Annotated in this window: 121 protein-coding genes, 5 tRNA genes and 3 rRNA genes (1 of these 129 running past the window's edge); 1 reads left to right on the top strand and 128 read right to left on the bottom strand. The window is 42.9% G+C overall.

The genetic code is table 11. The annotated features are described in order from the left end of the window. The 116 genes from rpsL to MUF05_01135 form a co-directional block, all read right to left on the bottom strand. Positions 1 to 31, bottom strand: the 5' portion of a protein-coding gene (rpsL, locus tag MUF05_01710; GenBank protein ID MCU0665796.1) for a 30S ribosomal protein S12. It extends 368 nt beyond the left edge of the window; 31 of the gene's 399 nt are visible here — the first part of the coding sequence; its start codon is at positions 29 to 31; the stop codon falls past the left edge of the window. Between the two features lie 4 nt (positions 32 to 35). Next, a complete protein-coding gene (gene rpoC, locus MUF05_01705) occupies positions 36 to 4,085 on the bottom strand; it encodes a DNA-directed RNA polymerase subunit beta' (GenBank protein MCU0665795.1) in 4,050 nt (1,349 codons plus the stop codon). After that, positions 4,086 to 7,490 carry a DNA-directed RNA polymerase subunit beta gene (gene rpoB / locus MUF05_01700; protein MCU0665794.1) on the bottom strand — a complete coding sequence of 1,135 codons (3,405 nt, stop codon included), beginning with the start codon at positions 7,488 to 7,490 and terminating at the stop codon, positions 4,086 to 4,088. It abuts the gene before it with no gap. A gap of 49 nt (positions 7,491 to 7,539) precedes the next feature. Next, a complete protein-coding gene (rplL, locus tag MUF05_01695; GenBank protein ID MCU0665793.1) occupies positions 7,540 to 7,929 on the bottom strand; it encodes a 50S ribosomal protein L7/L12 in 390 nt (129 codons plus the stop codon). A gap of 19 nt (positions 7,930 to 7,948) precedes the next feature. Further along, positions 7,949 to 8,476, bottom strand: a complete 528-nt coding sequence (gene rplJ / locus MUF05_01690; protein MCU0665792.1) for a 50S ribosomal protein L10 — start codon at positions 8,474 to 8,476, stop codon at positions 7,949 to 7,951. Further along, positions 8,473 to 9,153 carry a 50S ribosomal protein L1 gene (rplA, locus tag MUF05_01685; GenBank protein MCU0665791.1) on the bottom strand — a complete coding sequence of 227 codons (681 nt, stop codon included), beginning with the start codon at positions 9,151 to 9,153 and terminating at the stop codon, positions 8,473 to 8,475. Before rplA ends, rplJ begins: the two co-directional genes overlap by 4 nt. Positions 9,154 to 9,158: 5 nt before the next feature. Beyond that, a complete protein-coding gene (gene rplK / locus MUF05_01680; protein ID MCU0665790.1) occupies positions 9,159 to 9,587 on the bottom strand; it encodes a 50S ribosomal protein L11 in 429 nt (142 codons plus the stop codon). A 17-nt stretch (positions 9,588 to 9,604) separates the two neighbouring features. Then, complete coding sequence (nusG, locus tag MUF05_01675) at positions 9,605 to 10,132, bottom strand: transcription termination/antitermination protein NusG (protein ID MCU0665789.1); 528 nt, start codon at positions 10,130 to 10,132, stop codon at positions 9,605 to 9,607. After that, on the bottom strand, positions 10,132 to 10,323 hold the full coding sequence (gene secE, locus MUF05_01670) for a preprotein translocase subunit SecE (GenBank protein MCU0665788.1): 192 nt from the start codon (positions 10,321 to 10,323) through the stop codon (positions 10,132 to 10,134). Before secE ends, nusG begins: the two co-directional genes overlap by 1 nt. 19 nt (positions 10,324 to 10,342) lie before the next feature. Beyond that, positions 10,343 to 10,413, bottom strand: a tRNA-Trp gene (locus MUF05_01665). A 14-nt stretch (positions 10,414 to 10,427) separates the two neighbouring features. Then, positions 10,428 to 10,577 carry a 50S ribosomal protein L33 gene (gene rpmG, locus MUF05_01660; protein MCU0665787.1) on the bottom strand — a complete coding sequence of 50 codons (150 nt, stop codon included), beginning with the start codon at positions 10,575 to 10,577 and terminating at the stop codon, positions 10,428 to 10,430. A 54-nt stretch (positions 10,578 to 10,631) separates the two neighbouring features. Next, positions 10,632 to 10,704 (bottom strand) — tRNA-Thr (locus MUF05_01655). 143 nt (positions 10,705 to 10,847) lie between these two features. Beyond that, positions 10,848 to 11,648: a 16S rRNA (adenine(1518)-N(6)/adenine(1519)-N(6))-dimethyltransferase RsmA gene (gene rsmA, locus MUF05_01650; protein MCU0665786.1), complete on the bottom strand. Its 801-nt coding sequence runs from the start codon at positions 11,646 to 11,648 to the stop codon at positions 10,848 to 10,850. Next, positions 11,632 to 12,591, bottom strand: coding sequence for a 4-hydroxythreonine-4-phosphate dehydrogenase PdxA (gene pdxA, locus MUF05_01645; GenBank protein MCU0665785.1), 960 nt, complete (start codon positions 12,589 to 12,591; stop codon positions 11,632 to 11,634). Before pdxA ends, rsmA begins: the two co-directional genes overlap by 17 nt. After that, positions 12,584 to 13,507: a peptidyl-prolyl cis-trans isomerase gene (locus MUF05_01640; GenBank protein ID MCU0665784.1), complete on the bottom strand. Its 924-nt coding sequence runs from the start codon at positions 13,505 to 13,507 to the stop codon at positions 12,584 to 12,586. The genes pdxA and MUF05_01640 overlap by 8 nt, the downstream gene beginning before the upstream one ends. Further along, positions 13,491 to 15,407, bottom strand: a complete 1,917-nt coding sequence (locus MUF05_01635; protein MCU0665783.1) for a DEAD/DEAH box helicase — start codon at positions 15,405 to 15,407, stop codon at positions 13,491 to 13,493. The genes MUF05_01640 and MUF05_01635 overlap by 17 nt, the downstream gene beginning before the upstream one ends. Positions 15,408 to 15,448: 41 nt before the next feature. Beyond that, on the bottom strand, positions 15,449 to 15,781 hold the full coding sequence (locus MUF05_01630) for a hypothetical protein (GenBank protein ID MCU0665782.1): 333 nt from the start codon (positions 15,779 to 15,781) through the stop codon (positions 15,449 to 15,451). Next, a complete protein-coding gene (locus MUF05_01625; protein MCU0665781.1) occupies positions 15,781 to 16,119 on the bottom strand; it encodes a DUF5674 family protein in 339 nt (112 codons plus the stop codon). Before MUF05_01625 ends, MUF05_01630 begins: the two co-directional genes overlap by 1 nt. Positions 16,120 to 16,125: 6 nt before the next feature. Further along, positions 16,126 to 18,327 (bottom strand): protein translocase subunit SecD, encoded by a 2,202-nt coding sequence (gene secD, locus MUF05_01620; GenBank protein ID MCU0665780.1) that lies wholly within the window; start codon positions 18,325 to 18,327, stop codon positions 16,126 to 16,128. 24 nt (positions 18,328 to 18,351) lie between these two features. Further along, positions 18,352 to 18,648 (bottom strand): preprotein translocase subunit YajC, encoded by a 297-nt coding sequence (gene yajC / locus MUF05_01615; protein ID MCU0665779.1) that lies wholly within the window; start codon positions 18,646 to 18,648, stop codon positions 18,352 to 18,354. A gap of 123 nt (positions 18,649 to 18,771) precedes the next feature. Continuing rightward, positions 18,772 to 19,023, bottom strand: a complete 252-nt coding sequence (gene rpsP / locus MUF05_01610) for a 30S ribosomal protein S16 (protein MCU0665778.1) — start codon at positions 19,021 to 19,023, stop codon at positions 18,772 to 18,774. 54 nt (positions 19,024 to 19,077) lie between these two features. Then, on the bottom strand, positions 19,078 to 20,583 hold the full coding sequence (gene trpE / locus MUF05_01605) for an anthranilate synthase component I (protein ID MCU0665777.1): 1,506 nt from the start codon (positions 20,581 to 20,583) through the stop codon (positions 19,078 to 19,080). Between the two features lie 195 nt (positions 20,584 to 20,778). Beyond that, positions 20,779 to 21,108: a phosphoribosyl-AMP cyclohydrolase gene (gene hisI / locus MUF05_01600; GenBank protein ID MCU0665776.1), complete on the bottom strand. Its 330-nt coding sequence runs from the start codon at positions 21,106 to 21,108 to the stop codon at positions 20,779 to 20,781. After that, the gene (gene hisF, locus MUF05_01595) at positions 21,105 to 21,878 is read right to left on the bottom strand and encodes an imidazole glycerol phosphate synthase subunit HisF (protein MCU0665775.1); all 774 of its coding nucleotides are present in this window, start codon (positions 21,876 to 21,878) and stop codon (positions 21,105 to 21,107) included. Before hisF ends, hisI begins: the two co-directional genes overlap by 4 nt. Positions 21,879 to 21,951: 73 nt before the next feature. Next, complete coding sequence (locus tag MUF05_01590) at positions 21,952 to 22,419, bottom strand: peptidoglycan-binding protein (protein ID MCU0665774.1); 468 nt, start codon at positions 22,417 to 22,419, stop codon at positions 21,952 to 21,954. A gap of 89 nt (positions 22,420 to 22,508) precedes the next feature. Beyond that, positions 22,509 to 23,231, bottom strand: a complete 723-nt coding sequence (gene hisA, locus MUF05_01585) for a 1-(5-phosphoribosyl)-5-[(5-phosphoribosylamino)methylideneamino]imidazole-4-carboxamide isomerase (GenBank protein ID MCU0665773.1) — start codon at positions 23,229 to 23,231, stop codon at positions 22,509 to 22,511. 204 nt (positions 23,232 to 23,435) lie between these two features. After that, positions 23,436 to 24,044 (bottom strand): imidazole glycerol phosphate synthase subunit HisH, encoded by a 609-nt coding sequence (gene hisH, locus MUF05_01580; protein MCU0665772.1) that lies wholly within the window; start codon positions 24,042 to 24,044, stop codon positions 23,436 to 23,438. Next, positions 24,045 to 24,656 carry an imidazoleglycerol-phosphate dehydratase gene (locus MUF05_01575; GenBank protein MCU0665771.1) on the bottom strand — a complete coding sequence of 204 codons (612 nt, stop codon included), beginning with the start codon at positions 24,654 to 24,656 and terminating at the stop codon, positions 24,045 to 24,047. A 13-nt stretch (positions 24,657 to 24,669) separates the two neighbouring features. Next, positions 24,670 to 25,899, bottom strand: coding sequence for a histidinol dehydrogenase (gene hisD, locus MUF05_01570; GenBank protein ID MCU0665770.1), 1,230 nt, complete (start codon positions 25,897 to 25,899; stop codon positions 24,670 to 24,672). After that, a complete protein-coding gene (gene alaS, locus MUF05_01565; protein ID MCU0665769.1) occupies positions 25,896 to 28,529 on the bottom strand; it encodes an alanine--tRNA ligase in 2,634 nt (877 codons plus the stop codon). Before alaS ends, hisD begins: the two co-directional genes overlap by 4 nt. Continuing rightward, entirely contained in the window at positions 28,526 to 28,987 is a 462-nt protein-coding gene (locus MUF05_01560) for a RecX family transcriptional regulator (GenBank protein MCU0665768.1), read from the bottom strand. Before MUF05_01560 ends, alaS begins: the two co-directional genes overlap by 4 nt. A 1-nt stretch (position 28,988) precedes the next feature. Then, positions 28,989 to 30,455, bottom strand: a complete 1,467-nt coding sequence (locus MUF05_01555) for a Do family serine endopeptidase (protein MCU0665767.1) — start codon at positions 30,453 to 30,455, stop codon at positions 28,989 to 28,991. A gap of 120 nt (positions 30,456 to 30,575) precedes the next feature. Next, complete coding sequence (recA, locus tag MUF05_01550) at positions 30,576 to 31,538, bottom strand: recombinase RecA (GenBank protein MCU0665766.1); 963 nt, start codon at positions 31,536 to 31,538, stop codon at positions 30,576 to 30,578. Positions 31,539 to 31,764: 226 nt separating this feature from the next. After that, positions 31,765 to 32,130, bottom strand: a complete 366-nt coding sequence (locus tag MUF05_01545; GenBank protein MCU0665765.1) for a four helix bundle protein — start codon at positions 32,128 to 32,130, stop codon at positions 31,765 to 31,767. Between the two features lie 240 nt (positions 32,131 to 32,370). Further along, complete coding sequence (locus MUF05_01540) at positions 32,371 to 32,859, bottom strand: hypothetical protein (GenBank protein MCU0665764.1); 489 nt, start codon at positions 32,857 to 32,859, stop codon at positions 32,371 to 32,373. Between the two features lie 136 nt (positions 32,860 to 32,995). Further along, a complete protein-coding gene (locus tag MUF05_01535) occupies positions 32,996 to 34,231 on the bottom strand; it encodes a MiaB/RimO family radical SAM methylthiotransferase (protein ID MCU0665763.1) in 1,236 nt (411 codons plus the stop codon). Between the two features lie 103 nt (positions 34,232 to 34,334). Continuing rightward, positions 34,335 to 35,069 carry a 16S rRNA (uracil(1498)-N(3))-methyltransferase gene (locus MUF05_01530; GenBank protein MCU0665762.1) on the bottom strand — a complete coding sequence of 245 codons (735 nt, stop codon included), beginning with the start codon at positions 35,067 to 35,069 and terminating at the stop codon, positions 34,335 to 34,337. A 6-nt stretch (positions 35,070 to 35,075) separates the two neighbouring features. Beyond that, positions 35,076 to 36,518, bottom strand: a complete 1,443-nt coding sequence (gene amrB, locus MUF05_01525; GenBank protein ID MCU0665761.1) for an AmmeMemoRadiSam system protein B — start codon at positions 36,516 to 36,518, stop codon at positions 35,076 to 35,078. Positions 36,519 to 36,688: 170 nt separating this feature from the next. After that, positions 36,689 to 36,761: transfer RNA gene (locus tag MUF05_01520), tRNA-Ala, on the bottom strand. Positions 36,762 to 37,040: 279 nt separating this feature from the next. Then, a complete protein-coding gene (locus MUF05_01515) occupies positions 37,041 to 37,697 on the bottom strand; it encodes a prepilin-type N-terminal cleavage/methylation domain-containing protein (GenBank protein MCU0665760.1) in 657 nt (218 codons plus the stop codon). Then, entirely contained in the window at positions 37,694 to 38,053 is a 360-nt protein-coding gene (locus MUF05_01510) for a hypothetical protein (GenBank protein MCU0665759.1), read from the bottom strand. Before MUF05_01510 ends, MUF05_01515 begins: the two co-directional genes overlap by 4 nt. Before the next feature lie 70 nt (positions 38,054 to 38,123). Continuing rightward, positions 38,124 to 38,567 carry a prepilin-type N-terminal cleavage/methylation domain-containing protein gene (locus tag MUF05_01505; protein ID MCU0665758.1) on the bottom strand — a complete coding sequence of 148 codons (444 nt, stop codon included), beginning with the start codon at positions 38,565 to 38,567 and terminating at the stop codon, positions 38,124 to 38,126. After that, positions 38,551 to 38,964: a type IV pilin-like G/H family protein gene (locus MUF05_01500; protein MCU0665757.1), complete on the bottom strand. Its 414-nt coding sequence runs from the start codon at positions 38,962 to 38,964 to the stop codon at positions 38,551 to 38,553. The genes MUF05_01505 and MUF05_01500 overlap by 17 nt, the downstream gene beginning before the upstream one ends. Positions 38,965 to 39,069: 105 nt before the next feature. Further along, positions 39,070 to 40,308, bottom strand: coding sequence for a type II secretion system F family protein (locus tag MUF05_01495; GenBank protein MCU0665756.1), 1,239 nt, complete (start codon positions 40,306 to 40,308; stop codon positions 39,070 to 39,072). A gap of 17 nt (positions 40,309 to 40,325) precedes the next feature. Then, positions 40,326 to 42,074: a Flp pilus assembly complex ATPase component TadA gene (tadA, locus tag MUF05_01490; protein ID MCU0665755.1), complete on the bottom strand. Its 1,749-nt coding sequence runs from the start codon at positions 42,072 to 42,074 to the stop codon at positions 40,326 to 40,328. Further along, positions 42,071 to 43,573, bottom strand: a complete 1,503-nt coding sequence (locus tag MUF05_01485) for a hypothetical protein (GenBank protein MCU0665754.1) — start codon at positions 43,571 to 43,573, stop codon at positions 42,071 to 42,073. Before MUF05_01485 ends, tadA begins: the two co-directional genes overlap by 4 nt. After that, positions 43,566 to 44,066 carry a hypothetical protein gene (locus MUF05_01480; protein MCU0665753.1) on the bottom strand — a complete coding sequence of 167 codons (501 nt, stop codon included), beginning with the start codon at positions 44,064 to 44,066 and terminating at the stop codon, positions 43,566 to 43,568. Before MUF05_01480 ends, MUF05_01485 begins: the two co-directional genes overlap by 8 nt. Positions 44,067 to 44,076: 10 nt before the next feature. Continuing rightward, a complete protein-coding gene (locus MUF05_01475; GenBank protein ID MCU0665752.1) occupies positions 44,077 to 44,598 on the bottom strand; it encodes a type 4a pilus biogenesis protein PilO in 522 nt (173 codons plus the stop codon). Positions 44,599 to 44,611: 13 nt separating this feature from the next. Next, the gene (gene pilM / locus MUF05_01470) at positions 44,612 to 46,156 is read right to left on the bottom strand and encodes a pilus assembly protein PilM (protein ID MCU0665751.1); all 1,545 of its coding nucleotides are present in this window, start codon (positions 46,154 to 46,156) and stop codon (positions 44,612 to 44,614) included. Beyond that, on the bottom strand, positions 46,156 to 46,344 hold the full coding sequence (locus tag MUF05_01465; GenBank protein ID MCU0665750.1) for a helix-turn-helix domain-containing protein: 189 nt from the start codon (positions 46,342 to 46,344) through the stop codon (positions 46,156 to 46,158). The genes pilM and MUF05_01465 overlap by 1 nt, the downstream gene beginning before the upstream one ends. Before the next feature lie 182 nt (positions 46,345 to 46,526). After that, positions 46,527 to 46,925, bottom strand: coding sequence for a hypothetical protein (locus MUF05_01460; GenBank protein ID MCU0665749.1), 399 nt, complete (start codon positions 46,923 to 46,925; stop codon positions 46,527 to 46,529). Continuing rightward, a complete protein-coding gene (locus MUF05_01455; GenBank protein ID MCU0665748.1) occupies positions 46,918 to 47,124 on the bottom strand; it encodes a winged helix-turn-helix domain-containing protein in 207 nt (68 codons plus the stop codon). Before MUF05_01455 ends, MUF05_01460 begins: the two co-directional genes overlap by 8 nt. A gap of 78 nt (positions 47,125 to 47,202) precedes the next feature. Next, positions 47,203 to 47,424 carry a hypothetical protein gene (locus MUF05_01450; protein MCU0665747.1) on the bottom strand — a complete coding sequence of 74 codons (222 nt, stop codon included), beginning with the start codon at positions 47,422 to 47,424 and terminating at the stop codon, positions 47,203 to 47,205. Further along, positions 47,424 to 48,062: a hypothetical protein gene (locus MUF05_01445; protein MCU0665746.1), complete on the bottom strand. Its 639-nt coding sequence runs from the start codon at positions 48,060 to 48,062 to the stop codon at positions 47,424 to 47,426. Before MUF05_01445 ends, MUF05_01450 begins: the two co-directional genes overlap by 1 nt. After that, positions 48,059 to 48,460 (bottom strand): biopolymer transporter ExbD, encoded by a 402-nt coding sequence (locus MUF05_01440; protein ID MCU0665745.1) that lies wholly within the window; start codon positions 48,458 to 48,460, stop codon positions 48,059 to 48,061. The genes MUF05_01445 and MUF05_01440 overlap by 4 nt, the downstream gene beginning before the upstream one ends. Positions 48,461 to 48,533: 73 nt before the next feature. Beyond that, positions 48,534 to 49,166, bottom strand: coding sequence for a MotA/TolQ/ExbB proton channel family protein (locus tag MUF05_01435; protein ID MCU0665744.1), 633 nt, complete (start codon positions 49,164 to 49,166; stop codon positions 48,534 to 48,536). A gap of 1 nt (position 49,167) precedes the next feature. Further along, positions 49,168 to 51,675 carry a tetratricopeptide repeat protein gene (locus tag MUF05_01430; protein MCU0665743.1) on the bottom strand — a complete coding sequence of 836 codons (2,508 nt, stop codon included), beginning with the start codon at positions 51,673 to 51,675 and terminating at the stop codon, positions 49,168 to 49,170. A 48-nt stretch (positions 51,676 to 51,723) separates the two neighbouring features. Then, positions 51,724 to 54,549: an excinuclease ABC subunit UvrA gene (gene uvrA, locus MUF05_01425; protein ID MCU0665742.1), complete on the bottom strand. Its 2,826-nt coding sequence runs from the start codon at positions 54,547 to 54,549 to the stop codon at positions 51,724 to 51,726. An 82-nt stretch (positions 54,550 to 54,631) separates the two neighbouring features. Beyond that, positions 54,632 to 54,874, bottom strand: coding sequence for a hypothetical protein (locus tag MUF05_01420; protein ID MCU0665741.1), 243 nt, complete (start codon positions 54,872 to 54,874; stop codon positions 54,632 to 54,634). A 195-nt stretch (positions 54,875 to 55,069) separates the two neighbouring features. Further along, on the bottom strand, positions 55,070 to 55,894 hold the full coding sequence (locus MUF05_01415) for a DUF108 domain-containing protein (protein MCU0665740.1): 825 nt from the start codon (positions 55,892 to 55,894) through the stop codon (positions 55,070 to 55,072). Beyond that, a complete protein-coding gene (panC, locus tag MUF05_01410; protein MCU0665739.1) occupies positions 55,894 to 56,736 on the bottom strand; it encodes a pantoate--beta-alanine ligase in 843 nt (280 codons plus the stop codon). Before panC ends, MUF05_01415 begins: the two co-directional genes overlap by 1 nt. A 3-nt stretch (positions 56,737 to 56,739) precedes the next feature. Then, positions 56,740 to 57,141 carry a 2-amino-4-hydroxy-6-hydroxymethyldihydropteridine diphosphokinase gene (gene folK, locus MUF05_01405; GenBank protein MCU0665738.1) on the bottom strand — a complete coding sequence of 134 codons (402 nt, stop codon included), beginning with the start codon at positions 57,139 to 57,141 and terminating at the stop codon, positions 56,740 to 56,742. A 13-nt stretch (positions 57,142 to 57,154) separates the two neighbouring features. Then, positions 57,155 to 58,315, bottom strand: a complete 1,161-nt coding sequence (locus MUF05_01400) for an LL-diaminopimelate aminotransferase (protein MCU0665737.1) — start codon at positions 58,313 to 58,315, stop codon at positions 57,155 to 57,157. 19 nt (positions 58,316 to 58,334) lie between these two features. Next, complete coding sequence (gene dapB, locus MUF05_01395; protein ID MCU0665736.1) at positions 58,335 to 59,045, bottom strand: 4-hydroxy-tetrahydrodipicolinate reductase; 711 nt, start codon at positions 59,043 to 59,045, stop codon at positions 58,335 to 58,337. Between the two features lie 117 nt (positions 59,046 to 59,162). Continuing rightward, complete coding sequence (gene dapA / locus MUF05_01390) at positions 59,163 to 60,038, bottom strand: 4-hydroxy-tetrahydrodipicolinate synthase (protein MCU0665735.1); 876 nt, start codon at positions 60,036 to 60,038, stop codon at positions 59,163 to 59,165. Further along, positions 60,031 to 60,867 (bottom strand): diaminopimelate epimerase, encoded by an 837-nt coding sequence (gene dapF / locus MUF05_01385; GenBank protein ID MCU0665734.1) that lies wholly within the window; start codon positions 60,865 to 60,867, stop codon positions 60,031 to 60,033. The genes dapA and dapF overlap by 8 nt, the downstream gene beginning before the upstream one ends. Further along, positions 60,864 to 62,141 carry a diaminopimelate decarboxylase gene (gene lysA, locus MUF05_01380; protein ID MCU0665733.1) on the bottom strand — a complete coding sequence of 426 codons (1,278 nt, stop codon included), beginning with the start codon at positions 62,139 to 62,141 and terminating at the stop codon, positions 60,864 to 60,866. Before lysA ends, dapF begins: the two co-directional genes overlap by 4 nt. Before the next feature lies 1 nt (position 62,142). After that, a complete protein-coding gene (gene argH, locus MUF05_01375; protein MCU0665732.1) occupies positions 62,143 to 63,495 on the bottom strand; it encodes an argininosuccinate lyase in 1,353 nt (450 codons plus the stop codon). Between the two features lie 142 nt (positions 63,496 to 63,637). Beyond that, complete coding sequence (locus MUF05_01370; protein ID MCU0665731.1) at positions 63,638 to 64,819, bottom strand: argininosuccinate synthase; 1,182 nt, start codon at positions 64,817 to 64,819, stop codon at positions 63,638 to 63,640. Between the two features lie 56 nt (positions 64,820 to 64,875). Further along, positions 64,876 to 65,796, bottom strand: coding sequence for an ornithine carbamoyltransferase (argF, locus tag MUF05_01365; protein MCU0665730.1), 921 nt, complete (start codon positions 65,794 to 65,796; stop codon positions 64,876 to 64,878). Between the two features lie 48 nt (positions 65,797 to 65,844). Beyond that, positions 65,845 to 67,026, bottom strand: coding sequence for an aspartate aminotransferase family protein (locus MUF05_01360; GenBank protein MCU0665729.1), 1,182 nt, complete (start codon positions 67,024 to 67,026; stop codon positions 65,845 to 65,847). A gap of 1 nt (position 67,027) precedes the next feature. Then, positions 67,028 to 67,882 carry an acetylglutamate kinase gene (argB, locus tag MUF05_01355; GenBank protein MCU0665728.1) on the bottom strand — a complete coding sequence of 285 codons (855 nt, stop codon included), beginning with the start codon at positions 67,880 to 67,882 and terminating at the stop codon, positions 67,028 to 67,030. 15 nt (positions 67,883 to 67,897) lie between these two features. Further along, the gene (gene argJ / locus MUF05_01350) at positions 67,898 to 69,037 is read right to left on the bottom strand and encodes a bifunctional glutamate N-acetyltransferase/amino-acid acetyltransferase ArgJ (GenBank protein ID MCU0665727.1); all 1,140 of its coding nucleotides are present in this window, start codon (positions 69,035 to 69,037) and stop codon (positions 67,898 to 67,900) included. Then, positions 69,034 to 70,059, bottom strand: a complete 1,026-nt coding sequence (argC, locus tag MUF05_01345; GenBank protein ID MCU0665726.1) for an N-acetyl-gamma-glutamyl-phosphate reductase — start codon at positions 70,057 to 70,059, stop codon at positions 69,034 to 69,036. The genes argJ and argC overlap by 4 nt, the downstream gene beginning before the upstream one ends. 146 nt (positions 70,060 to 70,205) lie before the next feature. Then, entirely contained in the window at positions 70,206 to 70,601 is a 396-nt protein-coding gene (gene rpsI, locus MUF05_01340; GenBank protein MCU0665725.1) for a 30S ribosomal protein S9, read from the bottom strand. Positions 70,602 to 70,603: 2 nt separating this feature from the next. Further along, a complete protein-coding gene (gene rplM / locus MUF05_01335) occupies positions 70,604 to 71,035 on the bottom strand; it encodes a 50S ribosomal protein L13 (GenBank protein MCU0665724.1) in 432 nt (143 codons plus the stop codon). Between the two features lie 92 nt (positions 71,036 to 71,127). Then, positions 71,128 to 72,990 carry a DUF2079 domain-containing protein gene (locus tag MUF05_01330; protein ID MCU0665723.1) on the bottom strand — a complete coding sequence of 621 codons (1,863 nt, stop codon included), beginning with the start codon at positions 72,988 to 72,990 and terminating at the stop codon, positions 71,128 to 71,130. Beyond that, positions 72,987 to 74,546, bottom strand: coding sequence for a hypothetical protein (locus tag MUF05_01325; protein ID MCU0665722.1), 1,560 nt, complete (start codon positions 74,544 to 74,546; stop codon positions 72,987 to 72,989). The genes MUF05_01330 and MUF05_01325 overlap by 4 nt, the downstream gene beginning before the upstream one ends. Position 74,547: 1 nt before the next feature. Then, positions 74,548 to 75,297 carry a tRNA pseudouridine(38-40) synthase TruA gene (gene truA, locus MUF05_01320; GenBank protein ID MCU0665721.1) on the bottom strand — a complete coding sequence of 250 codons (750 nt, stop codon included), beginning with the start codon at positions 75,295 to 75,297 and terminating at the stop codon, positions 74,548 to 74,550. Next, positions 75,285 to 76,298, bottom strand: a complete 1,014-nt coding sequence (locus MUF05_01315) for an aspartate-semialdehyde dehydrogenase (protein ID MCU0665720.1) — start codon at positions 76,296 to 76,298, stop codon at positions 75,285 to 75,287. Before MUF05_01315 ends, truA begins: the two co-directional genes overlap by 13 nt. A gap of 18 nt (positions 76,299 to 76,316) precedes the next feature. After that, entirely contained in the window at positions 76,317 to 77,366 is a 1,050-nt protein-coding gene (locus MUF05_01310) for a 3-isopropylmalate dehydrogenase (GenBank protein ID MCU0665719.1), read from the bottom strand. A 2-nt stretch (positions 77,367 to 77,368) separates the two neighbouring features. Further along, positions 77,369 to 77,857 carry a 3-isopropylmalate dehydratase small subunit gene (locus MUF05_01305; protein MCU0665718.1) on the bottom strand — a complete coding sequence of 163 codons (489 nt, stop codon included), beginning with the start codon at positions 77,855 to 77,857 and terminating at the stop codon, positions 77,369 to 77,371. A gap of 100 nt (positions 77,858 to 77,957) precedes the next feature. Beyond that, the gene (gene leuC / locus MUF05_01300; protein ID MCU0665717.1) at positions 77,958 to 79,253 is read right to left on the bottom strand and encodes a 3-isopropylmalate dehydratase large subunit; all 1,296 of its coding nucleotides are present in this window, start codon (positions 79,251 to 79,253) and stop codon (positions 77,958 to 77,960) included. Between the two features lie 40 nt (positions 79,254 to 79,293). After that, complete coding sequence (fabF, locus tag MUF05_01295; GenBank protein MCU0665716.1) at positions 79,294 to 80,541, bottom strand: beta-ketoacyl-ACP synthase II; 1,248 nt, start codon at positions 80,539 to 80,541, stop codon at positions 79,294 to 79,296. Positions 80,542 to 80,632: 91 nt separating this feature from the next. Continuing rightward, complete coding sequence (acpP, locus tag MUF05_01290; protein MCU0665715.1) at positions 80,633 to 80,869, bottom strand: acyl carrier protein; 237 nt, start codon at positions 80,867 to 80,869, stop codon at positions 80,633 to 80,635. A 30-nt stretch (positions 80,870 to 80,899) separates the two neighbouring features. Continuing rightward, entirely contained in the window at positions 80,900 to 81,643 is a 744-nt protein-coding gene (gene fabG / locus MUF05_01285; GenBank protein ID MCU0665714.1) for a 3-oxoacyl-[acyl-carrier-protein] reductase, read from the bottom strand. Beyond that, the gene (gene fabD / locus MUF05_01280) at positions 81,643 to 82,578 is read right to left on the bottom strand and encodes an ACP S-malonyltransferase (GenBank protein MCU0665713.1); all 936 of its coding nucleotides are present in this window, start codon (positions 82,576 to 82,578) and stop codon (positions 81,643 to 81,645) included. The genes fabG (MUF05_01285) and fabD overlap by 1 nt, the downstream gene beginning before the upstream one ends. 47 nt (positions 82,579 to 82,625) lie before the next feature. Then, complete coding sequence (locus MUF05_01275) at positions 82,626 to 83,603, bottom strand: ketoacyl-ACP synthase III (GenBank protein MCU0665712.1); 978 nt, start codon at positions 83,601 to 83,603, stop codon at positions 82,626 to 82,628. Between the two features lie 32 nt (positions 83,604 to 83,635). Continuing rightward, a complete protein-coding gene (gene plsX, locus MUF05_01270; GenBank protein ID MCU0665711.1) occupies positions 83,636 to 84,619 on the bottom strand; it encodes a phosphate acyltransferase PlsX in 984 nt (327 codons plus the stop codon). Positions 84,620 to 84,627: 8 nt separating this feature from the next. Continuing rightward, complete coding sequence (rpmF, locus tag MUF05_01265) at positions 84,628 to 84,831, bottom strand: 50S ribosomal protein L32 (protein MCU0665710.1); 204 nt, start codon at positions 84,829 to 84,831, stop codon at positions 84,628 to 84,630. A gap of 18 nt (positions 84,832 to 84,849) precedes the next feature. Next, positions 84,850 to 85,257 (bottom strand): DUF177 domain-containing protein, encoded by a 408-nt coding sequence (locus MUF05_01260; protein MCU0665709.1) that lies wholly within the window; start codon positions 85,255 to 85,257, stop codon positions 84,850 to 84,852. Between the two features lie 6 nt (positions 85,258 to 85,263). Further along, entirely contained in the window at positions 85,264 to 85,782 is a 519-nt protein-coding gene (coaD, locus tag MUF05_01255; protein MCU0665708.1) for a pantetheine-phosphate adenylyltransferase, read from the bottom strand. Positions 85,783 to 85,840: 58 nt separating this feature from the next. After that, entirely contained in the window at positions 85,841 to 86,395 is a 555-nt protein-coding gene (gene rsmD, locus MUF05_01250; GenBank protein MCU0665707.1) for a 16S rRNA (guanine(966)-N(2))-methyltransferase RsmD, read from the bottom strand. A 3-nt stretch (positions 86,396 to 86,398) separates the two neighbouring features. Further along, positions 86,399 to 88,537, bottom strand: coding sequence for an ATP-dependent DNA helicase RecG (gene recG / locus MUF05_01245; protein ID MCU0665706.1), 2,139 nt, complete (start codon positions 88,535 to 88,537; stop codon positions 86,399 to 86,401). Between the two features lie 5 nt (positions 88,538 to 88,542). Further along, the gene (locus MUF05_01240) at positions 88,543 to 89,022 is read right to left on the bottom strand and encodes a BatD family protein (protein MCU0665705.1); all 480 of its coding nucleotides are present in this window, start codon (positions 89,020 to 89,022) and stop codon (positions 88,543 to 88,545) included. 109 nt (positions 89,023 to 89,131) lie between these two features. Further along, positions 89,132 to 90,094 (bottom strand): tRNA dihydrouridine synthase DusB, encoded by a 963-nt coding sequence (gene dusB / locus MUF05_01235; protein MCU0665704.1) that lies wholly within the window; start codon positions 90,092 to 90,094, stop codon positions 89,132 to 89,134. Between the two features lie 20 nt (positions 90,095 to 90,114). Further along, positions 90,115 to 90,723: an acyloxyacyl hydrolase gene (locus MUF05_01230; GenBank protein ID MCU0665703.1), complete on the bottom strand. Its 609-nt coding sequence runs from the start codon at positions 90,721 to 90,723 to the stop codon at positions 90,115 to 90,117. Positions 90,724 to 90,756: 33 nt separating this feature from the next. Then, positions 90,757 to 91,077 carry a hypothetical protein gene (locus MUF05_01225; GenBank protein ID MCU0665702.1) on the bottom strand — a complete coding sequence of 107 codons (321 nt, stop codon included), beginning with the start codon at positions 91,075 to 91,077 and terminating at the stop codon, positions 90,757 to 90,759. Next, the gene (locus MUF05_01220) at positions 91,074 to 91,652 is read right to left on the bottom strand and encodes a prepilin-type N-terminal cleavage/methylation domain-containing protein (GenBank protein ID MCU0665701.1); all 579 of its coding nucleotides are present in this window, start codon (positions 91,650 to 91,652) and stop codon (positions 91,074 to 91,076) included. Before MUF05_01220 ends, MUF05_01225 begins: the two co-directional genes overlap by 4 nt. A gap of 9 nt (positions 91,653 to 91,661) precedes the next feature. Beyond that, positions 91,662 to 92,525 (bottom strand): type II secretion system GspH family protein, encoded by an 864-nt coding sequence (locus MUF05_01215; GenBank protein MCU0665700.1) that lies wholly within the window; start codon positions 92,523 to 92,525, stop codon positions 91,662 to 91,664. Continuing rightward, entirely contained in the window at positions 92,518 to 93,213 is a 696-nt protein-coding gene (locus MUF05_01210; GenBank protein ID MCU0665699.1) for a hypothetical protein, read from the bottom strand. Before MUF05_01210 ends, MUF05_01215 begins: the two co-directional genes overlap by 8 nt. A gap of 16 nt (positions 93,214 to 93,229) precedes the next feature. Then, positions 93,230 to 93,943: a hypothetical protein gene (locus MUF05_01205; GenBank protein ID MCU0665698.1), complete on the bottom strand. Its 714-nt coding sequence runs from the start codon at positions 93,941 to 93,943 to the stop codon at positions 93,230 to 93,232. Positions 93,944 to 93,962: 19 nt separating this feature from the next. Next, entirely contained in the window at positions 93,963 to 95,531 is a 1,569-nt protein-coding gene (locus tag MUF05_01200; protein ID MCU0665697.1) for a hypothetical protein, read from the bottom strand. After that, positions 95,525 to 95,998: a hypothetical protein gene (locus MUF05_01195; GenBank protein MCU0665696.1), complete on the bottom strand. Its 474-nt coding sequence runs from the start codon at positions 95,996 to 95,998 to the stop codon at positions 95,525 to 95,527. The genes MUF05_01200 and MUF05_01195 overlap by 7 nt, the downstream gene beginning before the upstream one ends. Before the next feature lie 127 nt (positions 95,999 to 96,125). Next, the gene (locus MUF05_01190; protein ID MCU0665695.1) at positions 96,126 to 96,524 is read right to left on the bottom strand and encodes a hypothetical protein; all 399 of its coding nucleotides are present in this window, start codon (positions 96,522 to 96,524) and stop codon (positions 96,126 to 96,128) included. 19 nt (positions 96,525 to 96,543) lie between these two features. After that, positions 96,544 to 96,996, bottom strand: a complete 453-nt coding sequence (locus MUF05_01185; GenBank protein ID MCU0665694.1) for a prepilin-type N-terminal cleavage/methylation domain-containing protein — start codon at positions 96,994 to 96,996, stop codon at positions 96,544 to 96,546. 82 nt (positions 96,997 to 97,078) lie between these two features. After that, positions 97,079 to 98,293, bottom strand: a complete 1,215-nt coding sequence (locus tag MUF05_01180; protein MCU0665693.1) for a beta-ketoacyl-[acyl-carrier-protein] synthase family protein — start codon at positions 98,291 to 98,293, stop codon at positions 97,079 to 97,081. A 7-nt stretch (positions 98,294 to 98,300) separates the two neighbouring features. Continuing rightward, positions 98,301 to 98,732, bottom strand: a complete 432-nt coding sequence (gene fabZ, locus MUF05_01175) for a 3-hydroxyacyl-ACP dehydratase FabZ (GenBank protein ID MCU0665692.1) — start codon at positions 98,730 to 98,732, stop codon at positions 98,301 to 98,303. A gap of 194 nt (positions 98,733 to 98,926) precedes the next feature. Continuing rightward, on the bottom strand, positions 98,927 to 99,673 hold the full coding sequence (gene fabG, locus MUF05_01170) for a 3-oxoacyl-[acyl-carrier-protein] reductase (protein MCU0665691.1): 747 nt from the start codon (positions 99,671 to 99,673) through the stop codon (positions 98,927 to 98,929). A gap of 5 nt (positions 99,674 to 99,678) precedes the next feature. After that, entirely contained in the window at positions 99,679 to 100,905 is a 1,227-nt protein-coding gene (locus MUF05_01165) for a beta-ketoacyl-[acyl-carrier-protein] synthase family protein (GenBank protein MCU0665690.1), read from the bottom strand. 494 nt (positions 100,906 to 101,399) lie between these two features. Continuing rightward, the gene (locus MUF05_01160) at positions 101,400 to 101,978 is read right to left on the bottom strand and encodes a rubrerythrin family protein (GenBank protein MCU0665689.1); all 579 of its coding nucleotides are present in this window, start codon (positions 101,976 to 101,978) and stop codon (positions 101,400 to 101,402) included. Positions 101,979 to 102,080: 102 nt separating this feature from the next. After that, positions 102,081 to 102,827 (bottom strand): 2,3-diphosphoglycerate-dependent phosphoglycerate mutase, encoded by a 747-nt coding sequence (gpmA, locus tag MUF05_01155; GenBank protein MCU0665688.1) that lies wholly within the window; start codon positions 102,825 to 102,827, stop codon positions 102,081 to 102,083. Between the two features lie 64 nt (positions 102,828 to 102,891). Further along, entirely contained in the window at positions 102,892 to 103,626 is a 735-nt protein-coding gene (locus MUF05_01150) for a hypothetical protein (protein MCU0665687.1), read from the bottom strand. 184 nt (positions 103,627 to 103,810) lie between these two features. After that, positions 103,811 to 104,362: a hypothetical protein gene (locus tag MUF05_01145; GenBank protein MCU0665686.1), complete on the bottom strand. Its 552-nt coding sequence runs from the start codon at positions 104,360 to 104,362 to the stop codon at positions 103,811 to 103,813. 22 nt (positions 104,363 to 104,384) lie between these two features. After that, a complete protein-coding gene (locus MUF05_01140) occupies positions 104,385 to 104,828 on the bottom strand; it encodes a DNA-binding protein (GenBank protein ID MCU0665685.1) in 444 nt (147 codons plus the stop codon). Positions 104,829 to 104,968: 140 nt separating this feature from the next. Then, positions 104,969 to 105,292: a hypothetical protein gene (locus MUF05_01135; protein MCU0665684.1), complete on the bottom strand. Its 324-nt coding sequence runs from the start codon at positions 105,290 to 105,292 to the stop codon at positions 104,969 to 104,971. Positions 105,293 to 105,606: 314 nt separating this feature from the next. On the opposite strand from MUF05_01135, the gene MUF05_01130 reads away from it, so the two are divergent. After that, positions 105,607 to 105,966, top strand: coding sequence for a response regulator (locus MUF05_01130; GenBank protein MCU0665683.1), 360 nt, complete (start codon positions 105,607 to 105,609; stop codon positions 105,964 to 105,966). A gap of 83 nt (positions 105,967 to 106,049) precedes the next feature. Here the strand turns inward: MUF05_01130 and MUF05_01125 are convergent, their stop codons facing one another. The 12 genes from MUF05_01125 to MUF05_01070 all read right to left on the bottom strand — a co-directional run. After that, a complete protein-coding gene (locus MUF05_01125; protein MCU0665682.1) occupies positions 106,050 to 106,427 on the bottom strand; it encodes a YkgJ family cysteine cluster protein in 378 nt (125 codons plus the stop codon). Beyond that, positions 106,411 to 106,659: a hypothetical protein gene (locus tag MUF05_01120; protein MCU0665681.1), complete on the bottom strand. Its 249-nt coding sequence runs from the start codon at positions 106,657 to 106,659 to the stop codon at positions 106,411 to 106,413. Before MUF05_01120 ends, MUF05_01125 begins: the two co-directional genes overlap by 17 nt. A gap of 135 nt (positions 106,660 to 106,794) precedes the next feature. Further along, positions 106,795 to 107,088, bottom strand: coding sequence for a helix-turn-helix domain-containing protein (locus tag MUF05_01115; protein MCU0665680.1), 294 nt, complete (start codon positions 107,086 to 107,088; stop codon positions 106,795 to 106,797). Beyond that, positions 107,085 to 107,402 carry a type II toxin-antitoxin system RelE/ParE family toxin gene (locus MUF05_01110; protein ID MCU0665679.1) on the bottom strand — a complete coding sequence of 106 codons (318 nt, stop codon included), beginning with the start codon at positions 107,400 to 107,402 and terminating at the stop codon, positions 107,085 to 107,087. Before MUF05_01110 ends, MUF05_01115 begins: the two co-directional genes overlap by 4 nt. Positions 107,403 to 107,812: 410 nt before the next feature. After that, entirely contained in the window at positions 107,813 to 108,325 is a 513-nt protein-coding gene (locus MUF05_01105; protein ID MCU0665678.1) for an ORF6N domain-containing protein, read from the bottom strand. A 399-nt stretch (positions 108,326 to 108,724) separates the two neighbouring features. After that, positions 108,725 to 109,003 (bottom strand): hypothetical protein, encoded by a 279-nt coding sequence (locus MUF05_01100; GenBank protein ID MCU0665677.1) that lies wholly within the window; start codon positions 109,001 to 109,003, stop codon positions 108,725 to 108,727. Continuing rightward, a complete protein-coding gene (locus tag MUF05_01095; GenBank protein ID MCU0665676.1) occupies positions 109,000 to 109,266 on the bottom strand; it encodes a type II toxin-antitoxin system PrlF family antitoxin in 267 nt (88 codons plus the stop codon). Before MUF05_01095 ends, MUF05_01100 begins: the two co-directional genes overlap by 4 nt. Positions 109,267 to 110,037: 771 nt before the next feature. After that, positions 110,038 to 110,154, bottom strand: a 5S ribosomal RNA gene (gene rrf / locus MUF05_01090). Positions 110,155 to 110,262: 108 nt separating this feature from the next. Next, a 23S ribosomal RNA gene (locus MUF05_01085) occupies positions 110,263 to 114,106 on the bottom strand. A gap of 156 nt (positions 114,107 to 114,262) precedes the next feature. After that, positions 114,263 to 114,338: transfer RNA gene (locus MUF05_01080), tRNA-Ala, on the bottom strand. 64 nt (positions 114,339 to 114,402) lie between these two features. Further along, positions 114,403 to 114,479 (bottom strand) — tRNA-Ile (locus tag MUF05_01075). Between the two features lie 214 nt (positions 114,480 to 114,693). Next, a 16S ribosomal RNA gene (locus MUF05_01070) occupies positions 114,694 to 115,343 on the bottom strand; the annotation flags it as partial.

Below are 115,343 nucleotides of genomic sequence, written 5' to 3'. Positions count from 1 at the left end.
CAGTCCTGATTAATTGCGAGATTGTGGGCATGCCATTATTCCTTTGATTTTTCTGTTTCTTTTGTGTTTTCTTCTTGCGCCTTAGCTTGAGCAAGTTTCAAGATTTCAATTTCCCGATGGGCTTTAAAGCCGGTGCCTGACGGAATCAAGTGGCCTACGATAACATTCTCTTTAAGGCCGAACAACTCATCTGTCTTGCCTGAAGAGGCGGCTTCTGTAAGAACGCGAGTGGTCTCTTGGAAGCTTGCCGCGGAAATAAAGCTTTCGGTAGTCAAAGATGCTTTGGTAATGCCAAGCAATAACGGTGTGGCTAAAGCAGGCTTGCCATCCTTTTTTATCACCCTGGCATTTTCCTTATGGAATTTCCACTTATCTACCTGTTGGGTGCCTAAGAATTCAGTATCCCCGGAATCTTCAATTCTTACCTTTTTCAACATCTGGCGGATAATAACTTCAATGTGCTTATCGTTGATATTGACCCCTTGCAAACGATAAACTTCCTGGACCTCGTTGACCAGATATTCCTGAAGCACCTTATCACCGCAGACCTTTAAGATATCCTGCAAGACTACCGGACCGTCGGTGAGCTGCTGCCCGGCGGTAACGCGGTCCCCCTTATAAACGTTGGGATGTTTCCCGTGCGGGATAATATATTCTCTTTGCATTCCGGTCTGGGAACGCACAATGATCAGCCGCTGCGCTTTTTTGGTCTCTCCGAATTCCACAAAACCGTCTATTTCGCTTATGATCGCCGGATCCTTGGGGCGGCGGGCTTCAAATAATTCCGCCACGCGCGGAAGGCCGCCGGTAATATCGCGGGTCTTTACCACGTTTCTGGGGATCTTAGCGATTAACTCACCGGCTGCCACATGATGGCCGTCTTTGACAATAATATGCGCGCCTATCGGAACAGGATAAATACCTAAAACTTCATGTTTATCGTCGGTAATGATGATCTGCGGGTGAAATTCCTGCTTATGCTCAACAACCACGCGCTCGCTTAATTTAGTTACCGGATTTAACTCCTCGCGGATAGTAACGTTTTCCTTTATATCCTCGTATTTAACTTTACCGGCGACTTCAGTCAAGATAGGAGAGGTGTAAGGATCCCAACGCACCAAAATAATGCCTTCCTTGATTTCATCGCCCTCATTAAAGGCCAAAAATGCGCCCTGTAAAACAGGATAACGCTCCAGCTCTCTACCCTGCTTATCATTAATGCTGACTGAACCGTTCCTGTTTAAGACAACGTAGTCTTTATCTTTCTTGGCGACTCTTAAGCTATGGTATTTAATCACACCTGCGTTTTTGCTTTTAATAAATGACTGGGCAACGGTCCTGGAAGCAGTTCCCCCGATATGGAAGGTCCTCATGGTAAGCTGCGTGCCGGGTTCACCGATACTCTGCGCGGCAATAACCCCAACCGCCTCGCCTAACTCCACAATTCTTCCTGTGGCAAGGTTTCTGCCGTAACACTTGGTGCAAACCCCGCGTCCGGATTCACAAGTCAAAACGCTTCTGATGCGTATTTTTTCAATACCCAGCTGTTCGATCATCTCGGCTTTTTCTTCGGTGATCTCTTCGCCCTGCTCCACGATAACCCGGTCGGTAATAATATCCACCACGTTATCAAGCGCCACGCGCCCAACAATCCTGTCTTTGAGGCTTACCACCACTTCATCGCCTTCAATGATCGCCGCTACAGTAATCCCGTTTAATGTGCCGCAGTCTTTTTCAACGGTAATAACTTCCTGCGCCACATCCACAAGCCTTCTTGTCAAGTAACCGGCATCAGCAGTTTTCAAAGCGGTATCGGCAAGGCCTTTTCTGGCGCCGTGGGTAGAAATAAAATATTCCAGCACGGTTAGGCCTTCACGAAAATTAGCGGTGATCGGGCTTTCAATAATCTCGCCTGACGGCTTTGCCATAAGCCCGCGCATGCCGGCAAGCTGCCTGACCTGAAGGCGTGATCCGCGCGCCCCGGAATCGGCCATCATAAATATCGGGTTAAACGGATGCATGCCCTTGAATAAAAGATCCGAGATCTTATCGGTGGTATGCGTCCAGATATCTATAACCTTACTTTTTCTTTCGTTGTCAGTGATAATGCCTTTTCGATATTGATCCTCTACCTTGGAGACTTCCGCGCGCGCCTCTTTTAAGACCTCTTTTTTCTCCAGCGGGATAGTCATATCATCAACCCCGATGGAAATTCCTCCGACGGTAGCATAATCAAAACCCATTTTCTTGATATCGTCCAGCAGCTGAATGGTGCGGGCATGGCCGAAACGCTTATAGCAGGAAGCCACTATCTCTCCGACTCTTTTTTTATTTAATTCGCGGTTGATAAAACCAAAACCTTCGGGCATGATCTGGTTAAAAAGCACCTTGCCGGTTGTAGTTTCAACGATTTGCCTTGCGTGTTTAACTGTTTTTTCGTCAAAATCAAATATAGACTCAACCCTTAATTTAATTCTAGCGTGCAGTTCGATTACGGCATCATCGTAAGCCACAATGACTTCATCCTGATTAGAAAAGACCTTTCCTTCGCCTTTTGCTCCGGGCTTCTCCTTGGATAAATACGCAACCCCTAAGATGATATCCTGCGTGGGGCTTAAAATAGGCCTGCCGTCGGCAGGAGAGAAAATATTGTTCATGGAAAGCATTAAGATCTTAGCCTCGATCTGCGATTCTAAAGACAACGGCACGTGTACCGCCATCTGGTCGCCGTCAAAGTCCGCGTTAAAAGCAGTGCAAACTAAGGGATGTATCTTAATGGATTTTCCCTCAATTAAAACCGGCTGAAACGCCTGAATGCCCAAACGGTGCAGTGTAGGCGCACGGTTTAAAAGCACCGGATGGTCGCGGATAACTTCATCTAAAATATCCCAAACCTCAATCTTCCCGCGCTCAACCATGCGGCGCGCGCCTTTAATAGTATGAACAAACCCTTTTTCTCTTAATTTCTTGATAATAAACGGTTCAAACAATTCCAAGGCCATCTGCTTGGGAAGCCCGCACTGATGCAATTTCAAATCCGGGCCCACGACGATAACTGAACGACCGGAATAATCCACGCGCTTACCTAAAAGGTTCTGGCGGAAACGGCCTTGTTTGCCCTTTAACATATCCGACAAAGACTTTAACGGGCGGTTATTCGCCCCCATTACCGCCCTTCCGTGCCTGCCGTTATCCAAGAGCGCGTCTACCGCTTCCTGAAGCATGCGCTTCTCATTGCGGATAATGATCTCTGGAGCGTTTAATTCTATAAGTTTCTTCAAACGGTTATTACGGTTAATAACCCTTCTGTATAAATCATTCAAATCTGATGTGGCAAACCTTCCGCCGTCTAACGGAACCAACGGGCGAAGATCCGGCGGGATAACCGGCAGGATCTCTAAGATCATCCATTCCGGACGGTTGCCGGATTTCTTAAAATCCTCTAAGATCCTTAAAGTTTTTAAACCCTTGCGATTGGAAAGCGCCTCTTTAGATTTCTCAAGTGAACGGCGGATATTACGGCAGAGCGCTTCAATGTCCAGGTCTTTTAATATATCGCGGATGGCTTCAGCGCCTATTTTAGCTTTGAAATTCGCGCCGTATTTAACAAGCGCTTCTTGATATTCTTCTTCAGTCAAAAGCTCATTTTTCTTTAAAGGGCTTGTTCCGGGGTCAACCACGACGTATTCTTCATAGTAAATAACCTTCTCCAGATCCCTTAATCCGATATCGGTCAAGGCGGATAAGCGCGATGGCACTGCCTTAAAAAACCAAATATGCGTGACAGGAGCGGCCAGATCGATGTGGCCCATGCGTTCCCTTCTTACTGAAGAACGATCCACTGTAACTGCGCAACGGTCACAGGCGATACCCTTAAATTTAATGCCTTTATACCTGCCGCAGTTACATTCCCAGTCGCGCACAGGCCCAAAGATCTTTTCGCAGAAAAGCCCGTCTTTTTCCGGCTTAAGCGTGCGGTAATTGATCGTCTCGGCTTTTTTTACCTCGCCCTTAGTCCAGGATTTAATCGTCTGGGGAGAAGCTATCTTAACGGAAATACTATCAAAGAAATTAATATCATCCATTTATTTGCCCTTTTCTGTCTTGATATCAAGACACAAGCCTTGCAATTCTTTTATCAAAACATTGAAAGATTCCGGAGTGCCGTGGGTTAAGCGCTGTTCGCCTTTTACTATGGCTTCATAAATACGCGTACGCCCGGCAACATCATCGCTTTTTACAGTCAACATCTCCTGCAGGGTGAAAGCCGCTCCGTAGGCTTCTAATGCCCAAACTTCCATTTCCCCTAAGCGCTGTCCGCCGAATTGCGCCTTGCCGCCAAGCGGCTGCTGAGTGACCAATGAATACGGCCCGATGGAACGGGCGTGTATCTTCTCGTCAACTAGGTGGATAAGTTTCATTATATAGATGTAGCCGACGGTAACTTTCTGGTCAAATTTGTTCCCGGTAAAACCATCGGTAAGAGTAATTTTTCCGTCTTCGGGAAGATTGGCTTTTTTGAGCATCTCTTTTATTTCTTCCTCGCTTGCCCCATCAAAAACGTGGCTTTCAATATTAAGGCCTAACATCTTAGCGGCCCAGCCTAAATGTGTTTCTAATATCTGCCCCACGTTCATACGCGAAGGAACGCCCAGTGGATTAAGCACTACTTCCACAGGGGTGCCATCCGGCATAAAAGGCATATCCTCTTCAGGCAGTATCCTTGCCACGACACCTTTATTTCCGTGGCGTCCGGCAAGCTTATCGCCTTCGGAAACCTTGCGCTTGGTAGCGATATAAACTACCACCCTTTTTAAAACTCCCGGAGGCAGCTCATCGCCGCGACGGACTTTTTCAATTTCCTGCTGCTGCTCTAATATTAATTCCTGGATCTGCTCATCAAAAGAAGCCGCCACAATGCGCGCCTCTTCATTATCACTTATATCCAGCTTCTCAACTTTTTTCTTATCTACCCCTAAAACCTGCGCTAAGCGGGCGATCTTTTCCGTCTCCATAAACTCTATTTCCTGTTTATAGTAAACTTTTAGTTCGCGGATCTTGACAAGCTCTTTGGATTTTTCTTCTTTGGATTTCCGGCCGCGGTCTTTACGCTGAAAAACATGCACATCCACAACTACGCCTTCAACTCCCGGAGGCACAGTCAAAGATGTATCGCGCACATCCCCGGCTTTTTCCCCGAAAATAGCCCTTAACAGGCGCTCTTCAGGAGAAAGCTCAGATTCAGTTTTGGGAGTGACTTTGCCTACCAGGATATCCCCTGGGGTGACTTCCGCTCCAATGCGGATGATCCCGGTTTCGTCAAGATTCTTTAAAGAGTCTTCGCTGACATTGGGAATATCGCGGGTGATTTCTTCATTGCCTAAACGCGTTTCCGTAGCCTCAATCTCAAACTCTTCAATATGAATGGAAGTAAAAACATCTTCCCTGACTAATTTATCGCTTAAAAGAATGGCGTCTTCAAAATTATACCCGCGCCAGGGCATAAAAGCGCATAAGACATTTCTTCCTAAGGCCAATTCTCCATTTTTAGTGCTTGAGCCGTCGGCGATGACCTGCCCCTTTTCTACATATTCGCCCAGCTTAACTATCGGACGCTGATTCAAACAAGTATCAGCGTTGGTGCGCTGGAACTTCTTCATATGGTATGTTTTCTTACCCACGGTAATAGAGGCAACATCAACCGCAGTAACTTTTCCGGAATCTTCAGCGACTACAACTACCCCTGTGTCTTTGGCAACTTTTGCTTCCATGCCGGTACCCACAACCGGGGCTTCCGGGATCATCAAAGGCACTGCCTGGCGCTGCATGTTTGAGCCCATCAATGCGCGGTTAGCGTCATCATGCTCCAAGAAAGGAATCAAAGACGCGGCTACTGAGACAAGCTGCTTAGGAGACACATCCATATACTCTACCTGCTTGGGAGCGACCTTGGGAAAATCACCTTTAAAGCGGCAGGATACTTCTTTTTCGGCAAAAGTCCCGTCATCATTCAAAGGCATATTCGCCTGGGCCACGATCTTTCCTTCTTCAACGTCAGCGGTTAAATACTCAATCTTTTTAGTAACTCTTCCGTCTTCAACCTTGCGATAAGGAGTTTCAATCAGCCCCAGTTTATTTACGCGCGCGAAGGTGCTTAAAGAGGCGATCAAGCCGATATTCGGGCCTTCCGGGGTTTCAATAGGGCAAATCCTTCCATAATGCGAGGGGTGGATATCCCTTACTTCAAAACCCGCTCTTTCGCGAGAAAGCCCTCCAGGGCCTAACGCGCTTAAACGCCGCTTGTGGGTCATCTCGGCCAAAGGATTAACTTGGTCCATAAATTGCGAAAGTTGGCTTCTGGCAAAGAAATCGCGGATAGAATTGGAGAGAAGTTTTGAATTGATAAGATAATGCACGCTTAAATTAGTAAAATCACTGACCAGGCTTAACCTCTCGCGGATAGAACGCTCAACTCTGGCCAAACCAATACGCATTTGATTCTGGACAAGTTCTCCAACGCTTTTGATACGGCGGTTGCCTAAATGGTCAATATCGTCGATCTTGCCTGTCCCGTCTTTCAGGCGGATAAGATACTCAATAACTCTTATCACGGTCTCTGAATCAAGGATTCTTTTTTCAAGCGATACATTTAAATCAAGTTTTCTGTTTAAGATAAATCTTCCGACTCTCTCTAAATCATATCTTGCCGGATCAAAAAACAGCCTGTAAAATAAATTCTCTGCCGCCTCTTTGGTCACCGGTTCAGTCGGGCGCATCTTGCGGTAAAAATCTAAGTACGCTTCTTCTTTATTTTTAGTGGTGTCTTTTTTTAAGGTGTTGGAGATTTCCGGGTAGTCTTTGCTAAAAACCCTCTGGATGTCCTGATCGGTAGAGAAGCCTAAGATCCTTAATATTTGAGTTGCGGGGAAGTTCCTGCGCCTGTCAACGTAAGCCAGGATGTTTTCCGAAAGGTCGTATTTAAACTCAAGCCATGCCCCGCGGTAAGGGATGATCCTGCCGTAAAATATTTTCTTGCCTGTGGGGTGGTCCTCTTCCTCAAAAGAAACTCCCGGAGAACGCTGCAATTGGCTTACTACCACGCGCTCGTCGCCGTTTATAATAAAGGTGCCGGTGTCAGTCATCAAGGGGATTTCCCCGAAATAGGCATCTTGCTCTTTAGTTTCGATAGGGGTGGTGATCCTGAACTTGACTTTTAAAGCGGCGGCGTAAGAAATAGAGCGCTTCTTGGATTCGGAAATCGTATATTTAGGTTTACCCAAAGAATAACTCAAGAATTCTATCTTTACCGAACGGTCGTTATTCTCAATAGGGAAAATCTCTTCAAATACCTCCTGCAGCCCCACACGCTGCCTCTGGGCAACAGGCAAATCCGTCTGAAGGAAATCATGATAAGACTCGGTCTGTATATCCAAAAGATGCGGCAGTTCATGGACTTGCTTAAGCCTTGCAAAGCTCTTACGTTTTACCATTTTGATTTTCTCCGCGAAACCTGTAATGAAAAACTATGAAAGAATAGGATTATTTTAATTCAACGGTAGCGCCAGCCGCCTCAAGCTTTTTCTTCATTTCTTCAGCTTCTTCTTTATTGGCGCCTTCTTTGACGGGCTTGGGAGCTGCGTCGACTAAATCCTTTGCTTCTTTAAGGCCTAAGTTTGTGATTGTGCGGACTTCCTTGATAACAGCGATCTTGTTGGCCCCGGCACTGGCTAAAACTACCGTAAAGGCGCTCTTTTCTTCGGCGGCAGGCGCTGCGCCAGCTGCTCCAGCTGCCGCTGCGGGCATAGCCATCATCGGCATATTTGCCTGGACTCCGAATTTATCTTCAAGCGCCTTGACCAGATCCGACAGCTCTAGCACTGTCATCTCTTCAATCGATTTGATCATTTCATCCATTTTCACGTTCGACATGTTTCCTCCTTATTATTGTTTATGATGCCTTTTTTTGTTTAATCTGCTCAAGACAAACCGCAAATTTCTTTAGTGTCCCGTTTAGAACAAAAACCAAATTATTTATAGGCGACTTTAAGGTGCATACGACCTGCGCCCTTAATACATCTTTTGAAGGAAGCTTTGCTAACGCCTCAATGTCTTTTCTTTCTAAAAGCTTCTCATTGAGAAATCCGCCTTGCACCTGAAGCTTCTCATGATCTTTGGCAAAATTGCAGATCACCTTAGAGGCAGCAGCGGATTCTTCTTTTATAAAAACAAGCCCGCATGGGCCCTCTATTTTCTTGGAGGTTTCTTCAAATCCTGCGTCTTTGAGCGCGCGGCGGGCAACGGTATTTTTTACCACAAACATCCCCACCTTCACATCTCTTAGGGCCTGCCTTAGAGAGCAGATATCCGGGCTTGACAAACCGGAATACTTAACCACAAAAACACTTTCCGACTCCTTGATGTATTTCTTAATCCTAGTGCCGGAGATTTCCTTGACTTCTAATCCGATTTTTTTCATACGCTTATCCTTACGGCTGGATTCATGGTAGTAGAAATAGCTGCCGTCTTAACAAACTTTCCTTTAACGCTTGAAGGCTTGGCTTCATTAATAGCATCGACCACCTTTAAGGCGTTCTCATATATTTTATCTTCACTAAAAGAAAACTTCCCCACGGATAAATGAATGCCGCCCTGTTTATCCACGCGATATTCCACCTTGCCGCGCTTTACGTCTTCAATGGCCTTGGTAATATCATTAGTGACAGTGCCGGTCTTGGGGCTGGGCATCAATCCCCTGGGGCCTAAAACCTTGCCTAATTTGCTTAAATCTTTCATCATTTCAGGAGTAGCGATGGCAACATCAAAATCCAGGAATCCACCGGAAACTTTATCAATAAGCTCGTTTGACCCCACAAAATCGGCCCCGCAATCACGCGCCTGACGGTCATGTTCGCCCTTGCAAAAGACAGCCACGCGCACTTTTTTGCCTGTTCCATGCGGCAGGATTACCGTGCCGCGGACCATCTGGTCGGACTTTTTGGAATCCACGTTAAGGCTAAAATGCAGGTCAACAGAAGCGTCAAACTTCGGCTGAGGTAATTTCTTTAAAGCGGCTACCGCTTCTTTAAGAGAAACCTCTTTTTCGCTATCAACTGACTTTTCTACCTGTTGGTATCTTTTGCTGCGTTTTTTCATTTTATCTATCCCTCTATCACAATACCCATACTGCGGGCTGTGCCTTGAATGATTTTTACCGCCGCGTCCATATCGGAGGTATTGATATCTTTCATCTTCTGCTTGGCGATCTCTTCCGCCTGTTTTCTGGTAACCTTGCCGATTATTTCCTTCCCGGCGGTACCGGAAGCCTTTGCCAGATTAGCCGACCTTTTTAAAAGCACCGATGACGGCGGGCTTTTAATAATAAAGGTAAAGGAACGGTCTTCGTAAACACTTATGACAACCGGAAAGATCAAGCCATCGCCTTTTCCTTTAGTCTGATCATTAAATTGCTTACAGAATTGCATGATGTTAACCCCGTGCTGGCCCAATGCCGGCCCTACTGGCGGCGCCGGATTTGCCTGGCCTGCGGGAACATGCAGTTTAATTTGAGCGGTTATTTTCTTAGCCATTTTTTACCAACCTTTTCTTAAATTTTCTCTACCTGCCAATATTCTAATTCTACCGGAGTGGCCCTGCCGAATATGGAGACACTTGCTTTTAATTTTCCTTTTTCCGGATGTATCTCATCTATGGTCCCGTTAAAATTAACAAAGGGGCCTTCAGTAACCCTGACCTGCTCGCCCTTTTCAAAGATGGTTTTAGGGCTGGGCTTGGCTTGGGTTTCTTGAGTTTTCTTGAGTATCGTATCCACTTCAGCAGCCGGAAGCGGCATCGGTTTTCTGCCAAGGCCGATAAAACCGGTAACCCCCGCGGTAGTTTTAACCAACATATAAGTTTCGTCATTTAACTCCATCTCAATAAGAATGTAACCGGGAAAGAATTTACGCTGGGAAATCCTTTTCTTGCCAGAACGGATTTCAGAGACCTGCTCGGTGGGAATGACCACTTGCGAAAAAGATTCTGAAACGCTTGAGGCCGAAATTCTTTTCTCAAGAAGCTTCTTGGCTTTTTCCTCTAGGCCTGTTTGGGTATGGACAATATACCAGTTTTTCATTACTTGAACACCACGCTTAATATTTTAGACAGGCCGCTATCAATGACAAAAATATAAAATGCCATAATCAGCGTCACCACGATAACCGCGATGGTAGAACCGATTAATTCCTGGCGGGTTGACCACGAGACCTTAGTTAATTCCTGTCTTACTTCTTGAACAAATTGAACCGGCTTTGCGATAATATTCATTTTCTTCTCTTTTTTAAAGCAGGAGCGGCAGGACTTGAACCTACAGTCACGGTTTTGGAGACCGTTGGTTTACCATTAACCGACGCTCCTATAAAGCCACAACCCTACTTGATTTCTTTATGCGACGTATGCTTATGACAAAATTTACAATACTTAGAGGTTTCTAATTTATCCTGATGCTGTTTCTTGTTCTTGGTGTCAGTATAATTTCTGTTTTTACAAACTGTGCATTCCAGGGTGATTATTTCTCTCATGTTTTTCTTAGCCCTTATTTTTAAGCCTATTCCCGCAGTTTACAGCTTATCATAAGCTGGAGACGGGAATTGAACCCGTGACCCCGTCCTTACCAAGGACGTGCTCTACCAACTGAGCTACTCCAGCAAAAACGTAAACCACGGGGTTTTGAACACATAAAAACCCACCCAATGAAAGAATTTATAAAAATTCTTTATTTTTCTATAAATCTTGCGAAAAATTTGGGGGATTGATTTAGACCATAGAGTATATATTAAAAAAGTTGATTGTCAACCTTTTTTTTGAAAAAATTTATGATTGGCAAGTTTGGCGAAAATATCCAGGGAAAGTTCCTCCGCTCGCACGTTTGGCTTTAAGGCGTTTTCTCGGCAGAAATAAGAAATATCCTCTTTGGGGATAAGGCTTTTTAGGGTATTGGATAAAACCTTCCTACGCTGCTGAAAACAGGTGCGCACCAGCTTAAAAAATAATGCTTCATCGGCAACTTCTACCTTGGGCTTATCCAGTATCTTTAAATGCAAAAATGCCGAATCCACTTTTGGGATTGGGCAGAAACAATCTTTTTTAATAAAAAATAAGATTTTAGGTTCGGAATAATACTGCACAAAGCAACTCAATGCTCCAAACTTTTTTGTGCCGCTTGAAGCAGTTACCCTTTGCGCGAATTCTTTCTGCACCGTAAGATATACATCGGAAATAACTTCCCTGGAATTAAACAGATGTTCGATGATCGGGGTAGTTATATAGTAAGGAATGTTGCCGATTACTTTTATCTTCTGCCCTGCCGCTAAAGGCCTGATATCGGTTTTCAGAATATCCTGATTAAGCAGGGTTAAATTAGGATATCCTGAAAATTTATCTGCTAAAAGCTTAAAAAGCCTGTTATCTAACTCTATGGCAGTGACATTCAACCGCTTTTCAAGAAGCCCGCCAGTCAAAGCCCCTTCCCCGGGGCCAATCTCAAGCACGCGGTCTTTTTCTTTTGCCCCAAAAGAAGCAATGATCTTTCCCTGCATGTTTTTATCGGCAAGGAAATTCTGGCCCAATCTTTTCTTAGCGATTACGCGCATATTTGCTGTTTTTGAAACAAGATACCGCTTGTTTTACTGCGGTAATGAATGAATCGGGGCGCGCCAGATTCTTGCCGGCTATATCAAAACCGACCCCGTGTAAAGCCGACGTGCGTACCAATGGCAGCCCCAGGGTGATATTTACCCCTGTATCATCCCCGGACAATTTCAAGGGGATAAGCGCCTGATCATGATACAAGGCAAGCGCGCAATCAAATAATTTCTGGTCCATCTTTTTTATTGCCACATCTGCCGGAAGAAGTTTTACCGAATAACCTTTATTTTTGCCTATTGCGGCCAAAAACGGCTTAATGATTTTATTTTCTTCATCCCCTATCGTGCCATTATCTGAAGCATGCGGATTAAGCGCGCAGATAACAAGCCGCGGAGTTTTAATGGAAAACATCTTGTTAAGCGATTCCACGGTAAGGCAAAATGTCTGCTTTAGGCCGCTGGCATTAATACTGCCGGAAACATCTTTTAAGGGTATATGCCTGGTCAAAAGCGCGAAACGTAAACTTTTGTTTAGAAGCATCATTACGATGTTCTTAACGCCAAAAGCCTTCTTGAAATATTCACTATGCCCGACAATATTAAATCCTGCCATGCTTAGCGCCTCTTTGGATACAGGAGAAGTAACTATGCAGTCAACTTGGTTGTTTGCTGCCATTCTCACGCAAACATCAAGATAATCAACACAGGCCCTGCCATAAGAAGCCCTGGTCTTTCCAAAACAAAAATCCCCGGGCGAAACATTATTCAAATCCACAAGCCTTACTTTGTTCTTTCTAAAGTCGCACCCGGACTTTTCTAAAACAAAGGCATCGCCAATAATTGTAAAATCTGCCAAGCCTTTAATTTTATTCAAAGATTTGGCAATAATTTCAGGGCCGATCCCGGAAGGATCCCCCATAGTAATAGCAATTCTTGGTTTTTTAATCATTGACAATACTGATATAGGAATTTTTTTTCATATCGGCAAGCCATGAAGACATGCCCTCTTCCATCTTCAGGTTAAAAAGATAATCGTAGATGGCGCCTTTTACGGCTTCAAAATCCTCTTTCTGGGAAGGGATTATTTTGTCAAGCTTGAAAATATAATAAGTCCCGGCAAGCCAGACCGGCTTGGAGATTTCATTTTCTTTTAAATCAAATATCACCTTTTCTATTTCTTCGGATAATTTTCCTTTACCGCCAACAGACATCCTGTCGGCAGTAATAGCATACTTGGATGACAGGTCTTTAAAAGACGCCCCCTCTTTCGCCTGAGACAAGATTTCCTGAACCTTGCCTGAATCAGAAACAGCCAAAGACTGAATCTGCCTTGTTTCAGGGATAATAAATTGATCCTTATTCTTTTGATAGAAATCAGTTACATCCGCCGGGTTAATGCGGATTTTATTCTTAATATTTGTCTCAACCGCCATATAACTTAAATACTGATCACGGATCTTATTCTCTAAGTCCTCCTGCGCAAGCCCCTGTTTGATCAGGGCCTCCTGAAAGTCTTTATCCGAAGGATACTTTTTCTTGATCTGCGCTATCTTATCCTTAACCCTGGATTCATCGGGCTTAATCCCCATATGCTTGGCTTCCTGCAAGATAAGCTTATCTTCAATGAGCCTGTCCAATAGATCTTTTTTCATTTCCTGGATTTTTTCCTCAAGCTGTCTGCCGCTTAATTGTTCGGATAATTGCAGGCGCAGGAAATTAACAAAATCATTCAAGTCTTTTTGAGTGATAGCATCGTGGTTGACTACCGCCACGATCTTATACTGCTGGGCGCATAAAAAGCAGGGATAAAATGCTGACAGCAAAAATAAAAACACCCCTATACAGAATTTAATTAAGTTTCTCATATTCATCCTTATATAACCCTGTCTTTTTTAGATTCCCGATTGTCTCTCTTAAAAGCCGGCAGTATAAATCAAAACCCACTGCCGATATAAACCCATGCTGCCTGTCTCCTAATATATTGCCCGCTCCTCTTAATTGCAAATCCTCCATGGCGATCTTAAAACCCGAGCCCAAGCCAGAATAATCCTGAATGGCCGCAAGCCTTCTTTGGGCCTGTGAATCCATAGCCGCATTCTTAGGAATAAAAAAATAGGCAAAGGCGGGCCTGTCAAGCCTGCCTACCCGCCCGCGCAGCTGATGTAAATCTGCCAAGCCAAACCTATGCGCGTTATTCACAATAAGGGTATTGGCATTCGGGATATCGATGCCGGATTGAATGATCATCGTACAGACTAAAACATCAATCTTGCCCCTTAAGAAATCAGACATCACCTTTTCTAGAAACAGAGCCGGCATTTGTCCGTGCCCCGTGGCAATTCTGATATTATCCGGCAAAATACGCGCAAGTTTTTCTTTAACCTTTTCTATATCCTCAACCCGGTTATGCAAGAAAAACACCTGTCCTCTGCGGGCCGCCTCTTTTACAACCGCCTGACGGATCAGGTCTTCGTCATATTCTACCACAACGCTTCGGATAGGTAAACGATTTTCAGGCGGGGTATTAATCACAGAAAGATCCCTTGCCCCCATTAAGCCCATATAAAGGGTGCGCGGGATAGGAGTAGCGGTTAAGGTCAAGACATCCGCGATAAGCCGGAATGATTTCATCTTTTCTTTGGCGCGCACTCCAAAACGCTGTTCTTCATCGATGATCACTAATCCTAAATCCTTAAAACAAACATCCTTTGATAAAAGCCGGTGCGTGCCGATAACTATATCCACCTGCCCAGAGGCTATTCTTTGGACTATTTTCTTCTGCTGGGATGCTGAAGAAAAACGAGACAGGCAGGCGATAACAACCGGAAAACCCTGAAAGCGAAAAAGAAAATTCTGATAATGCTGCTGCGCTAAGATTGTCGTAGGGGCTAAAATAGCAACCTGCTTGCTGTTCGTTACCGCCGTGAAGCTGGCGCGCATAGCAACTTCAGTCTTTCCATATCCCACATCTCCGCACAAAAGCCTGTCCATGGGCAGAGCTTTCTGCATATCGCGCTTGACTTCCTCTACCGCCTTTATCTGATCAGCAGTTTCTTCATAAATAAAGCCATCATCAAATTTCTTCTGCCAATCATCATCAACAGCGAAGGAAAATCCTGCCAAAGAAAGCCGCATTGCCTGAAGAGAAATAAGCTCCCAGGCTAACTTCTGCACCCCCTTTTGCACCCTTTGTTTAGTCGCCAGCCAGTTTTTAGAGCCTAAACGGCACAGCTTAGGCCTTTTAGCTTCAAAGGCCAGGTATTTATGCACCAGGTTCATTTCGGCCACAGGAACTAATAATTTTTCCTGCCGGTCGTATTCAACAACCAGATGGTCGCTTGTTTTGTCTTTAACTTTTATTTTCTGGATCCCTAAAAATCTGCCCACCCCCTGCTTGTTGTGCACTACATAATCGCCGATCTTTAAATCTACAAAATTATCAAGAGGAAATTCTTCGTACAAAGGAAGCGACTTAAAGGTTTGCGCGCGGCTAAAGGCAAGAACAATAACCATGGTATGTTCCCACAAATAATCCCCGGAAACAGGATTAAAGGTGCGGATAAAAAGGATCTTCTCGTCTTGGAATTCAATGCGGATAGGAAGCTCAAAAGAAAAAGCAAAGATATCCAGGATCCCGCCGCGGCGGGAAAAATCGCCTTCTTCGGATACTCTTTCCTGACGGGCATAACCAAGTTCAACCAATTTCTGGCAAGCCTGGTCAAGAGAAATTCCTGCTTCTTTGTAAAGTTTTAAAGATTTAAACACAAGCTAATATATCTTCCCTAAGACTTAAAGATAACGCGCGGTTAGTGATTTCTGCCCGATGCATACAAAAAAGGCAGGAAGTAATTGCGCCAAGAGCTTTCAGACGATAAAAACTCGTTTGCCCCAAAGAAATAATCAACAATCGCTTCTCTGGTGCGGGCAAGTTCTTTCAAGTGAGCATAATTCTTATCAGTATCTAAGGTCAAATCTATTAATTCTAAGGCTCGTTCAGAAGCTTTCTTGGAGTAATCGGCATTTCTCTTTATCCGCCAATTAAGCGCGCGCTCTACTTCGCTGCCAATATTGGCCATCTGCTCTAAAAATGATAGTTTACTCCAATTCCCGGCGGCAAGATTTTTATGCTGATAATGCATCAGTTAACCCTTCTTAAAACTATTTCCCTGATCTTCTCGCGGATTGCCTTATCGTCTACAGTGCGGCTTCTATTGCCCTGCGAAGGGCGCATGTTGATCATTGAATCAAATTCAATAAAATCATCGCCCCGCATTTCAGGGTATAGATTGATGCCCCAGAGGTCCTTTTGTTTTGAGCCGTCTTCTAAAAGCAGCGCCTCTAAATCTGAATGCAGCTCAGCATCAAGCGCAACCAATTCTCTCTGGATGTCCACGACGGCCTTTACCAAATTGCCAAAACCAGCTTCGGCTATTTGCTTGAGTTGCCCCAAAGATAATGTTTCTGTTATTATTTTCATTAAAACTTACTTGGCTTTTTTGCCGCTAAAGAATAAAACCAACGGCGAAGCTATATAAACCGTAGAATAGACTCCGCTAATAAACCCGACAAAAAGCGCGAAAGCAAAATTACTTAAAACCTCTCCTCCGTAGAAAAGAATAGCCGCGACCACAAACAAGGTAACCCCTGAAGTAAGGATAGTCCTGGCCAAGGTCTGGTTAACGCTTAAGTTTATCACTTCATATAAACTCATACGTTTACCCAAGCGCATATTCTCGCGCACCCGGTCGTAAATAACAATTGTGTCATTAATAGAATAACCAGCGATAGTTAAAAAGGCAGTTACGCTTAACAGATCAATTTGCCTGCCAGTCATAGCCATAAGACCTAAAGCCACCAATACGTCATGCACCAAAGCTAAAACTCCGGCAATAGCAAAATCAAAATGCCTAAACCTTAATCCCACATAGACCAAGATCCCGACAAACGACCAGAGGACCGCCTGTATGGCCTTAGTTTGCAGATGCTTTCCGGCTATGGGGCCAACTTTTTCTATGCGCATAATCTGCACATCTTCTTGAGGAAATTGTTCTTTAAGCTTATTAGCGATAATATCGCTTTTTTCAGAAGTAGTTTTAATTAAAACTACTCTGGGATTATCCTTAAATTGCTGAATAGAAACATCCTGATAACCGGATTCTTTTAAAAGAACCCTTATTTTATCTACCGGAACATGATTCTTAAAACTATACTCCTGTACCTGGCCTCCGGAGAAATCTATGCCGTAACTTGCCTTGCCGTTCTTAAAGAAATAGAAAAGCCCCGCCCCTATTACAAGAGCTGACAAGGTATAACAGATAAATCTTTTACTGATAAAATCAATTTTGGTTTCCTTGATAAACTGCAGCATAGGAAGAGACTTAATGATCTTTAACGATACCAAAACTTCAAAAATAACCCGGCTGACAAAAATCGCGGTAAACATGCTGGCGATCAAACCTATGGTCAAGGTTACCGCAAAACCTCTGATGGGCCCGGTGCCAAACTGAAAAAGCAAAAATGCCGCCACAAGGGTAGTAAGGTTAGAATCAAATATGGCGCTAAAGGCGCGCGAATAACCATTAGAAATAGCATTGCGCAAGGTCTTGCCTGCGGCGAGTTCCTCGCGGATCCTCTCGTTAATTAAAACATTGGCGTCAACTGCCATGCCTAAAGATAAAGCAATACCAGCAATACCCGGCAAAGTTAAAGTCGCGGAGATCCCCGGGAATAAAACTGGCAACATCCCCAAGCCGCCTAAGATAATAAGCATATTCAAAGCAAGCGCGATATTAGCAACTACGCCAGCGATTAAATAATAGATAAGCATAAAAAGTAAAATGCACGCGCCGCCGATTAAACTGGCCTTGATGCCGGCATTAATAGAATCCTGCCCTAATAACGGGCCGATAGTCCTTTCTTCTTCCACATACATCGGAGCCGGCAAGGCGCCGACCCTTAAGATAATCGCCAGGTCCTGGGCTTCTTCAGGGGTAAATCTTCCGGTAATTACCGCTTGTCCGGAAGGGATAGCCTCTTTGATCATAGGAGCCGACTGCACCTTGCCATCCAAAACAATAGCCAGCCGTTTTCCTATATTTTGACTGGTAATATCAGCGAATTTCTTTGCTCCCTCGGCATTAAACTCTATGGCGACCAACGGCTCATTAAAAGAACTCTGGTCAAATCTAACGCTGGCGTTAGTAAGAGCGCCTCCGGTTAAAACCGAATCTTTTTTAAGGACAATCTGCTCCTTGCTCTCTTCCAGGGTTTTTACCTCAACATCTGCGGCCGGAGTGCCGGAAATAGCGTCTTTTACTTTTACCGGGTCATTTTCCACGATTTTAAATTCCAATAAAGCGGTCTTACCAAGCAATTCCAAGGCACGGTCACGATCGGTAACTCCGGGAAGCTGAACCACAATTTCATCTAATCCCTGTTTCTGAATAGACGGCTCGCGCACGCCAAAAGCATCAATACGGTTACGGATAACTTCCAAGGCGCGGTCACAGGCATCCTGCTTTTCTTTTTCAGGAAGATTTTGAGTGTCCACCTTTAACAATAAATGCATCCCGCCTTTTAGGTCAAGGCCTAAATTAATGCGTTTATCCAAAGGAAAAGCAAAATACGCGAATAATCCCATAACCAAAAGCACAAAAAACGCCTTAAAAAGAAGCTTTCTTTCCATAACCTTTTCTCTACCTTTCTTATTTTATTTGGCCGCAGCAGCAGGCTGTTTCTTTAAGGAAGCAATACAGCTTTTCTCTATTTCAATCTTGGTATTGTCATCTATCCTTAAGATAACTGTCTTATCTTTGATGTTTACAATCGTTCCATGGATGCCTGAAGAAGTAACCACATCATCATTCCTGGAAAGGTTTTCTATCATCGCCTTGTGTTCCTGCTGGCTTTTTTTCTGAGGCCTGATGATCAGAAAATAGAAAATAACAAAAATCATAGCCAGCGGAATAAATTGCATCAATGGGCTTGCTTGGGCGCCTGTAGGCATATTAACATCCTCCTTAACGTTAGCGTAAAACTAAAAGCGAAAAGCGTAAAACTATAGCGTAAAATTAAAAACTTTTTAATTTTGAATTATAGTTTTAAATTTTTCGCTTTGCGTTTTGCGCTTCTATGCTTTAACTGCTTTTGATTGTTTTTTAAAAATGCTGGCGACCGTATTAGAAAGCTGAGCGCCGTTTTTCACCCAATACCCTAAACGCTCAAGATCAATCTTGATCTGCCCGGATCCGGGATTATAAAAACCTATTTCTTCGATAGGCCGGTCATCTCTGCCTCTTCTCTGGTCATAAACGCCAATTCTAAAATGCGCCCGGTTCTTGGGCCTTTTTCCTATTCTTCTTAACCTTACATTAACTGCCATTTCTTTTTTCCTCCTTTTTTTGAATCAGGCAGGCCTCTGGCGTTTATGCCTGATTCACACTTGCCTCTGGCAAGTGACTACACTAATTGCTTCAATCAAAGCTTTAGCCTTATTTACAGTTTCATAATACTCTTTTTCAGGCCGGGAATCCGCTACGATCCCGGCGCCTGCCTGAATATAGCATGTTCTTTGCTTAATTACAATAGTGCGTATAGTGATGCAGGTATCCATATTCTGGGAAAACCCAAAATACCCCACGCAGCCTGCATAGGGCCCGCGGCGGGTGTTTTCAAGTTCATCAATAATTTCCATGGCTCTTACCTTGGGGCTGCCGGAAACTGTCCCGGCGGGGAAACAGGCCCGCAGGGCGCTATAGGCGTCAAATTTCTCATCCAACAAGGCCTTTACTTCAGAAACAATATGCATCACATGCGAATAACGCTCCACCTTCATAAGCTGACTGACCTGGACTTTGCCGGATTTTGCCACACGGCCCAGATCGTTTCTTCCTAAATCTACCAGCATAATATGTTCGGCTTTTTCCTTGGCGTCATTAAGCAATTCTTCTTCCAGCTTTTTGTCTTCTTCTTCGTTCTTGCCTCTTGGCCTTGTCCCGGCAATGGGGCGGGTCTGTATAATTGCGTCTTCGCAACGCACTAAAAGTTCCGGAGAAGCGCCCACCAAAGAAATATCATCTAATTTCAAAAAAAACATATACGGCGAAGGATTGATCCCGCGCAGCCTGCGGTAGACATCAAATGCCTGCCCGGACAAGGCAAGGCTGAACCTTTGAGATAAAGCCACCTGAATAATATCTCCGGCGCGAATATATTTTTTGGCTTTTCTAACCATATCCTGGAATTCGCTCTTTTTATAATTAGAAGAAACTTTGACTTTCTTTGCGCAATTCAAGAATTCCATTTCTTTGCCAGCAAGCGGTTGATTCAAACGCTTATGCATCTGCGTAATGTTATTAAGCGCATTCTTATAAAGCTTGGTTAACCTGGCTTTAGGATTTTTCTTGTCCGGCAAAATCACATTCGCCACAATCTTAATCGTATGCCGAACGTGGTCAAAAATAAGAATGGTATCGGTAAGCATAAATACCATGTCGGGAAGATTTAACTTATCAGGATTTTTATCCGGTATATTCTCAAAGAACCTGCCCATATCATAACCCATGAAACCGACCATCCCCCCGGAAAAACGCGGCAGTTCTTTTATAGCCACCGGCTTAAAAGTTTGCATGATCTGGCGTATTTCATCAAGGGGGTCTTTAGAAGCGGTAAATCTTTTAGAAGATGCCCTGCCCTTATCAATAATCTGGATCTTTTTGCCATAGGCCCGCAGGACAAGCGCAGGGTTGGCCCCCAAGAAAGAATAACGCGCTATTTTCTCCTGGCCTTCTACAGATTCAAGAAGAAAAGAAAAATCCCCGCTTGCAATCTTTAAATAGGCAGAAACAGGCGTATCAAGGTCAGCGTTTATTTCCTTATATATAGGAATAACGTTTCCCCGGCGCGACAGCTTTAAGAATTCTTTGAATGTGAGAGAATACATATCTTAAGAGTACTAAAAATACATTGCAGAGTGTAAAGCTAAAGGCGAAAAACGTAAAACTACAGTGCAAAATTAAAAACTAAAAATACATTGCAGAGTGTAAAGCTAAAAGCGAAAAGTGTAAAACTATAGCGTAAAATTAAAAATTTTGAATTTTAAATTATGGTTTTGCGTTTTTCGCTTTACGCTTTTCGCTTACTTGATTCTCCTATAAAAACACGACCTGTTCCCTGTATGGCAGGCAGCGCCCACCTGGCGCACCTTTACCAAAAGCGCATCCATATCGCAATCATACCAAACGGATTTTACAAATTGGAAATGCCCGGAAGTCATGCCTTTGACCCAGTATTCTTTACGCGAACGCGACCAGAAGCAAGTCTTGCCGGACTTTAGTGTTCTTTTTACAGACTCCAAATTCATATAAGCCACCATCAAGACTTCATTAGTCTTATAATCCTGCACAATCGCCGGAATCAAACCCTTATCATCAAATTTCAGATCTTTCAAGTACAATTTTTTATTCATCTTACTGCTACGCCTTTCGTTCTTAAATATTGCTTAACTTGTTTCACGGTTAATTCCTGATAATGAAAAACAGAAGCTGCTAAAGCGGCATCCGCGCCAGCCTTTAAAAAAACATCGCTTATATGCTCACAAGTACCCGCGCCTCCTGAAGCAATTAGCGGAATATTAACTGCGCCTGTGACCGCCTTTGTCAGCTTTAGATCATAGCCGTCTTTTGTGCCGTCATAATCCATACTGGTTAGAAGTATTTCTCCGGCGCCTGCTTCTTCTACTTTTTTTGCCCATTCTACCGCGTCAATGCCGGTGGGAGTTCTTCCCCCGTTTATATACACTTCCCACTTTCTAACCTCTGACTTCTGACTTCTGACTTCTGACTTCGCGTCTATCGCTACTACTATACACTGGCTGCCAAAACGCCTGGCCGAATCGCTAACTAGATCAGGAAATTTTACTGCCGCAGTATTTATGGACACCTTATCTGCGCCGGCATTTAAAAGATCGCGTATATCCTCAATGCTTCTTATCCCGCCTCCAACAGTAAAAGGCATATAGATATTTTGCGCGATTTTCTCTACCAGAGAAACCAGCGTCTTGCGATTCTCAAAACTCGCGGTAATATCCAGAAATACTAATTCATCCGCGCCCTGTTTATCGTAGGCCTGGGCCACTTCCACAGGATCCCCGGCATCGCGAAGCCCCAAAAAACGCACGCCCTTGACTACCCTGCCGTCTTTGATGTCTAAACAGGGAATAATACGTTTAGTTAACATGTTTTTCAGCTATCAGCTATCAGCTATCAGCTATCAGCTATCAGCTGAAGGCTGACGACTGAAAGCTGAACTCTTATTTTACTTTCTGCTCGCTTACTTTCTTTTCCGGAGCATTCTTTAGCTTTGCCCAAGTATCCTTGCCGACTTTGCCATCCACCTGCAGGCCATTATCTTTCTGAAAGTTGCGGATAGCTTTTCTTGTCCTTTTGCCGATTTTCCCATCAACGGGCCCGTTATAATAGCCAGCATTCTTCAAGGCAGCCTGTATCTGCTTTGCCTTAGGGCGGGATTTCACTTCAGGAATAGCTGCCCCCATAGAAACCGCGGCTTGCGACGCAACAAACTTTTCACTCGGCGCCTGACTAACAGAATAACGCAGCTGGGTTATCTGATCATCCTTATACTGTATTTCTGATTTTAGCGAAGACACCTGGCTTTTTAGCTCATTTATCTGATTAACTTGTTTTCTGCAGACTGTGGAACAGCCGCTTAAAGCTAAAACACCCACTAATGCTAACCCCAAACCTAAAACTTTTCTCATATTCCCCTCTCCTTTTTGTAGAGTTTTATTTTCACGATTTATTTTTTTTGTCTTTTACTTTTTACTTTTACCTTTTTACTTTTGACTTTTTACTTTTGACTTCTTAACGCTTGTTGTAATGTAAACTTCCCCTCATACAAGGCCTTGCCAATAATAACAGCTTCCACGCCGTCTTTTTCTAGGGCGCGCAATTTCACCAGATCCGAAAGCGCGGTTATGCCTCCGGAAGCCACAATCTTTAGCCCGCTTTTTTTAAGAAGCTCTTTGACCGCCTTAAGATTAGGCCCCTTTAGCATACCGTCTTTAGAGGTATCCGTAAAGATTAAATTTTTAAAACCTATTGCCTTTAACTGGGCAACAAAATCCAAGACTGTAATTCCGCTGTGCTTTTCCCAGCCGCGGGTTAAGACTTCGCCGTCTTTAGCATCAACACTGACAATAACCTTATCTTTAAAATTAGAAAAGGCGCCTTTAAGGAATTCTTTATCCTCGGCAGCGCGAGTCCCCAAAACCACCCGCCAAATTCCAGCATCAAGAATTGCTTCTATCGCCCTTAGGCTGCGCAAACCTCCGCCAAACTCTATCTTTACTTCTGTATTTTTCACAATCTCTTTGACAATCGGCAAATTTACAGACTGCCCGCTGTTTGCTCCGTCAAGGTCAACAATATGAATGACGCTGGCGCCCTGTTTTTGCCAATGCTTCGCGGTTTTAAGCGGATCTTTAGAATAAACAGTCTTCTTGTCAAACTTGCCCTGCAAGAGCCTGACTACCGCGCCGTCTTTAATGTCTATTGCTGGGATAATTAGCATATTAGCTGTAAGCTGTAAGCTATAAGTTATAAGCTAAAAGCGTAAAGCGAAAAGCGTAAAACTATAGCGTAAAATTAAAAATACATTGTATAATGTAAAGCTAAAAGTGCAAAACGTAAAATCACAGCGTAAAATTTAAAACTTTGAATTTTTAATTATGGTTTTTAGCTAAATGATATATTACTATACTACTTAAAACTATTTCTATAAACTTATAAAGTTCTTCAAGATGATTAAACCTGCCTCCTGGCTTTTTTCCGGGTGAAACTGCACGCCAAAAATATTATCCTTCCAGATAACCGAGGCAAAATCCACTCCATAATCAGTAGTAGAAGCAACTACTTTTTTATCATCAGGGCAGGCATAGTAAGAATGGCAAAAATAGACCTGGGCCTTATGGTCTAAGCCTTTAAACAGGGGGCAGACGTTTTGTAATGGCTTAAGATTATTCCACCCCATATGCGGGACCTTTAAGCCTAAAGAGGGAGAAAATTTCTTCACCTCTCCCTTGATAACGCCAATTCCTTTGTTCTTTTTTGCCTCTTGGCTTTTTTCCAATAAAAGCTGCATGCCTAAACAAATCCCCAAGAAAATCTTTCCCTTGGCAATCAGATCTTTTATCGGATTAGTGAAACCTTTTTTATTTAATTCCTCCATGGCGTCATCAAAAGCGCCCACTCCAGGCAGAATAATCTTAGAACACCTGTCAAGCCCTTCAGCAGTTACGGCGACAAAAGTATCCTCGCCCATAGCCTGAATAGCTTTATTCACGCTATGGATATTGCCCATATTATAATCAATAATCCCGATCATTTAGTCAATAATTCCTTTTGTGGAAGGGACGCCTTTTCTGCGCGGCTCAATTTGAGTGGCCATGTCAAGGGCAATGCCGAATGCTTTAAACACAGGCTCTAAGTTAGTGTGTAAATCCACATTATCGCTTGAAAGCTTAATACTTAAATTTACCCCCAACCTTTTTGCAAAGGCTTCAAAAAAATGATTTGCATACTCAAAGGAATAACCTTGGGTATTTTTTAATTTAGCGTCCTGCGTAATTTTACCCTCTATACCATTAAAGAATCCTCTGCCGCTTATATCTACCACCACCTGCGAGACTACATCTTCCATCGGCACAGACGACGATCCAAACCTGCGCAAGGCCTTCTTATCGCCCAGGGCTTTTTTAAAAGCATCCCCCAAAACAATGCCGATATCTTCGTTGGTGTGATGGATGTCCACTTTAAGATCACCCTTTGCTTTAATCGTCAAATCAAAAAAACCGTGAAAAGCAAATAACTCCAGCATGTGATCCAACAAGCCAATGCCGGTGTCAATCTTGGAATTTCCATCGCCATCAAGCACCAACTTAATATCTATCTGCGTCTCCCGCGAACTTCTTTTTACACTAGCATTTCTTTTTTTCATATTCAATCTCCAGCTATTTATTAAACCTTGCTTTTACCGAATCCACGTGCCGCAACAAACCCTCAATACCGGCTATTTTCTCTAAAGGCTCTTTTACTTTCTCAAGGGCTTTTTTGGAATAACCGATAACATGGATACTTTTGATAAAGTCTGTTGCGCAAAGCCCGGAGAAAAATCTGGCTGTGCCGGATGTGGGCAAAACGTGGCTGGGGCCGGCCACATAATCTCCGACTGCCGCCGGGCTATAAGGCCCTAAGAAAACTGCTCCCGCATTTTTCACTAATTTTACCAAACGGTTCGGGTTATTCACCAGAATTTCCAGATGCTCCGGAGCAATCTGATTTGAAATCTCAACTGCCTGCTCTAAATTCTTGACCAAAATAATATACCCGTTGTCTTCGGAACAACGGCTGTTTATTTCTTTGGCCAAAGATTTAGAATTGGTAATTAAAATCGCCAATCCCGCGCTATGTTCGGCCTGCGCCTTAAGGTCCGAAACAATAAAGTCCGGATCAGTCAAACGGTTAGCAATAACTACCAACTCCGTTGGCCCGGCAATCATATCAATATCCACCTTGCCAAAAACCTGCCGCTTGGCTTCGCTTACGTACACATTCCCCGGCCCGACAATTTTATCAACCCGGGCAATAGTCTTTGTACCATAAGCTAAAGCCGCAATGGCCTGCGCTCCGCCCACGCGATAGATCTCATCTACCTTTAATAAATCCGCCATAACCAGAATATGCGGGTTAATAAAACCATTTTTGTCCGGAGGGCTGGCCAACACAATTTTCTTCACCCCGGCGATCCTGGCAGGCAAAACTGTCATGTAAACCGTAGAAACCAACGGCGCGGTCCCGGCAGGGATATAAATCCCCACTCTTTCTAAGGCAGTATAATTCTCGCCCAAAGATATCCCGTCCGCGTCTTTTATCCTCCATGATTTCTTGATGGTCTTACGATAAAATCTATTCACATTTTCCATGACCATCTTCAAAGTGGGAATAAAATTAGGGGTGATGTTCTGATAGGCGCCGCTAATTTCTATCTGTGAAACGCGCAGCTGCCGCGCTGGCATACGCACCCCGTCAAACTTACGGGTATATTTAAGCACGGCCTCATCGCCAAAAAGGCGCACATCCTCAATTATTTTCTTGACCTTTTCTTCCACGCGCTTGGAACGCCAAGAGGCGCGCTGGCATATTTTCTCTAATTGCTTGCCTGTAGGACGGATGATCTTCATTGTAAATTCCCCATTATTTTCTTAATCTGGTCAAAGACTAAATCTATATTCTCTGGCTTTGTGCCGCCTGCTTGGGCAAAATCCGCTCTTCCCCCGCCTGAACCACCGATAAATTGCCCCACCTGTTTAATGATCATATTAGCGTCAAATTTTGTTCCAGCAATATCCGAGGTCACCCCAATAACCAAAAATACTTTACCGGCTGTTGCTGATGCCAAGGCCACAACCGCGTTATTGGTTTTCTCCTTAACCAAATCCATATTCTTACGCAATAGCTGTATGTCAAGATTATCTAAAGATGCGCCAATAAATTTTACGCCATTTATCTCGCATGCACTATTTATAATCTGGTCAATACCGGATTTAAGATTAGTCATTTTATTAGCGCTTAATTCTTTTTCCAGTTCCTTGACCCGGGCTAAACTTTTCTGGGCGGCTATTTTTAAACTTTCTTGATTCACATTAAAAGTTTGAGCCAGATCTCCAAGAAGCTCTTCCTCTTTCTTAAAAGCCTTATAGGAAGCTAAACCAGTCACTGCCTCAATTCTTCTAACCCCGCTTGCTACAGAACTTTCATGGATAATTTTAAAGCTTCCAGCTTGCGCAGTATTGTCTAGATGCGTCCCGCCGCAAAGCTCGCGCGACACATCGGCGACACTAACCATGCGCACTTTATCCTCATATTTCTCGCCAAAAAACGCCAATGCCCCTTTTTTCTTGGCCATAGCAATTGGCATTTCCTTAACTTCTAAAGAAACTGCCTCCAGAATATTTTTATTCACTTCTTCTTCAATGCGTGAAAGTTCTTCACCGGTTATAGCTTTAAAGTGGCTAAAGTCAAAACGCAATTTTTCTTCTGAAACTAAAGATCCCTGCTGACGAATATGCTCACCCAGCACTTTTCTTAATGCTGCTTGCAAAAGATGAGTAGTAGTATGATTACGGGCAATATCCATACGCCTCTTCTGGTCTACCTCTGCGGTTACCTGATCAAGAAGCTTGAAACTTCCCTTTTTAACTCTACCGTGATGCAAAATTACCTTGTCCACTTTTTGCGTACTTAAAACTTCAAAAATATTCTTACCCTTAATAATAAGCCCTGTGTCGCCGACTTGGCCGCCAGATTCAGGATAAAAGCAAGTCTTATCAAGAATTACTACCGCCTCTTCGCCCTCTTTTATTTTCTTTCCTTGGCTTTTGCCAGTTAAAATCTTAAGCAACTTGGCTGTTCCTGAAAAACTCTTATACCCCAAAAAGTTTGTCTTCTTTACTGCTAAATGCGCGTGCGATAAACCAAAGACGTCTCCCTTCATCGCGCTTTTTTGTTTAGAGCGGGCCTTTTGTTCTTCCATACAGGAAGAAAAACAAGTTTCTAACTTCTCTTCTTTGAAACTAAATTTATTTTTAGACAACCAATCTTTAGTAATTTCAAAAGGAACTCCGTTTGTGTCATAAAGCTCAAAGGCCAAAACACCTAATATATCTTCTTGGGAGTTTTTCTTATCCGAGAACTTATCGGACAATATTTTATCGCTGGTTTCAAGAGTGGCAATGAAAGCCTTTTCCTCGCTTAAGATTATCTGGGTGATATTTTCCTGACGCTCTCTTAATTCTGGATAAGGCTTAAGCATTACCTGCGATACAACCGGGACTAATTTATATAAAAACGGCAACTTCACTTCAAGTGCCCTAAGATGCATCAGGCTCTTACGGATAATTTTCCTTATTACATAGCCTCTTGCCTCATTAGAAGGAATAACCCCGTCATAAATTGAGAAAACTACAGCACGAATATGGTCGCTTACCGCGTAAAGCAGGTTCTCTTTTTCTCTGTCCTCTGTCCTCTGTCCTCTGTCCTCTATTTCTTTAACAATCGGCTGAAACAATTCAGTCTGGAAATTATTTTTCACGCCCTGCATTACCGCAGTCAAGCGCTCCAAGCCCATACCGGTATCAATATTTTTCTTTGGCAACGGTTCCAAGATACCGCCGTCTTTGCGGTTATACTGGGTAAAAACTAAATTCCAAATCTCGGCAAATCTGCCGCAGGAACAAGACGGATCACAAACTTTCTCACCACAGCCAACATCTTCTCCAAAGTCATAAAATATTTCTGAACAGGGGCCGCAGGGGCCGTTGGGGCCTTTTTCTTTGGCATCTGCCGGCCAGAAATTATCATGATCGCCTAACTTCACAATTCTCTCTTTAGGGATACCGACTTTATCCTTCCAAATTAAATATGCTTCGCTATCCTCTTGGTAAACTGAAACCCAAAGCCTTTCTTGGGGGATCTTTAATTCTTCAATTAAGAATTCCCACGCCCACTGTATCGCCTCATCTTTAAAATAATCGCCAAAAGAAAAATTACCCAGCATCTCAAAGAAAGTATGATGCACGGCGGTTTTCCCCACTTTATCCAGGTCATCAGTGCGCAGGCAACGCTGAGAACTTACCGCGCGGGTAAAACCTGCGTTAAACCCCATAAATTGTTTTTTAAATTGGTTCATCCCGGCAGGAGTAAATAAAACCGTAGGGTCATCAACAGGAATCAAAGAATCGCTTAAGACAACCTTATGCTTTTTGGATTTAAAAAAATCCAAATATTTTTCTCTTAAAATATCCGCTTTCATAATCTTTCCATTGCCCTGTCAACATCCAATTCATCAAAGCCCTGCCTTAAAAAATAATCTTTTAATCTTTCTTTTTGTAAAGCCGGGGTTTTCTCTAATTTCCATTGCGCCAGATTAAATATTCTTTCTTCTTCGGCAGGCACAGGATTACTCTTTAATTCTTCTTCAAGAAAAGATTCCTCTACGCCTTTTAAAAGAATGGCTTCTCTTATCTTCTCAAACGGCACCGGCTTGTCTATTTTTTGCCCCAGATACAAGCGGATAAATTTTGCATCGTCTACATACTGGCCGGACTCTAAGAAGTTGAGCGCCTCTTTTATTTCATCTGCTGCAAAGCCTTTTGCCTCTAAGCGGCGGACCATTTCAAGCCTGGTGCGCGGTGAAAACTTCAACAGAAAAAGCGCGTACTTCTTTGCTTTTTCGTTTTTATTTAACTTATCCGCTTTATGCACTGCCACTCTAATTGTTTTCTTTCAGGACAAAGAATCCCCTATTGGTGCGCACTAAACAATCGCCCTTTAAATCTTTTACCACTTTATGGTAATCTTCCAGATTTTTTATAGGCAGTTTATTTATTTCCAAGATTACATCCCCGGGGATAAGATCTGCCTGATCTGCCGGGGAGCCCGGCTGGATATTAACGATAACCACATCCTTTTTTTCTTTATCCTGCTGGACTGAAATCCCGCGCCATTTTTCCTCTTCTGCGGGAACTGCCTCTTGCGCTTGCTCTTCTTTATCCAAAATAGGGCGCTCGCCTACCACAACATCAAGAGACATCGGTTTCTTGTCGCGAATAAGCTCTAATTTTACTGTCTTGCCCGGCTCAAGCGCGCCGGCCACATCAAGCAAGACCCGCACATTATTCACCGGCTTGCCGGCTACAGCCTTAATCACATCCCCTGCCTTAAGCCCGGCTTTTTCCGCTGGGGCGTTTTCCATGACCTTAGCGACTAATGCGCCGTTTGCGTCAGGCAAACCAAAATGCGTCACCAAATCCTCTTTTAAATCCTGCACGCTTATCCCCAGCCAACCGTAAACTATTTTCTTGCCCTCAATCAACCGGGCAAGTATTTTCTGCGCCTTGTTAGAAGCAACAGCAAATCCTATGCCCTGATAGCCGCCACTGGTTGAAAAGATCGCCACATTAATTCCCACAACTTCGCCCTTTAAATTTACCAATGGCCCGCCGGAATTCCCCGGATTAATCGCGGCGTCAGTCTGGATTAAATCATTGTAATCCCGGTCTTGGCCGGACATGGTCCTTCCTAAAGAACGATGCAGCGCGCTTATTACTCCTGTAGTTACCGTAGGCTCGGGGTTTTGCATCACAAAAGCATAAGGGTTGCCTATCGCCACCACCCATTCCCCAATTCTTAAACTATCGGAACTGCCTAATTTCGCGTAAGGGATATTCTTGCCGGCGCTAATCTTGATTACCGCCAAATCCGAGCGCACATCCTGGCCTTTCAACTCTGCCTTAAACTCTCTGCCGTCGGACAAGGTAACAGTGATCTTATCCGCGCCGCTAATCACATGCTCATTGGTTAAAATAAAACCGTCTTCGCTTATGATTACTCCCGAGCCTAGCCCTTTTTGTTTAAATTCTCTTTCCGGCATATCCCCGAAAAAATCCTCAAAGAAACGATCAAAGAATTCTTCCTGGCCTTGCCCGTACTGATTATTACCGAAAGGGCGGTTAAAATAAAACCTGCGGCTGGACTTTCCCGGAACACCGATCTTCTCGGTTTTTTCGGTGCTTATAGATACTACCGCTTTACCAACGGTGCTGGCAACATTGATAACCGCATCCTGCAGGCTAAACTGGCCTTGCGCAGAATTTACCGCCGGCAGATTCTGAGCTTGAACATTTAGAAAACTAAGGACAGAAAATACTGCAAAATAAAGGAATATTTTATTTTTCATTTTCTCCTCACTGTTTTAGATAGCTAAAAACTTAAAGCTAAAAGCGTAAAACTATAACGCAAAATTAAAAACTTTTGAATTTTGAATTATAACTTTTAGTTTTTCGCTTTACACTTTACGCTACAAAGATATTCTCTTCCTGACTTCCTTCTCAATATCATCCGCGATCTTGGACTTTTCCCTTAACAGCTTAATTGCCGCGTCACGGCCCTGCCCCAGTTTCTCTCCGGCAAAAGAAAGCCAAGTGCCGGATTTCTCCACGATCTCTAAATTCACTGCCGCGTCCAAAATGGTATTTACCTTGGCTATTCCTTCGTTATGCAGCGTCTCAAATTCCGCCTCTCTAAAAGGAGGGGCGACTTTATTCTTAACTACCCTTGCCCTGACGCGGTTACCGACTACTTGTTCGCCGAGTTTTAAAGTCTGGATCCTTCTTAAGTCAAGCCTGACCGAAGAATAAAACTTTAAGGCTCTGCCTCCGGGAGTAGTTTCCGGAGAGCCAAACATTACCCCGATCTTCTCGCGCAGCTGGTTAATGAAAATAACACAGGTGCGGGATTTAGAGATAGCCGCGGTAAGTTTTCTTAAAGCCTGCGACATAAGCCGCGCCTGCAGCCCCACATGCGAATCACCCATCTCGCCTTCAATTTCCGCCCTGGGAGTTAAAGCCGCCACTGAATCTATGACCACTAAATCCACGGCATTGGAGCGCACCAGGGTCTCGGCAATCTCCAGCGCCTGCTCACCGGTGTCAGGCTGGGAAATCAAAAGATCATCCAGATTAATACCCACGACTTTGGCATATGTGGAATCAAAGGCATGCTCCGCGTCAATAAAAGCCGCCACCCCGCCTTTTTTCTGGATCTCTTTAATTACGCTTAAAGTAAGAGTCGTTTTACCAGAAGCCTCTGGCCCAAAAATCTCAATGACCCTTCCTCTTGGCAGGCCTCCAACACCTAAAGCTAAATCTAAAGTCAGGGCTCCGGTAGGGATAGCCTCCACATCAAAGCGGGTTTCGCTTCCCATTTTCATAATTGAACCTTTGCCAAACTGTTTCTCAATCTGGGCAAGCGCCAGCTCCAGCGCCTTTTGACGATTGGATAATTCTTTGGCCTCTTCCTTCTTGTGCTCTTCTTTCTTATGCTCTTCTTTTTTCTTTTCCGCGCTCATTTAAATCCTCCATTTTATTATGATAATAGCAATACAAGAGTTCTATTATAAGACAGCTCTTGGTCCCTGTCAAAGCAAAAAACAGCTGCAAGTTGTATGCTCAGCTTAAAGCTTAAAGCTAAAAACTATAATTAAAAATTCAAAACTTATTCTTACCTTTTAAGGTCAAAATACTCGCTGCTAGTATATTTGCTAATTCTTGAGTTTCAACCAAAAGATACCCTAATTGAGGATTACCTACTTTCCTAGCATCTTTTAATAAACTCAACCAATACAAACTCTCATTAGCAGATTTAAGAGAATAACTGAAGAAATTAGTAAAATCTCTCTTTGAGCTTGAGGCCTGTGCTTCAATAATATTTGCTCCTATAGAAGTAGCTGACCTTAATAGTTGCTTCAAAATAACCTGGGTTGATGTATCTTTGGGTAATATATCCAGAAACTCAATTATTTTTACAGAATACTGATATGCCCTATCTTTTAATTTCAAATTCTGGCTGTTCATTTCTCTCTTTCTGTTTTTAATTTTAAATTATACTTTTACATTTTTCGCTTTACACTTTTCGCTACCGTCATTTACTCATACCAGACAATCCGGGATTTGGTATTATTTGGATTTGGGATTTAACTTGACACTTTAATGGTAGACATAAAAAACCTCCTCTCTTACGCTATTAGACGCAAAAAAGAAGGCAATCTTACAAATAAATGCATAAATTTATCTATGCAGGCTATATTGGAATGATTAGTTACAAATACATGTAAACGTATTAGTACCTCCATTTATAGTAGGATTACAGGTTCCGATAAAACCACCATTTTTTACACATAAAATACTAGAACCAACCGGACCGGGTGGGGGGAAAGGGAATTGGACTGTACTCATAACTCTAAGTTGATCAGTTTGCAGGCCATTCATGATATTAGCACCATTATTAATTACGGCATTACCCTGAATTATAGCAGCACCATTCACCTCCAACTTTGCTACCGGAGCTGTTATCCCAATACCAACATTTCCTTCTACTATTAAATTACTATCCGCAACAGAAGAAGTTGGCAAAGTACTTTCTTTTATATAGGTAGCTCCAATTACCATTTTCTTTGAACGCAGTTCCGCGTATGAGCCATAGGGGCTGGGATAATAAGTTGTAACCGTAATCTGTTCCTCTAAAGCAAAAACTATTGCCGGAAGAATAAAAATAACAACCAGACAGAACAATCTTTTAAACATATCAGCCTCCTTGTAAGCTGTAAGCTAAAAACTAAGAGCTAAAAGCCATAATTAAAAATTCAAAACCTTAAAAACTAAAAACTTAAAGCGCAAAGCGTAAAACTATAGCGTAAAATTTAAAATTTTAAGTTTTGAATTATGGTTTTGCATTTTTCGCTCTACGCTTATAGCTTATAGCTTGCAAACACTCATTCTTAAGCTTATTAGGCGCAACTTTTATTATTTTATTATACAAATTTTCCTTGGAATCCACAAGCACTTTTATGTAATTTGAAGTATGCCCCTGCCAAAATTCGCTTGCGCCTTTAACCTTGCCCTCTATTAGAACATCCATCGGCTTATTTAAGAATTTACGTAAGTATTTCTTGGCTTGATTAGAGTTTACTGCCTCAAGCATGCGGCATTTTTCTTTTACTTCTTCTAAATCAACTTGCGTTTTATATTTTAGGTAGCTTTGCGTGCCTGGCCGCGGCGAATACGGAAAGATATGCACCTTAAGAGGATTTATTTCTTTTATCAATTTTACAGTATTCTGAAAATTCTCTTTTGTTTCGCCGGGAAACCCCACTAAACAATCGGTAGTAATGGCAATGCCGGGGATATTCTTGCGGATTTTCTTAACTAACCGCAAAAAATCTTTGCTGCTGTAACGCCGGCGCATTTTCTTTAGAATACTATCATCTCCGCTTTGTAACGGAATATGCAAATGCCGGCATAAAACCGAAGAATTCTTGATAACTTTTATTAGATCATCTTTTATATCTTGCGGCTCAATGGAGCTTAATCTTAAACGCAGCAACCCAGGGATTTTCTCTAAAGTGCTTACTAATTTTGCCAAATCCTGATAAGAGCCCAGGCAAATGCCGGTTAAAACAATTTCCTTATAGCCATTGGCCGAAAGCCTCTCGGCTTCGGAAATGATCTGATTAAAATCCCGGCTTTGAGAACGCCCGCGCACCAAAGGCACTTTACAATACGAACAGAAATAATTACAGCCGTCTTGCACTTTTAAGAAAGCGCGGGTATGGTTTTTAAAATATGAAATGGATTGGGAAATCTTATTTTTGTCTTTATTCTTAATAATGGAATCAACCTGGCAGGCTTGTTTAATTTTATCCGCGTCTAATTCAGTCAAACACCCGGTAACAATAATTTTAGCCTTTGGATTTTCCTTGCGCAGGCGGCGGATAATATTAAGCGATTGGCTGTCAGCCTTGGAAGTTACCGTACAGGTATTAATAACATAGACATTTGCTTTAGCGCTACCTTCTTTCTCGCTAAAACCATTATTCAAAAAGTATTCTCTTATGCTCTGTGTTTCGTATTGGTTGGCCTTACAGCCGAGGGTATAAAATTTAATGGTCTTTTTCATAAATAAGCTAAAAGCGTAAAGCGAAAAGCGAAAAGCTATAGCGTAAAATTAAAAATTTTGAATTTTGGATTATCGTTTTACGCTTTGCGCTTTTAATTTTTAGCTAACACGCGTTACTAAGCTTTATATAACTTACCACCGCAATCGCCGCGGTATCCACCCTAAGGGTAGTTTCTCCCAGGGAAACCGCAACACAGGAATTTTCTAAGGCCAAATTTATTTCCCGCGCGGAAAAATCACCTTCTGGACCGATAAAAACAAGAATCCTCTTGTGCTTATCCGGGGAAAAAACATCTTTTAGGAATTTGGGGCGATTGGCTAAATTAGCAATGACCTTAAGGTCAAAAGCATTGTTTTCTTTAAGCGCCTCATCCACGGTTTTAATCTCTTCTACAACCGGTATGATATTCCTCTGGCTTTGGAGGCTGGCGCTTTTAGCGATCCTTTGCCAGCGCGCGACTTTTTCCTTTTGCCTTTGTTTGTCCATGCGCCCGATCACATGGTCGCTGGCTAACGGAATAATCTTCTCTACACCAAGCTGAGTAAGCTTATCCACAATTTCATCCATCTTGGCTTTTTTGGGAATAGCGCAACAAACCGTAATCTTAAGTAACTGCTCTTTTGAGGGCATCAAAGCTTGCTTAATAAAAAACTGGGCCTTTTCTTCATCCACAGATTCCAGACAGGCTTTAAATTCATCGGATTTTTCACTAAAAATAACTGCTTCGTCTTTTGGCTTCATGCGCAAGACATCTTTTATATGATGAAGCGTATCTTTGTCACTAATGCATATTTTATTATTCCTGATATTCTCCGAAGGGCAGAAAAATCTTCTCATATTAGGCTACTCCTTAAACACCTGCGCGGTAAAAATATAAAGTTCGGTTTGCGGATCTTTCCAAGCGCTAGGCGCAAGGCCTGCCTTCTGCTGGCACAACTCTGACAAAAATTCCTCTTTTGTCCATCCGGTCTCTGTAGCAACTTGAGGCAAGAATACTCCATTGTGGCCATCGCGCTTAACGATTACTCCGTGTTTCCCCAATTGAATTTCTTCTGCGGAAGCGACTCTCTGCGGAACAGATAAAACTGAAATTTCAATATCTATATCCTTTAGTTCTGCTTCCTCAACTGGAGAAAAACGATAATCCTGGGTGCTGGCGGCAATTGCCATGTCCCTTACCGTCAGATAAAGCGGTTTTCCGCCGATGATATTACCGATACATCCGCGAAGCTTGCCCTTATTATGCAAAGTTACAAAAGACCCCATTGGCTTGGATAAATCCGGGTCAGTTTCTTTGATTTCTTCTGCCTTCTTGCCTTTAAAATGTTCTATTATTGCCTGACGGGCAATCTGAAGCAACCGCTTTTGCTGTTTTGTGTCTAACATATTTTCACCCTCCGGTTTAGCGCTTATAACGGACGCGGCATATCCTACGGACCATACGCCTTTTTCTTTCTTAGAAATAACCTCGGTTGAATTAGTGTATTTTAAAACTTCTAAATCTTTAAAACCCTTTGCCTTGGCCAACTTTAAGGCAACCACTATCGGAAAGGCCCCGCAGGCCTGAAATTTACCGTCACGCACGCCATAATAAAACGCTTCGTCATCCATCTTAAGCAAAGCATCTAAAGTAGCGCGGTCGGTTTTCTCCGTAAGATGATAATTATAACTGTGGCAAAGGTCGCTTGAAACTACCACCAAAACATCATCCCTTGCTCCAATTGCCGCGCTTAAAAAATCTGAAAGCTTCTGACAGGCGCCCAAAGTGCAATCACCCATAGCAATGGGAACAATCTTAAAATCTACCAATGTCTTTTGTAAGAATGGAAGCTGTACCTCAACAGAATGTTCTTTTTCAAAGGCCTTAGGATCAAAGATTATTTCCGGGTTTTGATTTAAAAGCTTAGCGGTAAAATCACTGTCAACTGGGACATCGCCTAAGGCAGTGCGAAAAACCCCGGATGGATAAACTGAAACACCCGCAAAAGAATAAAAGTGGCTGGGGCCGATTATAATCACTGTTTTATAAGGCGTGCCCTCTACAAGCTTATAGGAAAAGGCGGCGGTGCCAGCAGAAAAGCCGTATCCTGCGTGCGGGGCAATAATGGCAAGAATTCTACCCTCTGGCGTTTTAGGATTTGCATCTTTAAGGCAGGCATCTATCATGTCGGATAATTGCTTGGGGTCATCCGGATAAAATCCTCCTGCGGCATCGGGAAGTTTTACTTCTTGGGCAAAAGAGATGTTTAGGAATAATAAAGATAAAATAAAAAAAATGTGACGCATAGGGATTAGATGGGTCGTGGCGTCGCACTGACTTGCCACTACGCTATTATCTGCTCCGACTCATAAACGCTCCGAAAATTTCCTTACGTAAATTTTCGGGCATTCGTCGGAGTTAATTCGCCCATAAAACTTACGTCGCTATCGCTTCCGTAAGTTTTGGGCTCATTAAGTGGAGCTGAGCGGGATCGAACCGCTGGCCTCCTCGTTGCGAACGAGGCGCTCTCCCAACTGAGCTACAGCCCCAATTTAATCAATTTATCACTTAAAATCCGCTCAATATAGAAAACAATATAACATAAGGCATAAGTTCAGTCAAATTATATCAGCTTTCAGCTATCAGCTATCAGCTTTCAGCTATCAGCCAAATACATAAAAGTTAGACGATTTTTGTCTTATATAGCGTAAAATGTAAAGCGAAAAACGCCTGCCTTGCCGGCAGGCAGGTAAAACTATAGCGTAAAATTAAAAATTTTGAATTTTGGATTATCGATTTACGCTTTGCGCTTTTAGTTTTGCGCTTTTCTAATGGGTAGAAACCGAGGGCATCTTCATGCGGGTTTCCATGGTAATGCAGGGATTTTCCGATGTGCCGTCAGGCGGAGAAGCAAGCGCCGGATCCCAACAAGAAGTAATCCTAACGCTAAAATAATTTTGATTCAAACGTTGATCAGAAGGGTCATTTATCATCGGCTTATCAGGCACAAATACTTTTACCTTCCGGGCGATAATGTAATTAGCAGGTAAAGCTGCCCAGGAAGCAGGAAAACTGCAAGAATTACAATCCGTATCAGCGCACTTCTCACAATAACGTATTTGATAACTATTTGGATAACCCTGAGGAATGTAAAGATACGCTGCCCAGTTTCCCGGAACAGCATAATCATTATCATTAGCTAAAAACCTTATTACTTGCCCCCCTGCAGAAGCGCTTGCCGTAATTGCTAAAACCTTGCCCGCGCCAGAAGCAACCTCATTGCCCCGCGCCTTGCCTATTTCTTTAGTCATATGCTCTAAAGTATAAGATACTTCATTCTGCAGCTTAGATCTTCTGTCACTGGATAAAGCGTTGTGATTAATAAAAGTATTGATACTTGTTAAGGCGGCTAAAACAATACTCATGATAAGCAGGCTCATCAATAATTCCAAAAGAGTAACTGACCTATTAGGGTTAATCTTCATTTTGGCTCTGTCCACTTTATTTTTGTGACTACCCGGCGCAACCCTCCCGGATTTACGGGATCAACAGCGTCCACTACAGAAGTCACATTATATGTTACCCCGGAAAAAGTTGTTGAATAGGAAGGAGCAGCTCCATCATATAGCTGGTTACTTGCGGTATTCCATGAATCCTGGCGCACAAACCCATGTAATTGATCAATATAGTATTTGGATAACTGCGCTGCCTGCAAACGGGAACGGGAATGCTCTATGAACCCGCGGGAACTTACAAAAACAGCAACCAGCCCTCCGACGGTAATGGCGATAATCAAAACCGCGATTAAGATTTCAAGTAAGGTCATGGCTTTATTCTTCATATAATTCTACCCATAATAATAAAGGGGGCATCTTACGATACCCCCTTTATTTGTTTAAACTAACAAAACTTTAATAACATGTCCCCGAATCACTGGGTTCATCATCACCTTGAGTCATCTTATAGGTGCACGCTGCTCTTGCGGCCTGCGCGTCAAATTCAGAAATAGCAGGATTAGTAGTTGAAGTAATACTATATCCCCAAGCGTTGTTTGATTGAGGGATGGCAAGCTTTAGCATACTATTAATGTAAGCTAAATCATTAGCTGCCCTAGCTGGAACAGCATTTCCTGGAATAAGATACAGCCCTGTTTCCATACGGTAGATTCTCTCTGCCGCGGCAATAAGCTTCAAGGTCGCCCTTGCCTCTTTGCCCAGAGCCCTTTCCCGGACATTGGTGTAATTAACCAAACCTAAGCTTACCAAAATCCCCACAATCACAACCACTATGACGATTTCAAGTAGCGTGTAACCACGCGATTTCATACTCATCCATTGATTACCAATCGTTTCCACCTGCTCCATCTACACTAAGCGAAATTACAGAAGTAGTGCCAGTTACAGGATCCTTACCGCCCGAGGCACATCTCATTGCATAACAGGTACCAGGAACAGTGCCACCAGTAGCATCACAAAAATATTCAAAATAGAAATTAGCATTAGTACAAGTGTGATCGCCAGTACCGGTTGCAGCAGGTAAACCAGATTGCAAATCACCTATTGCCGCGTAGGCAGTACTATGCTCCTGATGATAAGCCATCTGCAAAGTACGCAACATACCCAAATTCGTGCGCGCTTCAGCTCTTCTGCCTTTTTCAATCATATTAACATACTGCACAAACCCCAATGTTGCCAAAACCCCGATGATGATGATAACTACAATTAATTCCAACAGCGTAAAACCTTTTTTCATAACTACTCCTTTCTTATGTTAATTTCTATTTTATTATAACGTTTACCTAAAATATATTTTAACCTTAAATTCTTTGTTGTCAATACCTTAATTAACCTTTTACCTTTACCCGCCAATCCTGCTTATGCTAAATATTGGCAAGAACATCCCGATAACAATAACCCCGATAATCACCCCCATCACAATAAGCATGATCGGCTCAAACATAGAAGCAAAACGGGTCAAGAATGTCTCCACATATTCCTGGTAAAAAAGATTTATTTTCTTGAACATCTGCGGCAGTTCTCCTATTTCTTCTCCGATAGCCACCATTTGAATCACCATCGGCTCAAAGAAATTACTTTTCTCAAGAGGATAACTTAAAGGCTTGCCGTCTCTGACATCTTCTTTAATTTGATGGATAATATCCGCCATAACTAAGTTGCCCACGCTATGCTCGGCAATTTCAAGCGAATAAAGTATCGGCACTCCGCTTTCCACAAGCGTTGACATCTCTGAAGAAAACCGCTCCACCACCAGCCCCTTGATAAAATCCCCGAAAATCGGAGATTTAAAAAGAAGCTCTTCATACTGCCTGCGGCCTTTTCTGGTTTTGAGGTATTTTCTTAAAAGATACCCGCCTAATACAGCTACGACGATAATAAATAGGAAACTATGCCGCAGGCCTTCACTAAAAGATATAAGGACCTTAGTAAGAAAAGGAAGCTCCACATTAAACCCCTTAAACAACTCGGCGAAAGTGGGGATTATTTTAAGGGTTAGAAATAATAGCGCGCCTAAGCCGGCAACCATAAGAATAATAGGATACAGAAGAGCGGAGATTATCCTTCTTCTAAAGGCGGCGTTTCTTTCAAGGTATCCTGCCAAACGCGAAAGCACCATTGCCAAGTTACCGCTTGCCTCTCCACTTTCTACCAGGTTAACCCAAAGTTCAGAAAAAACCTGCGGATGCCGAGAGAGCGCTTCGTGCAGGCTTAAACCTGCCTGCATATCCGAAGAAACCTTTTTCAATACTTTATATAAACCCCGGCTTGAAATCTGCAGGCAAATTATATCAACACTTTTTAGAATAGTTACGCCTGCTCCTAAAAGCGTGGCCAACTGCCGGCAAAAAAGCACCAAGTCATCGCCTGAAACCCCGTAATGCTTAAACTTACCTCTACTTGTAGGAGTTTTATCCGCCTGCAACCCTGCGGCAGATTGCTTGCTTTCATGCACAAGGCCTACCACTAGAAAACCTTTTGCCTGAAGCCGGCTTACTACATCTTCCTCATTGGTGCCTTCTTCAGTGCCGCTATGCTTTACCCCTCTTGAATCGCGCACAGTATAGAAAAATTTTGCCATAATTTATTCCTTTTATTCTAGTAGTCAGCGGCAATAGCAACTGAAAGCGCCTCTTCCAAAGAAGTAAGCCCCATCTCCACTTTCTTGATCGCGGAATCATACAAAGTCTGCATGCCGGCTTTTTTAGCGGCATCGCGGATCTTCTGATAGGGGACCCCTTCATTAATCAAAGTTTTTAATTCATCATTGGTATTCATTACCTCTGCCACAGATATCCTGCCCTTGTAGCCGATTTGAGCGCACTTGGAACAGCCTCTTGGCTTATAAATAAGCTCGGCGGTAAGCTTAAATTTCTTAACCTGCTCCGGGGTAGGCTCATAAGCTTCTTTACAGTCCGGACAGAGCCTGCGGATAAGCCTTTGGGCGACGATTAAAAGAAGAGACGGCGCCAAAAGATACGACTCAATCCCGATGTCCATAAGCCGGCTTACTGCTGAAGGCGCGTCATTGGTGTGAAGGGTGCTTAAAACCAAGTGCCCGGTTAATGCCGAGCGGATACAAATCTGCGCGGTCTCTAAATCGCGCACCTCGCCCACCAGCATGATATCCGGGTCCTGCCTTAGAAAAGAGCGAAGCGCGTTTGCGAAATTTAAGCCGATTTCCGGCTTTACCTGCACTTGATTTATGCCCTCTATTTTATACTCAACCGGGTCTTCAATAGTGATTATATTCTTGGAGGGGCTTTTGATTTCGTTTAAAAGCGCGTAGAGCGTTGTGGTCTTGCCGCTTCCAGTGGGGCCGGTAAGAAAAATCAGGCCATAGGGCATAGCGGCAGCTGCGCGCACCGCCTCCAGCTGTTTGGCGTCCATACCTAAAACATTTAAATCCAGAACTACAGAGCCTCGGTCCAGGATTCTTAAAACAATCTTTTCTCCGTAGATAGTAGGAATTGTAGAAATTCTTAGATCTACAACCCTGTCCTCCATTTTTACCAGAAACGTGCCGTCTTGCGGCAATCTTTTCTCGGCAATATCCATTTTACTTAATATTTTAATACGCGAGATGATCGGCAAGTGCAGGTATTTTGCCGGAGGGGGGATTTCATAGAGCTTGCCGTCAATGCGATAACGAAGGGAAATCCTGTCCTTAAACGGCTCAATATGAATATCCGATGCGCGCTCATCTATGGCCTGACGAATAATCAAATCCACCAGCTTTACAACTGGCGCCTCTTCAGCGCGGGCAACTAATTTATCTAAGCTTAATTCTTCATCCGCAAGGTCAATTGTGTTCACCCTATTATCTTGGGACTGGTCATCATAAGTATCCTGAACCGCGCGGTTTAACATCCCGGTCTTGCCATAGAATTCTTCTATTGATTTTAAAATATCAGAACGAGTGGCAATTACCGGATTGATGTCACATCCGGTAAGCTTTTTAAGATTGTCTATTAAGATTAGATCCAGCGGGTCAACCATAGCTACACTTAGAGAATTAAGCGTGCGCGAAAGCGGGATAACCAGGTTTTTTAAAGCAAAATCCTGCGAGATAAGCCTTTCAAGCCCCTGATCGACCGACGGCTTTAACATCCCGGTACCAAAGGTAAAAAAAGGTATGCCTAACTGCTTGCCCAAAACCACCACAAACTGCTCTTCTTTGATCATGCCTTCGCGGATCAAAAGTTCCCCCATGCGCCCGCCCTCCTGCCGCTGGATAATAATGATCTTCTCAAGCTGGGCAGGAGTAATCAGGCCCTCTTTAACCAGAAGCTCGCCTAACCTTAAATATTTTTCTTTGGGCATACTGTTTATTTTAGCAGGGATCACCTTTTCTTCTTTTCAAAGGCATTCAGGCTTGCGGTAATAATCGCCTCGCGTTTATTGCCAGGGGCCCCTAACGCAGAGCCGGTTTGCTTAACTTGCGCGTTGGCAAGCTGGGTGCTTGCGTCTTTAACGATGTGTGGAGTGATAAAAACAAGCAGTTCTCTTTCCTTGTCCTTGGAAATATTTTTATGGCGGAACAAAGCCCCTAAAACCGGAATATCCCCTAAAAACGGCAGCTTAGTGATAGTTTCTGTTTTTTCTTTACGGATAAGCCCTCCCAAAACTACGGTTTCTCCATCTTGGATCCTGACTACAGATTTAGTGCTTCTTTCTTCCGGGTCGCGGTAAGTATAAACAGTATTACCTTCGGTTATGCTATTGCCGGCAATAGCCTCGCTTACCTTAGGATTAACAAACATGGTAATTTCACCGGTTTTAAAGTTGACCTGTGGAGTTACCCTCAAGATTACGCCGGTTTCATATCTTTCCGCTTCTTTGGTAGTAGTGCTTGTGGAGCTATTGCCGGTATTAGTAGTAGAATTAATAATGCCCACAGATTCCTGGGTAGAGATCTTTATTTCCGCGGTTTCATTGTCTAAAGTCAAGATCTTAGGCCGCGCAAGAAATTTAGTATCGGTCTGGGATTTTAGAAAATCTAAGACCACCTGATAAGTGCTAATATCAGAGCCATCATTGCCGCTATTTACTTCAAAAGACCCAAAACCAGTTTTCTGCCCGGTGCCGAACGGGCTGCCTGAAGGAAATTTAGAGAGAAATGTCCCGCCTTTAAAAAGCGCGTTTAAAGTCATGGGCGACTGCCCGTATTTTACACCCAAAGCTTCGCTCAAGTTTTTATTCACGTCCAACATCTCCACTTCCAAAAGCACCTGCGGCACTGAAACATCCAGGGCATTCACAAGCTGAATAATATTGGGCATATTCTTAGGCACATCCGTAACAATAATGCTGTTGGTGCGGATATCTTCCATAACTGAACCATTCTCAGTAACTATCTTGGCTACCGCCGCGGCAATGCCTGAAGATCCTCCTGCGGCTGCCCCTGCCGTAGTAGAAACACTGCTTTTTTCGCGGTTAAAAGCTGACCCTGAAACCGTGGCATATTTAAGCGGAAAAACCTTGGTTTCGGTTTCAGTCTTGGGCTTTCCCAGGTCCTTGACGATAAAAATATTGGATTCCCTGTCCAGCTCATAAACAAGATTATTAGCGGTAAAAATCTTATCCATGGCGTCTTTAACCCCAACCTTATCCATATAAAGGGTCACTTTTCTGTCTTGCACGTTTTCCGAGGCGATAAAATTAAGCCCGGACTGCACAGAGAAAATCTTTAGAATATCTTTTAAAGAGGCATTCTGGAAATCCATGGAGATAAAAATATTAGGATTGTCAAACGGGATATCCATTTGCGCGTTTAACCCCGAAGGCGCGAAAATAAGCGCGAGGATAAAAAATAAGCTTATATATGATTTCCGGCGGTTATTCATTTGTGCCTCCCTCTTTTTTCTTTTTGGATATGCCGCTTCCGGATGCCGGAGCGGAAATATGAAACTGTGCCCCCTGATAGAAAATATCTATACCCTCTTTTGTAATATCCAAAATATGCGCATCCTGTATAATGTCGCCTTTTTTGACTACTTTATCATTAACTATCGCCTGCGGAGTAGCGGCCCCCCAAACCACGCCCTGTATGACTAAATCCGGAGGGATTATCTCTTCCTCCTGGTATTTCTTTGTTTCTTTAGTTTCTTCTTTCTCCTGGCGCTGTAATCTGAAAGGATCTCTATAATTGGCAGCTTTATATTCAGCCGCCGGCCGCTTAACATCATAGGCCTTTTCCTCTTTTTCTTCGTCGCCTTCAATAAGTTTCTTCATAGTGTTAGAAGTAGTATTGGCAAAAACAGTGGAACCTATCCCCAAAATTATGCAAAATAATATAATTTCATTTATAAAATTTAATTTGACCGGATATTTTCCCATATCTTAACCTTTAATTTACCAAAACAATTGTGCTTAAGGAAATCTCCACAAAAACCCTACCCACCCGTCTTTGCACGCCTGATCCTTCGGGGCTTAAAGACACGCTTTCTACCGTAAAGACATTTTTATTGCTCTCAAGATAGCTTATGAATCTGGCAATATCATGGTAGCTGCCTGCGGAGCATCTTATATCAAATAAGTATTTCTTGAAAAAAGAGTATTTGTTTTCTCCTGAAGGACGCATAGAATCAATCTCAATATCCGACTCCCGCGCGATATCGCCAATAACATCCAGAATGCCGGTGATCTCTTTGCTATTAAGATATTTGCGGTAGGCGTTTATTTCTTTTTCTTTTTCCTCAAGGCTTGCCAGCACCTTATTCTTGCTTTTTTCTTCTTCAATGCTTTTCTTTAAAGCATCTATATCCTGATTGCTCTTTATATAAATTTTAAAACCAATAATCGCGGCAATAGCCAAAACCACTATATTGATCAGGTAATCTTTATATTTGCTTGCATCTTTTACCGGCATAAAACCCTCTGTTCTAACCTTTTAATAAAAGATTAAATTTTGTGACTTCGGCCTTTTCCATTGTAGCATGGTCTATATAGGTAATAGACATTTCCTTAAAAACCCTGCTCAAAGACGGATCCTGCTTTAAGGCTGCCAAAAAGGCGTTAACTTCCTTGCGCTCTTTGTCGCTATCGCCTAAGAAAACAATCCCGTCAATGTTTACTTCTGTGCTATTTTCACCTTTTCTGTAATTTATGCGCGTAAGCATTATATCATCCGGGATAAGCCGCGGCAGGACATCCAGGGTATCCGTAAGATATAGCTGCTGCATCACTGCTTTGTGCAAAGCATTAATTTTATTTTTGCTCTCCTGCTCCATATCAACTAAACTCTGCAAAGTGGCGCTTGGGCCCACACTGGGTAACTGAGGCCTCAAAGAGATCACCGTATCAAGGTCATGCCTTACGGGAAACTGCTGGTATTGCCCCAAGCCCCAAATCCCCAAACAAGCTAATACGCCTATTGCGATAAACTTTGGGTCAACCTGAAAATCGCTGAAGAACGCGCCGAAATCAAGTTGATCTTCAATTTCTCTTTCTTTCTGCGTAAAAGCCTTGGACTTAGCCGAGATTATATTTACCTTAATATTGTCCTTGATGCATTTCATGATCGCGGTGCCATAACATTTTATAAAACTTAAGCTGTAATGCCTGGCCTTTCCGATATACCTATGGCTGTCCACAAAAACAGCCGGGACAAGCATCTCTTTAAGCAATAGTTCCAGATCATGCCGCTGTTCATCATTGCACAAGAAAAGCATCTTCTGGATTTTGCGTGACTGAAATTTCCGGTTATAATAATCCAGAGAAATCCTGATCTCTGTCTTTAATTTCTCTATTATCTGCGGCATGGACATTTCAGTTTTTCTGGTCAAGTCCTCGCTAACCGACGAAAGAGTAATATCCCTGCTAAAAAGCGGGAATCCATCCTCGACAACCGTGAAATTAATCTCTTCATCTTCAGAAAAATCCATGCTCAATACGCCTACTATCCCTTTTTGCATAAGATTAGTCAGGCGCATGAACCTTAAGAGGCTAAAACCCCCATATTCAATATTAATAAGCTTTAACCCCAGCTGCTCCACCACCGCCAAGTATTTATTCAAAGATTCTTTTTTAATGCCTGTATATAATACATTGTTCTTGCGGTTGGCGCGGTCAAATTTGACCTGAAAATCCGATACCAGATCTTCAGTCTTAAAGGGGATGTACTTCTTGACTTCAAAATTAACCACGCTGGCAAGTTCACCAGCAGGAAGAACGGGCGTTTCAAAGGTGCGGATTATCATATCTTGCCCAGACAATGACATAATCGCTTCTTTGGCTTCAATTTTGTTGCGGCGTAATTCTTCTTTTAAGAAAGCCACGATCTTAACTTCTTCGGGGACCTTTTCTTCCAGATCTTTCCCGGAAATAAGCGCGCGTGGGATATTGATCTGTTTAATGATCTTTTTCCCTTTTACCTCTATTAAAGCTATAAGGCTTGTGCCAAAATAAATCCCTAATGAATTGGCCATTATTTATCTCCTGTTGTAGATAAACGCCGTCTGCTCCTAAGCCAGGCGTCTACCTCGCGGCGGTCAAATCTCCAGACCCCGCCAACCTTAATACCTGAAATCTTTCTTTCGTGCAGCCAATTATAAATCGTCTGCTTCTTTAATTTCAGATATTCTGCTAACTCATCAATGTCTATAAGTCTTGGCATATAATCCCTATGTATTCTGCTTTATTCTTATTCAAATAACAGTGGAGTTCATTAAAACATCAAAAACTTATTTTGTCAAGTGTTTTTTTATGCAGACTTACTTGGACTTACTTATAGCAGTATACTCCGCCGGAAAAGATGACTAACAGAAATACGATAGATTTACTTAGACTTACTTAGACTTAATTATAGGTATACTCTGCGGTAGAATAGATGCAGAGATTATTTGAGACAGGGCAGGTTTTACCCGCACAGGTGGCGCCTGCGGGGCAAAGAATAATTTTTACTCTTTTATCCTTTATGCAAACGGGGAAATTATTATCATCTACCCGGCACTTTGGATTTGAATTACCTTCTGGGCAATCGCTAGATGACAAATGCCCACTTCTTAAGCTATCATAAGCATAAACCACCCCTGCCATGGCAGCATACTGGGCCTGGATCCTGCTTACTTGATGATGGGAAAGGCGGGAGTGGCTTCTTAGAATAGATAACATAACCTGCGCCAAGATCACCGCGATAAGCACAATAAATAAGGTAACAAGCAGCACGCTTGATCTTTGGAGATGGACCCTAATCATTTTTCCTTAAGCACACGGTATAGCCGCTTCCTTGCGATTGCACAAGGACATGACCCTCACGGGCAAGCCAACCTAAACTCATCAGCACATTATCACGAGATTTATCTATGCCCTTGACAAGATTTTCCAAAGAAACCTCTCCGTGCTGGTCAAGGAAATGCCAGATATCTCCGGCAATAATTCCGATTTCAGTGATCATTAAAATTCCTCCTTATCTTTCGTGAAGAATCCCTTTGATATTGGTTTTATTATAAGCTACTTCGAGCGGACGCGTCAACTATTTTTTATTATAATTGCCGCAACGCGGGCAGATAGATATAAACTCTTCTTTAGTATTAACATAAGTGTACGTGCAAACAGAACAAAACCAGATATATTTCTCCTCCAGAGAAAGCACGCGTTTCTTAGGGGCCTTATTCCAAAGCCAGAAAACCAGGGACACAACCGTGAAAAGCAAACAATACAAGCCAAGCGCTAATGAAAAATCCAAAGTGAACATTACTTAGCCCCCAATTCTATCTTTACCTTATGCCAAACACCGGACGAGATTTTATCCTGCTGGGTAGAAAGATACTGGCTTATATAACGCGCGCACAAAAGGTCCATCTCCAAATCCCCGGAAGAGATCTTCCGCCTTACGGTAATAAAGCCGGCCATCTGTCTGGGGGTAACCATATACTCCAATTCAATGTGCGCCTTTTGCTGATTGCGGAAATAAATACCGAAGTAATGCGGCAGCTGCGGATACAGTATTACTGTTGAAGTCTGAATCTTTCTTTTATATGGGCAAGAGGCTGATCCTGAAAGCCCTGCAAAAGATTTATTAGAGCTAAAAATAAGTCCCTGCTTAACTGCGGGTTTTAGGTGGTAGTTATTTAAAAAGTTTTCCGCGTTTTCCATTCTTGGCGCGGGGACAAAATAATGGGATTTCAAGAAAGCTTTCTTTACATCCAGATAGGGGCGCTTAACTTCAGCTGCCAAATCATATCTATTAAGTATGCCCCCAAAAGAAGAAACATTAAAACCTCTTAAATCAACCGGAATTCTGCCGAATGAAAATGAAAAAGCGGCAAAAACAAAAATGTGGCCTGCCAATGAAAAAATAAAACTTTTTCTGGAACAAAGGCAAACGCTCATTCCTGATTGGTGGCGATATTAATCTGGGTTATCCCGCCGTCTCTGGCCATGTCCCAAATCTCAACTATCCTGCCTAAAGATGCCCTTCTGTCGGATTTAATCAACACAGAATTGTTCTTGGAACTGGCGCGCTTAAATATATTCTTTAGCTCCGCTAAGGTAACTACTTTCCCGTCTAAGTAAACCACATTTTCATTAGAAACAACTATGTCGATATTTTCCGCCTTCAGTGTCTCGCTTGTCACCGCCTTAGGCAGGTTTACCTTGATCCCCGGCTGTATCACGAAACTTGAAGTAAGCATGAAAAATATAAGAAGCTGGAAAACAACATCTATAAGCGGGGCTATATCTATCTGCTTAAGCCCATGCTCTAATTTCATATGTTTTCTAAAGCGCATAGTTAAACCTTTCTATAGACTTTGTGAATGCGTACTTTGCCTTCAGATAGGCAAAGGTACGCATAGCGGCCTTTTATTCGGTTAAGAAATTTACCAATTCCGTGGCCGCTTTTTCCATTTCAAAAATAAAATTGTTTACCTTATTGACCAGATAGTTGTAAGCGACAAACGCCGGTATCGCCACGATCAACCCTGCCACAGTAGTAAGAAGCGCTTCCCAAATCCCCCCTGCCAGGTCTCCAGGAGACACAGGATGAAAACTTGTAGCCTTAGCTTGGATAGTCTGAAAGCACCTGACCATTCCGGTAACTGTCCCTAAAAGCCCTAAAAGCGGGGATATATGCGCGATAGTGGCTAACGCGGAAAGGTTCTTTTCCAGCCGCGGCATTTCATGCAAAGAAGCGTCTTCAATGGCCTCTTTGATCTGGGCCCTGGGGCGGTCATATTTCAGGATGCCGGCTTTTAAAATATTAGTAACCGGGCTTTCCGTCTTATCGCAGATTTCCAGCGCCTCCTTGACCTGATGATGCTTCATCTTATCCAAGATGCCTTTTAAGATACCCTCTTCGTCTATCTTCATCCGGCGCAGGTCCCAAAGCTTTTCCAGAATAATAGCCAAGGCAAAGATAGAACACAGAAGTATCGGCCACATTACCGGGCCGCCAGCCAAAAAGATATTCCATAGGCTCATTTTATACAATTCCATATTACTGCTCCTTTTTTAGATATTGTTTATTGATAAAACCTATTCTTTCATCGGCATATTTGCTTTCATCCACATTCATCGCGGATATTTTTTTGTAAGTGCTGACTGCCTGCTCAAAATCTTCCTTATTCTCGTAAATGGCCGCTACCCTTAAAAGCGCCTTTAGGCTTAATTTTACATCATCGGGATACAAATAAGCCAGCTTCAAATATTCTTCAATAGCCTGGTCATACCTGCCTCTTACTTCATCAATCTCGGCTATTTTAAACTGGATTGAGGCCATCTCGCTTGAAGGGACCACCTCCTGGCTCTTATGGTAGAAATTCACCGCCTCATCGTAATTACCCTGGTCCTGATAGCCTTGAGCGATCTTAGGATAAACAAGGCCTGAAAGATTGGGATAATCTTGCAAGACCTGGTTGTAGGCCTTAACCGCCGTTTCAGTCTTTTTTTCTTTCAAATAAAGGTCTGCTATGGCTACTGAAGCGGTGGCAGATAATTCAGATTTGCCAAACTCTACGACCTTTTGAAAATTCTTAATCGCTTCGTCGTAATTGCCTTCCTGGTCATAAATGGCGCCTAACGCATAGTAAGCATTGGGGGCTAAACTTGCTTTAGGAAAATCCTGGGTCAATGAAGCAAAATAGCGCTTAGCCATATTCAAGTCATTATTGCGGTAATAATATTCCGCCAGCCACCAAACCACTTCCGAGGTAAGCGATGAATCCGGGTATTTTGTGCGCAAGGCATTAAAACGCTGCATTGCCTCTTTCTCGTCGCCCAGATGGTACAAGCAATCCGCTATTTGATATTCTGATTTTTGAAGAAGCTGGATATCCTGATTGTAAACGCGAATAATATTCTTAAATACCTCTATCGCTTCATTGTAAGAGCCCAGGTTATACAGGCTTACTGCCCATAAATACATTGCCTGAGAAGCTAATGGGCTGTCTTTAAATTCATCTTGGAACTTAGAGAAAATTTCTTTGCTGGCCTGATAATTTTCACGCTGGAAATAACTTAAACCCAAAGCATAAGAAGCATCATCAAGAAGTTTGGAATCCGGATACTTGCTTTTCAGGTTCTGGAAAACAACCGCCGCGGAATCGTAATTAGAAGTTTTTAACATAGTCAGGCCCAGCTGATATTGCACATAATCCTCATAGAAACTTCCCCGGTAATCTTTAAGTATGCTATTATAGGCTTCCTGCGCTTTTGCGTAGTCACCCTGCTCAAAATAAGCATCTCCTATTTGGCACAGCGCGGAGACTTTGATCGTCTTATCTTCGCTTTGTTTAACTATCCTCTGGAACTGGCCTATGGCTGCCTTGAATTTTCCTTCTTTAAGATAGGCCCAGGCAAAACCATAATGAAATTTATCGCTTATGTCGCTTGAGAGGCCTTCTGGCAATTTCCCCTGCGCCTCCTGATAAACATCAACCGCACCCTTATAATCCCCCAAGTTATACAAGGCATCGGCTTTTCCTATATACCCCTGGATAAGCACTACCGGATCAGAAGCCTCCAGAATAAGCTTGTCGTAAATATCCCTTGCCTGGCCATATTCTTCTGTCTCTATCATAAGAATGCCTTTGGCAAGATACAAGGCATTTTGGCTGGCTTTCTCAAGCTTATCAAAAGGGATGCTTTCTAAAACCTCTTTTGCCTCTTTGTATTTTTTTAATTTAAGATACGCCCATCCCATGCCCAGCTTAGATAAACCTTGCATCTTATCGTCGCCTGATAAAGATAAAACCTTCTGGTAAGCCTCGAGAGAAGCGGCAAAATCGCCTAAATAATAATCTGATTCTGCCAGATAAAAATACAGGTAACCAGACTTAGCGCTATCTTTGGAGTACGACTTGACATTCGCGTCAATTTTCTCCTTAAGAAGCCTGTAATCTTTTAAGTTATATAAACATTCGAATATTTTAAAACTTGCCTCCCTCCAGAAAGTATCCTGGGGGAATTTTTCTTCAACAGTTTTAAAATAAGAAAGGGCACTCTTATATTCCTGAGCCTGAAAATCGCACCAACCAAGCGAATAATACGCCAATCCCAGATATTTGGAATTAGGATAGCCATCCACGATCTGTTTATAATAAGAGGATGCCTTGATAAAATCATTTCCCCGGAAATGCACTTCCGCTATCCAGTAAATTATCTCATCTTTAACCTCGGATGCAAAAGGCTGCTGTATAAGCCATTCAAATTTCTGCAAAGCAGCAATAAAATCGTTTTTATAGAAATACGACTGCCCGATGATAAGGTGGGCTTTGGCCAGCTTGGCAGATTGCGGATAATTCTTGAGGAACCTTTCTGACAACTCCAAAGAAACGTCATAAAATCCGTCTTCCAAAGCTCTTTTGGCGACAAAAAGCGCCTCTTCTTCTTTGTCTTCGGAGTTTTGAGCTTGAGTCTGGGCATAAGAAGCTACGCAGTATACACTAGAAAATAGAAACACCCCTAGAGTGATTAATATATTTATTATAAAATTCTTTCTTTTCATTTTTAATTTAATCTTCTTACTTTTGACTTTTTACTTTTGACTTTTTACTTATTTCACTATATCACTTCCTTTTCCCGCCTTCAATATCTTTCTTAAAAACTCTCCCGTATAGGATTTCTTTGACCCTGCTAAATCTTCCGGGGTTCCGCAAAAAACAAGCTCTCCCCCCTTATCGCCGCCTTCAGGCCCTAAATCAATAATATAATCCGCGCATTTTACTACTTCCAAATTATGTTCAATAACAATAACCGTATTGCCTTTATCCACCAGCCGCTGCAGCACAGTAATAAGCTTATGCACATCCGCGAAATGTAAGCCCGTGGTCGGCTCATCAAGTATATATAAGGTCTTCCCGGTTGAACGCTTGCTTAATTCACTGGCAAGCTTAATTCTTTGCGCCTCGCCTCCGGAAAGAGTAGTGGAGGACTGGCCCAATTGAACATATTCCAAACCCACATCATACAGATATGACAGGGTATTTTTAATTACCGGGATATTCTCAAACAATACAACCGCTTCTTCGACGGTCATCTCCAAGACATCAGCAATGGATTTTCCTTTATATTTAACCTCTAAAGTAGCATCATTAAAACGCCTGCCCTTGCAGATATCGCATTTCACATAGACATCCGGCAAGAAATGCATCTCTATTTTCTTGATTCCATCTCCCATGCATGCCTGACAGCGCCCGCTTTTAACATTAAAAGAAAACCTTCCCGGCTTATATCCGCGCATCTTAGCTTCCGGAAGCCGGCTGAATAAATCACGGATATGGCTAAACACTGCTGTGTAAGTAGCGGGGTTGGAACGGGGCGTTCTTCCAATAGGCGACTGATCCACGACAATAACCTTGTCTATAAGGTCTGCCCCTAATAGTTCATCGTGCGCTCCGGGTTTCTCGCGGGAACTGTAGATCTTCTGATTCAACCCCCGATACAGTATATCCTCTATAAGCGTTGATTTCCCCGAACCGGAAACGCCTGTCACAGCAATAAAAGCGCCTATGGGAAATTTGACATCAATATTCTTTAAGTTATGCTGCCGGGCGCCTTTAATTTCAATGGCCCTATTAGGATCAAAAGTGCGGCGGCTTTCTGGAATGGGAATATCCAATTCGCGGCGTAAATATTTAGCGGTTAAGCACTGTTTATTCTCCAGCAATTGTTTATTGGTACCGGCAAAAACTACATGCCCTCCATGAAGCCCCGCGCCCGGGCCTAAATCCACAACATAGTCAGCGGCTCTTATGGTATATTCATCATGCTCCACCACTAATACCGTATTGCCTAAATCCCTCAAAGATTCCAATGTTGAAAGAAGCTTAATATTATCCCGCTGGTGCAGGCCGATACTGGGCTCGTCTAAAACATACAAAACTCCTACCAAGCGCGAACCCACTTGAGTGGCAAGCCGGATTCGCTGCGCCTCTCCTCCGGAAAGAGTGGAACTTTTTCTCTCTAAAGTTAAATAATCAAGCCCCACATCAATACAAAACTGCAAACGCTGATTTATCTGTTTCAAGCATTCTGCGGCAATAAGTTTATCTTTGGCGCTTAAATTAAGGGAAGAGAAAAATTCCTTTGCCTTATTTATCGGCATCTGAGCTACTTCCCAAATATTCTTGCCCTTTATCTTAACGCTGAGGCTTTCTTTCTTAAGGCGCGCGCCATTACAGCCCGGACAGGCAAGCGTAGACATAAATTTGGATATTTCATGCTTTAAATAATCGCTGTCGGTGTCCCTAAAAAGCCTTTCTAAGTGCGGGATAACCCCCTCAAAAGGCTTACTGCCGATTTCGATATCCGTACCATAAAGGATCGCTTTCTGGGTGTCTTTCTTAAGCTTATTAAAAGGCGTGTCCAGACTAAACCCCAGTTCGCGCGATAACTCGCGCAAAAGCCAGCGGTAATACATAATATAGCCTCGTCCGCCTCTCCTCCAGACGGCAAGCGCGCCCTGATTGATAGATTTATCTTTCTCCGGGATGATCAAATCCAGGTCAAACTCAAATTTTGTACCCAAGCCGTTACATTCCGGGCAGGCCCCATAAGGAGAATTAAAAGAAAAAATGCGCGGCTGGACTTCCGTATAACTTATGCCGCAGTTTGTGCAGGCATAGTGCTGGCTATATACTGATTCGGCTTCTTTACCGCTAGAAAGCTTGGCGGCAACAACCACAATGCCTTGGCCTGCCTTTAACGCGGTTTCTATGGAATCAGTAAGCCGCGGCTTTACAGCCGGCGCAATGGTCAGCCTGTCTACCAGAACTTCTATGTTATGCGCTTTATATTTATCTAAATTTATTTTTTGATCCAACTCATATATTTTACCATCGACGCGCGCGCGGATAAAACCTGCCTTCTTAAGATTTGAAAACTCCTGCCGATATTGCCCTTTTCTACCGCTTATTACTTTTGCTAAAATCTGAATGCTTGCGCCTTCGCCTAATTCCATAACCTGCTGGACGATCTCTTGGGCGCTCTGGCGCTTCACAAACCTGCCGCATTGATAACAGGATACCTCTCCGATACGCGCAAAAAGAAGGCGCAAATAATCGTAGATTTCGGTTTGGGTAGCTACCGTGGAACGGGGGTTACCGCCAGCAGTCCTTTGTTCAATAGCAATTGCCGGAGAAAGGCCTTCAATATACTCCACATCCGGTTTCTGAAGCTGACCTAAAAACTGCCGGGCGTAGCTGGAAAGGCTTTCCACATAGCGGCGCTGGCCTTCGGCATAGATAGTATCAAACACAAGGCTTGATTTACCTGAGCCGGATAAACCGGTAACCACAATCAATTTATTGCGCGGAAGCTCTAAAGAAATGTTTTTTAAGTTATGTTCCTTGGCGCCGCGAATGATGATATTGGAAGTCATATTAGAAAGAAAACTTGGGGACGGTTCTATTTTTCTACCTTTAATAGTTATTTAAAAATAGAACCGTCCCCTTGTTTTTGTTTTACTTCTTTTTCTTCTTTTTCCCGCCTCTTTTCATTACCGCGCAGGAGATGTCTCCATTTTTGTCAACGAAATACAAGTAACCTTCCTGTCTCTTGATGCCGCATTTAGCAACTTTCTTGGGGCTTCCGCCTTTTTTGTTGCCTCTGGCCATCTTCGCGCAGGAAATGTCACCTTGCTTGTCGACGTAATAGAGGAAACCTTTTTCCCTCTTGATACCGACCTTCGCTAATTTCTTCGCCATATTCTGTATTCACCCCCTCTCTTTTTGAAGTTAATTGAGGTTGCATGAGGTTAAATGATGTTACGTGAGGTTGCATAAAAGAAATTATTTTGCAACGTCATGTAACTTTATGTAACCTCATGCAACTTCATGTAACATTCTTCGAGCAACTTCATTTAACCTTATTTAACTTCATGTAACTTCATTTAACATCTATTATGTGCCTATTTTAACCGGCAGAAAAATATCGCGCAACAGCGCCTTTGCCGATAAAAAAGCCAAGTAGCTGGTCTTTGGGTTGCCCGGATGCAATACATTCTCCGAACGGCTATAAAAATTACCGGCCCGGGAAATTATTTGCACTTCATGTATGTTCTTGTTAACCTTTGGAGAAGCAACGATCTTTACTTTTGTTTGCTTCGCGCCTATTCCAACTAATGATAAAACAGCCGCCACATTGATATTCTGCGGAAAACAACGCACTGCCCTTAAAGCGTTTCCGTAAAATAAAACTTTTTTACTCTTAATTTCGGAAAGCACAATGCGCTTCTTAATCAAATATTCCACTTTCTTAAAAGCGATAGGGTTTTTAGTGGTAGTAAGCGTGACCTTTTTGACATCTGACAGATTCAGGGCCTTTAAGGCATCAACCCCGCCGATAGCTCCGCTTGGGATATAGACTTTCACCTTTTTCTTTTTAGCTAAATTAAATATCCGCGGATAACTCTTCAGAAGCCCTCCCACACTCATCACCAATATATCCTTGCCGTTATTGACAGCCTGACGGCAGATTCCGCCTGAGGCCTGAGCGCTTGAAGATTCTATTATAAAATCAGAGAAGCTGATCAGGTCTTTAAGGGAAGAAACTGCCAAAGAAATATCTTTGCGAAGCGCCACAGATAAAAGCTGCGCCTTATCGGGCTGAGTGTCAAACAATGCCGACACGTAAGCATCTGCAGAAAATTCTTTAGTTATAGCTTTTGCCAAAGAAGAGCCGATCGCTCCGCATCCGACAATCCCGATCCTTATTTTCTTTCGCATTAATCCACCAATAGGTTATCAATCAAACGCGTCTTCCCGATCCAAACCGCCAAACAGACCAAATCGCCTTTTTTAACAAACAGGACATCCTGCAAAGTCGCCGGATCAACAATGGCCACATAATCTATTTTCGCTTCTTTTACCCGGACAATCAATTTGCGCATTTGGCCTATGATCGTTTTCGCATCGCGCACGCCAGATTTAACCATTTCTCTGGCCAAAGAAAGGCTTGAGCATAAAATAAGGGCTTTTTCTTTTTCCCTGCCAGATAAATAATTGTTGCGGGAACTTAACGCCAAGCCATCTTCGCTTCTTACTGTCGGGACAATTTTTATCTGTGTCGGGACATTTAGGTCTTCCGCCATCTTTTTAATTATTGCCGCCTGTTGAGCGTCTTTCTGCCCAAAATAGGCTTTATCCGGAAGGATAATGTTAAAAAGTTTCAAGACTACCGTTGAGACGCCGCGGAAATGCCCGGGGCGGAATTTCCCGCAAAGGACTTCTGATAACCCCTCCACCTTAACAAATGTTTTATAACCTTTAGGATACATTTCTTCAGGGCGGGGATAAAAAATAAGATCCACCTTTTCTTTGGCGCAGACTCGCGCGTCAGAGTTAAGATCGCGCGGGTATTTCTTTAAGTCTTCATGAGGCGCAAATTGCGCAGGATTAACAAAGATACTTACTGCCACTATATCGTTTTCTTTGCGGGCAAGCCTAATAAGGCTGGAATGCCCCTGATGTAAAGCTCCCATGGTCGGTACAAAACCCACAGATTTCCTAAGAAGCCTGTACTTATTCAGAAACTTCCTGGCCTGCCGGATATTTTTTGCAATAAGCATAACTTAAATAACCTCAATAAGCGGTTTTAAAACAAACAACCGCTCAAACACCCTGGGATGCGGGACTTTAAGCCTTTTATTATTGACTACCCGATTTGAATAAAAAAGAATATCCAGATCAATTGCGCGCGGCCCCCAGCGCACAGTCTTTTTTCTGCCTAATTTCTTTTCTATTGTTTTTAGATTATCCAACAACTCTAAGGGTGTAAGTGCGGTCTTGATCTTTAAAGCAGCGTTTAAGAAATCCGGCTGGTCTTTTGGCCCGCCCAATGCTTTAGTCTTGATAAGATGTGACAACTTCAAGACGCGCGTTTTTGGAATGCGGGAAATCTCGGTGACCGCATTTCTAATTGCGCTGTGTCTGTTGCCAAGGTTCGCGCCTAAGCCCAAATAACAAGTAACCATAATTTTAAAGAATTTAAATCACTTTAGCTAAACGATTAACTGCTTCTTTTATTCTATCTACAGGAACAGTTAAAGCAATACGGATGTAGCCTTCGCCAGCCTGCCCAAAACCAACTCCCGGGGTAACAATAATATCTGCTTCCTTTAAGATCTTGGCGGCAAAATCTATAGAACTTTTTTTACCGGGGATTTTTATCCAAGAATAAAAAGTGGCTTTCTGCGGCTTAACATTCCAACCTAATGTATTTAACCCCATAACTAAAGCATCGCGGCGGTTTTGATACATCTGACACATCTTAAGTACATGCTCATCAGAGCCCTCAAGTGCGGATAAGGCTGCTACTTGCACAGCAGAGAATATCCCAGAATCAATATTTGACTTAACTTTAGCAAGGCCAGCGATCAATTCCTTATTACCGCATGCCCAAGCCACCCGCCATCCAGTCATATTGTAAGTCTTAGATAAAGAATGAAATTCAATAGCCACATCCCTTGAGCCGTCAAATTCCAGAATGCTTGGTGGACGGTAATTATCATAGACCATTTCTGAATAAGCCAGATCAGAAACAATGATAAGTTTATGTTTGTGGGCGAACTTTATAAGTTTAAGATAAAATTCTTTTCCGGCAATACTAGCTGTGGGGTTATTAGGATAATTAACGTAGATTATGCGGGATTTCTTAAGCACTGCGCGGCTTATTTTATTTAAATCCGGCAAAAAGTTATTCGTCTCCAACAGCGGCATTAAATACGGCTTGCCCCCAGCTAAAATAGTACCCCCCTTATACGGAGGATAGCAAGGATCAGGAATCAAAGAATAGTCGCCGGGATTTAAAAATGCCAGCGGGAAGTGCGCGATCCCTTCTTTAGAGCCGATGAGGGGGAGTATTTCGGTATCCGGGTCTAAAACAACATTAAACCTTTTATGATACCATTTGGACATGGCTTGACGCAAAGAAGGCATCCCCTGGTCCAAGGCATAACGGTGATTGGCCGGGTCTTTTGCCGCCTGATATAACCTCTCAATTACATGCGCGGGGGTCGGCTGGTCCGGGTCGCCAATTCCTAAATCAATAATATCTCTTCCTTCAGCGCGCGCCTTTCTTTTGGCCTTATCAATTTCCACGAACAAATACGGCGGCAAACTGGTAATTTTCTTAGAAAGCTTAAACATTTATCTCCTTTTTTGCCCCTTACTTTAATACGTCCTGCATTGTATATAGCCCGGCAGGCTTTCCGGCAACCCACTTGGCGGCTTTTACCGCACCTACGGCAAATAAATCCCGTGTATGCGCCTGATGTTTGATTTCAATGCGTTCGGAATTTCCGCAGAAAATAATGGTATGGTCTCCAACGATGTCTCCCAAACGTACAGCATGCGCGGGGATTTTCTTCCCGGTTGACTCTTCTAAGATCGAGACTATTTTCTTGGCCGTCCCCGAGGGGGCGTCTTTCTTAAACTTATGATGCGCCTCCACAACTTCAATATCATAATCTTTGCCCAAGCGTTTGGCAATTTCTGGGAGAATAGAAAACAAAACATTTACTCCGATAGACATATTAGGAGTAAAAACAACCGGCACTACAGCAGAAACTTCTTCCACTTTCTTAATCTGCTCTTGGCTTAATCCGGTAGTGCCTAAAACAAGCGCCTTTTTATAACGCGCCACATAATCAAGGGTTGCCTCTATAGATTCAGGCAAAGTAAAATCAACCAAGACATCAATCAAGAATATCCCGTCCGAATTAGAAGAAACCTTCAGTTTCCCTACTTCCCTTCCGATCAGAGGAGTGCCTTTTTTCTCCAATAAAAGCGTCACCTCTATATCTTTATCGTGCGCAGCTAACTCATAGATACGCCTGCCCATTTTTCCGCAGGCGCCTGATATACCAAGCTTTATCATAAAAACTCCTCCATTTAAGGTTAATTGAGGTTAAATGATGTTAAATGAAGTTGCAAAAAGCTTTTAAGCAACCTAATTTAACCTACGGTAACTTCATGTAACCTTATTTAACTTCCTTTATAATAACCCGTAATTTTTCAACGCCTTCTTAAGTTTCTCTACATTGTCAGGAAGCATTTCTGACATCGGAAGACGAAGTTCCGGTGAACACATCTTTAACAGGCCCATCGCGGTTTTAACCGGTATAGGATTTGTTTCAATAAACATAGCTTTGACAAGCGGAAAAAGTTTGTAATGCATATCTTGCGCCTTTTGGATGTCGCCATCTTCAAAGACATTTACCAGCCTGGAAACATCTTTTGGAACAATATTAGCCACCACAGAAATTACCCCTGCTCCTGCGATGCTTAAAACAGGAAGTGTGAGCGCATCATCTCCTGAAAGAAGAATAAATCCTGCTGGAGTAAGACTTAAGATACGAGACATCTGCTCAAGATTTCCGGATGCCTCTTTCACTCCTACAATATTCTTACATTCAGAGGCCAGCTTCGCGATAGTTTCCGGCTCGATATTAACCCCTGTGCGGGAAGCAATATTATAAACAATGATCGGGATATCTACTGCTTGGGCTATTTTCTTAAAATGCTGGTATAACCCGGTCTGGGTAGGGCGGTTATAATACGGAGCTACCTGCAAAGAAGCATCTGCGCCCGCATGAAAAGCGTGCTTCGTTAAAGTGATCGCCTCATCCGTAGAGTTGGAACCTGTACCGGCAATTACCGGCACGCGCTTATTCACCTGCTCTATGGCCAATTCAATCAAACGCTGGTGCTCTTTAACCGACAATGTCGCGGATTCACCTGTAGTGCCGCAGGGGACGATGCCGGAAGTGCCGTTTTCAATCTGAAAATCAATTAAACTTCTGAATCTCTTCTCGTCAATTTTTTCGTCTTTAAATGGCGTGACCATAGCCACAATTGATCCTCTAAACATAGTATTCTCCTTGGTATACAATTTTTGCTTTGCCCTCTAACCAGACATCCTTGAAACCATCGCCTGATTTTTGAAAATCAACTTTTAATATCTGGCCGCCCCGGGTGTGGACATTTATAATATTAGCTGTAAGCGGTAAGTTGTAAGCGGTAAGCAAACCCGAAGCAACAGAGCCGGTACCGCAGGCTAAAGTTTCGCCCTCTACGCCTCTTTCATAAGTCCTTATCCTGATAGAAGTATTATTCAAAACTTCCACAAAATTTACATTCGCGCCTTGCGGCTTGAAAACCTGATGATAACGAATAGCTCTGCCTAAATTATCCACGTCAATTTTATCAAGGCCCTCCACAAAAATAACCGCATGCGGGACCCCGGTATTAATAAAATTAACCTTAAGCGTTCTGCCATTAAGCTTAATTGGAATGTTTAATCTTAAACCTTTGGGATCAGTTAATTTAATCTTTACATTATTACCGTTTACTAAAGAATGTATATCCCCTGCTTTGGTTTCTATTTTTATCTTTTGCTGACAGCTGACAGCTGACAGCTGACAGCTGAAATACAACGCCGCGCACCTAGCCCCATTGCCGCACATCTGGGCTTCAGAGCCATCGGCATTAAAAATACGCATACCGCAGGAAGCGGAACGCTTGCCATGAGATAATACAAGCTGTGACAAAATTAGCAGCCCATCAGCCCCAGCTCCATATTTTCTGTCACAAATAGATTTAGAAAAAGCTTTAAGCTTTAAGCTATAAGCTTTAAGCTTATCAACAACGACAAAATCATTACCAGATGCGACCATTTTTGTAAATTTTATTTTTCTCATTTTCGCCTTAAGAACTGCGGGATTTTCTCGTTACGTATTAGATCCTCGCGAATCTCTCTATTTCTAATCACAAAATCTTTTTTGCCGACTACCATTACTTCTTGGGCGCGGCAGCGGGAATTATAATTGCTGGACATGCTAAAACCATAGGCGCCGGCGCTCATAATCGCCAAATAATCGCCCTCTTTAATTTGTGGCAATAGGCGGCCTTTGGCAAAATAATCCCCGCTCTCGCAAATAGGGCCGACCACATCAAACTTTTGACTTTTGGCTTTTGGCTTTCCACCTTGAAATCTTACCAACGGCAGGATTTCGTGATACGCTTCATAAAGGGCCGGCCTTATCAAGTCATTCATTGCCGCATCCACAATAATAAAATTCTTCTTAAATGTTTTTTTGACATACAAAACCTTTGCCAATAATATCCCGCTATTACCGACGATAAACCTTCCCGGCTCCAGAATAATCTTCAAACCTGTCTTCTTAAGCAAACCCATAACCTTGCTAGCGTATATAGCGGCTGTCTGCGGAGTTTCTTTATTATAAACAATGCCTAAACCCCCTCCAATGTTCAAATACTGCAGACAAATGCCGTCTTTCTTCAAGGAATCGATAAACACTGCTATTTTCCTTATCGCCGCCACAAACGGAGCGCTTTGAGTGATTTGAGAGCCGATGTGGATGTGAATACCGCAAATGCGCAGATTAGGAAATTCAGCTGACCTGCCGAATATCCTGCGCGCGCTTTCAAGGTCAATACCGAATTTATTGGTAAGTTTTCCGGTAGTAATGTATTTATGGGTCTTGGCTTCAACGTCGGGATTGATACGCAGAGCTACCCGGGCAGTTTTATTTAAATTACCTGCTATGCGGTTAATATTCTCAAGCTCCGGGATAGATTCCACATTAAAGAATAAAATACCTTTCTGTAAAGCCTGTTTTATCTCCTGAGCGGTTTTGCCCACCGATGCATAGACGATCCTTTCAGGGGGACAGCCGGCACGAAGCGCGCGGAACAATTCTCCTCCTGAAACTATATCAAGCCCTGCGCCTTTCTTGACAAGCGCCTTTAGAATGCTTAAGTTTGAATTTGCTTTCACCGAATAACAAATAAGCGCGTCAATTTCACTGAAGGCATCTGTTAATTTCACAAAGTGGTCGACTAAAGTCTTATAGCTGTACAGATACAGCGGAGTGCCGTGTTTAACAGCCAGCTCCTGGATATCAGCGTCTTCGCAAAAAAGGCGGTTATTTTTATATTGGAAATAATGCATCTTAATCCTTTGTTGACCTTTTTAAACTTGTGGCATAACCCGGATCAAAGATTTTCTTGATCTTTTGTGAACTCAAATACTGCGAGAAATTCTTTAAAGGGTCATCGCTTAAATGTTGTATCTTTATATTGTTATCCTCGCAATAACGGATGATCTTGCCTACTATTTCATGCGCAGTCCTAAAGGGGACGCCCTTAGAAACTAAATATTCCGCGATTTCAGTGGCATAAAGAGTCTCATCTTCTAGCGCGCGCGTAACAGCTTCTTTGTTTAAGGTGACCTTTTTGACGAACTTAGACATGATCAAAAGCTCTTCCAAGACAACTTGCGTTGAAGAAAAAAGCGGCTCTTTATCAAGCTGCATATCCCGGTTATAAGTAAGCGGCAAACCCTTCATCGTAGTCAATAAGGAAAACAGATCCCCATATACTTTACCGGTATACCCGCGTACCAATTCTAAGAAATCTGGATTCTTCTTGTGCGGCATCAAGCTTGAGCCAGTGCAAAATTCTTCGGGCAGGTTCAGGTAATTAAATTCTCTTGTGGAATAAAGGATAAAATCCTCGGCTAAACGCGACAGATGCATCTGCAAAATAGCAAAGATACTTAATAGCTCAATGATAAAATCCCGGTTGCTGACGTTATTCAAAGAGTTGTGCGCCGATGATATCCTAAGCGGCAGGTCCTGTGAGATCTTATCCGCGCACTCCTTGATCGCCTTCTGATAATCATCTTTCTTGATGAAGCTTCCGGCTAAAGCGCCTGATCCGATATAAACCTTCAGATTATCCAGATATATCTGAAGCCTCTCTGCGTCCTGATTAAACATTTCCAGGAAGCTGAGCAGATAATCAGAAAATTTCACGATCTGCGCCCGCTGGGTATGGGTATAACCAACAAAATAATCATACTTATAAGCGTTAGCAAGCCATAAAAACGACTTTTTTAACTCTGTTAAGAGTTTAAATATCCTTGATCCCTGCGAAAGGCAATAATATTTTTCATCAAAAACCACCTGATCATTTCTGGAACGAAAACTGTGCATTTTAAGCGCGACTTCCCCTACCTTGCTTTCAAGTTTATTCTGAATATAAGTATGGATATCTTCGCAGGCAGGGTCATATTTAAAATTGCCGCTTTTAACCTCCGAAAGAACCGCGCTTAATCCCGCCCGCAGTCTCTTGGCTTCAGAAGGGTTTAACACTCCCGTATGCGCCAGGGCATTGATATGGATCATGGAGTGGTAGATATCATATTCAGCAAGCTTATAGTCATACTGAATAGACTTCTGGAAATTATAGAAATCAGCGTCTATCTGCTTCTTAAACCTTCCCCCCCATAATTTCTTAGCCATGTATAAAAACCTCCGTAATTATAAGGTTAATTAAAGTTGCATGAAGTTACCGAAGGTTACATGAAGTTGCTTTAAAGCTTTTTGCAACCTCATGTAACATCATTTAACCTCATGTAACCTTATACAACCTCACCCATTTTTTTCATCTCTTATACGGCATTCCCCAAATCTTAATAAAACCTTCTGCTAACTTTTGATCAAACTTATCTTCTTTCCCGTATGTAGCTAATTCTTTTCTATACAAAGAATTTTTAGAAGACCTGCCTACCGCAACACAGCTGCCCTTAAAAAGCTTCAACTTTATTGAACCGGTTACCAATTTTTGGGTAGATTCAATAAAGCCATCGAGCGCCTCTTTTAAAGGAGAATACCATAAGCCGTAATAGACAAGCTCTGAATATTTTAAAGCGATTATTTCTTTAAAATGCGCCAACTCTCTATCCAGAACAAGCGACTCCAGCTCGCGATGCGCGATATGAAGCATTGTCGCAGCAGGGGCTTCATAAATTTCCCGGGACTTAATGCCCACAAGGCGGTTTTCAATCACATCCGACCTGCCCACGCCATAGGCGCCGCCGGTTTCATTAAGCTGGCTGATCAGATCTTTTAATTTATAACTTTTGCCTTCTATTTTCTTAGGCACTCCATCTTCAAAATAAATTTCTATGTATTTAGGATAGCTGGAACCGCCGCTTTGAGTCTTAGTGATAAGATACGCATCCTCCGGTGGCTCCTGCTGCAAATTTTCTAATATCCCGGACTCAATGCTGATCCCCCAAATATTGCGGTCAATGCTGTAAGGCTTTTTTTTGGTAACATCTATCGGAATGCTATTTTTAAGCGCGTAGTCTATTTCTTCTTCGCGGGATTTAAATTCCCAATCACGCACCGGGGCGATAATCTCAAGCTTGGGATCCAGTATAGAAGCGGCAACTTCAAGCCTGACCTGATCGTTGCCTTTGCCGGTACAGCCATGGGCGATTGCCTGAGCCTTTTCTTTATGCGCCAACTCTACCAGATGCTTGGCAATTAAAGGCCTGCCTAATGCGGTAGCCAAAAGGTATTTGCCTTCATATATGGCATTGGCCTTTAAGGCTGGAGCAACAAAATCCCGGACAAATTCATCCTGCAGGTCTTTAATAAAGAACTTGCTTGCCCCGGCAGCGTATGCTCTTTTTTCAATTGCCGATAAATCCTCGCCGCTGCCTAAACCCTGGCCCAAATCCGCGGTAAAACAAATAACTTCATAACCCTTATCCTTTAGCCAACGCACGATACAAGAAGTGTCTAAACCGCCCGAATAAGCTAATACAACTTTCTTCATAAGACCTTTCCAGCTGTCAGCTATCAGTCTTCAGCTTACAGCTTATAGCTTACAGCTTACAGCTGTTTTAACAGTTTAATCAACACTGCTTTCTGCACGTGCATGCGGTTTTCCGCCTGATCAAAAACTACTGAATTTTTGCTGTCCATAACTTCTCCGGTAATTTCCTCGCCTCTGTGCGCGGGCAGGCAATGCATAACAAGGACACCCTTCTTGGCATGCGCCAAAAGCCGCTGATTAATCTGAAAGCCTTTAAAAGCCTTGAGCCTGTTTAAGGCCTCTTTTTCCTGCCCCATGCTGGTCCAAACATCGGTATAAATAACATCCGAGCCCTTAACAGCCTTTAAGGGATCGCTAAAAATGCTAACTTTGCTTTTATTGGGCAGGGCGATATTTTCTGCTTGCTCCACCACCGCTCTATCAGGCTTATAGCCAACAGGCGCAGCAACATTAATGTTCATGCCGGTCTTGGCGCAAATAAATAAAAGCGAATTACAAACATTGTTTCCGTCGCCCACATAAGCTAAGGTTTTTCCCTTCACATTTTCTAATTTCTCAACAACCGTATAGATATCCGCCAGCGCCTGGCAGGGATGAGAAAAATCCGATAAACCGTTTATTACAGGGATATCCGCATATTTAGCCAATTCAATCACGTTTTTATGCGCAAAAGTCCTTAAAACAATCCCATCCACATAACGGGAAAGAGTTTTAGCCGCATCCGGGATAGATTCCCTGACCCCAAGGTTTATCTCTCCCGGGGATAAATATATGGAATTTCCTCCCAGCTGATACATCCCCACTTCAAAAGAAACCCGCGTGCGGTTTGAGGGCTTTTGGAAAATCAGGGCCAAAGTCTTTCCGCTTAAAACCCGAGAGAATTTATTCTTGTTCCTTTTTAATTGCGCAGTCAAATCAAAAAGCTGATTTATCTCTGCAGATGATAAATCTTTTATGGAAATTAAATCTTTTTTCATGTCTTTGCCTCGTATTTGTTTTATTTTTTCGCTTTTCGCTTTACGCTTTTAACTTTTCGCTTTCTTAATTACGTCTTCTAATATTCTCATCCCCTGGCCTATCTGTTTCTTGGTAACATTAAGGGCCGGCATTAACCGTAATACTGTATCATGCGTGCAATTAATAAGAAGCCCCTTCTGCATGCATTTTGCAACAATATCCTTACCCGGGCATTTAAGCTGTATGCCTAGCATCAATCCCCTGCCTCTGACATCTTGGATAATATTATATTTTTCCTTTAACTTAAAAGCCATCTCAAAAAGATATTCCCCTGCATCACGCACATTACTAAGAATATCTTCATCGCGCATGGCCTTTAAAACCGCCAGGCTTGAGGCGCAAACTACCGCACCCCCGCCAAAAGTAGAAGCGTGTGTTCCGGATGTTAATATATCAGCAATTTCTTTTTTGACTAACATAGCCCCTATCGGCAAACCTGCGCCTAAGGCCTTGGCTAAAGTAATTATATCAGGGATTATCCCATAATGCTGATAAGCAAAAAACTTCCCCGTCCTGCCAATCCCAGTTTGCACTTCGTCCACGATCAAAAGAAGCTTATTCTGGTCGCAAATTTCCCTTAAGGCCTTGATAAAATCTAAACCGGCAACGTTAACTCCGCCCTCTCCCTGGATAAGCTCCAACATAATCGCAACCGTATCGGGATTAATCAGAGATTTCACCGAATCTAAATTATTAAACTGCGCCAGCTTAAAGCCTGATAAAAGCGGCTGAAAACCTTCTTGATATTTTTTCTGGCCCGTGGCAGCCAATGCCCCAGCGGTGCGCCCGTGGAAAGAATCCTGAAAGGTTATGATCTCATATCTTCCATTGCCGAACTTACGGCTAAACTTTATCGCGGCTTCATTGGCTTCAGCCCCAGAATTGCAGAAAAATACTTTAGAGGGAAAGGCTAAACTAACAAGTTTTTTTGCTAACTTTGCCTGCGCCAGGGTATAATAATTATTAGGCACAAAAATAAGTTTCGCGGCCTGCTCCCTTATCGCCTGCACCACCTTAGCATGGCAATGGCCCATGCTTCCTACGCCCCATCCCGGGAAAAAATCCAAATATTTCTTGCTATGGATATCCCAAAGAAAACTGCCCTTGCCCTTGACAAAGACAAGCGGGGTTTTAGCGTAAGTAGGCATTATAAAATCGCTGTAAGATTGAAATACTTCCTCTAACTTCATATTACTCCTGTATTATTTCTGTTCCAATGCCCTGATCAGTGAAGATTTCAAGCAACAATGCATGCTGGGTCCTGGCGTCAATAATATGCGTCTTCTTAACCCCTGCTTGCAATGCCTGGATACAGGCATTGACCTTAGGTATCATGCCCTGCTGGATGATATTTTCTTTTATCAAACCCTCAACCTCGCGGGTAGTAATTGTGGAGATAAAAGAATGCGCGTCTTCGGAATTACGCATAATGCCTTTGACGTTAGTTAAAAGCACCAGTTTCTCCGCCTTAAGAAAACAGGCTACCTGGGATGCGGTTTCATCAGCATTGATATTATAGGTATGCTTATCGCTTCCTTTGCCCATGGGCAAAATAACCGGGATTTTATCAGAACGCAAAGCATCTAAAATATGTTCCGGGTTTACGGATTTAATATCTCCGACAAAACCTAAATCCACTGCCGCCTGTTTCTTCACCGCCTGTATAATATCATTCTTGCCGTTTAAGCCTACAGCCTTTGCCTCCATAGCGATTATTTCCTCAACGATCATATCGTTTAGCTTGCGCAATTCTTCTTCCACGACTTCAAGGGTTTCTTTATCAGTTACGCGCATACCTTCTACAAATTCCGCTTTCTTCCCGGTAGAACGCATGCGCTCGCTTATATTTGGCCCGCCGCCATGCACTAAAACCGGGCGCAAGCCCATAAAATTCAAAAAAACTATATCTTCCAATACTGCGTGGCGGATCTTATCATCGCCTAAAATACTGCCGCCGTATTTTATCACTATGGTTTTCTTATGGAACCTCTTGATATATGGCAATGCCTCGATTAAAACATGCGCCTTTCTAATTGCTTCTTCCATAATATCCCTTTCCGATTAATTATATTCTGCGTTTATTCTAACATAAGCAGGCGTCATATCGCAGGTATAAACAGTGCTTTTTGCCTTGCCTTTTCCTAAATCAACTGACACCTTGATATTCTTTTGATCAAGCGGGCTTAACTTAACTTGCAACTTAGCTTCATCAACTTTTATCCCGCAAGAACCAACCGCAGATACAACCCTGCCAAAATTAGGATTACACCCATACATCGCGGTTTTAAATAACGCGGAATTAGCAATCGCTAAAGCTGCGACCTTTGCTTCTTTTCCCGAGGATGCGCCTGTTACATCAATCTGAATGAATTTAGTTGCCCCTTCGCCGTCTTTGACAATCATCTTGGCTAATTCCAGGCATACCTTATCCAGCGCTTGGCTAAATAACTCCAATGATCTCTTATTTTTATCTACTCTACAAGAACAACCATTAGCCAAAACCATAACGCTGTCATTCGTGCTCATGCACCCATCAACGCTTATACAATTAAAAGATTTCTCTATAGCACGCGCCAAGCTTTTATCCAATGTTTTTTGTTTGATATCCGCGTCAGTAAAAATAAAACAGAGCATCGTCGCCATGTCCGGAGCGATCATCCCCGCGCCTTTGGCTATTGCACAGATAGCAACCTTTTCTTTGCCAATATTTATTACCGCGGTAACCTCTTTGGCAAAAGTATCAGTAGTCATAATCGCCTTCTTGGCAAAATCCATGCCGCGAAGCGATAAGCCGCCAATTAAATTAGGCAGCGCCTTTTTGATTTTAGCAATATCAAGTCTCTTGCCAATAATACCGGTAGAAGCAACAAGGACACTTTCTTTATCTACCCCCAAATTCTGCGCAGAATAAGAGGCCATGTTCAAGGCATCCTGCATGCCGTTTTTACCGGTAAAACAATTGGCATTGCCGCTATTAACAATGATCCCATAATAGCCAGACTTATTTTCTTTAAGAAACCTACGGGATAAAATAACTGGCGCTGCCGCTAGGGTATTAGAGGTAAACACACAGCTTGCCTTTGCCGGAACATTGGAATAGAAAAAAGCCAAATCCGGCTTGCCGCTTTTCTTCAGCCCGCAAGAAACAGCATTGGCCTTGAATCCAGCCGGAAGAATAGCTTTTGAATAAAACTTTATCATAGAAGCGCGGTCTCTTGAGGAAAGTTATACATAATATTCATATTCTGCACTGCCTGTCCAGAAGCCCCCTTGATCAGGTTATCAATAGCAGAAATAATAATAATATTACTTCCGCAATCCTTTATCCCGATATCGCAGAAATTTGTCCCCTGCACATCTTTTAGGCGCGGGAATTCCGCGTCCTTCTTAATCCTGACAAACGGCTCATCCTTATAGAATTTCTTATACAACTCGATTATATTGCCTTTTGACTTCCGACCTCTGACTTCCGACCTCTTTACATATATAGTTTCCAATATCCCCCTATACAAAGGCAAAAGATGCGGCACAAAAATAATTTCTGTCTTCCTGCCTGTCAGCCGTGACAAGATCTGATTTATCTCCGGAGCATGCTGATGGCTGTTTACCTTATAGGCCTTAAAATCCTCATTGGCCTCGTTAAACAAAAATCCCTCCGACATTTTCTTCCCTGCGCCGCTTATCCCGGACTTAGCGTCTATAATAATATTGTCTTTTTCTATAACCCCAAGGCCCAAAAGCGGCGCTAATGCCAAAACTGCCGCTGTGGGATAACATCCGGGGTTGGCGATTAAACTGGCGGTTTTTATTTTATTGCGATAAAGCTCCGGCAGTCCGTAAACTGCCTGCTTTAAATTGGCCTTATCCGTATGCTTAACCTGATAAGATTTCTCGTAAAGCCTATAATCGGTTATGCGATAATCCGCGCTTAAATCTATGACCTTTTTGCCGCAAGAAATAAGCTTCGGCACCAGGCTCATGGAAGCGGTATGCGGCATAGCCAAGAAAACCACATCGCATTTTTCTTTTATTTGCTTGATATCCGTCGGCCCGCAGGAGAGGCCGCTTATTTTCTCAAATTTAGGAAACAGCTCAGATATCTTCTGTTCTTTATCCTGGCCCCGGGAAAGATAACTTAAGCGCACAAAGGGGTGCTTCAGAAGAATACCTAAAAGGGTTTCTCCGGTATAACCGCTTGCCCCGACAATTCCGGCATTGATCATATTGTAAAACCTTTCTCTTCTTAGTCGATAATGCTAACATAATAAGGCAAAAATAACTATGCGTCAAGCATTTTATCCGTCGTAGAATAAAAAAAATCCCGCCGGGCACTGAAGGCCTGGCGGGATCATATAAAAGCGATGTTTCTTTAACGTTTAGTCCACTGGAAGCGCTTGCGTGCCCCTTTCTGCCCGTATTTCTTTCTTTCCTTCATGCGCGGGTCGCGGGTTAAAAATCCGCTTTTCCTTAATAATTCCTTTAATGACGGCTCAACCAAAAGAAGCGCCCTTGAAATAGCATGCCTTAAAGCCCCTGCCTGCCCGGTTAAGCCACCGCCGGCTATATTAGCCAACACATCGTATTTACTGAAGGTATTGGTTGTGGTAAGCGGCTGCTGCACGATGATCCTGTCAGTCTCACGCTTAAAATAATCTTCAAAAGCCCTTTTATTCACCCTGATCAAGCCCTTGCCCGGAATAAGCTGGACCCTGGCGGTTGCTTCTTTTCTTCTTCCTGTTGCGGGATATTTTTCTTTCTGTTCCATGCTTATTTAACCTCCAAAACTTCTATTTTCTGGCCTTCAAAAGCATGCTTACCATCAGCATAAATTTTAAGCTTTTTGACCATCTGCTTAGCCAATGATCCTGCCGGAAGCATGCGTTGAACCGCTAACTGCATTACCGTGGCAGGCCTTTTGGTTAACATTGTATCCAATGTAACCTCTCTTAAGCCTCCCGGATAGCCGGAATACCTGCGGTAGATCTTATCGCTCATCTTGCGGCCGGTTACCTTAACTAAAGATGCGTTGGTAATAATCACATAATCGCCTGTATCAACATGGGGGGTATAAATAGTTTTATGCTTGCCCCTTAGAATAGTGGCAGCCTTGGTCGCTACCCGGCCCAAGATCTTATCCTTGGCGTCTATAAGATACCATTTTCTCTTAACTTCCTGCTTCTTTGCCATATAAGTCTTCAACATTTTAATCCCCTGCTCTTTCATACCCTCTTTACATACCTGTTTTATGGAAAGGATAAGTATATCATATTTTTGTATTTAGTCAAATATTTTTAATGATTAATTTTCTCAAAAAAAAGGTTGATTCTGGCATCAGGATCCCTAAAGCCTGCCGGCACAAAAACGTTGGCCCTGGTCCTGACAAGCTGCCCATCCTTGTAACCGCGGAAAGGATACAATCTGTGAGAAGCAATAAAGTAAAATCTGAATTCTTCGCATTTCTTATTCACAATTTGAAGCCCGGGCAGGTAATCTAAGTCTGTATTGCGGTTCTTAAGAAGGTCAAAGCTTACTTTAAGGCAAGGAAAACCCGCGATCACAACCTTAGAAACATCATACTTCAGCACCCTTAGATCACCGTTTGCGGGGTCTTTAAATTCCGGCTTAAGGCCTAAAATCTCTACTAACCCGCCGCCGCCCGAAACCCCTTTCCTGTAGACAGCGATATTATTTATACTCTGCACAAGTCCCCAGTCTTTGGACTGGACAAAGAAACACTTTTTAAAAAGACCTTTCGCGGCATTATAAAAAACAGGGTGAAACGTCAAGGCATCCTCAAAATCTACTATAGCTGCGGTACATTCTTGAGCTTTCGGAATATAAGCTAAAGCTTTTTTGTAGGTAAAGGTGTGAAACGGGACTAAAACACTGCGCTTTATAAGATGATTGGATAAAGAAAAGGTGCTGATTAACGGCTCTTCATCCGGGACAAGCTTAACCAATGATTCTTTTATCCGGGAATAATCAGAAAAAGCTGCTTTTCGCAAATCCGCCAGGCCAGATAATAACATAGGCAACGGGCCAATATATAAAGCCAGCCCCACCCCTATTACTACCACAAAGAAAAAAACCGCTTTCTTGATCAGAATATTTATCCGTAAATTTATAATCTTATTTATGCCAAAAATAAAAGAAATAAAAATAAACGGTACCACAATTGAAGCATGCTGATAATGTATGTCAGAGTGAAACTGCCAGCTTGAAAGCAAAACTTGAGGGAGCCCGGCTAAAACCATGATAAAAGAAACATCCAAGAAACAAATAAATAAACAGGGAGAAAAAAGCTGCATCAAGTATTTAATTTTATGCGCGGTAAAAATATTCTCAAAGATATAACCCGAACGGGTAGAGAAATTATTGAACACTTCCCGCCAAGAATCCCCCATCCAGTTATAAAAAGACGCTGAGCTAAAATTAACCATTGCCGGATTGCACGATAAGGCATTCTTAGAAGAATGCTCCGCCCAGAAGAACGCGGAAATAAAAACCGCTGTTATGCTGAAAGCAGTTGCCGCCCACTTCAGAGGCGGGCCGTTTTTTTTCGTGGAACGCAACAATAAGTATGCGCCCATGCCCAACACCGCCAACGCCACATCTTCCCTGCAAGATAAAGATAAACACATGAATAAAACAAATAGGCCGTAACGGCTTTGAAGGTAAAAATAAAACATGAACAAAAGTAGCGGTATGCTAAAAGCGATATAATGCGCCTCATAAAGATTAATATAATTTACCGCGGGGTAAACCGCGTAGAGCAAAGCTATGTACAGCGCCCACTTATCGCCAAGCACGTGTTTGGCGATAAGATATACCCCGATAATCCCAGAGCCTATAAATAACACCTGCAAAATAAGCAAAAAAACAGATGAGGTAAAAAGCATGTAAAACGGCAGGAAAATAAAATTAATAAACGAAAGATGAAAGATAGAATTGGTAAGCGGGATGTGCCCGCCTCCAAACAAAGTAGCTGTTCCATAAGAAGAAGAAAACCAGTTTCCCCGCGCCATGTTACTTAAAACAAGCATCATGCCTGTAAGATCAATGTCATTGTAAAGAAACGCCCTGTATTTTAAATACGCCACGCAGGAGAATAAAAACACATAAGATAAGAAAATACCCAATACATACTTTTTCATATTAATATGCCTGATTTTTGCCTAAGAAATCTTTCCAGCCTGCGGGAGGCTATTGATAAAAAAATAGCTAAAAATAAAAGAAGATAAATAACCGTGAAACTGACTGCGGCCGGCCTTTTAGAATATTTACCCAACGGCTTATTATTCATATAGAAAGGGAAAAGTTTATCTTCCCCGGACTTAACCAGCGAATACTTCTCTTTTACATATTGGACATATTCATCTTGTTCATCTTTAGCTAAAACAATAACCCTTGAGAACAAAAATGGATCCTGCGGATTAACTGGCCCGATTTCCGGCAAAAGCGCGTTTGAAGTAGGCCTGCCGGATAAAGCTGCCAAAGCAACTCCCGCGCAGTTAATAGAGCAATAAATAATATCAGTTTCTGAAGAATTAGCCCTTATCCAGTCCGCGGCAAAAGAATAATGTTCCGGGAACCAAAGGCCGGCGGGTTTATTAAGCGCCGGAATCAGCATAGCGCTTAGGGCAGAATTAAATGGTTTTACTCTATAAAAAGTTTCCCCTCGCGTATCAACAGTGCGCCTGATCAAGAAAGACGGAGAGATTAAGACAAAGATTAGAATAACGCCCAGAGAAATCATCCTTGGCATCTTAAAATCCTGGCGTATTTTCTGATATATAAAATCTAAGGCCAAAGAAGCTGGCAAGACCACCCCCAAATAGCCCTCCGCGGAAAAAAGCCGGTAAGGATAAGAAACAAAAATAAGGCTTGCGGCAAAAAGACAAAAGCCGGTCAGATTATTTTTATTCTTCATCTTAAACGAAAGATATACTCCAAAACAAGCCATTATGTATTCTATTATTTTAATTTCACAATTATACCTTTCATTTAAATTAAACCCCATGCTGGATATATGCCTGGAAACAAGTATTTCTTTAATTAAAATAGGCAGGCTTAAGATGAAAGCAGAAAATAAAATAAACCAGGACATTTTCCTGTATCCTTTATTTAAAAAGCTAAAAATAAGAATTGCCGCGGCCATAAAGAATGAGGCACCGATATGCGTATAAAAACATAAGGTTAAGAAAACAATTGCTAAAATAAACCTCTTGCTTAAAAGCGCATCCATCGCCCAAAGCCCCAAGATCAAGGCAACAGTCGCTGGCAGATGGTTGGTAAGGCTAGGCAAGAAAGAATACGAAGAAACACTAACCAAGAGGCTAAAAAACCCCACGCGGCTTGAGAAATTCCTCTTAGTGAACAACCATAGAGAAAGAAAGAAAAATATTGTAACGGTAATTTCAAGGACTTTGGCTAAGATCATTGCTTTTACGCCAAGTTTCATGAATATAGCTAAGATAATATGGAAAAATGGCGGATAGATATGCTCCCGGCCATATGGGGCATACTGCCAGAAATCCCAGCCGCTATAGCCGCCTGCCTGCAAAAAACCCCACGCAGTATGCAGATGATAATAGATATCCATGAATTGCGGCAAAATCTGCCAGCGCACAACTTGCATGGTAAAAAAAAGCGCTATCATCACGCAAGAAAAATAATCCCAATCTAGAAAATATAAATTCCTTTTTGGCATGTTAATATTGCTCTCTGATAAGGCATAAGCCTTTTGCCGGAACAACCGGCCCGGCTTTTTTCCTGTCTTTTGATTTCAATATCTCTAATAAACGCCCTCTTTTTAACTTACCCCTTCCCGCAAGAAGAAGTGTCCCGACAATACTTCGCACCATATTATAAAGGAATCCATCGGCTTGTACATCTATATACACTTTATCTTTATCCTTTGTTATAGCGATCTTCTTTATGGTTCTAACGCAATTTTGCTTAAGCGTATTTGAGCTGCAAAACGAACGGAAATCGTGCCTGCCGATAAGCGCCTTGGATTCTTTGCGCATAAACTCAAGATCCAGTTTCCAGGGATACAAGTAACTATAATGCCTGGCCAAAGCCGCGTGATAATGACGATTAACGATAGCATAACGGTAAGTTTTGTAACGGCAGGAAAAACGGCTATGAAAAGAAGAAGGCGCATCGGTTACTTTTTTAACCACGATGTCTTTAGGCAAAAACGCGTTAACGCCTAATAAAATCCTTTTATTGGGTATTTTTGTGCTGACGATAAAATTTGCGGTTTGGTTTAAAGCGTGGACTCCAGCGTCGGTTCTTCCGGAAGAATAAACTGCTATTTTTTGCTTAAAAAGCTTTTGCAGGGCAGCCTCTAAAACCTGCTGGATAGTATCTTGGGTGTGTTTTTGTTTTTGCCAGCCCTGATAACGCGTACCGTCGTATTCTAAAAGTATCCTGAGATTACGTTTTAAATCAGGCATTCTGCGATCTGCACCGCATTGGTGGCTGCGCCTTTGCGCAAATTATCCGCGACAACCCAAAGCCATAGCCCATTTTTCACAAACGGGTCTTTACGGATGCGCCCGACAAAGGTTTCATCTTTGCCTTCAACATCTTTAGGCATGGGATACAGATTATTTTTAGGGTCATCAATAACTTTTATCCCCGCAGCCTTGGTTAAAATATCTCTTGCCTTTTCCGCAGATACAGTTTTCTCTGTTTCTATATATATGGATTCGGAGTGCCCGGTCCTAACCGGAACACGCACGGTAGTAGCGGAAATATTAATGGAATCATCATGCATGATCTTATGGGTTTCTTTGACAAGCTTCCATTCTTCACTTGTGTAATCCAGTTCCGCGAAACTGCCGATATGAGGAAAAACATTATATGCCAACTGCTGCGGCATAGCCTTGTTCTCTGTATTTACATGCACATTGCCAAACCCCACTCCGGAAATAAGAGAAACCTCATCCTTTAATTGCTCAACCGCACCTCTTCCTGCGCCGCTGGACGCCTGAAGAGTGGTAACGATGACCCTTTTGATCCCGGCCTTTTTATAAATAGGCGCCAAGGCTACGACCATCTGGATAGTAGAACAATTAGGATTTGCGATAATACCGTGGTGCTTCTTGGCATCTTTAGCGTTTACCTCCGGCACGACCAAAGGAACTTTTGGGTCCATACGAAAATCTGCTCCATTATCAATCACAACCGCGCCATGCTTAATGGCATCCTTGGCATAAGTAACTGCCGCGCCTTTTTCGCCTTCGGTGCCGGCGAATAAAGCAATATTTACCCCCTTAAAAGAATCCGATGAAATCGCCTCCACGGAATATTTACGCCCATCCAGCTCTATTTCACGCGCGGAACGCGCTAATACCTTTAAATGGCCGACAGGAAAATTACGCTGGCCGAGGACCTTTAACATTTCAAGGCCTACTACGCCAACCCCCACTACTGCGACATTATACTTTTTCATCTTTCTCTCCTAAATATTTTAAAGGCGCTCTGCCACCATATCACCGATTTGACTTGTAGAATACCCCATTTTACCTGCGGCAAGGCTTTTTAATTTCTCCGCGACAATTTTAATCACCGCTTTTTCTATCGCCAGAGCGGCTTTTGTTTCTCCCAATGACTCAAGCATCATGCCACAGGCGCAGATTGCCGCCAATGGGTTAATCACGTCTTTCCCGGTATATTTAGGGGCGCTTCCGCCAATAGGCTCAAACATAGAGACGCCTTGGGGATTAATATTGCCTCCGGCGGCAATACCCATGCCTCCCTGGATCATCGCGCCTAAATCCGTGATAATATCGCCAAACATGTTGTCGGTAACAATCACATCAAACCATTCCGGATTCTTTACAAACCACATAGTCGTGGCATCCACGTGGGCATAATCAACAGTAACATCCGGGTATTCTTTTGCTACCTCATAAAAGCTGCGTTCCCAAAGATCCCAGGCGTAAGTTAAAACATTAGTCTTTCCGCAAAGCGTAAGTTTCTTTCTCTTGTTTCTGGCTCTGGTATAATCAAAGGCATAGCGAAGACACCTATCCACGCCCTTCTTGGTATTATAGGAAAGCTGGATCGCCACTTCATCTTTTGTGCCTTTATTCTGAAACTCACCCATGCCCTTGTAAAGCCCTTCAGAATTTTCCCTTACTACCACAAAATCTATATCCTCTGGCTTTTTATCCTTCAAAGGGCAAAAATCAGGATTATACAATTTCACCGGGCGCAGGTTGATATATTGATCAAGCGCGAAACGAAGCTTCAATAATATCCCTGTTTCAAGTATTCCGGGTTTTACATCCGGATGCCCAATAGCGCCTAAGAAAATTGCCGAATACTTCTTCAGTTCAACAATATCATTATCATCAATGGTCTTGCCGGATTTCAGGTATCTTGCTGCTCCAAAATCAAAAGTCTTGGTTTCGTATGCAAAACCAAATTTCTTGGAAGCCTCTTCCAAAACCTTCAAGCCTTCACGCACAACCTCTGGCCCGGTGCCGTCTCCGGGTATTACCGCTATTTTATGCATACCTATCTGCCTTTCTTTGTTACATAATTTAAAAGCCCGCCATGTTTAACGATATCCTGCAAAAACTGCGGGAAACCTTGGGCCTTATAATCTTTACCTTCAGTTAAATTCTTAATTACCCCGCTTGATAGATCTATTTCCAGCAAATCACCTTGTTTTAATTCTTCAACAGCTTCTGATTCTAAGAATGGCAATCCTATGTTAATGGCGTTTCTAAAGAATATTCCGGCGAAACTTTTGGCAATCACTGCTTTTATCCCGCATCCTTTAATTGCCAATGGGGCGTGCTCTCTTGAAGAGCCGCATCCGAAATTCTTCCCGGCAACAATAATATCGCCTTCTTTGACTTTTTTCACAAAATCCGGCTGGATAGTTTCCATACAGCGGCTGCCTAATTCCTTGGCATCTGTAGTCACCAAATACTTAGCGGCAATAATATCATCGGTATTAATGTCATCACCAAATTTATGAGCGTTACCTTTAATAATCATTAGCTATACCTGTTTATTTAATCACCAAACACCAAATCTGGAAACACCAAACAATACCCAATAATCAATAACCAATTGACCAAACAGATTTGGGTATTGGTTATTGTTTATTTATTTCTTCGGGATGCGTAATCCTTCCTGTAACTGCCGCTGCGGCGGCGACCGCGGGGCTTGACAAATAAACCTCGGATTTAGGATGCCCCATCCTGCCAATAAAATTTCTATTGGTTGTGGCCAGGCACCTTTCGCCTTCAGTTAAAATACCCATATGTCCGCCTAAACACGGGCCGCAGGTAGGCGTAGAGAAAACCCCGCCTGCTTTGACAAATATTTCTGCCAAACCCTCTTGGACTGCTTCCAGATAGATTTTCTGGGTTGCCGGGATAACAATCAAACGCAAACCAGGTTTTATTTTCTTGCCCTTTAGAATCTTGCCTGCGGTGCGCAAATCAGCAATCCTGCCGTTAGTGCAAGAACCAATGACTACCTGGTCAACAGTAATATTACTCAACTCTCCCACAGGTTTAGTGTTGCTTGGTAAATGCGGACAGGCGACCTGCGGCTCTAAATTACTCACATCCCAATCATAAACTTTCTCATATACAGCATCATCATCTGATCTTAAGCTTTTAACTTTTGCTCTGAACTTTTGACTTTTGACTTTTGACTTTTGACTTTCTTCCATATAACTTAAAGTAATCTCGTCCGGGTTAATCAACCCTGCCCGGGCTCCGGCTTCTATGGCCATATTTGACATAGAAAAACGATCATCCATGGGAAGCTTATCTATAACAGGGCCGGTAAATTCCATTGCTTTGTACAGGGCCCCATCAACACCGATCTGCCCAATAGTAAAAAGTATAAGGTCTTTCCCGCCAACCCACTTCTTTAATTTTCCTTTATAAACAAATTTAACCGATGCCGGAACTTTAAACCAGCATTCCCCGTCTATGAAAGCGCGCGCTAAATCCGTTGAGCCAACCCCAGTAGCATAAGCGCCTAAGGCCCCATAGGTACAGGTATGAGAATCGGCCCCGATCACCAAATATCCGGGCCCGACTATCCCTTTTTCCGGCAAGAGGGCATGCTCTATGCCCATACAACCTACCTCAAAATAATTCTTGATCTTTTGCTCTTGGGCAAAATTAGCCAGAATTTTGCATTGATTGGCGCTTTTTAAATCTTTAGCAGGGGCAAAATGATCCGGCACCAGAACTATTTTCTTATTATCGAATACTTTCTTTACTCCTGTCTTCTTAAATTCTTCAATCGCCAAAGGCGCGGTAATATCATTGCCTAAAGCGATATCGACTTTGGCTTCAATAAACTCACCCGGATGAATATCCTTTTTTCCGGCGTGCGCCATTAAGATTTTTTCAGCTATTGTATAGCCCATAACCCATACCCCTTAACCCCCCGCCTACCGGCAGACAGGCTTAACCCTTAAATTTTTTTACTACCAGACTGGCATTATGCCCGCCAAACCCGAGGGAATTAGACATGCAGATATTTACATTGCATTTACGCGCAATGTTAGGCACATAATCCAAATCACATTCCGGATCGGGATTATCATAATTAATAGTGGGAGGGACAACCTGGTCTTTGATCGCCAAACAACACACAATAAATTCTACTCCTCCTGCGGCGCCTAATAAATGCCCGGTCATGGATTTTGTGGAAGAAACCATTACTTTATTGGCATAATCCCCCAAAGCCCTCTTAATCGCCAAGGTTTCCAGTTTATCATTCAGCTTAGTAGAAGTGCCATGGGCGTTAATATAACTTATTTCTTCGGGATTGATCGCGCCATCCTCAAGGGCAAGAAGCATCGCCCGGCAAGCGCCATCGCCCTGCGGATCAGGAGCAGTAATATGATACGCGTCACAAGACATCCCATATCCTATGATCTGGCCATAAATATGAGCGTTTCTTTTCTTAGCGCGTTCCAATTCTTCCAGGACCACTACCCCGCATCCTTCAGCCATAATAAAACCGTCGCGGTCGCGCTCAAAAGGGCGGCTGGCCTGCTGCGGACGGTCATTACGAGTAGAAAGCGCTTTTAGAGCGCAGAACCCGCCAACACCTGTAGGAACGATACAGCTTTCCGTGCCTCCGGCAAACATAATGTCAGCGTCGCCATGCTCAATCAGGCGAAAAGCATCCCCGATAGAATGCGAGCCTGATGCGCAAGCGGTAGCCACGCAGGAATTAGGGCCTTTAAACCCAAAATTAATCGCGACCTGTCCGGCAGCTTCATTAATAATAAGCATCGGGATCAAAAATGGGGAAAGCCGTGACGGGCCCTTATTAAGGTAAATACTGTGCTCTTTCTCAATGGTATCCAAACCTCCGATACCTGAGCCCATGATAACTCCAATACGATTTGCGTTTTCTTCTGCCATATCAAGGCCTGAATCCACCAAGGCCTGCTTTGCTGCCGCCACAGCATATTGCACAAAACGATCCATACGCCTGGTATCTTTTAAAGAAATGCCATACAAGGTCGGGTCAAAATTCCTTACTTCTCCGGCAATGCGCGAATCAAACTTGGATGCGTCAAAGGTAGTTAAAGGGCCAATGCCGCTTTTGCCTTCTTTTAAAGCTCCCCAAAAGCTAGCTACGTCATTACCCACTGGCGAGATAACCCCTAAACCTGTAACTGCTACTTTTCTTTGCTGCATAATCTTTTTTTGCCCCTTTTAACCTTACAAAAGTTACCCCGCCATGATAAATAAAGGCGGGGTAACATTATTTTTTGTTATTATCTACACGTTATTTAGCGGATTTTTCTTCAATATATTTGATCGCGTCTCCTACGGTAGTGATTTTTTCCGCGTCCCCATCCGGGATCTCAACACCGAATTCTTCTTCTAACGCCATAACCAATTCCACAGTATCCAAAGAATCAGCACCCAGGTCATCCACAAAAGATGCTTCCGGAGTTACCTCTTCTGGTTTTACACCAAGCTGTTCAGCGATTATGGACTTCACTTTTTCTTGCACTGCCATTCTGGTTCCTCCTTTATATTGTCCTTATGTTTATGCCATCACCATGCCGCCGTCAATAACTACTGTCTGCCCGGTAATGTAGCTTGATTCTTCACTAGCTAAAAACAAGCACAAATTGGCAACATCCTGCGGCTGTCCAAATCTATTCAACGGAATAGCAGCAAGCATTTTTGTTCTTACTTCTTCAGGCAGTTTTGCGGTCATATCCGTCTGGATAAACCCGGGAGCAATCGCGTTTACGTTTATGTTACGGCTGGCGAATTCTTTTGCCGTAGTCTTGGTAAGAGCGATTATCCCTGCCTTAGAAGCAGCATAATTAGCCTGCCCTGCATTCCCGATTATCCCAATGATCGAAGCGATATTTACTATCTTACCCTGCCGTTGCTTAATCATAACCTTTGAGACTGCTTTGGTGCAGTTAAATGTGCCCTTAAGGTTAACATTTATTACCGCATCCCAGTCTGCGTCGCTGATTCTAAGCATCAAATTGTCGCGAGTGATGCCGGCATTGTTAACTAATATATCAACCCTTGTAAATTTGTCAAGAATTTTGTTTAAAGCCTGCTCCACCTGTTTGATATCCGTGACATTAAGCTCTACAGCGATGGCTTTTCTACCCAAAACCTCAACCTCTTTTACGGTTTGAGCTGCCTTTTCCATGTTCACATCGCCAATAGCAATATCCGCGCCTGCTTTAGCAAAAGCTAAAACTATCTGTCTTCCTATGCCTTGAGCGCCTCCAGTAATAAAAGCTACCCTGCCGTTAAGGTCCATTATTTCACCTCATCCTTTTGAAGGTTAATAACATCATCTCTTTTTTCTATGTTTAGCACATTTGCTTGCGCGTCAATCTTGCGGGCTAAACCTTTTAATACCTTGCCCGGGCCAAATTCGTAAAACTTTGAAACCCCTTCAGCGATCATAAACCGCATAGACTCTTCCCAGCGCACCGAAGAATACATCTGCGCCACTAGATTAGCCTTGATCTCTCCGGGCTGAGCCTGCACAGACGCGGTATAATTACTAACCACCGGTATCTTAGCCGGGAGTATCTCTACCGTATCCAAAACCTTACTAAACTCTACGGACGCCTCTTTCATAAGCGAAGAATGAAAACCGCCGCTTACTTCAAGAGGAATAACCCTCTTGGCTTGCGCCTGGACACATAGTTCCATGGCCTTGTCCACAGCTTCAGCTTTTCCGGAAATAACTACCTGTCCCGGGCAATTAAGATTGGCGATTTCAGCATGCGTTTTAGCGCAGATTTCTTTTAAGGCATCCAAAGAAAGATCTAGCACTGCGGCCATCTTTCCGGGATGTTTAGTTGCCGCCTCCTCCATTAATTCCCCTCTTTTTCTCACCAAAAGAATCCCGTCTTTAAAGGAAATACTGCCTGCTGCTATTAAAGCAGTGTATTCACCTAGACTTAGTCCTGCTGTATACTGCACAGAGGACAGAGGACAGATGTCAGATGATTTAAAAGCTTCATAACAAGCTAAACTTACAGTAAGAATTGCTGGCTGCGAGACGCTTGTCATGCGCAGCAATTCCTGCGGCCCTTCAAATACGCGCCTTTTCAAGTCAAAACCTAAGACCTCTTCGGCCCGGTCAAAGATCTGCCGGCTTGCCGGGAAAGATTCATAAAGGTCCTTGCCCATGCCTATATATTGACTGCCCTGCCCAGCGAATAAAAATGCGCATTTATCCATATTATCAGCTTTCAGTCATCAGCTATCAGCTATCAGCAAATACAAAATCACCATTTTATAACACAAGCTGCCCAAACAAGCCCCGCGCCAAAAGAATCTAAAACAATGATATCGCCTTTCTTAATCCGGCCTTCTTTTACCGCTTCGCATAAAGCCACAGCCACAGAAGCCGAAGACATATTACCGTAACGGGCTATATTAAGGTATACTTTATCCATGCTCAAGTTCAATTTTTTGGCTACCGCGGCAATAATGCGCTGATTCGCCTGATGCGGAATAAGTAAATTCACATCCTCTACTTTTAAATGCGCCTTTTCCAGGGCCTTTTTAGCCGCGTCGCTCATGGCATTAACCGCCATCTTAAATAATTCATTGCCGCGCATCTTAATATATTGCATGTTTTTATCAATATTATCCTTGGTCAAAGGCATCCGGGACCCTCCGGCAGGGACATTTAAGATATCATGCACTGAGCCATCAGAGCCTAAGTGGCTGGCGATAATCCCCCCAGACTTAACCTGCCCCAAGACTGCTGCCGCTGAACCATCCCCGAAAAGAACACAAGTATTTCTGTCTGTCCAATCAGTAATATAAGACATTACCTCGCTTCCGATGACTAAAGCATGCTTAACGCTTCCGCGGGCAATAAATTGCTTGGCGACTATAAGCGCGTAGATAAACCCGGCACAGGCAGCGCTTACATCAAAACAAATAGCGTTTTTAGCCCCCAGATTGCTTTGCACAATACAGGCCACCGAAGGGAAATGCATATCCGCGGTAACAGTTGCCACAATAATCAGATCTAAATCTAAAGGGTTTATTTTGGAATCACTTAAAGCGTCCTGCGCTGCTTTTAAAGCTAAATCCGAACACGCTTCATTCTTCGCGGCAATACGCCTTTCTTGAATTCCGGTGCGGGTAGTAATCCATTCATCGGAAGTATCCACCATTTTTTCCAAGTCCTGATTTGTAAGGACCTTTTTCGGCAGGTATTTTCCTATTCCGATTATTCCGACACTATTCATTTTCTCTCCGGGATAACTTGATTATGCGCGGGTCACAAAGACTCTAAGATCTTATCATTTACTTTGCGCTCTACTTCTTCCGCGGCAATACGAATGGCATTCTTGATCGCCTTGGCATTAGACCTGCCGTGGCCGATGATGACTACGCCGTTTACTCCCAACAACGGCGCCCCTCCATATTCTGAATAATCCATATCTTTTTTGAAACGAATAAAGGTAGGCCGCAAAAGCAACAGCCCGAATTTTCCGAAGATGCTGCTTTTCTGAAGGTGCCTTTTTAAGAATATCTGAATGGCTTCGGCGGTGCTTTCAATGACCTTTAAAGCGACATTGCCCACAAAACCGTCGCAAACAATAACATCTACCCTGCCGGAAAATAAATCTTTCCCCTCAACATTGCCGATAAAATTGACTTTGCTTTTGCTTAAAAGCTCAAAGGTTTCTTTTAGAAAATCTGTACCCTTAGACTCCTCTTCGCCTACATTTAAAAGCCCGATGGTAGGGTTGGGTTTATTCAAAATGAATTTGCTGTAAGCCGCGGCCATAATGCCGTATTGCAAGAGATGCTCCGGCTTAGCAGTAATATTGGCGCCCACATCCACAATAAGGGAAATCCCCTTTAAGGTAGGCGTGACTATGGCAATGCCTGGCCTTTCAATGCCGGGCAAGAGCCCTAAAGATAAAGTAGCCGCGCAAACTACCGCTCCGGTATTGCCGGCGCTGAAAAAAGCGTCGCCTTTGCCTTCTTTAATAAGATTAAGGCCGATAACAATGGAAGAATTGCGTTTCCTGCGCACGCTATTAGCTGCCGGCTCATGCATTTCAATGGCATCCGCAGCATGCACAACAGAGATCTTATCCCCAGAATAACGATGCTTGCCAAGCAGGGCTTCAACTTTCTGCTGGTCTCCCACTAAAACCACTTCTTTACCGTATTCCTTAACCGCGGCAATCGCGCCTTCTATCACTACTTGTGGCGCGTAATCACCGCCCATCGCGTCTACGATTATTCTCATGGTTTATCTTAGGCTTTTTTGTTTTTCTTCTCTTTAACCTTGATTTCCAGAACCTTGTTGCCGGCATAATACCCGCAAACCGCGCAAACACGATGAGGAACTCTCAGGCTTTTACATTGAGGGCACAGAATAAGATTGGCTTTAGCTATCTTCCAATTCGTACGGCGTTTTCTGCCGCGCGTCTTGGAATGTCTCCTTTTGGGTAATGGCACCTTTTGCTCCTTTCAATTTCACCTGCAATTGCATTTGTTTTCATTTAAATTTACGCCGCAGGAAACGCACAATCCTTTGCAATTTTCTTTGCATAAAGGCTTGATGGGAAAATCTATTATTATTTCATCGCGTATCTTATCGTCTAAAACTAAAAACTGTTCCTTTTCGTCAACCGGAAAATCCAGCTGAAAATCTTTATTCAGGCTAACCCGGTAATCGCCTAAGCATCTGCCGCAGGTCATTAACGCTTTCCCGGAAACGCTGATCTTGGCGCTTATGGCGTTGGTTATTTTGTTTAAATGCGCCTTTAAAAGAACATCACCCGTAAAACGCACATGGGCAGCGTCTAATTCCCAGTGGCGCGGGTCGATTTTTTCTTCTATGTATATTCCATCTTGCGGGATCTGATGGATGTTAATCTTCATTCTGGCTTATTTCTTGCCAAGCCTTAATTTATCCCTCAAGGCCTTTTCCACGAAATCCGGGATAAACGCGCCTAAATTAGCGCCCAAGGAGGATGCTTCTTTTAAAAGCCGGGAAGAAACATAACTATAGGCTTCCTGCGGCATAAGAAAGATCGTTTCAATATCAGGGGCAAGTTTGCGGTTGGTCAAAGCCATCTGAAACTCATATTCAAAATCTGAGATCATGCGCAATCCCCGGATGATCACAGCGGATTTGTGCTTACGGGCAAAATCCACAACCAGGCCGTCAAAGGAAGTGATCTCTACCCCTTCAATTCCAGCGGTAGCTTTTTTAAGCATATCAACTCGCTCTTTAACGCTAAAAATAGGCTTTTTATGGGCGTTATAGGCTACGGCCACTATCAAATCCGGAAAGACTTCCTTTGCCCTCTTGATTAAATCAATATGGCCATAAGTTACCGGGTCAAAGCTGCCCGGGTAAATCGCTGTTTTACACATAATAATATAGGTTATCTGAAGTTGCATGATGTTAAATGATGTTACATGACGTTGCAAAGGCAACCTCAATTAACCCCATGTAACCTTATGTAACCTCATTTAACTTGTTTTTATAGAACCAAAGAACCGTATCTCCATAAACAGAGCGCTTAAACAAAATTAAACCTCCCTGACAATCAGGGAGATTCTCTGTTTTGTGCGTCTGGGCAACCACAAAACCATTGGGCGCTAATATATCACAAGAGGATAGGCTTTGCAAGATTTTTTTTGCCCAATCCTGGTAATACGGGGGGTCCATAAAGATAATATCAAATCTATCGTTATTTTTCACCAGTATTTCTATGGCTTTGGGAACAGGCAAAGGCAAAAGCGAACAATTCGGGATTTTCCAATCCCGGATAGCCTCCTGAATCACCTTTTGGCAGGCGCGGCTATCTTCCACTAAGACCACCTCTTCAACTTGCCGCGACAAAGCCTCAAAACCTACCGCCCCTGACCCGGCAAAAAGCTCCAAAAACCTCAAGCCCGATATATCGCCCATAATATCAAATATGGCCTTGCGGGTTTTCTCCTGTGTCGGACGAATACCTGCAGGCATCTTAAGCTTACGATTCTTGTAAATGCCGCTTGTAATACGCATCTGTTATCCCGTGAGTATTAAATTTTCATATTCCGGAAAGGCCTTGAATAAACGCTGCCTGATCAAGACATTGTCTTTGGCAACAAGCCCCGCATCGTCATTAATCAAACGCAGTGCCTCATCACGCGCCTTCTTTAAAAGCTGCATCTGGGTCAGAGGATTGGCGATCTTAAGCTGGCTTAGGCCATGCTGGCGCATGCCGAAGAATTCACCCGGCCCCCGGATTCTTAAATCTTCCTCGGAAATATGAAAACCATCGCTATAATTTACCATTGCCTCCATGCGCGCCTTGGCTTCAACAGTAGAAGTATTGGCAATCAATAAACAATAGGCGTCATCTTTGCCTCTTCCTACCCGCCCCCGCAATTGATGTAACTGCGACAAGCCAAAACGTTCGGCATTCTCAATGATTATACAGGTAGCATTGGGGATATCAATCCCGACTTCCAGAATAGTGGTAGAAACAAGAATGTCTAATTTCTTATCCCGGAAATCCTGCATCAATTGATTCTGCTGTTTGTCATCAAGCCTGCCATGGATAAGCCCTAAGCGGTATTGTTTAAAATCTCCGGAACTTAATTGCGCGTATTTTTTCTTGGCGCCCTCCATATCCAAAGCATAAGACTCTTCAATAACCGGATAAATAATATACGCCTGACGGCCTGCCTCAAGCTCTTTTTTAGCCAAACTATAGGCCGCTTTTTCTTGCCCGACGGAAAAATTCATGGTCTTAATCTTGCCCTTGCCCGCAGGTAACTCCGAAATAACAGAAACATCCAAATCCCCATAAATGGTAATTGCTAAAGTCCGCGGGATAGGGGTGGCGGTCATGATCAGAATATCCGGGCTTTTTCCTTTTTGCGGCAATAACGCTCGCTGACCCACGCCGAATTTATGCTGTTCATCAATAACCACCAGCCCCAGATTCTTAAATTCAACCTGTTGCTGCAGTAAAGCGTGCGTGCCAATCACCAAATTTATTGCTCCATTTTTTATGCCTTGATATATTTTCTCTTTTTCTTTCTTATTCAACGCACTAGTTAGTAAAGCCACTTTTATTGCTTTTAGCTGAAAGCTGATAGCTGAAGGCTGACGGCTGATAGCTGAAGGCTGACGGCTGATAGCTGAAAGCTGAGAGCTTATTTTCTCATAATGCTGTCTCGCCAAGATTTCCGTAGGCACCATAAATGCCGCCTGAAAGCCTCCCTGAACAGCCATTAGGCAAGAAGCTGTAGCTACCACGGTCTTGCCTGAACCAACATCGCCCTGTAAAAGCCGCTGCATAACTTGAGGGCTGGCCATATCTTTCTTGATCTCTTTTAAAACCTGCTCCTGCGAAGAAGTTAGCTTAAAACCTAACCCGCGCAGGAAACAATCCACTAAGCCCCCTTCTGTTTTATGGGCGATACCCTGTTCTTCTTTCCTGCGATGTTTTCTTAAAGCCAGCGGTATTTGGAAAAACAGGAATTCATCAAAGGCCAAGCGTTGATAGGCTAAGGCCCGCGCCTCTTGATCAGCAGGAAAATGAATACTTACCAGCGCCTTGGCAAGGTTTAACAAATTATTACGCTGACGCATACTATAAGGAATAAAATCATGCAGCTTTGGCAAATAGGCATCTATCACTAATTTTATAAGATCCCGGAAATATCTCTGGGTGATAGAATCCGGCAAAGAATACACCGGCATAAGGCTGTCGCTATTTGCTTGCGCATCTTCGCCAACAGATAAGACTTCAAATTCCGGAGAGTGCATCTGCAGTTTCTTGCCAAAACTCCCCACTCTGCCGTAGAAAATAGCTTCCTCGCCGATCTTCAAATAATTTTTAATGTAGGGCTGGTTAAACCAGACACAGGTAATTTTCCCGCTTTTATCTGCGGCAACGATTTCAGTTATCTTAAACCCGCGGCGGTAAAAAGAACTGCGCTGATAACAAGAAATAATCTTAGCTCTAATTGCCTGAACTTGGCCTTGCTCTAAAGCTGCTATTGGAATAAAATTCCTGCGGTCTTGATAGCGGCGGGGGAAATAATACAAAAGGTCTTCTAAAGAATTAACCCCTATTTTCTGCAGCAATTTAAGGCGTGCCGGGCCGACCCCTTTTAGATACTGGACAGACTGCTCAAGCGGATTATTTTCCATAAGCTTTATAATGCGTATTGCGGGCGGTCAGAAGTAAATTCTTCCGGCAAAGCATTATCTTGCTTTTCTGGCCTTGATCTTAAGGGATTCTTACCTTGCTTTACTTCTATAACAAAAGATTCTGTGGTAAATGTATCTTTTCCTATTTTTACTGAAGCTGGTTTGATCTCCAATTTCCCTACCTTCAAACAAGCTAAAACATATATAAATACCGCGCTATTATTGGCCTTTCCAGAAGAAAAGTTAAATGAGCTTGATTGCGCCTGCGAAATTACTGTGAAGCCTGCAAAATCAGGAAGCTTTATTTCGGGAAGCTTGTTTTCCAAAGAAGAAACGCTTATTTTGTAGGTAAGCGCTTCATCCGTAGTCATTGCTTTCTTATCCACCTGCGCCTCTACTTTTATTTCCGAAGCCTGCGCGCTAGACAAGAAAATCCCTGCCGCAATGAATGCCGTTAACATTAATTCTATTTTTTTCATATCCATTCTTCCTTTTTCGCTTTTAGTTTTTGCTTTTCATTTTTCGCTTTAAGTTTTAGTTTTTCGCTTTAAGCTTTACGCTTTTAGCTGAAAGCTGATAGCTGATATTATATCTTTATTCTTCAAGCCCATCTATAATTTTCTGCATTTTATCAAGAGAAGTTATGCTCATAGCATCCTGCCGGATTTTCCTTATATCACGCAGGCCCTTGGTATACCAGACAAAGAATTTCCGAAAGATTATTACCGCGGGTTTTGCGTTGTAAAATTTCACGCAACCATCAAGGTGTTCCCGCATAACCTTTTTAATTTCCTCTACCTTGGGCTGATCAATCAAAATCCCTTTATCTAAATATTTGCCTATCTGATTAAATAGCCATGGATTCCCTAACGCGCCGCGCGCAACCGCCAAACCATCGCATCCGGTCTCATCAAACATCTTTTTAGCTAACCTTGCGTCAAAAATATCTCCGCTTGCTACTAGCGGAATCTGTAAAACTTTCTTGGTTTGTTTAATAATTTTATAATCCACGTTTCCGGAATACTCCTGCATTCTGCTTCGGCCATGCATAAAAACACACGACACCCCTGCGTCCTGGCAAGCAAGCGCTACATCCGCAGCATTAATAGAATCCTTATCCCATCCGGAACGGATTTTAACTGTTACCGGAACTTTGGAATTTTTAACCACAAGCTTTAGCAATTTCGCCAATTTCTTTGGGGTACGCATCAGATACGATCCCTCATGCCTGCGCACGATCTTTTTTGCGGGGCAGGCAGAATTAAAATCCAATAGATCATACTTATAATTAGCCAAAACCTCCATGCCCTTTAGAATGTATTCTGACTCACAGCCTAATATCTGCACTCCCAAAGGCGAATCCTTATTATCCGAAAAAAGCATGGATTTGGTTTTTTTGCTTTTATGGCTTAAAGAGCGCACATTGATCATCTCCACAAAAGCAAACTCACAGCCAAACCTGCGGTTAAGAGAACGAAAAGGAAAATCTGTAACTCCTGCCATAGGGGCTAAGATAAGCCGCGAAGGAATTTTTAATTTTCCTATACAAAGAGGCATTTTAATATCCTTCAAGATTATTAATATTGGTATGTTACGCCGGCTAAGACAAAACGGGAATTAATGCCTCCGTTAGGTTCTTTTATCCCGGCATTGGAGAGATGGCGAAACCTGTATTCCGCGCTAAAGGCTGTGTTTTTATTTATGAAAAAATGAAATCCGGCAGCGCCGGTTTCAATAAAATTAAATTTCGTACCCTGTTCTGCGGTATTCTGGGTCATATAAACCATACCGGGCCCGGCTTTGATATAAGGTTGTATACGGGAAGTTTGGGGCAATATCCCGATTTTTATAAAAAACGAGGTGCCGGTTTCTATATTTCTATCCGGGCTTGTAACAAAAGAAAAAAATGGCTCAACCTGAAATTGCAGTAAACCGGGAGGATTAACCCCCACTTTCTTGGTGAAGTTCTTAAGATTGAAATCAAAATCTGCTAATAAAGGGATTTGGCGGTAATCTTTTCTTGGTTCTCCAGCTTTGAAAGGCTTTAATTGATTCCAGCCGTAACCCGCAAAAAACTCTATTGCCTCTAAAGAGCGTTGAGGCGCTTCTTGGGCTGTTAACAATGCAGGCAACAAGAAAAAACCTAACAAAAGCAAACTCAAAGATTTACAGTCTTTTATTCTCATGAAAAATTATTATACGAAAAGAGGCGAGACTTGTCAATTGTCTTCCTCTACAATGATAGTAAGCGATCCATCGGCAGGCTTTAAGGTTATATCGGTCTTGAATTTCTGCACTTCAGTACCGCCTTTTTTAGTTAAATAGCCAAGCGGCAAGTCATTAATCTTGGTTTTCGTGTTTGTAAGCTGACCAGAACGCACCTTAAGCTGTGCTATCTCCCAGCTATATAGGTATGCATTATTAAACGCGGAACGCTTGAAATCATTTTCCATCATACTGTGGAAATTAGGATTAAAACTTACAAGCGTGACCACAATAGAACTAATTATAACAATTACAGAAGATATTATGGCTATCATTTGGCTATGTCAATAAACCAGAATCTCAAACCTGCTTCTTTTACAATCTGGGCCTGAGATCCCAAAGCAGGTTTCTTATTCTGGGCAGTTAATAAAACTTTAAGAAAATTCGGCGCGGAATCCTTTTCATAAATGAATTCTATTTTAGGTTGAAAGTCTTTATCAATTAATATATCCTCGGATCCCGCGTTGCAAGATGAATTTACGCACTCCTTGATCACAAAGTCACCGGATGGATTAATATAATATTTATACCACAGGTTATCGGATTTATCGTCAGGAGTAACATTTGCCTGGTCTTTCTCTCCCCAAAAAATAAGCTTGTCTTTTGTATCCTTGTTACCGCCCGAAGGGAATCTAACGTCAAAATAGCTTCCCAGATCTATGGCGCTTGGACAACGCATCTTTACATCTTCCATGGCGTAATTCATCTGAGCATAAAGCTGGCTCCTTTCCACATTGCTCTGAAATTGGGCGATAAAAAAGAAAAGGCTGGCTGATATAAGAACCATAACTATGCTTATAATGATAAGTGTTATTATAAGCTCTATTAAAGTCAGCGCTTTCACATTCATATATTAGTATTATTCCGATTCCACCTGCTCTATGACCATATTGACCCTTTTGGCCCTTATTTCTCCCCGATCAAATTGCTTCCACCAGATTAACCTGAAAATATAAGAACCCTTGGGGATATTCTCAATAGTCACAGCACTGTTAATAGTCGGTTGTGTACGAATGGGAGTGCCTGTCTGCAAATCCGCCCAATGTTCCTTTTTTGTATTTTTATTTATAAGAAGACAGGCAGAATAAATAAGGTCCGTATCTGCCACTGCGCTTATATCGCCAAACTCAGTTGCTATATTATAGAAAACACTATAGTCGCTTTTTACGGCTATGTCAAAATTAAATTCAAGTATCCTGGCGTTAAGGTCTTTGTTAGCAACGGTAGAATTGGCAAACTGTCTGACTAAAACGCCCGGAGAATCTTCCGCGCTAAAAAAATGCATCCGGGGGTACGGCACAATATTAACCAAACGCACGCTCCTAGGAGTAGATTGGCCGTTAGCGTTTTTATCCTGGTATCCGCAGATAACTTCTATCTCTTTATATGGTATATCGTCTTTTCCGGAAGACCCGGCAGGCATTTGCTTCTCATTGATAGTAGTAGTACAGTTGAAGAAACCGCCGTCATAGCTATCCACAGCGTCACCAGAAAGGCTTAAGTAAGACTGCGCTAGGCGTTCATTAATCAAGGCAGAAACCAATTCCATGGCCCGGGCCTTGTTTTCTGCCTCTTTGTTCAGATATTTAGATACGATAAAGATTTTAGTGCAGAGAAACAATCCTATGCCGACCAGAATAAGAGAAACAATGATCTCAACAAGGGTAAAACCCTTGATCCCTAAACCGGATAACCCCGGTTCTCTAACGGGCCTGCTAATCATTTCTACCCTTAGGTAAAACCGTGACCATCAGGTTCTGATAGTCAGCTTTACTGGTGATATTAAGAGCCGTGTCATTCTTCCAATAGATCTGGACCTTAATCTTATCTGTGTTTTCAGGTACCTTTAAAGTACAGCTTCCTGTATGCGTGGGGTCAGACGGATTATTTGAAACAGCTGAACCGCCGTCTGGCACAGTCATTGCCGCATCCTGCCCGACGGGCTGATAATTATCACTATTGCCGTAAGCTATGTAGGCCTTGGAGTATACCTGTCCGCCTCTAAAGCTTTCCGTAACCGAGCCATGCCAAGCACTACAAATATTCTGCCATGGGTTTATTATTTCACCGGCACCTTCCACCCTCAAAGTCCAGGTTATAAAAACACTCTGGGCATTTTTAGTGGGCACTTCAAGATGCAGACCGTCAACTTTACTAAAAACCGGATCTCTCCCGCCTCTATAGTTATCTGGAAATTTAATAGCCTTAAGTTTATCGCAACAAGAGCTCTCGCCGTTACAATTAGAGAAATCCGGCCATCTTGAAGCCTTCAAAGTAGCAGTCCTTGCTCCGGACTTCTGCAGTATCTTCGGAACAGCCTCTACCTTAGCCTTAAGGCCAGTTTCCTCTGCCGCCTTTACCAAAGATGAAAAGGAAAATATGGCAAGTATTAACAAAACCAATAATCTCATATTGTACACCTCCCCGCTATTTATGCCCTTTAGGCAAAACCGTGACCATCAAATCCTGATAGTCCGCTTTACTGGTGATATTAAGAGCCGTGTCATTCTTCCAATAGATCTGGACCTTAATCTTATCTGTATTTTCAGGTACCTTTAAAGTACAGCTTCCTGTATGCGTGGGGTCAAAAACAGGAGGCGGAGCGGTTACAGTTACCGATCCACCATCAGGCACGGTCATTGCCGCATCCTGACCAATAGGCTGATAATCATTGCTATTGCCGTAAGCTACGTAAGCCTTAGAATAGACCTGCCCTCCTTTAAAACTTTCCATGACGGTCCCAGTCCATGCTCCGCTACAAAGCCGCGACTCTTGTTCGGGCTTAACCGAAGAACCCGTTGCCCCCTCAATCCTTAAAGTCCAGCTGATTAAAACGCTTTCGGCGTCTTTTGTGGGTATCTCACGATACAAACCATCAACCTTGCTAAAAACTGGCTCTTTCCCGCTTCTATAGTTATTTGGAAATTTGATGCTGGCAAGCTTATTACAACAGGTAGTCTCGCCTTTGCAATTGGAAAAATCCGGCCACCTTGAAGCCTTCAAAGTAGCGGTCCTTGTACCTGCCTTCTGAAATATTTTGGGAGCTGTCTCTACCTTAGCTTTAAGGCTGGTTTCCTCTGCCGCCTTTACCAAAGATGAAAAGGAAAATATGGCAAGTATTAACAAAACCAATAATCTCATATCGTACCTCCTCCTTTTACTATTCCCTTGTCCTTAAAATTATAAACTGTAAGTGGCTTATTTTAGCACGCAGTACATAATCCGGCAAAGGCGCAAGCAAATAGTTTATTTTCACCTTATAATTGTGCCCCTGTTGCAGGATACTTTTACCATCGCCATCCACAGGAGTTGCGATCGCAGAGTAAATAGAAAATGCCCCTTGAAAACTTTTTTGGTTGATGATCACTTCCCGTGATCCCGGATACACTTCTTTGCCATTGTCAGACATATCATACATTTTTACCATTGTGTAAAAAGAGGTTGCCGGAGGTTTATCCGTGCCCCAAGCCCCCTTGCACTCCCCGCTCCCAGGGGCCTTAGCCTCACAAAACTCCGGAGACGCCTGAACCAAATATATTATCATAAGCCTCTCATTACTCTTAGCCACAAATTCGTAGACAAACTCCTCACCTGGCTTTGAAATATCTTCAAAAGCTGAACTGCGTACCCCTCTTATCATCTCATCCAGGATAAGATCTTTTTCTTTTAAGAAATCAGCGCAGGTCTCTCCAGTCATCGTATCGCAACAAAGCTCTTTTTGCTTAGGGGTAGCTGTAGGCTGACATTCCGGCCAATCCACCCTTGATATACAGCTTGAATTATTACAATTATTATTATACCCGGGCCTTATGGTATCACCATTTTCATGGTTTACGCCGTACATACAGCTTGAACCCTGACAACAGATATCACTGTCAAAAATATGGCAATTATAATCTTTGTATGCCGACTCGTATATGGCTGATTTGTTTCTACAGTCATCTGCGCAATCCAGGAATTTCTGGTTAGGGGTATATTTATAACATTGTTTTTCGCCTATTTTGGATATACAAAACTCCTCACCCAAATCAAGCGATACATCGGTATAAAATTTCCCGCTGTATTCCTTATAGCAATCTTCGACACCGCTTTTATTTGCCGGACGGCAGCCTTTATACTTCAGGTCCCTGATATCATTCCTGTCGCATATCCAGCCTTTTCCGTCATCAGAACGCGCGCACTTGCCTGACCAGCCTCCAGAATCCGGTTCATCGCTTGGGCAGCCTTTGGACTGACACGGCCCGATGGAAGACCCAGAGCAATACTCCTTAAATACTCTATACTGGGTATCTGTAAGGTTATCAGTTGAAGATACATTGTGATAATTGGCTATCTCTTGCTCCTGACAGCGCGACACCTCAAAACACCTGGATCTTTCATCCCATTCTCCAGAAGGTTGAAATGGCATCACTGGGACAGCGGCAATAAAATCCTCTATTTTGGTTTCTCTGTTCGGGCTTATGGCAACACAGCAGTCAGGACAAGTAGCTTTAATATCAATACACTCTAGGCACCTGCTAAGTTTTCTGTTTATTTCCTCCAAATCCAAGTTATCGGATTCATCAAGGTAATATGAAGCAAAAGAATAATCTTTATCCACGGTAACTAATTGCTGGTCGCGCGGGATATAATCAATCTTTCTATCTCTGGCATATAGCAAAGTAACGCAAAGCAAAGAAACAAGTAACCCGGCAAGAAATAAACCCAAAAATGTTCTTTTTTCTACCATAGTTCGCAACCCTTCACCGCTTTCTTATTATAACTTGTTACGGTCATAGTCTTACCTGTACAAGGCCCAGATTTACGCGTAGCAATACACTTATACCCTCCCTGAGTACCCTCAATTTCTATTTTATAATCAAAATGCGGGTCTACTAATGATATATCTAACGCGTCATTTATTAGATCTTGAGTACATCCGGATTTAGAAGGACAGAAATAATATTGATTACCACTTGAATCTTTGTATGAAGAACACGGAGCTTTCGCGCATTCGTAATAAACTCCTTGGTCAAATTTCTTTCTTTTTTGCATGTTATAAATGGTTGAAAGGTTCAACTCTGCCCTTTTTCCTTTTGTTCTCTCAATATATTTTGTGTAACTGGGCATGGCAAAGGCAAGCACCAAAGTACAAATAACTAAAACTATTGACATCTCAAGAAGAGTTACTGCTTTTACCATGCTATTGTTCTTCACATTTTTCCTTTATGCTATCTTAAGTTTATCATTTATAATGTTATTATACAAGCATAAAAGGCCACCAAAAAGAAAGCGCTCTACTTTTTAAAATAGAGCGCTTTTGATCAATTTTTTTGTAAAACAGTTACGGGCATTTACCAGAAACGGGTTGGATACTATCTGTCCCGCTATCCATCATATGCCAGTATCTGTTATCAAAACCATTCCTTTTAGCTTGAGCGCACAGAGTGTCATTCGGAGGAGAACCGCTGACAATTGCAGAATAAGCCCATTTACTATTACCAAGAGGCAGGCTTATTTGTAATGTATCATTTAATTTCGTATGGTCGTTACTTGCAAAGAATGTGCGGCTTTCCACATTATAGACTTTTTCCGCGGCCTGTATCATCGCGATGTAACCTCTGGCTTCGTTATCAAGTGACCTTTCCTGCATTTTAGCATATTGCGGCATAGCAAAAGCAACTACAATGCCAATGATCACCGTAATAACCAAAACCTCTATCAAACTGAAAGCTTTTCCCATAAAATTAAATTCCGGGGATTTAATTTTGACTAACAGTAGTATTTACTCCTCCGTAGCTTTTTGGCATTGTCCCACCCCATACACCAATCTGATTAAGAGTAATTGTGTTTCCGGATTTACTGCCATTACTTCTTGTTGCCGTGATAGTAAAAGTCTGCGCATTAGCGACATTGGCAGCAACAACAGCGTAATCCCAATCAGTATCCGCGACTACTTCATCCAACTCCACAAAAGCCCCAAGTCCCGTAGCGTTAGTATTATTAAGATTGGCATTAATAACAGACAAATACACATCATATTCCGCGCGATAGGCTTTTTCTGCCTGCGCGATTAATCCTAACGCCTGTTTGGCCTTGGCGCACTTAGCTCTCTCCACCATCTTCAGATATTGCGGCAAGGCTACTGCCGCTAAAATCCCGATGACAATAACTACAATGATTAGTTCAATAAGCGTAAAACCTTTCTTGTTCATTTCTGGCCTCCTTTTTTTTAAAAATCTATCTGACCCGATTTGTCTTTTTTAAAGTATACTATACAAAAACCGAATTGTCAAATCAGGCGCGAAAGCTTTTTACCACAACACAGGCGTTATTTCCCCCAAAAGCCGACGAGTTATTTAAAACAACGCTTACCTTTTTCTTGCGTGAAATATTAGGCACACAGTCAATTTCGCATTCCGGATCAGGGGTTTGATAATTAATTGTAGGCGGGATCATCCCGTCTCTTATCACCAAGCAACAAGTAATCGCTTCTATACCTGAAGCCGCTCCCATAGTGTGGCCCAACATGGATTTTATGGAACTAACCGGAACATCTTTTATCCTGTCGCCAAAAACTTTTCTTAAAGCTGCGCACTCTGTCTTATCATTGGCAGGAGTTGCTGTCCCGTGAGCACTTACATAATCTACGTCTTCTTTTTTAATCCCGGCGTCGCGGATGGCCTTTTCAATTGCCATGGCAATGCCATTTGCCTCGGGTGCAGTCATATGAAAAGCATCACAGCTTAGACCATAACCGGAAACTTCCGCGTAAATATTTGCCTTTCTTGAAAGAGCAGAATCAAGCGATTCTAAAATTAAAATACCGGCCCCCTCCCCCACCATCATGCCTTTTCTATTTTTATCAAAAGGCTGACACTTTTCAGGAGCCACCGAGTATAGACGGTTAAACCCGGTAAAGGCAATCCGGGAAAAAGCATCCACCCCGCCGGCGAGCATAACCTTAGCCTTGCCGTTTCTAATCAAATCATAGGAATAACCAATAGCGTAATTACCTGCTGCGCAGGCAGTAGGAATAACTAGATTGACCCCGCGGATCTTAAAAGCAATCCCTACATTGACCGATAAAACATTCGCCGGATACATCGGCACCAGGCGCGGATCAATTGCCTGCTCGCCATTTTTTACCCAGGCATGATTTAAAATCTCAAGGATTTGCGACTCCCCCATGGTTGTGCCTAAGATTACTCCTGCCTTTTCCCTATCCACTTCAGTTAAATCTAATTTAGCGTCTTTTAAGGCAAGCTTTGATGCGGCAATTGCCAAACACGATGCCCGGCCTAAGGAAGGAATTTTTTTCTTATGGATAAATTCCTCGGCCTGAAAATTCTTTATTTCTCCTCCATTATGCGTAGGATACACAGACGTATCAAAAGAACCCACCGGGCTTATCCCGGATTTTCCGGCTAAAAGATTCTTCCAGAAATCATCTTTGCCTGTTCCGATAGAAGTAATAACACCAATTCCAGTAACAACTACTCTTTGGCTCATATTTTCTTTAGGCCTCTTTCGCGCTTAAGGCTAATTCTCCGGAAGAAACTTCCTTGCCGGAAACTTCTGCTTTAACACTTACAATTGCCATCTGGGAAAGCATCTTTACCGGCTCAACTGTGATATAAAGCTGATCACCCGGAGTAACCGGATGGAAAAATCTTACCTTAACACTTCCCAAATAATAACGCATTTTTTTATCTTTAGCTTGAGTCTTCGCTGAAGAAAATAACACAATCGCCGCCTGAGCCATGGCTTCAATAATCAAAACTCCCGGCATAATCGGATTGCTAGGGAAGTGCCCGGAGAAAAACTCTTCGTTCATGCTTACATTTTTAACTGCCTTCACTTTTTTCCCGGGCTCTAATTCCACGACCCGGTCAATCAATAAAAACGGGAATCTTTGGGGCAGGATTTCTTGTAATTGTTCAATATTCATGGTAAAGACTCCTTTGTCAGCTGTAAGCTATAAGCTGTAAGCTGTAAGCTAAATACAAAAAACTTAAATCACAAAAACTAAATTCTAAATAAACCAAAAAAACAAAACCCTGTTATATTCTTGAATTTCTATCTTCATTCTTCATTTTCTCAGCTGAAAGCTGAAAGCTGAAGGCTGAGAACATCTATCTACACTCAATTTATTGATAACCCGCCATCTATAATTATCGTCTGACCGGTAATAAAAGACGCGTCTTTGCTTAAAAGAAACTTTACTGCCTTTGCCACATCCTCTACTTCGCCAAACCGCGCCAGAGGAATGTGTTTAATAATCTCTTCTTTATGCTCTTCTTTAATGCCAGCAACCATATCAGTCTTAATAAACCCGGGGGCAACCGCGTTGACCCTGATATTATAAGCGGCTACTTCTTTGGCAAGGGCTTTGGTAAAACCAATTATCCCGGCCTTAGACGCGGAATAATTAGTCTGACGCGGCAGGCCTATGACGCCGCTTACTGATGAAACATTGACAATGTCTCCTTTTTTTTGTTTTAAGAAAGTAATAATCGCGTTACGGGTAACATTAAATACCCCGCCTAAATTAGTGTCTACTACTTGTTTCCAGTCATCAGGGGCCATCATCATCAAAGCCTTGTCAATGGTAATACCAGCGTTATTGACTAATATATCCAAGCCGCCGAAACGCGCCTTGGTTTTTTCAATCAATTCTTTTGCCTTGTCAAACTCGCGGATATCTAATTGCAAAGAAAGTGCTTTGCCGCCAGTTTTTTCTATCTGCTCTTTTAAGCTGTCGGCCTCACCTTTGCTTTTCAAATAATTAAATGCGACATTAGCCCCTTCTTTGGAAAGCATTAAGGCAATAGCTTTACCTATTCCACGGCTTGCGCCGGTAACAATGGCAGTCTTGTCTTTAAAAAGCATATTCTCTACTCCTTATATTTACCTATTACCACAGAGCTATTGCAGCCGCTAGGGCCCATATTATTAATTAAAACTCTCTCCACCTTAGCTTTTTTAAAAGAGCCCATCACATAATTTAATTTTATTCTCTCATCCGGTTCGCGCAAATTTAATGTATACGGAATAATCCCTTTATTCATCGCGCCAACAGAAGCAATAAGCTGTAAAAGCCCGGAGGCGCTAAAACACTCTCCGGTTACAGCCTTAATAGAGCTGACATAAGGCTTTCTTGACTGGGAGAAAATTTCATTTATTGCCTTGCCCTCTGTCAAATCCGCATCCGGATGAGAATTGGCGCCAGCGCAAATATAATCTATGTCTTCGGGCTTAAGAGCGGCATCATCCAAGCAAGAATTTATTGCCAAGGACAAACCTCTGCCGGCTTGGCTGTATTTATTCATTCGATAGGCGTCAAACCCCCTGCCAAAACCTAAAACTTCGGCGTAAATTACAGCTTTTCTTAGAAGCGCCTGCTCTAAAGTTTCCACCACTATGCAAGAAGAGCTTTCGCCGATAGTTATACCGTTTCTTCTTTTATCAAAAGGGCAGCAAATCTCTTCTTTTGCGGCAAGAAATCCGGTGCGGTAAAAGCCAAGGTAAGTCTGCAGGCAAAATTCCTCCACAGTGGAAGCTAAAACAGTTTTGATCCTGCCTGACTTTATAAAATCCAAAGCATAGCCTAAGGCATCTAAAGACGCGCAAAAACCAGTAGAAATAGTAGCATTAAAACCTTTTATGTTAAATCTAATGGATACCTGGCCCGAGGGAGAATTAATAACCGTATTGGGAAAATGCGCGGGGTTGACATATTGCGGCCCGTCAATGATGGCCTCTTTATCAAATTCGCTTATACTATAAACACTTCCTAAAGTATTGCCGCAGGCAAAACCAATATTTGAGCAATTATCTTCAGTAATAACCAGCTTTGCGTCATCCAGGGCGAATTTACTGGCGCAGCTAAGTAGCTTAGTGCTTCTGTCAAGCGTGCGCAGGCCCTTGGGGCCTAAAATATCCTCTGGCTTAAAATCATTTATTTGCCCTGCTAATTTAATCTTGTGGCCAGAAACATCAAAGAGAGTTATCGGCTTTATACCGGACTGTCCGCTAAAGATTGAATTCCAAAAAGCATCCTTACTAATACCATTGGCAGCCAAAACTCCGATACCAGTAATTACAATACGCGTCTTCGGCATAGCTACATTATAAAAGTAAAAAGTAAAAAGTCAAAAGTAAAAAGTATAAGTAAAAATTCAAAAGTAAATGGTAAAAATATAAATCAAAAACTAAAAGTGAAAATAACCCAATAGAAAAATGAGAAACCAAAGAATAAAATATCAAAAATTGTTGAATCTTGGTTTAAATATTAGGTTTTATTTTATATTTTTAGGATTTTATTTCTTACTTTTACCTTTTTAATTGTAATTTTGCCTTTTTACTTTTACCTTTTTACTTTATTTATCTGATAGCTGAAAGCTGACGGCTGACGGCTGACAGCTGATAGCTGGCAACCTTGACAACCGGCTCTTAATATGCTATATTTTATATGTAGTTTGTTGTAGGTTGGTAGTTGTGGTTATGCCGGGATGGAGGTCCCGGGTTTTGCGATAGCGAGAGCTGTCAGGCCTATCACCTACAAAAAACCCCAATGCGGTTGACTTGGGGGTTTTTTGTTTGTAGATGATTTTTATTAAAAATTTTCTGCTAATAATTCATAGAAAGCTTGGGGATGCTTACAGGCAGGACACTCTTTAGGAGCTTCATTGCCTTCAAATACATACCCGCAGTTAATACAATGCCACTGCGCGGCAGACTTCTTTTTAAATACTTCACCATTAGCGACATTACTGGCTAATTTACGGTACCGTGCTTCATGAAATTTTTCCACCTTGGCAATCTGCTCAAACGAACGCGCCACCTCGTCAAAGCCTTCATCTTTAGCGATTTTCGCAAAATCACTATAAATAACCGTCCACTCCATCTTTTCGCCTGCTGCGGCAGCTTCTAAATTAGCCTTGGTATCAGCAATCACCCCTGCTGGATAGGCTGCGGTTATCTGAACCTCTCCACCTTCCAGATATTTAAAAAACACCTTGGCGTGCTCCTTTTCATTCTCGGCAGTTTCCATAAAAATATTAGCTATCTGCTCAAACCCCTGTTTTCTAGCCGCGCTGGCAAAATAAGTATAACGCATCCGCGCCTGCGATTCTCCGGCAAAAGCTGCCAATAAATTCTTTTCTGTCTTTGTCCCCTTAATTGATTTACCCATAACTATCTCCTTTGGTTTTCTATATTCTTTATCTTTTAGCTGTAAGTTATAAGCTGTAAGTTGTAAGCTCTAAGCTGAAAGCTGAAAGCTGATAGCTGAAAGCTATTTAGCTTTCCCCTGATTCGCTACCTGGTCCATGGCCTTTTTAACTTCTTCTGGATCTCCTAAATAATAATTCTTTATCGGCTTTAAATCTTTATCTAATTCATAAACAAGCGGCATTCCGGTTGGAATATTTAATTTTACAATAGCCTCATCAGAAATATTATCCAGGTATTTTACTAACGCGCGCAGGCTATTGCCATGGGCGGCAATAATAACTTTCTTGCCTGATTTTATTGAAGCAGCGATCGTATCATGCCAATAAGGCAAAAACCGCGAGACTGTATCCTTAAGGCACTCTGTGGCGGGGATATCCTTTTTATCCATATCTTTATAGCGCGCGTCAAATTTGGGATGACGCGGGTCGTTATCTTCTAAAGCTGGAGGTTGAATATCATAACTCCTGCGCCAGATCAAAACCTGCTGCTCGCCGTATTTTGCCGCCATTTCAGATTTATTCAATCCCTGAAGGCCGCCGTAATGGCGCTCATTAAGCCGCCAAGAATTAATTACCGGAATCCACATAAGATCCATCACATCAAGCGCTGTCCATAAAGTGCGGATCGCCCTTTTTAATACCGAGGTATAGGCAATGTCAAAAACAAAACCCTCTTTTTTCAAAACCTCGCCGGCTTTCCTGGCCTCTTGCCTGCCCTTATCGGAAAGGTCAACATCTGTCCATCCGGTAAATTTATTTTCCTTATTCCAAACACTTTCTCCGTGCCTTAATAAAACTATTCTGTACATAAAAAATATCCTTTCTTATTTTAAGGTCTTAATTTTATCACAAACTTTGTCTTAGGCAAGGATTTTACCAGCGCTTTTTGGCCTTAATAAATTCCTTCTCAAAACCCCATTCTTTAATCAAGGCATTGGCCTGTTTTTCCATTTCTATATTGTATTCACCTGAGGCGTGGCCCAAGACAAAATGCGCTATTTCGTGGGCGATAATCGCCTCAATATATGATGAGTCTTTGACTTGGTTAAGCTCTACGTTAAGTTTAATAAGATAGAAACCCTTTGTCAATGCCGGCGGGTCATCAGGCAGATTCCAAAAACTAGTGGAATTGGCCAGCCGCGATTGCCCCTTATAATAATACTCAGCAAAGATAACCGGAAAACTGCGTTCAGTCACTTGAATAAATACATCTTCTGGCAGCCTTAAGAGCACATTTCTTATTGCATCTTTGATATTCTTGTAATCTTTCAAAACTTCTGCCGGAGCGAATTCACTTAAATATTCCTCCACCACCTGAGCGCGATCATTGATCTGCCATTGCACCAGCTTATCTTTTTCGAATAGGAAAGTAACCATTCCTTCTTTGGGCGCATTAAAGGTAACCCAAGTTTTATCCGCGTCTTTCCTGTAGGTGCGCTCTTGGCCTATGCCAAAAATACCGATAACTTTACTTTTATCCATCCCAACAAAAACACGCTCTAATTCAGAGCGGTTATTCCTTAGCGCCTGGGTCTGACATTGCTGTTTCTTCCCCCAATAAAAAATAGCCAATCCCGCAAGCAATACAACAATAAAAATTTTTCTCATGCATTCCTCCTGAATAGAAAGCGTTTACAAAGAATTTAGGTTTTACCCTTGTTTTCTTTAAAAAAATATTCCAAACTTACATTAAGCGTTTATTCAAACAGAATGCGGCTTATGACCCATTCTTACAAAACTCCTCCGGGCACACCCGGAGGTTTTTTGTTGCTGGCAGAAAGATTGCGCATGGCTATTTTTCCTGCTGTGCTGATGCCTGGCCGCTAATATACTGTTCTAAAGATTTCACCTGCGCCAAAGGCAGTTGCGGCTTATCAATGCTGGTTATATTAATAGGCTTAGCGGCATCCCCTGACAAAAGGCTGCTTGCTGATTCATTGAGCAAGCCCCTGTTATTTAAAACATCAGCCGTCAATAAAGAACCAGCGGTAAGTTGTTTCTGTGATAGATTTTGCAGGTATTGATTAGACGCCATAGATGACAAATATGAATTTTGGGGCATAGTAACAGTATTAGTCATGTAGGAAGGCACTGTATACTGCGGCATATTCTTAATACTATTAGCGCTGTTATATGCTTTCATCGTCGCGTCAAAACTCATGTTATGATATGAAGAATACATTGTTGAATAATCAAAGTTGAATTTTGGCGTGTAGTAATTATAGTCCTGGCTAGAAGAAAAACCGGATACGCTATAATTACTTTCTTCTGAATAAGCAAAATGCACGAAAAACAAAGAAAGCATTAAAACACCAACGTGCGCGCCTAAAATATTCTTAAGCATATTTTCCTCCTGGGGATAGTTTCTAACCCTTTATTATCTTAAGAAGGTTAAGCCCCGTCAAGGGATCAATATCTTTACTTGCCCGGACATTTTCTAACTCAAAAACCACCGCCTCAATAACCAAGAAGACCTTAGATTGTTTACGCACGCATCCGGTAAGCACTTTCTTCTTCTTCCCCATACTGGCGTGGATATGAATCTGCGGCCCTTTTTTATTAGTAAAAACTGTGGCCACCCCCATTGCTTCCCAGCCGTTGTTGAATTTAACCCAATTGGGCACTGGAGGAATAACCGGTTTCTTGGGGCCTGTGACCAAATCCCCTTTTTTCAAAGCCCCAATAAAAACCATGACCGCAGAGCGGACTTTTTCCTTCCTGACAAAATTCTCCAGCTCGTCAAAAAGAATATCGTCATCTTTGAACTTTAAAACAAATATCCTGCCCAGATTACCTTTAGTATATTCCATCAATACCGCCTCTGCCCTTTAAATGTTCTGTTTATTTTACCTCTAAATAAACATATTTCCAATGGAAAAACTATAAATTCAGCCAAAAAAAACCCCCTTCAATTGATGAAGGGGTAACCCCATAAAGATCTTTACCGAATCTATTTCTGCACTATCTTAACAGTAGTCCTTACCCCGTCCTGCCAGGGCCAAAGCATGGCAAAAATCGTATCCTGCCCATGGGCCCAATAATAAAGTGTTTGCCCCGGCATGATCCCGCCGTAACTTTTAATCTTCTCTTCTATACTAAAAGCCAGGCCATCACGCGAAGGCCAAACCGGCGCGCCAAAAAAAGATTCCAGGCGATGGGTAAGGTTACCGATTTCCTGCCTGGGTATTACAGCTTCAAAATGATTATCGCAATCAAGCCGCAAAGAATCACAGGGGACATTCTTTATTTCCTGACGAATTTGATTAAACTGCACTTGCTCTCCTTATAAAAATACTTTTCTAAAGTGTGCAGTAAGCATAGCACAAATTATTTGCAAAAACAAGCAAATTCCCTTTTAACTAAACAATGCTCCCCCTCTTCTTGTTTTACTCATCTCATCAATAGGTTACTTCTTTATAATATAATAATGCTATTGAATGTAGATATTATATATGCCATTATAATAATACCTATACATAATCCGCTATACCGCAATAATTTACATTATATTATCATGTTGCTTCTACAGCGAGTATAATAATTTGATTTCTACATTATTAAATGTTATACTTGTATAAGGAGGGCAAGATGAGCAGTATTTCTACCCGAATATTAGTAGTTGATGACGAGCCTGAAGTAGGCGAGACCTTAAAACGCTATCTATCAGTACGTAATTTTCAGGTTACTACTGCCTATAACGCCGAAACTGCGCTTCGTATGCTAGAATCTCACCCGGCGGATATAGTTATATTAGATATTTTAATGCACGGGATGAACGGACAAGCCTGCGCCCGAATCATCAAAGAAAAATACCCTAATACAAAGATTATGGTTGTTACGGCTTACCCGGATATGGCATTTAGTTTAAGCAGGGAAATAACACTTCACGGCTGCTTTATTAAACCCGCAGGGATAGAAGAAATTTACCACAAACTAAGCAATAATTAGAAAAAACTGTCCGCTTTAACATCAACGCTAATACCCGTATTTGTTTTGTAAACCTATGTACTACAAATATTTAGCTAAAGCGTCTACGGGGTTTTTCGCTTTCTCTTTTTCTCTTTTAAAATAGTGCACAATGAATGCGCGATAGGCGCCAATTGGCCATCTTCAAAAGGAAACTCTTTGCAGGTTACAGGTTTCAAATCATAGTTAACCTTATGAATTCTGCATCGCCCGTCTTTCTCAAGAAAAGAACAAGTTTCATCCTCGTAGCTTGTGCCGACTTTAAACCCTGAAGGAAACACAGAATCCTTCTCTAAATGAAAGAAATCGCCCTTAATCCCGGCGCTAGCTATTTTCTTGGCTTCTTCCAAATCTATCCACGCCCCCAACCTGCAACAATCCGACTGATTCCTGCACTTGTGGCAGGCAATAACTTCCCTATTCTTACTACTCTTTTTCTTCATCAAACAAGCTCCTTATAGCTTTTATCTGGCGCAGCCCTTGTGAGCGCAAACGAACAAAGACAAAGCAATTAATTATAACCCTATTAATGAACATTAACAACGCCATTTTATTTTTCTTTATTCTACTATCATAACCTGACCTGTCAACCCCAAATCCACCCCTTATAGCGGCGTAAGCCGCGGCAATTAGCCACCAACCATATAAGCTTTCCGGCTTTGGCGAAGCGTGCATTAGTCCGCCAAAATTTGTGGCGGACAGCGCCGGAAGCGAAAGCCAAAAAGCTTCCCGCAAAGATACAGACAACACCCGGCCCAATTTGATGGGCCGGTGTGTCGCATTCTGCGCCAAGCCAGACGCGAAACTTAACTACCGCCCATACAACGCCCTCATCACCGCCCCCGGATTAGCTTCGGCGACTTTCAATAATGCTAAGGCAGGACCTTCTGGCCTTCTTCTCCCCTGCTCCCAATTCTGCAAAGTATCAACGCTAACCCCAATTATGTGGGCAAACTTAACCTGCGAAACACGTAGTCTCTTACGTATATTAGTAACGATTATCGGATGAAATTCAGAAACTCTTCCCGGCTTCATCTTCCCGGCATGAATCTTTCTTGCCTGATCGATACTCTTTAATAAATCACTAAAATCTTTATTTTTCATATAACGCCCTCCTTCACGTACTCCGCCAGAACTTTTAGCTGTTCTCTTGTTAAATCTGCCTGTTCTGATTTCTTATACAAAAAAAGCATAAATATCTTTTCGTTATGGATATACCAATAATAAATAATCCGTAATCCGCCCCTCTTACCTTTTCCGGGAACAGCCCATCTTAACTTCCTTAAACCTCTGCCTTCGGGTATTAACGCGCCTGCCTCGGGATTTGTTGCTAATTCCCACTGCAACCTGCGATACTCATTGTCAGAAAGTACACCTTTAATTCTTTTGGTAAAAACAGGGGTTTCGATAATCTCCATTTGATCTCCCCGTGGTTAAAGTATACGTCATTGGCGTATACTTGTCAAGCTTAATTTATTTATCACTTTCTACTATAATAGACGCGGAAAGAAACGAAATCTTACAGAACTTCTGTGGATTCTCTTAGCGGCTTGGCTTGTCTGTGTTTTTGCGGGATCTTGGAAGCCCCGAGCGGGCACGGTTCCCCCGCCGTTTTGCTTCGGTTTGCGTAGCAAAACGAAGCTGCGGGGGAGAGCGAGGGGCTGGAACGAAGTGCAGCTGCGGCACGCTGGGCCGCAGCAAACGTTCCCGCAAAAATACAGACAAGACAGCCGCGAAACACTACCGCCCATGCAACGCCCTCATCACCACTTCAATATTTTTTCTCTCTAAGGTACCAATTTGGCGCCTTAGAAGCTCGCAGCATTCTTTATTTTATCGCAAATCCCTTTATCTTTCTCTTCTCATCCGGCAGGCGCATCAACTGTCGGATCGCCTCAAAAATATCTCTTATATCCATATCATGCCGCTCAACTTTTCTTTCCAAATCATTTAATTTAAAGAACAACTCCTTATTTGTTAAAAGAGCTCTGCTCAACATAACGAATGCGCGCATGATCTGGATATTAACTTTAACTGCTCTTTTACTATGAAGTACTCCAGAAAGCATAGCGACGCCTTGTTCGGTAAAAACATAGGGTAGCTTACGAGTTCCACCCCAACTTGATATTCCATTTTGGAATATCAAGTTTTTAAACTCTTCTTGAGTTAATTGAAACATAAAATCTTCAGGAAATCTTTCAATATTTCTTTTTACTGCTTTATTAAGATTAAATGTTGTCACTACGTAAAGCTGCGCTAAATCCCTGTCAACCATCACCTTTCTGCCGCGTATCAATAAAATCTTTGCTGTTATTAATTCTACGGAAACTATATTTGGCATAACTTCCCCCTTTCTACTTTAATAGACGTAGAGAGAAACAAAATCTTACAAAAAATTCTAGGGGATTTTCTTAGCGGCTTGGCTTGGCTGTATTTAAACCACCTTAGCCACCAACCATATAAGCTTTCCGGCTTTGGCGAAGCGTGCATTAGTCCGCCAAAATTTGTGGCGGACAGCGCCGGAAGCGAAAGCCAAAAAGCTTACCCCAATCCCCCATCCATCTCCCCAACTTTTTGAAGTTCGAGATTGAAACCTCAAAGTCAAGGTCACAAATTGTGACCTTGAACTTGATATCGCAAAACGCGATCTCAAGTTTATTAAACTGGTACCAAATTGGCACCAGTTTGAACATTAATGGTATCACAAATTGTGATACCTTACTGGTCGCAACATGCGACCTCAAACCTTCCTCAAATACCTCTTAATATCATCATGGCTGCCTACCAAAACAAACTCTACTAGATCCTTATTCCAGCGGAAAATAAGCCGAGTCTTTAGGCCATGCCTAACTTCCCAATAATCGCCCTTAAGGCGCTTAAGGCCTATGCCTTTATGGATAAACCTATCTTGAGATAGTATATCGATTATCTTTAGGCAGGAATTTTTTACTTCTTCTTGAGTTTTGCTATGAAGCGACTTTAGAGAGTGTTCAAAAGACGGTTTAAACTCAAACCTCATAAAGATTTGAGGTGTCTTTTGGCTTGTTCGGCGATAGCGAATGATTTTCCTTTTTCACTAGCAAGTTTATCAATCTTGGCCCATTCATCTTTACTAAAAGCTGATGGCTCAACATTGATTTTACAGCGTGAGATAATTACTCCATTTTTATTCAGGCAAAAAGCGATATTCTCACCCCTGTCCAGCTTAAGCATTCTTCGTACCGCAGCCGGAAGCGTAATCTGCCCTTTTGAGGTTATTTTTGACATACCGATAACGGTCATCTTGTCTTCTCCTTACTTCCTTACATTCTTACAAGAGAAGTATAGCTTATATATTAGAAGCTGTCAAGACAACTCTTTCACCTCCCTTGCCCAGCAAGGGCACACTGGCGCAATACTTCGCCAGAAAGGCGAACACCGGACAATCAATTTTGTCCGGGTGCAGCAAGCGCCAGGTGCCTCTCCTTTAATAGACGTATTAAAAGACAGAATCTGACAGAAATTTCTAAAAATTTTAGCGGCTGGATTGGCTGTGTTTTTGCGGGATCTTGGAAGCCCCGAGCGGGCACGGTTCCCCCGCCGTTTTGCTTCGGTTCGCGTAGCAAAACGAAGCTGCGGGGGAGAGCGAGGGGCTGGAACGAAGTGCAGCTGCGGCACGCTGGGCCGCAGCAAACGCTCCCGTAAAAATACAGACAAGACAGACGCAAAACTTGAGGTCCCAATCTGTGACCTCAAGTTTAAGGTCGCAAATTGCGACCTTGAAGAATCAAGCTGGTCACAAATTGTGACCAGCTATTATTTTCTTTTTATATGGGAAGATTAGAGAGGGCTTGGATTATCCCTCGCCTAAGCGCTTGTAAATTTATTTCGCTTCGCTCATAAATTTACTGCTATTACTCCGCTTCATAAGATGTGCCAAAATTCTGCATGCCTATCCCTCGCCTAAGCGCTTTTGAAATATTTGCGGGTTACTGCAAATATTTCATGCGCAGGCTTCGGGATTAAAATAAAAAAACGCCTACAGCATTAAAGCCATAGGCGTTTTTTTATTTTAAGGAGCACCGACCTACTCTCACATATCCTTACGAATACACTACCATCGGCCCTGAGGGGCTTAACTTCCGTATTCGGAATGGGAACGGGTGTTTCCCCCTCGGTATGAATGCTCCAAAATATTTTGACAATTATATGTGATCCGTGAAACAACAACTAAGATATTTAAGACATTACAAGCAATATGGTATGTAGCACGAATGCTACATACCATACGCTATTATTAAGGTCAAGCCAATCGGCTGATTAGTACGCATTAGCTTAAACCCTTACGGGCCTTACACATTGCGCCTATTAAGGTCGTAGTCTACGACCAGCCTGATGGGGATACCTAATCTTGGGAGGGGCTTAGCACTTAGATGCTTTCAGCGCTTATCCCTTCCGGACATAGCTACCCGGCCTTTGCCCTTGGCAGGACAACCGGAACACCAGAGGTCCGTCTCTCTAGGTCCTCTCGTACTGAAGAGAGCGACGTTCTGAACCCAGCTCGCGTACCCTTTTAACCGGCGAACAGCCGGACCCTTGGGACCTTATACAGCCCCAGGATAGGATGAGCCGACATCGCAATCATATCCGCGCTTTCGCACGGGATTAGACTATATCTTCATCCGCTTTCGCGGAGTTGGCGTATGATAATTTATATGATGTCACTTGTATAAACTATCTCAATACTGCGCTTGTTATTTATTTCCGCAGTATTTCAGTCGTTACGGGGGCCGTAGATGCTTTCTGTAATTTCTTACAGCGAAGCTTTACTAGAGCCTTCCCACGGTATTGCCCTTATTCGTCGGGTTCCACCGTTATTAGCCAATACTATTTAATCGTTACCGATTAAACACCCCATTGATGTTTGAGGTGCCAAACCGGGCTGTCGATATGAACTCTCGAGCCCGATAAGCCTGTTATCCCCAGAGTACCTATTATCCGTTGAGCGATGGCAATTCCACGTTCAACCACCGGATCACTAGCCCCTACTTTCGTATCTGTTCGTCCTGCCGGACTCACAGTTAAGCTGGCTTTTGTGCTTACACTCCACAGCCGATTGCCGACCGGCCTGAGCCAACCTTTGGGCCCCTTCGTTATTCTTTAGAAGGGAACCGCCCCAGTCAAACTGCCCGCCTGTCACTGTCCCGCTGCCGGATTCACGGCAAGTGGTTAGAATCTTAGTGCAATAAGGGTGGTATTTCACATTGTGGCTCAGCCAAAGCTAGCACCTTGGCTTCAAAGCCTCCCACCTATGCTACACATAGTGAACCAAAATTCAATGGCAGGTTGCAGTAAAGGTTCTGGGGTCTTTTCGTCTTGATGCGCGTAGACGGCATCTTCACCGCCACTACAATTTCGCCGAGTCTCTCGTTGAGACAGCGCCCAGGTTGTTACACCATTCGTGCGCGTGGGAACTTACCCCACAAGGAATTTCGCTACCTTAGGACCGTTCGTCAATGTTAACTTCCGATTTCTCGGAAGACCGGACTATATCATCCTCTAATTTCTTAGAGGTTTGGCGTATAGTCTCTGAGGATTCCTGAAACTTACCTAAAATCTCCATTTCGCTATACTTTCGCTTTCCACCATCGTTCATATCTCGCCTAATTTCAATAATCTTTCTAATCCCTTCTTCCTTAAGATGCTCATCTTCCTTGATTATTCTGGCAATTTCGCAGAATTTCGCGAAATCGCGCTTCTTCTTCGCAGAAAGAAAATTAAATCTCTTAAAGAAAGGTATTACTTTTTCCCAAATCGCTGTAAAATTATTCACTTCATAATACCAAACGCCATCGGGCCGGCCTCTTAACGTGCCGCAACCTAAATGATGTTTAAATAAAGCAAGAATAACTTTATCTTTCTGGGAAATATTGAAACAAAGTGAGATTTTCCACGGTGGATTATAATCTTGCCGCGGTCTGAAGGAAACATTAAAACTTCCTTCACCGTCGGCAAAACCTGATAAGTAATAGCCGATTTCTACTTTCATGGAGACCCCTTTCAGGCCTTTCCTGCTGATTATCCCTATCTGACAGATTGTCACATTCCGTTTCATGAACAGAAGTACTGTCAGCCTAACAGGATTTTCCAGCATATAGCCAAATTTTACAACTACTGCGGTCAATCAATAGTTACGGCCGCCGTTTACTGGGGCTTCGGTTCAAAGCTTCGTCTATCTTACGACAAACTAACCTCTCTCCTTAACCTTCCAGCACCGGGCAGGTGTCACACCCTATATATCCTCTTACGAGTTCGCAGAGTGCTGTGTTTTTGCTAAACAGTCACCCGGGCCACTTTACTGTGACCCTTGATCTTACAATCAAGGGTACCTCTTCTCCCGAAGTTACGAGGCAATTTTGCCGAGTTCCTTAACGAGAGTTCTCTCGAGCGCCTTACCATTCTCTGGAGGTCTACCTGTGTCGGATTACGGTACGGGCAATTAAATGACTCCTTAACTGTACTTTTCTTGGCAGCATGGATTAAGAACACTTCCCATCACTTTCGATCAGGTGCCTTCTCCAAATTGCTCAGGAGAAAACGCAGACATCCAACACTGCGCAGCCCCCATCCTTCCACGTCATACAGAAAGTTTTAACGCCATTTAATTGGTATCCGAATATTAACGGATTGTCCATCGCTTACGCCATATGGCCTCAGCTTAGGACCGACTAACCCTGGGCGGATTAACCTTCCCCAGGAAACCTTAGACTTTCGGCGCGCCTGTTTCTCGCAGGCGTATTCGCTACTTATTCCGACATAATCACTTGTTTAGCGTCCACTGCTCCTTACGGTACAGCTTCGCTCACTAAACAACGCTCCCCTACCGCTTTTCCCGACTTACGTCGGAAAAAACCCATAGTTTCGGTGATAGGCTTGAGCCCCGGTCATCTTAGGCGCAAAATCGCTCGACCAGTGAGCTGTTACGCACTCTTTAAATGGTGGCTGCCTCTAAGCCAACATCCTGGTTGTCTGGGCGAAATCACCTCCTTTACCACTTAGCCTATCCTTAGGGACCTTAACTGATGGTCTGGGCTGATACCCTTTTGACGCCGGAGCTTAGCCCCCGGCGTCTTACTCCCGAGATAAAAATAGTGGTATTCGGAGTTTGGTTGGGCTCAGCAACCTGGTAAGGTCCCGTAGCCCATTCAGCACTCTACCCCCACTATTTAATTACTCGAGGCTATCCCTAGAAATATTTCGGGGAGAACCAGCAATTTCTGAGTTTGTTTAGCCTTTCACTCCAACCCACAACTCATCCCACAGTTTTTCAACGCTGACGGGTTCGCGCCTCCACTTTCCTTTCGGAAAGCTTCACGCTGATCATGGGTAGATCACTCAGTTTCGGGTCTACTATACAGTACTAATCGCCCATTTGGGACTCGCTTTCGCTACGCCTGCCCCCCTTACGGAGGTTAAGCTCGCACTGCACAGTAACTCGTCGGACCATTATGCAAAAGGTACGCAGTTGGGCATTCTCTGACTAAAAGTCAAAGCATAGCCCTACTACCGCTTGTAGATCTATGATTTTAGGTTCTATTTCACTCCCCTCACCGGGGTTCTTTTCAACTTTCCCTCACGGTACTTGTACACTATCGGTTTAGATATAGTATTTAGCCTTGGACCGTGGTCGGCCCGGATTCACACAGGATTTCCCGTGTCCCGTGTTACTTGGGATACCTCTAGGGTGCTTCCAGATTTCGCATACGAGGCTTTCACTCTCTATGGCGCGCCTTTCCAAGCGCTTCTGCTATCTGTCCACAATCCCACATTAAGGTCCCACAACCCTTGTTTTTCTTGCGAAAAACAAGTTTAGGCTCTTCCCTCTTCGCTCGCCGCTACTGAGAGAATCTCTGTGATTTATTTTCCTTAGGTTACTTAGATGTTTCAATTCACCTAGTTTCGCTTTTCCACAGCTATGAATTCGCTGCGGAAATATGCCGATATAAATCGGCATGAGTTTCCTCATTCGGAATCTTCCGGATCAAAGCATGTTTGCGGCTACCCGGAACATATCGGTGCTTACCCCGTCCTTCATCGCCTTATCTAACCAAGTCATCCATCATAGACCCTTTGTAGCTTGACCAAAAAAAACTTGATGTTCTCCTCGGATATAAAAAATTGTAGCTTCACGCAAGATCTAAAAAGACCTTGTCACATATAATTGTCAAAGAACATAATTCCACACAACCATGCGGTATGGAATAAATTTATGTTCGCTTCTATCGCTTTGCAAAAGATATGGTGGAGGCGAGCAGGATTGAACTGCCGACCCCCTGCTTGCAAAGCAGGTGCTCTCCCAGCTGAGCTACGCCCCCAATATAGCTAATAGCCAATGGCTAATAGTTCAATTTGCTATTTGCTCTGCGCCATTTGCTAATATGGTGGGCCCAAGAGGATTCGGACCTCTGACCCCAGTCTTATCAGGGCTGTGCTCTAACCAACTGAGCTATGGGCCCAAATTCGGCAAATCGCTTAATGGCTCATAGCAAATTGCCCTGATCAATTTGCTAATTGCTATTTGCCATTTGCAAAAAATGAAGCCCCTCCCTACTCTCAGAGGTAGCTCCTTTAGAAGAAAAAAAATAGCCAAGCGCTGTCCACTTGAGGCAGACAGAGCAAATCACATACTTATGTGTATGCACTAAACCTTTTCCTTAAGAAAAAATTTAGAAAGGAGGTGATCCAGCCGCACGTTCCCGTACGGCTACCTTGTTACGACTTAGCGCCAGTCACCAGTTTTACCTTAGACCCTAACAAGTAGAGTTTTTAGGTACCCCTAGCTCCCATCGCTTGACGGGCGGTGTGTACAAGGCCCGGGAACGTATTCACGGCAGCGTAGCTGATCTGCCATTACTAGCGATTCCGACTTCATGGAGTCGAATTGCAGACTCCAATCTGAACTGGGCCTACTTTTTTGCGATTAGCTCCCCCTCGCGGGTTGGCAACGCTTTGTAGTAGGCATTGTAACACGTGTGTAGCCCAGGACATAAAGGCCGTACTGACTTGACGTCATCTCCACCTTCCTCCTGCTTATCGCAGGCAGTCTCTTTAGAGTGCATTCCTAGGCCTTGCGGCTTTGAAATTAGCAACTAAAGATGATGGTTGCGCTCGTTGCGGGACTTAACCCAACATCTCACGACACGAGCTGACGACAGCCATGCAGCACCTGTGCAGGCTCCTGACTTAACAGGTAATTCCCCTTTCGGTTCATTACTTCCTACATGTCAAGCCCTGGTGAGGTTCTTCGCGTAGCGTCGAATTGAACCACATGTTCCACCGCTTGTGCGGGCCCCCGTCAATTCCTTTGAGTTTTAACCTTG

Source organism: Candidatus Omnitrophota bacterium (assembly GCA_025453395.1).
In the GTDB taxonomy this organism is placed as follows: domain Bacteria; phylum Omnitrophota; class Gorgyraeia; order Gygaellales; family Profunditerraquicolaceae; genus JAlOQK01.
The sequence above is the reverse complement of the archived record's forward strand: the minus strand, read 5'-3'. Positions and strand labels throughout refer to the sequence as shown.

Coding starts and splice junctions, on each gene's coding strand:
- rpoC (MCU0665795.1), bottom strand. CDS start 4,085: ATGGATGATATTAATTTCTTTGATAGTATTTCCGTTAAGATAGCTTCT.
- rpoB (MCU0665794.1), bottom strand. CDS start 7,490: ATGGTAAAACGTAAGAGCTTTGCAAGGCTTAAGCAAGTCCATGAACTG.
- rplL (MCU0665793.1), bottom strand. CDS start 7,929: ATGTCGAACGTGAAAATGGATGAAATGATCAAATCGATTGAAGAGATG.
- rplJ (MCU0665792.1), bottom strand. CDS start 8,476: ATGAAAAAAATCGGATTAGAAGTCAAGGAAATCTCCGGCACTAGGATT.
- rplA (MCU0665791.1), bottom strand. CDS start 9,153: ATGAAAAAACGCAGCAAAAGATACCAACAGGTAGAAAAGTCAGTTGAT.
- rplK (MCU0665790.1), bottom strand. CDS start 9,587: ATGGCTAAGAAAATAACCGCTCAAATTAAACTGCATGTTCCCGCAGGC.
- nusG (MCU0665789.1), bottom strand. CDS start 10,132: ATGAAAAACTGGTATATTGTCCATACCCAAACAGGCCTAGAGGAAAAA.
- secE (MCU0665788.1), bottom strand. CDS start 10,323: ATGAATATTATCGCAAAGCCGGTTCAATTTGTTCAAGAAGTAAGACAG.
- rpmG (MCU0665787.1), bottom strand. CDS start 10,577: ATGAGAGAAATAATCACCCTGGAATGCACAGTTTGTAAAAACAGAAAT.
- rsmA (MCU0665786.1), bottom strand. CDS start 11,648: ATGCGCGTAATCGCTAAGAAAAGATTGGGCCAGAATTTCCTTGCCGAT.
- pdxA (MCU0665785.1), bottom strand. CDS start 12,591: ATGATTAAAAAACCAAGAATTGCTATTACTATGGGGGATCCTTCCGGG.
- MUF05_01640 (MCU0665784.1), bottom strand. CDS start 13,507: ATGAGAAACTTAATTAAATTCTGTATAGGGGTGTTTTTATTTTTGCTG.
- MUF05_01630 (MCU0665782.1), bottom strand. CDS start 15,781: ATGCATTATCAGCATAAAAATCTTGCCGCCGGGAATTGGAGTAAACTA.
- MUF05_01625 (MCU0665781.1), bottom strand. CDS start 16,119: ATGAAAATAATAACAGAAACATTATCTTTGGGGCAACTCAAGCAAATA.
- secD (MCU0665780.1), bottom strand. CDS start 18,327: ATGGAAAGAAAGCTTCTTTTTAAGGCGTTTTTTGTGCTTTTGGTTATG.
- yajC (MCU0665779.1), bottom strand. CDS start 18,648: ATGCCTACAGGCGCCCAAGCAAGCCCATTGATGCAATTTATTCCGCTG.
- rpsP (MCU0665778.1), bottom strand. CDS start 19,023: ATGGCAGTTAATGTAAGGTTAAGAAGAATAGGAAAAAGGCCCAAGAAC.
- trpE (MCU0665777.1), bottom strand. CDS start 20,583: ATGTATTCTCTCACATTCAAAGAATTCTTAAAGCTGTCGCGCCGGGGA.
- hisI (MCU0665776.1), bottom strand. CDS start 21,108: ATGAATAAAAAATTGTACTTGAAAGATCTGAAATTTGATGATAAGGGT.
- hisF (MCU0665775.1), bottom strand. CDS start 21,878: ATGTTAACTAAACGTATTATTCCCTGTTTAGACATCAAAGACGGCAGG.
- MUF05_01590 (MCU0665774.1), bottom strand. CDS start 22,419: ATGAGAAAAGTTTTAGGTTTGGGGTTAGCATTAGTGGGTGTTTTAGCT.
- hisA (MCU0665773.1), bottom strand. CDS start 23,231: ATGCTAATTATCCCAGCAATAGACATTAAAGACGGCGCGGTAGTCAGG.
- hisH (MCU0665772.1), bottom strand. CDS start 24,044: ATGATCGGGATTATTGATTATAATATGGGCAATATCCATAGCGTGAAT.
- MUF05_01575 (MCU0665771.1), bottom strand. CDS start 24,656: ATGAAAAAAAGAAATGCTAGTGTAAAAAGAAGTTCGCGGGAGACGCAG.
- hisD (MCU0665770.1), bottom strand. CDS start 25,899: ATGAAGATCATCCGTCCTACAGGCAAGCAATTAGAGAAAATATGCCAG.
- alaS (MCU0665769.1), bottom strand. CDS start 28,529: ATGAAAGCGGATATTTTAAGAGAAAAATATTTGGATTTTTTTAAATCC.
- MUF05_01555 (MCU0665767.1), bottom strand. CDS start 30,455: ATGAAAAATAAAATATTCCTTTATTTTGCAGTATTTTCTGTCCTTAGT.
- MUF05_01545 (MCU0665765.1), bottom strand. CDS start 32,130: ATGAACAGCCAGAATTTGAAATTAAAAGATAGGGCATATCAGTATTCT.
- MUF05_01540 (MCU0665764.1), bottom strand. CDS start 32,859: ATGTTTAAAAGATTGTTCTGTCTGGTTGTTATTTTTATTCTTCCGGCA.
- MUF05_01535 (MCU0665763.1), bottom strand. CDS start 34,231: ATGAAAAAGACCATTAAATTTTATACCCTCGGCTGTAAGGCCAACCAA.
- MUF05_01530 (MCU0665762.1), bottom strand. CDS start 35,069: ATGAGAAGATTTTTCTGCCCTTCGGAGAATATCAGGAATAATAAAATA.
- amrB (MCU0665761.1), bottom strand. CDS start 36,518: ATGCGTCACATTTTTTTTATTTTATCTTTATTATTCCTAAACATCTCT.
- MUF05_01515 (MCU0665760.1), bottom strand. CDS start 37,697: ATGAAGATTAACCCTAATAGGTCAGTTACTCTTTTGGAATTATTGATG.
- MUF05_01510 (MCU0665759.1), bottom strand. CDS start 38,053: ATGAAGAATAAAGCCATGACCTTACTTGAAATCTTAATCGCGGTTTTG.
- MUF05_01500 (MCU0665757.1), bottom strand. CDS start 38,964: ATGAAAAAAGGTTTTACGCTGTTGGAATTAATTGTAGTTATCATCATC.
- MUF05_01495 (MCU0665756.1), bottom strand. CDS start 40,308: ATGGCAAAATTTTTCTATACTGTGCGCGATTCAAGAGGGGTAAAGCAT.
- MUF05_01485 (MCU0665754.1), bottom strand. CDS start 43,573: ATGAATAACCGCCGGAAATCATATATAAGCTTATTTTTTATCCTCGCG.
- MUF05_01480 (MCU0665753.1), bottom strand. CDS start 44,066: ATGGGAAAATATCCGGTCAAATTAAATTTTATAAATGAAATTATATTA.
- MUF05_01475 (MCU0665752.1), bottom strand. CDS start 44,598: ATGCCGGTAAAAGATGCAAGCAAATATAAAGATTACCTGATCAATATA.
- pilM (MCU0665751.1), bottom strand. CDS start 46,156: ATGGCCAATTCATTAGGGATTTATTTTGGCACAAGCCTTATAGCTTTA.
- MUF05_01465 (MCU0665750.1), bottom strand. CDS start 46,344: ATGCCAAGACTTATAGACATTGATGAGTTAGCAGAATATCTGAAATTA.
- MUF05_01460 (MCU0665749.1), bottom strand. CDS start 46,925: ATGATTAGGGTCCATCTCCAAAGATCAAGCGTGCTGCTTGTTACCTTA.
- MUF05_01455 (MCU0665748.1), bottom strand. CDS start 47,124: ATGATCACTGAAATCGGAATTATTGCCGGAGATATCTGGCATTTCCTT.
- MUF05_01450 (MCU0665747.1), bottom strand. CDS start 47,424: ATGTTCACTTTGGATTTTTCATTAGCGCTTGGCTTGTATTGTTTGCTT.
- MUF05_01445 (MCU0665746.1), bottom strand. CDS start 48,062: ATGAGCGTTTGCCTTTGTTCCAGAAAAAGTTTTATTTTTTCATTGGCA.
- MUF05_01440 (MCU0665745.1), bottom strand. CDS start 48,460: ATGCGCTTTAGAAAACATATGAAATTAGAGCATGGGCTTAAGCAGATA.
- MUF05_01435 (MCU0665744.1), bottom strand. CDS start 49,166: ATGGAATTGTATAAAATGAGCCTATGGAATATCTTTTTGGCTGGCGGC.
- MUF05_01430 (MCU0665743.1), bottom strand. CDS start 51,675: ATGAAAAGAAAGAATTTTATAATAAATATATTAATCACTCTAGGGGTG.
- uvrA (MCU0665742.1), bottom strand. CDS start 54,549: ATGACTTCCAATATCATCATTCGCGGCGCCAAGGAACATAACTTAAAA.
- MUF05_01420 (MCU0665741.1), bottom strand. CDS start 54,874: ATGGCGAAGAAATTAGCGAAGGTCGGTATCAAGAGGGAAAAAGGTTTC.
- MUF05_01415 (MCU0665740.1), bottom strand. CDS start 55,894: ATGCGAAAGAAAATAAGGATCGGGATTGTCGGATGCGGAGCGATCGGC.
- panC (MCU0665739.1), bottom strand. CDS start 56,736: ATGCTTATTGCAAAAAATATCCGGCAGGCCAGGAAGTTTCTGAATAAG.
- folK (MCU0665738.1), bottom strand. CDS start 57,141: ATGGTTACTTGTTATTTGGGCTTAGGCGCGAACCTTGGCAACAGACAC.
- MUF05_01400 (MCU0665737.1), bottom strand. CDS start 58,315: ATGTTTAAGCTTTCTAAGAAAATTACCAGTTTGCCGCCGTATTTGTTC.
- dapB (MCU0665736.1), bottom strand. CDS start 59,045: ATGATAAAGCTTGGTATATCAGGCGCCTGCGGAAAAATGGGCAGGCGT.
- dapA (MCU0665735.1), bottom strand. CDS start 60,038: ATGTTTAGAGGATCAATTGTGGCTATGGTCACGCCATTTAAAGACGAA.
- dapF (MCU0665734.1), bottom strand. CDS start 60,867: ATGAGAAAAATAAAATTTACAAAAATGGTCGCATCTGGTAATGATTTT.
- lysA (MCU0665733.1), bottom strand. CDS start 62,141: ATGCATTATTTCCAATATAAAAATAACCGCCTTTTTTGCGAAGACGCT.
- argH (MCU0665732.1), bottom strand. CDS start 63,495: ATGGCTAAGAAATTATGGGGGGGAAGGTTTAAGAAGCAGATAGACGCT.
- MUF05_01370 (MCU0665731.1), bottom strand. CDS start 64,819: ATGAAGAAAGTTGTATTAGCTTATTCGGGCGGTTTAGACACTTCTTGT.
- argF (MCU0665730.1), bottom strand. CDS start 65,796: ATGAAAAAAGATTTAATTTCCATAAAAGATTTATCATCTGCAGAGATA.
- MUF05_01360 (MCU0665729.1), bottom strand. CDS start 67,026: ATGAAGTTAGAGGAAGTATTTCAATCTTACAGCGATTTTATAATGCCT.
- argB (MCU0665728.1), bottom strand. CDS start 67,882: ATGGAAGAAGCAATTAGAAAGGCGCATGTTTTAATCGAGGCATTGCCA.
- argJ (MCU0665727.1), bottom strand. CDS start 69,037: ATGATAAAGTTTTATTCAAAAGCTATTCTTCCGGCTGGATTCAAGGCC.
- argC (MCU0665726.1), bottom strand. CDS start 70,059: ATGATCAATGCCGGAATTGTCGGGGCAAGCGGTTATACCGGAGAAACC.
- rpsI (MCU0665725.1), bottom strand. CDS start 70,601: ATGGAACAGAAAGAAAAATATCCCGCAACAGGAAGAAGAAAAGAAGCA.
- MUF05_01330 (MCU0665723.1), bottom strand. CDS start 72,990: ATGAAAAAGTATGTATTGGGTATTTTCTTATCTTATGTGTTTTTATTC.
- MUF05_01325 (MCU0665722.1), bottom strand. CDS start 74,546: ATGCCAAAAAGGAATTTATATTTTCTAGATTGGGATTATTTTTCTTGC.
- truA (MCU0665721.1), bottom strand. CDS start 75,297: ATGCCTGATTTAAAACGTAATCTCAGGATACTTTTAGAATACGACGGT.
- MUF05_01315 (MCU0665720.1), bottom strand. CDS start 76,298: ATGAAAAAGTATAATGTCGCAGTAGTGGGGGTTGGCGTAGTAGGCCTT.
- MUF05_01310 (MCU0665719.1), bottom strand. CDS start 77,366: ATGCATAAAATAGCGGTAATACCCGGAGACGGCACCGGGCCAGAGGTT.
- MUF05_01305 (MCU0665718.1), bottom strand. CDS start 77,857: ATGATTATTAAAGGTAACGCTCATAAATTTGGTGATGACATTAATACC.
- leuC (MCU0665717.1), bottom strand. CDS start 79,253: ATGGGCTATACAATAGCTGAAAAAATCTTAATGGCGCACGCCGGAAAA.
- fabF (MCU0665716.1), bottom strand. CDS start 80,541: ATGCAGCAAAGAAAAGTAGCAGTTACAGGTTTAGGGGTTATCTCGCCA.
- acpP (MCU0665715.1), bottom strand. CDS start 80,869: ATGGCAGTGCAAGAAAAAGTGAAGTCCATAATCGCTGAACAGCTTGGT.
- fabG (MCU0665714.1), bottom strand. CDS start 81,643: ATGGACCTTAACGGCAGGGTAGCTTTTATTACTGGAGGCGCTCAAGGC.
- fabD (MCU0665713.1), bottom strand. CDS start 82,578: ATGGATAAATGCGCATTTTTATTCGCTGGGCAGGGCAGTCAATATATA.
- MUF05_01275 (MCU0665712.1), bottom strand. CDS start 83,603: ATGAATAGTGTCGGAATAATCGGAATAGGAAAATACCTGCCGAAAAAG.
- plsX (MCU0665711.1), bottom strand. CDS start 84,619: ATGAGAATAATCGTAGACGCGATGGGCGGTGATTACGCGCCACAAGTA.
- MUF05_01260 (MCU0665709.1), bottom strand. CDS start 85,257: ATGAAGATTAACATCCATCAGATCCCGCAAGATGGAATATACATAGAA.
- coaD (MCU0665708.1), bottom strand. CDS start 85,782: ATGCAACTTCAGATAACCTATATTATTATGTGTAAAACAGCGATTTAC.
- rsmD (MCU0665707.1), bottom strand. CDS start 86,395: ATGCGTATTACAAGCGGCATTTACAAGAATCGTAAGCTTAAGATGCCT.
- recG (MCU0665706.1), bottom strand. CDS start 88,537: ATGGAAAATAATCCGCTTGAGCAGTCTGTCCAGTATCTAAAAGGGGTC.
- MUF05_01240 (MCU0665705.1), bottom strand. CDS start 89,022: ATGGATATGAAAAAAATAGAATTAATGTTAACGGCATTCATTGCGGCA.
- dusB (MCU0665704.1), bottom strand. CDS start 90,094: ATGCCTCTTTGTATAGGAAAATTAAAAATTCCTTCGCGGCTTATCTTA.
- MUF05_01230 (MCU0665703.1), bottom strand. CDS start 90,723: ATGAGAATAAAAGACTGTAAATCTTTGAGTTTGCTTTTGTTAGGTTTT.
- MUF05_01225 (MCU0665702.1), bottom strand. CDS start 91,077: ATGATAGCCATAATATCTTCTGTAATTGTTATAATTAGTTCTATTGTG.
- MUF05_01220 (MCU0665701.1), bottom strand. CDS start 91,652: ATGAATGTGAAAGCGCTGACTTTAATAGAGCTTATAATAACACTTATC.
- MUF05_01215 (MCU0665700.1), bottom strand. CDS start 92,525: ATGATTAGCAGGCCCGTTAGAGAACCGGGGTTATCCGGTTTAGGGATC.
- MUF05_01210 (MCU0665699.1), bottom strand. CDS start 93,213: ATGAGATTATTGGTTTTGTTAATACTTGCCATATTTTCCTTTTCATCT.
- MUF05_01205 (MCU0665698.1), bottom strand. CDS start 93,943: ATGAGATTATTGGTTTTGTTAATACTTGCCATATTTTCCTTTTCATCT.
- MUF05_01200 (MCU0665697.1), bottom strand. CDS start 95,531: ATGGTAGAAAAAAGAACATTTTTGGGTTTATTTCTTGCCGGGTTACTT.
- MUF05_01190 (MCU0665695.1), bottom strand. CDS start 96,524: ATGGGAAAAGCTTTCAGTTTGATAGAGGTTTTGGTTATTACGGTGATC.
- MUF05_01185 (MCU0665694.1), bottom strand. CDS start 96,996: ATGAACAAGAAAGGTTTTACGCTTATTGAACTAATCATTGTAGTTATT.
- MUF05_01180 (MCU0665693.1), bottom strand. CDS start 98,293: ATGAGCCAAAGAGTAGTTGTTACTGGAATTGGTGTTATTACTTCTATC.
- fabZ (MCU0665692.1), bottom strand. CDS start 98,732: ATGAATATTGAACAATTACAAGAAATCCTGCCCCAAAGATTCCCGTTT.
- fabG (MCU0665691.1), bottom strand. CDS start 99,673: ATGCTTTTTAAAGACAAGACTGCCATTGTTACCGGCGCAAGCCGTGGA.
- MUF05_01165 (MCU0665690.1), bottom strand. CDS start 100,905: ATGCCGAAGACGCGTATTGTAATTACTGGTATCGGAGTTTTGGCTGCC.
- MUF05_01160 (MCU0665689.1), bottom strand. CDS start 101,978: ATGGGTAAATCAATTAAGGGGACAAAGACAGAAAAGAATTTATTGGCA.
- gpmA (MCU0665688.1), bottom strand. CDS start 102,827: ATGTACAGAATAGTTTTATTAAGGCACGGAGAAAGTGTTTGGAATAAG.
- MUF05_01150 (MCU0665687.1), bottom strand. CDS start 103,626: ATGAGAAAAATTTTTATTGTTGTATTGCTTGCGGGATTGGCTATTTTT.
- MUF05_01145 (MCU0665686.1), bottom strand. CDS start 104,362: ATGCTTAAGAATATTTTAGGCGCGCACGTTGGTGTTTTAATGCTTTCT.
- MUF05_01140 (MCU0665685.1), bottom strand. CDS start 104,828: ATGGAATATACTAAAGGTAATCTGGGCAGGATATTTGTTTTAAAGTTC.
- MUF05_01130 (MCU0665683.1), top strand. CDS start 105,607: ATGAGCAGTATTTCTACCCGAATATTAGTAGTTGATGACGAGCCTGAA.
- MUF05_01125 (MCU0665682.1), bottom strand. CDS start 106,427: ATGAAGAAAAAGAGTAGTAAGAATAGGGAAGTTATTGCCTGCCACAAG.
- MUF05_01120 (MCU0665681.1), bottom strand. CDS start 106,659: ATGCACGCTTCGCCAAAGCCGGAAAGCTTATATGGTTGGTGGCTAATT.
- MUF05_01115 (MCU0665680.1), bottom strand. CDS start 107,088: ATGAAAAATAAAGATTTTAGTGATTTATTAAAGAGTATCGATCAGGCA.
- MUF05_01110 (MCU0665679.1), bottom strand. CDS start 107,402: ATGGAGATTATCGAAACCCCTGTTTTTACCAAAAGAATTAAAGGTGTA.
- MUF05_01105 (MCU0665678.1), bottom strand. CDS start 108,325: ATGCCAAATATAGTTTCCGTAGAATTAATAACAGCAAAGATTTTATTG.
- MUF05_01100 (MCU0665677.1), bottom strand. CDS start 109,003: ATGAGGTTTGAGTTTAAACCGTCTTTTGAACACTCTCTAAAGTCGCTT.
- MUF05_01095 (MCU0665676.1), bottom strand. CDS start 109,266: ATGACCGTTATCGGTATGTCAAAAATAACCTCAAAAGGGCAGATTACG.